Source organism: Agaricicola taiwanensis, from assembly GCF_014635245.1.
GTDB lineage: Bacteria > Pseudomonadota > Alphaproteobacteria > Rhizobiales > Methylopilaceae > Agaricicola > Agaricicola taiwanensis.
Genome location: NZ_BMCP01000006.1, coordinates 1 through 112,767 on the forward strand (window position 1 = coordinate 1; position 112,767 = coordinate 112,767).

The window sequence follows — 112,767 nt, forward strand, 5'->3', positions numbered from 1 at the left end:
CCCGTCCTCCCGATGCAATCCGCATCAAAAGTGTCAGGGATGTCTCCGAACATCTGTCAGCTATGTCTCAAGACCAAACAACAAGGCCTAGCATGACGGATACGGCGAGCGCTGGTTGTCTTCGCAGATGCTTCGCGAGGGCCGCTGAGAGAGCCAAATCCTCGACCTCATCCTGAGGAGGACCGCAAGTCCGGCTCGAAGGATAAGCCACACCCTCCTGAATCCCGCAGCCTCAATAGCGGAAGCGGATGCCGAGCTGATAAAGCGTCGCCTCGAAATCCCCACCGTCAACGTTGGAGATCTGCTTGGTGTGCGCAAGCCGCGCGTTGACACCGAAGCGGCGGTTGAACTTCCATTCCGCGCCGAGTTCGCCGGTGTAGACCGTATCGTCTCGATCGATGCCCTCGAACTCAGCGGTCTCCGCGCCGACAGCCGCCGTCAGCTCCACATTGCGGCGCAGCGCATGGATCACCTCGCCGCGCACGAAGCGCGAAATGCTGCCGGAGGCATCGACAAGCGTGGTGTCGTCGAAGAGCGTACCGGCCGTCAGCCGCACCGTGGTCAAGGCCGTCGCGCGCCAGGTCAGCGAGACATCGGCCGTGAAGCCGGAGAGATCCGGCAGCTCCGCGTCCTTGTACTGCCGCCAGCGGTAGCCGCCCGAAACCTCGGCATCCAGCAGCGCGGAGGGAGTGTAGCGCAGGCCGGTGGCGATGGACTGGCCGGTGCTGTCACGGCGCAATCCGTTCCGGTCGAACTCACGATCATGAACGCGCGTGTCGATCACGCCCTCGCTGAAGATCTCCAGCTTCGGGCCGATGAAATAGGCCCCGCGCAGATCCAGCGCATAGGTGGTGTTGATCCGGTCGCTGTTGTCGAGCTGCCCGCCGTCGAGGTAGGTGCCGTCTTCATAGTTTTCATGCTCGATACGGCCGCCTGTGCGAAACGACCACTCATCGGTGCGATAGGTAACGCCGGCAAGTCCGCGGAATTCAGTGAAAAGCGGCCGGTCGGTCAGGCCCTGCGGCGTGTCGGCATCGCCGGGATCGAGCGTGTCGAGCGCAATACCGAGGAGGCCGTCGATCTCGATGTTCTCCCGCACATCGAGCCGTCCGCGTATCTCGCCATTGGCTACAGGGGCATTGGCCTCTTCCAGATCGATATAGTTGGTATAGGTGCCGTTGAGCCGCGCCTCGAGCTGGTGACGGCTCCAGTCGCTCGTCAGCGTCGCTTCGGCTCCCATCGCGCCATAGGCCGAGCCCCTGCCCCGCTCGGTCCGCAGCGGGTTGCTGTCATAGCCCGCGAAACTGTCGATGCTGCCGCGAAGCATGAAGGTACCGATACGGATACCCGGTGCGGCAAAGGCATCCTCCTCCGGCACCGGCAGCGCCACATCCTCAACAGCCGGTGGTGGCAGCGGAGCTTCGACCTCCAACGGTTCGGCCTCGCCCGGCCGCTCCGCTCCGGCCAGGGGCGGCGCAAGCGGCCGAACCGGTTGTGGCCCGAGCGGCAGGGGATCCATGGGCGCGGCGCGCTCCTTGGCCTCATCCCCGATGCGGGCAAGGTTGGGTTCCCACAGTGCTTCCTGCGCGGCGACGGGTGCCGCGCTGGCCTTGGCGCAGGCCGCCAGCACGCAAAGCCAGAGTGTGCCTTGAGCCCGCGAGACGCGCATGTTTCCCCAGCCGGACGAATCGGCGAATGCCGTAAGATGTCGTCAGGGCAGCAGGCCCGATTATGGTTAACCAATGGTTAGCCCGCCTCCTGGGCTGGCTATGGCCAAAGCCCCTGTGCTAGCTCTCTGCCCATCGCCGCCCCGGGTTTCAGAACACCAGGAACATGCTCGTGCAGACCAATGTCGACGCCACCGCCGTGGAAGTGGCCCGCCGCACCCTTCTCATCGAAACGGAAGGGCTGCGGGCGCTGACCGAACAGCTGTCGGGCGAGCTGGGACAGGCGGTCGAAAAGGCCGTTGCGCTGATCCGCGGCGCCTCGGGCCGTGTCATCGTGTCAGGTATCGGCAAGAGCGGTCACATCGGCCGCAAGCTTGCGGCGACCCTTGCCTCGACAGGCACGCCCTCCTTCTTCGTGCATGCGAGCGAGGCCAGCCATGGCGATCTCGGCATGATCCTGGGGGGCGACATCATCCTGGCGCTGTCCTGGTCCGGTGAGACGAAGGAACTGCACGACCTGATCCAGCACGCCACGCGGTTCAACGTGCCGCTCGTCGCGATCACTGCCAATGCGGAGAGCGCGCTCGGGTCCGCCGCCAATGTGGTGCTCGCCCTGCCGCGCGCGACCGAGGCCTGCCCGCACGGCCTTGCCCCCACCACCTCCACAACCATGCAGCTGGCGCTCGGCGACGCGCTGGCGGTCGCGCTCCTGGAAAGCCGCGGCTTCACCGCGCAGGATTTCAAGGTGTTCCACCCCGGCGGCAAGCTCGGCGCCATGCTGTCCTATGTGCGCGACCTCATGCACGGGCGCGACGCGACGCCTCTGGTGCCGATTGGAACGCCCATGACCGAGGCCATCATCGTCATGAGCGCCAAGACCTTCGGCTGCGTCGGCGTCACGGGCCGGGACGGCGAGCTCGCCGGCATCATCACCGACGGCGATCTCAGGCGCCACATGGGGCCGGACCTTCTGGCCCGCACGGTCGACGAGGTCATGACGACAAACCCGCGCTCGATCTCGCCCGACACGCTGGCGACGGTCGCCATCGAGCGCATGAACTCCACCAAGATCCTCACACTCTTCGTCGTCGACGACAACCGCCCGGTGGGGCTCATTCACATCCACGATCTGCTGCGCGCCGGCGTCGTGTGAGCGCAGCAGGATAGCGATCAAAGGTCGCGCGTTCAGTCCAGCATGGCGAGCGAGCGACCAATCATCTCAAGGCTGTCACCGCCGCCATATTCCGCCCCTTCCTGAAGCTCCTCGGCGGTCGAGACACGAACCGTCCAGGCCCTCCCCTCCCGTTCCGGCAGCACGAAGGGAACCGGCCCATCATGCGGATTGAACAGGAACAGCACCTCGTCCTCCTCGGTCGAGAGTCTCAGCCCCACGGTGGTGGCGCCGGCATCATCCCATTGCTCCTCGGTCTGCTCGCCACCGCCGGGGTTGAGCCAGGTTACGATCATCCCGTCGCGGAAGCTGGCGCGCCGCAGGATAGGCCGCTCGGCGCGCAGCGCAAGCAGCCGCGCCACGAAATCCTGCAAACCATGCCCCTTGTCGCCGATGTCCCAATTCACCCACGAAATCTCACTGTCCTGGCAATAGGCGTTGTTGTTGCCGTTCTGGGTGCGCGCGAACTCATCGCCCGCCAGGATCATGGGTGTGCCGTGCGACAGGAGCAGCGTCGCCATCAGGTTCCGCATCTGGCGCTGGCGCACCGCGCGGATGCCCTCGTCGTCGGTCGGGCCTTCGACGCCATAGTTGAAGCTGTGGTTGTCGCTGTGGCCATCGCGATTGTCTTCGCCATTGGCCTCGTTGTGCTTCTCGTTATAGGAGACGAGATCGTTGAGCGTGAAGCCGTCGTGGGCCGTGATGAAATTGACGCCCGCCCAGGGGCGGCGCCCACGCTGGTCGTAGATATCGCCGGACCCGGTGAAGCGTGACGCGAAATCGCGCAACAGCCCATCTTCGTCCTTCCAGTAACCGCGCACGGTATCGCGATATTTGTCGTTCCATTCCGCCCAGCCCGGCGGAAAGCTGCCCACCTGATAGCCGCCGGGGCCGATGTCCCAAGGCTCACCAACCAGCTTCAGGCGCGACAGCACGGGGTCCTGCCCCACCGCATCGAAGAAACCGCCGCGCGGATCAAAGCCCTCAGGCTCACGTCCGAGAATGGTGCCGAGATCGAAGCGGAAGCCGTCCACTTCCATGGCCTGCGCCCAGTAGCGCAGGCTGTCCATCACCAATTGCAGCACGCGAGGATGGCTGGTGTTGACCGTATTACCGGTGCCGGTGTCGTTGATATAGAAGCGGTGGTTGTCCGGCAGGGTGCGGTAATAGGAATAGTTATCGATGCCACGGAACGAGAGCGTCGGCCCCATCTCATTGCCCTCGGCAGTGTGGTTGTAGACCACATCGAGGATGACCTCGATGCCGGCATCGTGGAAGCCGCGCACCATGTCGCGAAAGCCGGCGAGCCCCTTCGGCCCCAGATACCGCGCCTCCGGGGAGAAGAAGTTGATGCTGTCATAGCCCCAGAAATTGCGCAGGCCCTTGTCGAGCAGATATTGCGGATCGACAAAGGCATGAACCGGCAGAAGCTCGATGGAGGTGATGCCGAGACCTTTGACGTAATCGATGATCGCCTTGTGGCCGAGCCCGTCGAAGGTGCCACGCAGCTCCTGCGGCACCGCCGGATGCAGCTTGGTGAACCCGCGCACATGCGTTTCATAGAACACCGTGCGGTCCCAGGGCACATTGGGACGCGAAACGGAGCTGGCGACTTCCGCACGATCCGTCACGCGGCACTTCGGCATGCCCGGCGCGCTGTCTTCCTCGTTGAAGGTGAGATCGGGATCCTCGCCGCCGGCGATATAGCCAAACTGAGCGCTCGACCATTTGATATCCCCGACAAGTTCGCGCGCGTAAGGGTCGATCAGGAGCTTGTTTGGGTTGAAGCGATGGCCGTTCTCCGGATCGAAGGGGCCATGCACCCGATAGCCGTAGAGTTGCCCCGGCTTCACGCCCGGCAGATAGCCGTGCCAGACCTCGTCGGTGAACTCCGGCAGCGTGATCCGCGCTGTCTCAGTCTCACCCTTGTCGTCATAGAGGCAGAGCTCCACACGCTCGGCATGCTGCGAGAACAAGGCGAAGTTGGTGCCTTCCCCATCGAACGTCGCGCCGAGGGGGTAAGGCAGGCCGGATTCAATATGCATGTGATGTTCTCGCGATCTGGACATCTGCTGCCGAGAGACACGGCAGGATCGCGTGACAACGTCGTTTTAGGGCTTGGGTTCCGCCCAACGGGACAAAGCAACGGTTTAGCTAATCGACGCGAAATCAAATCCGTCGACCCGCTAATCGGGTTGGATAATCGGATGCTGTCTTACCTTGATCTTACTATGGGTCTGCGTGGAAGCTGGCTGTCTACATACGAAAACCGGCTGCCCGAAGACAGCCGGTTCATCCTCTATCCGAAGCAGGCGCGCTTAGCCTTCGCCGTGAACCTCCCTGGCCAGAGCCTCGAAGTCCGATCTTCCGTTGTTATGGGATTTGTCGAAGTAACCCCAAAACACGTCTGCTTCTCCCGAATAGTTGTTGCCCATGCGATCGCGGATCTGTTCGGCCACCCACTTGGCGGCCATCGCATCGGTGCCACCTGGGTCAATTCGGCTGAAGTAATAGCGGAAGAGATTTTTTATCTCTTCACGCAGGGTACCGGTTAACGGAGGGACTTGCCGCCTGTCAGTCGAGATACCCTCGTGATCGTCGAATCCTTCCGCGTATTTAACCACGGCGGAGTTCAGGGTGTTCTCAAACCCTTGATATGCCTCTTTCTGGACCTCCGCGCCAAGCTCTTCGAACTGCCCCTTGCCCTTATGTTTATTGAAATAATTTTCAAAGATTTCCTTGGCTTCGGAGCCGTGGTCAGAATTTGAATATGCGTTCGGAATCCGGTTGGCGATCTGGTCACGCACCCATTCGGCAGCGTCGCTGACGTCACCCTTATTGATGTGCTGGAAATAGAATTTGAACAGATCTCTCACATACTCCCTTAGCTGACCGCTGAGGCTTGGAACAGTGCGTCCGCCCTCTCCATCCGCGCCATTGATCCGGTCATGATAGATGGAAACCGCGCCATTCAGAACGTTCTCATAGTCTTGGCGGCTCAGATCATCACTGCCGTTTCGGAATCCCATCGGATACCCAAATCCGTAAGAGCCATTCCGGTCATTATACGGCAGATCGAAGTAGGCCTTGTGATTGGCCTTATAAGTCGCGAGCCAGCTTTTCCAGTCGTAGGCGTCAAAGACGCTCTCGCCCGGCTTGGTCGTCATGCGCCGGCCATCCACTTTCTCGGAATCAGAATTTCCGCCCGGATTGTATCCAGAGAGCCGCAGGAACTCGAACTTCTCGCTCCAGTCGCTCTGCAGAACTCCGAGGTCAGCCTGGGCCTGATAGAACTCCAACTCGCCGATCGACGCCTTGTCGTCTTCCTTGAAGGCCTCGATCAAGGCCTTGATCAGGTCGATGGCGATGATGACCGTGCCGATCACTGCGGCGACGAGGAGCAGCGGCGAGATGAAAGCCGCAGCAGCCGTGACGCCCGCCGCGCTGAGCCCCATGGCAACGCCCGCCGCTGTGGTGAAGCCGCCGGTGAAGACCTGCATGATGCCCTGCGCCAGCATGGTGTCGTCGCCGGTGTCCGCGCCCTTCTTCGCGGTGAAGCCGCCGAGCACCGCATCGACGATGCCGAACCCGGTGAAGGACGCCGCACCCAGGACCTTGATCACGGAGGCCGACATTTTCCAACCAGTGCCACCGGGCGTACGGTCTTCAATTTTGAATTTGTCCATGAACTGATCGATGGGGGCCTTCGGCACGTTGTTTCCTGGCCGGAAATCAAAATCTGAAAGCCATTTCGTCAACTCGTTGCGCGTGTCGACCTTGAAGATTTCCTGTACGCTCTTGGAGCCGAAGATCGCCGCCGTATCACCCATGCCCATATATTTGGTCAGTGGCGAAGCCAGTTTGAACATCTCCGGCATGGTGCCGAAGAACAGGAGGAAGCCGCGCGCGATCTGCATGTTCTGCAGATGGTCCTCATCAAAGGCCTTACCACCCGTCAGCTGATAGATGGAGCCTGCGAGGGCCAGCGAGCCGATGGCGGTACTGAAGGCGCCGGCCTTGTTCAGATTGGTGAAGAAGCTGCGGATCGGCCCGCGTGTGCCCCACTTGCTGTCAACACGGCTGGCGATCTGGTCGAGCTTGGCCTGCGAGATGTTCTCCGGCAGTGATCCCGTCCTGGCAAATTCCTTGAAGATCATCGCTGTCTGGCGAAGCTCCGTGCTGCCCTTGCGCAACTTCTCAAACCAGGCCTTCGTTTCCGCAAGCTCAAGAGAGTTAAGACCGTGGCGCCCAAGCTGAATGCCGCGGTTGATCGCCTCAAGCATCATCGCCGCCCAGTCGGCCGTGGCAGCTTCCCAATATTGATCCTCGATCTTTCCGGGATCAGACAGAATGGTGTTGATTTCGCCGACAAGGTCGTTGACGCCCATCTGGGCCACGACCTCATCGACCTCTTCCTGGCTGGAAAGCGCGGCATAGGCGTTGATCGCACGCTGAGCTGCCGCGGTTGCTCCCGCAATATCATCCTTATCGTTCAGGGTCTTGAGATAGGCCCTGAAGTCATCGCTCAGCAGGAACTCCTTGAGATCTTTTTTCAGCCCTTCCTTGTTCTGGATGCTCTCCATCGCCTCGTCCTGGGCATTCTGCCAGTCTTCCAGAACGGCAGGATCTTTCGCGGCCTCCGCGAACATCGCCTTCAGCTTTTCAGGATCATAGATGTCCTGCATATCTTCGGCAGTGGTGGCGTAGGGCTTGCCTTCCCACCGTTCGGAGGGACCACCGTCCGCGCCATTTTCGAAATAGGGCGTCACTGAACCGCCATAGGCGGTATCGCTCATGCCCCGCATGCCGTAGTAGAACTTGTATTGGGCGCTGTCCTTGCCGTAGGTTCCGTCCTCGATGCCCTTCTCATACTTATCCATGATAAGCTTGATGGTGGCTGCATTGACGGTCAGCTTGTTGCCTTCAGCATCCGTGATGTCCGTCTCCATGTTCAGGACATCAAGTTCTTCGAGGCGCTTCTCGACAGCTTCCATTTCCTCAGGGGTAAGCGCCTCTATCTCCCCCCCGGTACCGTCCGTCTCATCCGGATTCTCGGTCTCGATAGGATCAGCACCGGCGGCAACGAGCTCGTCGACGCGCTCCTGATCTCCGGCCTCGGCAGCCTCTTGAGCTTGCCGGTTCATCTCCTCCTTCAGCCACTCCGCCACTTTGACGGCGCCCGGAACCTTGTCGAACTGGGCGGCGTGCATGTAGGCGCTATATCCCGCTGCATCGAGCAAAGCGATGTCGGCTTCCTCCGTCGGCCCCTCGCCATCTCCCTTGATCAGCAGCTCCAGCATGAGAATGCCGTTTTCGATTTCCTCGTCGCTTTTCCCGGAATAGGCGGCCAACGAGGCGATGTGCAGGGGAACGCCGCCGACGCGAGAGGTGTCGTTCAGGTCTATGTCGGCCTTCTCGTGGCCTTCTGGAGGATTATTGCCAATCAGCACGCCGACCAGATCGAGATCGCGGTTTCGGATAGCATCGATCAGAATGTCCTGATCGCTTGTCCCCTTGGCACGTAGGTCGGCGATCACTGTCCAGATGTGCTCGTTCCGGTCACCTTCCGGCGTTCCATTCGATCGGGCCACACGAAGAAATGTTGAAAAATCGGACCCTTCATTCTCCGTCGACCCAAACAAAACCTGCGGGCGAACACGAGCGACCATTTCCACCTCCCTGTCCCGACCATTTTATGCCTCATTTTCAGGACATATTGGCCGGGTAGTTTCTTTTAATACTTATATTTATCTATCTCGTTCATGATAATGTAACATAGCCGCATCGGAAAGCATCCCAAAAAACTGGCATCCTGCCCAGTTTCTAGCCACCTCACCGAGGAAACAAGCTTAATCCTGTGAAGTATGATGAGAATTTGGATCAAACGGGCATACTGGCAGTAGCACGCATGTTTCTTTTAAGAATCGCCGGAGCAATGAGCCTCATCATGAGCTCGATAATAAATATCGATGCAATGAAGTGACGCCTAACACCTCATCGCCATAGGGTCGCTATACGCGACTGGCCCTCTCTCGTGGGCTTTGAGCAGCCCTCCACACCGGTGCCCGACTCCGCCACATAACGATCATATCAAAACAAAGTTGGCCGCCCGAGGCGGCCAACTGCATTTAGCTTTTGCAGCCACGATCAGCGAGATTCATAGACTTCTTTAGCCAACGCCTCGAAATCACCTTTGCCGGAATGGACATCGAAGTAGCGCCAGAAGATCTTTGCACCCTCGGCGCCATCATCGGAATTCGAGTAGGTCCCGCCGAGGCGGCCCTCGATCTGCTCGGCGACCCATCGAGCAGCCATGGCGTCCGTGCCGCTGACGTCGATGTTCGTATAATAATACAGCATCAGCGTCTTGATCCGGTCACGCAACTCACCGCCGAGCCCTGGCACCGAACCCCCGCTGTCGCGGTTGCCGCCCACACCCTTGATGCCTTTATTGTAGAGCACGACCACAGCATTGAGATTGTTTTCGAAGTCCTGGTCCGACGGCTTATCGAAGGTTTGATGATCCGTTGGGAAGTGGAGATTTACCTTGTCGTCGTAGAAGGCGTCGCGGTTGTCATGGTATTCCTTCGTCCACGCTTTCCAATCATAGGCATCGAAGACACTGACGCCAGACGGTGTGTAAGGACGGCGGCCGCCCTGCTGCATAAAGAATGCCCGGTCTTCGATAGGGATCTCTCCGGGATTCCAGGAGTCACCTTCCATGACCTGGCCGTTGTAGCCCGCAAATCGCAGGAACTCGAATTTGTCGATACCATCGCCCTGAAGCAGACCGAGCTTTTCCTGCTCTTTCAGAAAGTCGAATTCGCCCATGGATGCGGTATCGTCTTCCGTGAAAATCGACCTGATGACGTCGATGAGGATGACGACCACACCGATGACGGCCGCGGCAAGCAGCAAGGGAGAAATAAGAGCGCTCGCGGCCGCGAAACCGGCGGCGGCAAATCCCATGGCCGCGCCGGCCGCAGTAGTGAAGGTTCCGGTGAAGACCTGCAGAATGCCCTGAGCCAGCAATATGTCGTCGCCTTTGTCCGCACCCTCCTTGGCCGTGAAACCGCCAAGCACGGCATCGACGATGCCAAAGCCGGTGAAGGCGGTAGCACCAACAACTTTGCCTATCGACGCCATCACCTTGGCCGCGAACTTGCCAGTGCGAGCAGCCTCACCGCCGAACAGCTTGGCTACTTTATCCTTGAAGCCCTTCGGTGGCTCAGGGGCGTCGCTGGGAGTCGCGCCCGGAAGATCGTTGAGAAACTTCAGGAGGTCGTCCATCTTATCGCCTTCGGTGATGGACACTTCAAAGATATCACGCACCGATTTGGCGCCGAAGATCGCGGATGTGTCGCCCATCCCCATGAACTTCGCCAGCGACGTTTTGGTAAACTGCGAACCGAGCTTGAATATCTCCGGCATCGTACCGAAGAATAGGAGGTAGCTGCGAGCGATCTGCATATTCTGCAGATGATTGTCATCAAACGCTCGCCCTGCGGTCTGCTGATAGATACCGCTGACAAGAGAGATCAGACCGATGCCGGTGCTGAAGGCACCCATGTTATTAAGTTCATTGAGGCCTTTTAGAATAGTATCGCGTTGAGGGAGGGGAATATGCTTGATCTTTCCATCTTCAACCAGCTTATCAAAGGCCTGTACCAGAGATTTATTGCTAGGCACTCCCCCGCTTGCGGCGGTGGCCTTCATAATTTGCGCAACCGCATTCCGCACGTTCTTATCGTCAAGAATACTCTGATAAAAATCCTTCACCTGCGCATTGAGGACATTCATACCGTGGCGCCCGAGCTGCAGGCCGCGGTTCGCCATTTCAAGCATCATCGCCGCCCAATCGGCAGTGGCTTTTTCCCAATACTCGTCGCTGATCCCTTCAGGATTGGCCATGATCTCGTCGAGCATGCTGGCCATATCGTTCACGGCCAGCTTCTGTGCGTATTCGTCGACTTCTTCCTGGCTGGCAACAGCGGCATAGGCACTGAGCGCCCTCTGGGCTTCCGCCTGCGCTTCTTCGATTTTGCCGGCCGCCGATAGCCCAGCGATATACTGGCGCAGCCCTTCCATGGTCTCCGGCTTTTCGAAAGCTGCCTTGATCGCGTCCTTGTCAAGGCCCGGGACCTTGCCCAGCGCCTCATCCTGAGCAGCCTTGATGTCCTTGCCCACCTGCTCGTCAGCAGAGGCCTCCTGGAACATCTTTTTAACTTTCTCGGGATCGTAGATATCCTGCCAGTCTTCGGCCGTTGCTTCAAAAGCACCGCTTTCGTGCCGTTCGGAGGTATTTCCGGGAAGATCGCCCTCGAAATAGGGCGTCACGGACGAGCCGCTATTGATAGCGATCAGCGCTCTCAGCGAGTGGTAGTAGTTCCACTGGGCGCTGCCTTCCTTGATATCTCCATCGTCGATGCCCTTCTTGTACTTCTCGAGCATCGTCTTGATCGTGGCTGCAGATACTGTCAGCTTCTCGCCATCGACCTCAACATCCGTTTTCATGTTGAGGATATCGAGCTTGTCCAGGTCCTCCTTGTCGAAGTCGACCTTGGCGGGTCCCTCTCCCTCGCCGGACTCCGTCTCCTCGCTCCCGGGAGCCCCTTTTGCCTTCAAGACATCGGCGATCTCCTGGAAGCGGGTGCGGTCGGCCTCAGCGATCTCTTCGTTATCAGCCATGCGCTGGAAGAAGACATAGGGTGTCTCGCCGTTGAGCTCCTCCGCCATCAATGCTTCAGGGTCGATCTCGCCTTTTTCGATCATCTCCTCCACCCGGCCGTCGTTGCCGAGGATGTCCTTGACGAACCACACCTGGTCTTCGGGCCTGAGGTGAAGGACGTCGAACAGCGAGACCTTGGTCATGATCGGAATGAGGCTGCCGCCGGCGGCGCGCCACTTGTTGACCTCCATGAAGTCGCCGACCTTGTCCATGCCGCCTTCGGCGATCTTTTTGATCTCTTCGGTGGCCTTGTCGCTGATCCACTTCGCGGCGCCGGTCGCGAACTTGATGTACTCCAGGTCGTAGCCGTTCTCCTGCAAGACTGCGAAATAACGGGTGTCGAACATCTCGATGGCGGTCTCGCCATCATCATTGGTGAGGCGGATGTCGATGCCAGCCTTGACCAGATGCTCGATGGCGGGAAGGCCGCCGTCAGTGGAGACCGCATAGTGCAGGAAGCTCCAGCCGTTCTGGCTGTCCACCCAGTTAATGTCGACGGTGCCGCTGTTGATGATCTGGACCGCCAGCTGCATGTTGCCGCTCTTGAGCGCGTCGCGCAGCTGGATCTCCGCCGCCGTCCCCTGACGACCGGTCGACGCTTTGATCTGAAGCCCGAAGAGACCTTCCGCGTCTTCGCCAGTCGGCAAACGAAGCTCACCTGCACGCAATGCAGCTACCATCATCCATCTCCCCACTCCCGACCATTTTAGCCTCATTTTACAAGGATAAAGGTCAGGTAGTTTCTTTTAATACTTATATTTACGCGTTATATTCATGATAATGTAACATAACTGCACCGAAAAGCATCCTAGGAATCCGCATCATTGCCCAGTTGCGCGCATTGCCTGTCTCCCCCGCCGCAAAAACAAGCCTAATCGCGCGTTGGGGTAATGAATACTTTGTCCATATGGCCTCTGGCAGAAACAGGTATGTTCCTTTCGGGGTCATAGAGGCAAAAGCGGGTGGTGAGCCCACTGACAGGCCCGGACCTGATCTGGATCGGAGTCGAACTAGCCGATCATCATGCTCTGTAGCTGCGCGCCCCACCCTGGTGGAGATAGCCGCCGGCAGCAGTCGTCCCAAATCTGCGCGCATCGCTTAACGCTAAGTTAGAAGAGCGTCGGCTACATAGTGACCAGCTCCGGTCGCGAGGATTGCGGCTTATCGGCAAGGATTGTCATATGGACTTCGCAACCATCCTGGGGTTTGTCGCGGCTATTGTCATCGTGGGCGCGCTCATGGTGATGGGCGGCGATCCATCGATCTTCCTGGACAGCCATTCAGCCATCGTGGTCTTCGGCGGCGCGGCAGCCGCCACCATGATCCGTTTCCCACTGCACGCAATCAAGGAAGGTTTGCCCGTCGGGCTGAAGTATTGCTTCTCCATGCGCAAGATCAGCGCACGCTCCCTGATCGGGGAGATCGGCCAACTGGCGGATCTCGTCCGCAAGCAGGGCCCGCTGGCGCTGGAGACGGCGGCCGCTTCCGATCCCTTTCTCGCCAAGGGCATCCGCTACATCGCCGATGGTTACGACGCGCAATTCATCCGCGAGACCATGGAGCTCGACCGCGACCTCCTTCTCATGCGCCTTTCGGAGGGCGAGAAGATCTTCCGCTCCGTCGGCGACTGCGCCCCGGCCTTCGGCATGGTCGGCACGCTGATCGGCATGGTGCAGATGTTCGCCAACATGCAGGATCCCTCAACCCTCGGCCCCTATATGGCGATCGCGCTGACTGCCACGCTCTACGGCGCGCTCATGCAGAATTTCATGGGCATCCCCATGGCCGACAAGCTCCACCTCAAGTTCGCCGAGGAGGAACTCAACCAGTCCCTCATCATCGACGGCGTGATGCAGCTCCGCGAGCAGAAGAGCCCCTCGCTGGTGCGCGAGATGCTGCTGGCCTACCTGCCGGAGAAGCACCGCCACGAACTGGCCGAGGCGGCCTGAACCCATGGCGCGCAAGAAAAAGGGCGAAGGCCATGCCGGCGGCCACGGCTGGTACGTGACCTTCGCCGATCTCATGGCTCTCCTGATGGCCTTCTTCGTGGTGGTCGCGGCCTCGTCCAAACAGGACGTGGATAAGATGGAAGCCGCCGTCGGCTCCATCAGGGAAGCCTTCGGCATGCAGACGAAAGACGCCCGCGCCGGCGTCATCGAACAGGACGGACTGCCCACCCGATCGAAAAACAAGTTTCGCGATGACGTCAACGCGGAGGAAACATCGTCATCGTCAGGCCCAGTGACCGACGAGCAATTCAGAGGATTTGCCTCGTCCAACATCAATCCGAACTTCGCCATGACCGCGGCATCCCTTCGTCAGGCCTTGCAGAGCCTGCCTGATATCGCTGAGGTCTCGCGGCATATCGTTATCGAGGAAACGCCTGATGGCCTTGCGATCCAGCTGATGGATCAGGACGGCCGCTCCATGTTCTCGTCGGGCTCGCCCGAACCTTACGAGCGCATTCGCGGCTTCATCAATGCCATCGCGCCCGTCATCCGCAACATGCCCAATCGACTGAAGATTGAAGGGCACACCTCCGCAGGCAATTCCGACAGGCCGCTGCGTTACGGCCCGTGGGAACTGTCGGCGGAACGCGCGAATGCCGTGCGCCGCATGCTTGAAGCCAATGGCCTGGCGTCCGAACGTTTTCGGTCCGTCGAAGGCCGGGCCGACAGCGAACCTATGTTTCCCGATAACCCCTTCCTGGCCGCGAACAGGCGCATCACACTCGTTCTCTTGAATGAAGCTCCGCCGGTGCCGGTCGATGCACTGCAATAACAGACACCTTTGACCGACCTGGACTTCGCCTGTGCCGGGCATGCGCGGGGCCCCTAGCCCATTTTCTCCACCAGCAGCAGCGCGCCTTCCGTTCCCGTTACGCGGATACGGGTTCCGGCGGGCATGTCCTCGCCCTTGATGCGCCAGTTGGTGTCATCGATCCGCACATGGCCGCGGCCGGACAGGATCGGCGCTTCCAGCACGAATTCGCGGCCCACGTGCCGCTCGGCCCGGCGGCCGAGCATGGGCTGGTCGCTGTCGCCGCTAGCCCGCCCCCGGGCGAACTTCCACCAGACCAGCACGAAGACGAGCGACAGGGCGCCGAAGGCCAGAAGCTGCGCCTGCCAGCCGATACCGAACAGCACCACGAGGATGCCCACGGCGACCGCGGCAAAGCCGAGCCACAGGATGAAGGTGCCGGGCGCCAGGATCTCGCAGGCGAGCAGCAGCGCCCCGATGACGAACCAGCTCCAGATGCCGAGGCTTTCAAACAGCGAGGCGATCATGGCCAGTCCTCACACGTCGGAGGAAGGTGTTGTACCCCGCGCAGCTGGCACCGTACGCCGAGGCGCGCGCGATGCCGGAGCCGGGGTCGGCGTGCTCCCACCGCCATCCCCTAGGGCGGACTTGGCGATCTCGGCAATGCCGGCCAGCGACCCGATAACGGAGGTTGCCTCCACCGGCAGGATCAGCGTCTTCTGGTTGGGCGATGTCGCGAGCTGCGCGAGCGCATTCACATATTTCTCAGCGATGAAGTAGTTGATGGCCATCACATCGCCCGTGGCGATGGCATCCGACACCATGACGGTGGCCTTGGCCTCCGCCTCGGCGGTGCGCTCACGCGCCTCGGCGTCGCGGAAGGCGGCTTCGCGGCGGCCCTCGGCCTCCAGCACCTGGCTCTGCTTGCGGCCCTCGGCCCGCAGGATTTCGGAGGCGCGGGCGCCTTCCGCCTCCAGGATCGAGGCGCGCTTCTCGCGCTCGGCCTTCATCTGCCGGCCCATGGCGGCAACGAGATCGGCCGGAGGCGTGATGTCCTTGATCTCGATGCGCGTGACTTTCACGCCCCAGGGCGAAGCCGCCGCGTCGACCACGCGCAAGAGGCGCTCGTTGATCTCATCGCGATTGGACAGGACCTGGTCGAGATCCATGGAGCCCATGACCGAGCGGATGTTGGTCATGGTCAGGTTGAGGATGGCCGACTGCAGGTTCGTCACCTCGTAGGAGGCCTGTGGCGCATCGATGATCTGGTAGAAGTTGACGCCATCCACCTGCACGGTGGCGTTGTCGCGGGTGATGACTTCCTGGCTCGGGATGTCCAGCACCTGCTCCATCATGTTCACGCGCCGGCCGATGCGGTCGATGAAGGGCACGATGATGGCGAGGCCCGGCGACAGCGTGCGCGTGTATTTCTGGAAGCGCTCGACCGTGTAGTTATAGCCCTGCGGCACCGTCTTCACGCCCGCGAAGACCACCAGGATCGCCAGCGCGACGATCACCAGGGTAAAAATATCAAAGCCATACATGGTCGAAGCTCCCCGTTTCCCGGCCTGATTACTGCACAGGCGCATCGGGCCTGTGATGCGGCATTAGGAGAGCGAAGGCAACAGGAGTGGCGGCCACAGCTCAAGCAGGAACGCTCACACCCAGCCCGACAACTCCCGACGGGTCACCGTCTCGATCACCCGCATGCCGGCCTCGGTGTCGTTGAGGCAGGGGATGGCCGCGAACTGCTCGCCGCCATGATGCTTGAAGATCTCGGCGTTTTCGCCCGCGATTTCCTCGAGCGTTTCCAGGCAGTCGGCGGTGAAGCCGGGGTTGACGATGGCAAGCCGCTTCACACCTGATTTGGCGAGAGCCTCAACCGTCTTGTCCGTATAGGGCTTCAGCCACTCCTCAGGCCCGAACAGCGACTGGAAGGTCAGGCGCAACCTGTCTTCGCTCCAGCCCAGCTTCTCCCGCATCAGCCGCGCGGTTTTCACACAGTGGCAGTGGTAGGGGTCGCCCAGTTCCAGATAACGCTGCGGCACGCCGTGGAACGAGGCCAGCACCACCTCCGGGTCCCAACCGAGCCCGGCGATATGCTTGGTCATTTGCGAGGTGATGGCCTCGATATAGACCGGGTCATCGTGCCAGGGCGGCGCGATGCGCACGGCCGGCTGCCAGCGCATCTCCTTCAATGCATCAAAGGCCTTGTCCGCCACGGTCGCGGTGGTGGCCGCGGAATACTGCGGATAGAGCGGCACCACCAGGATGCGGTCGCAGCCCATGGTCTGCAAGGCCTCCAGCCGCGAGGGGATGGACGGGTTGCCATAGCGCATGCCCCAGTCCACCACCACCTCGGGCACGTCGCCCAGCAGCCCAGAAAGCTTCTGCGACTGCGAACGCGTGATGGTGCGCAAGGGGCTTTCATCCAGCTCCCTGTTCCAGATCGTCTCATAGTCGCGCCCCTTCTTCTGCGGGCGCGTCTGCAGGATGATGAGGTTGAGGATCGGCCACCACTTCCAGCGCGGTTCATCGATGACGCGCTTGTCCGACAGAAACTCCTTGAGGTAGCGGCGCATGGACCAATAGTCGGTGCCATCGGGCGTGCCGAGGTTGACGATCAACACGCCGACGCGGCGGGCCTGCACGGGCGGATGGCCGGTCGGCGAATGACGCGTAACCTCGACAGGATGACTGACGGACATAAAGGCACTACCTCGCTTGATCGCCGGGAACTTGGGAGAGCCGCCACCCAATGTCCAGCCGGTGCGCCACTGCGCGGCGCGATGCCGCGCCCGCATCGTTCGGTCTCAGGCGGGTGCCGCTACAGAACGCCGTGTCCCGACAAAAGCTGCGAGAAACACCAGCGCCAGCAGCACGACGATGGTGGGCGCCGGTGCGCTGTCGATGAAGAAGGACAGATAGACCCCGGAAAGCGAGGCGCCAAGTGCGATGGCGACGGCTGTCATGAGCATGGTGCGGAACGTTCGGGTCAAAAGAAACGCGATGGCGCCGGGGGCGATCAGCATGGCGATGGCGAGGATGATGCCGACCGCCTTGAGCGCGCCCACCACGGTGAGCGAGATGAGGCACAGAAGGCCGTAATGCAGCAGGCGGACCGACAGGCCGACCGCCCTCGCCTGCGTCGGATCGAAAGCATGCAGCAGCAGGTCACGCCATTTGAGACCGATGGCCGCCACCGTCACGGCAGCGATCAGCGCGGTCTCGCCAATGTCGCGCCAGGACACGCCCAGGATGTCGCCGAACAGGATGTGGTCGAGGTGAACATCCGACTGGACCTTCACGTAAAGCACGAGCCCCAGCCCGAACATGCCGGAGAAGACGATGCCCATGACGGTGTCCTGCTTGATACGGCTGTTCTCCTGCAGGAAGCCGGTGGCCACGGCGCAGAACATGCCGGCGGCAAAGGCGCCCACCGCCAGCGGCAAACCCAAGATGTAGGCAAGCACGATGCCTGGAAAAACCGCGTGGGAGATCGCATCTCCCATGAGTGCCCACCCCTTCAGGACCAGGAAGCATGAGATCAGCGCCGCCGGCACCGCCACCAGCGCCGCGATGATGAGCGCATTGACCATGAAGTCGAACTGGAAAGGCTGCGCAAGGATCGTCAGGGTGTTCATGCCGCCTCCAGGGCTTGAGCCGCGCGGCGTCGCGCGGCGAGCATGCCGTGCTTGGGAGCCAGCACGAAGGCGGCGAGGAAGATCAGCGTCTGCAGCACCACGATGATGCCGCCGGTCGCGCCATCGAGGAAATAGCTGATGTAGGCGCCGGTGCAGCCCGTGCCCGCCCCGATCACGACGGCGATCACCAGCAAGCGAGAGAAGCGGTCTGTCAGGAGGTAGGCCGTGGCACCTGGGGTCACCACCATGCAGATGACCAGGAAGGCGCCCACTGTCTGCATGGCCGCCACCGTGCAGGCCGAAAGCAGCGTGAAGAACATGACCTTGAGCCATGTGGTGCGCAGGCCAATCGACCGTGCATGCGTCTCGTCGAAGAAGGTGACCATGAGGTCGCGCCACTTCAGTGTGAGCAGCGCCAGCGAGACGAAGCCGATCACGGCAAGCTGCAGCGTATCCTCCGGCGTGATGCTGAGAATGTTGCCCAGCACGATGGTCTGTATGTTCACCGAGGTGGGCGACAGCGACACCATGAAGAGGCCGATGCCGAAGAAGGACGAGAAGATCAGGCCGATGATGGCGTCTTCCTTCAGCTTGGTGCGCTGGTTGAGGAACAGCATGGCCGCGGCAGCAAGACCGCCGGAACAGAAGGCGCCGAGCGAGAACGGCAGGCCCAGCATATAGGCCCCCGCTACGCCAGGCACGATGGAATGGGAAAGCGCGTCGCCGATCAGCGACCACCCCTTCAGCATCAGGTAGCACGACAGGAAAGCGCAGACGCCGCCAACGAGGGCGGACACCCAGATCGCCGAGATCATGTAGTTGTAGGTGAAGGGCTGCAGCAGGAGCTCGGCCATCACTCCGGCCTCTCGTCATCCGCCTCGCGGCGGCGTGCCGTCGCGCGGCCCTCGTGAATGACCAGCGGTCGCTCATCGTCGCTGAACACGCCAAAGGGCTGTGCAGGCCCACCGGCTTGGTCGTGAAGTATGACGTGCCGCAGAACACCTCCGAAGGCCTTTTCAAGGTTCGCCTGCGTGAAGGTCTCCTCGATCGGGCCATAGGCCAGCACCGTGCCTTTGACGAGGACGCAGCGATCGCAGAACTCCGGCACGCTGCCCAGGTTGTGAGTGGAGACGAACATCACCCGCCCCTCGTCCCGGAGATCACGTAAGAGCGCGATGATCTGGTCTTCCGTCTTCACGTCGACACCGGTGAAGGGCTCGTCCAGCAGGATCACCTGGCTGTCCTGCGCCAGGGCGCGGGCGAGGAAGACGCGCTTCTTCTGCCCGCCTGAGAGTTCGCCGATCTGCCGCTTGCGAAAGCCCGCCATGTCGACCCGTGCGAGCGCCGCCTCGACCGCCTTACGATCCGCGGCTTTCGGACGCCGCGTGAAGCCCATGTGGCCGTAGCGGCCCATCATCACCACGTCTTCCACCAGAATGGGGAAGTTCCAGTCCACATCCTCGCTCTGCGGCACATAGGCGACCAGGTTGCGCTTCAGCGCCTCCTTCACCGGCATGCCAAGAAGGTTGATGCTCCCGCGCGCCAGCCGGACGAAGCCCATGATCGCCTTGAAGAGGGTGGATTTGCCCGCACCGTTGACGCCGACAAGAGCTGTAATGGTGCCGCGCGGCACCTCGAAGGTCACGTCGTGCAGCGCCGTCAGGCCGCTTCTGTAGGTGACCGTCGCCTGCTTCACACAGATGCCACCGGCCGGATCGGCGGCTTGGTCGATGTCGGCGCGAGCGGGCTGGATGTTCATTCCTTCAGTCCCTCTGCAATGCGGCTGCTGGTGACGCGCAGCAGGTCGAGATAGGTGGGCACCTCACCCGACGCGTCTGTCAGCGAGTCCACATAGAGAATGCCGCCATAGCGGGCGTCGGTATCGCGGGTTACCTGCTTTGCCGGATCGGGCGAGACGGTGCTCTCCGAAAAAATCACGGGAATGTTGTGCTTGCGGACGGCGTCGATGACCTCACGCACCTGCTGCGGTGTGCCCTGCTGATCCGCATTGATGGGCCACAGATAGAGCTCCTTGAGCTGGAAATCGCGTGCGAGATAGGAAAAGGCCCCCTCGCTCGTCACCAGCCAGCGCCGTTCCTCCGGTACCTCCGCCAAGGCGCTCCGGATGGGCTCAATGGTGGCGCGGATCTTCTCCTTATAGGCTTCCGCATTGGCCCGGTAGGTCTCGGCATTGGCAGGATCATATTTGGCGAAGGCGTCGCGGATGTTGTCGACATAGATCATGCCCGCCGCCGGCGACATCCAGGCATGGGGGTTCGGTTTGCCCTGATAGGGACCGGACCCGATGCCCATGGGTTCAACGCCGTTGGAGACCACGACGCTGGGAACATCCTCGAGGTTCTGGAAGAAGCGCTCGAACCAGAGCTCCAGGTTGAGGCCGTTCCAGAGGATCAGCTGCGCGCCCTGCGCCCGCTGAAGATCGCCCGGCGTCGGCTGGTAGTTATGGATCTCCGCACCCGGCTTGGTGATTGACTCCACCACCGCCGCATCCCCTGCAACATTCCGCGCGATGTCGGCAATCACCGTGAAGGTGGTGACAGCCTTGAACTTTTCCTGTGAGGCGGCGGGAAGAGCGCCGTAGACTGAGCCGATAACGAGAGTGACGGCCGCGCCGAGAACACGGCACCGGGAGAACTGGAACATGACGACCCTTGTTGAGAGTGACTTGCAAGAAGAATGTGCAGCCTCTCCAGGATTTTTGCAACTAGGAATTATTCGCAATAAGGGAATGCGTCAGTAGCGGTGTTGTTCCGCGTTGACCACCCCGCCGCGGCGCCTACTCAGCCGCCTCAGCCAAGGGCGTCACTGGCGGATTGCGGAACTGCGCCAGCAGTGCCTTCTTCTCCGCCTCGGCCTTGGCGACGTTCTGCGCCTTCACGGGGCCAAAGCCACGGATCTTGTCGGGAAGGCTGGCCAGCGCCACGGCGATGGAATGGTTCGCCGGTGTCAGGCCGCTCATCAGATCGTCCAGCAAGGCTTCATAGTCAGCTACAAGTCGCCGCTCGACCCGGCGCTCATGGCCATAGCCGAAGACATCCAGCGGTGTGCCGCGCAGATGACGGAAGCGGGCGAGCGCCCTAAAGGCAGACATCATCCAAGGCCCGAACTGCCGCTTCTTCGGTCGGCCGCTGTGCGGGTCGTTCCGCGACAGCACCGGCGGCGCGAGATGGAACTCAAGCTGGTAGCCGGGTTCGAAGGTGTCCTCCAGCTGGCGCTCGAAGGCGCCATTGGTGTAGAGCCGCGCCACCTCATATTCGTCCTTATAGGCCATCAGCTTGAACAGGTAGCGCGCCGCGGCTTCCGCCAGCCCTTCGGCGCCGACGGCCTGTTCGACCTCCCTCAGACGATCAATGCGGCGCGCATATCTGCGGGCGTAGCGCTTGCTCTGGTAGTCGGTGAGGAATCGGACGCGCTTGGCGACGACGTCGTCAAGGCTTTGCATCGCCGGCATAGCATGCGCATCGCCCCCCACAAGTGCCTCCACCTCGGCCATGTCGACCGCGGCCCGGCGCCCCCAGCGAAAGGCGGCAACGTTCATGGCAACCGCTTCGCCGTTGAGACCGATAGCCTTCTCCAAGGCTTCTGCCGAGAGCGGCAGCCCGCCCTTCTGCCAGGCGAGACCCAGGAGGAACATATTGGCGGCCACGGCACTGCCAAAGAGCTGGGTGGCGAGCCGGGTGGAATCCACGAAACTCACCCTGTTTGCCCCCGCGACCTCAGTGATGGAGCGCTTCAGCTTCTCGCCCGGCAGCGAATAATAGGCATCGCGGGCAAACGTGCCGGGATAGGTCTCGTGGGTATTGACGGTCACCAGCGTGCGGTCGGGCTTGATCGCGGACAGCACCTTCTTGTTGCCCGCCACCACGATGTCGCAGCCCAGCACCAGATCAGCCGCGCCCGCTTCCACGCGGATGGCATGGATGTCGGTGGGTGAGCGGGCAAGACGCACATGGCTGTAGACGGCACCACCCTTCTGCGCGAGGCCGGCCATGTCGATCATGCCGCAGCCCTTGCCTTCCAGATGCGCGGCCATGCCGAGAATGGCGCCTACCGTTACCACGCCGGTTCCGCCGACGCCGGTGACGATCACCGACCAGGGCCGCTCGTCGAGTTCAGGCAGATCAGGCTCCGGCAGGTCGGCGACCGCCACCTCGCCCGATGAGACCCCCGCCTTCTTCTTCAGCTTTCCGCCATGGACGGACACGAAGCTGGGGCAAAAGCCCTTGAGGCAGGAGTAATCCTTATTGCAGGCGGTCTGGTCGATCTGGCGCTTGCGGCCGAACTCCGTCTCAACGGGCTGGATCGCCACGCAGTTGGACTGCACGCCGCAGTCGCCGCAGCCTTCGCAGACAAGCTCGTTGATGAGGATGCGCGTATCCGGATCGGGATAGTCGCCCCTCTTGCGACGACGGCGCTTCTCCGCCGCGCAGGTCTGGTCGTAGATCACCGCCGTCACGCCTGGCACCTCGGCAAGCCGCTTCTGCACCGTCATCAGTTCATCGCGGTGATGCACCCTCGTGCCTTTGGGCCAGTCGGTATCATCAGGATATTTCTCCGGATCGTCGGTCACCACCGCCAGCGCCGCCACACCTTCCGCGGCGACAATGCGCGCGATGCGGTCCGGCGTGAGACCGCCCTCATTGGGCTGGCCGCCCGTCATGGCCACCGCATCGTTGAAGAGGATCTTGTAGGTGATGTTGGTCTTGGCGGCGATGGCCGCGCGGATGGCCAGCACGCCGGAATGGTTGAAGGTGCCGTCACCGAGGTTTTGGAAGACGTGGTTGCGCGTGGAGAACGGCGCCTCACCGACCCAGTTGACGCCCTCCCCGCCCATCTGGGTGAAGCCTTCGGTGTCGCGGTCCATCCACTGCACCATGTAATGGCAGCCGATGCCGGCATAGGCACGCTCGCCCTCCGGCACCTTGGTGGAGGAATTGTGGGGGCAGCCGGCGCAGAAGTACGGCACGCGCACGGCGACATCCTGCGTGGTGGCGAGAACCCGCTGCACCTCTCGAAGGTGATGGAGCCGGCCGCGCAGCTCTTCGCTGTCGTGATAGCGCAGAATGCGTTCGCCCAACGCGATGGCGACGTCGTTAGGATCAAGCGCGCCTTTCACCGGAAACAGCCAGTGGCCCTCCTCGTCTTTCTTGCCGATGACGACGGGCTGGGTCGGCCTTCTGTAAAGCTCCTCGCGGACCTGCACCTCGATCAGTGAGCGCTTCTCCTCGATCACCATGACAAGGTCGAGATCCCGGGCAAAATCATAGAGCGCCTTCGTCTGCATCGGCCAGGGACAGCCGATCTTCCAGATCCTGAGGCCGAGGTTGTTGGCCGCCACCTCGTCGATGCCGAGATCGTCGAGCGCCTGCCTGAGGTCGAGATAGCTCTTGCCCACGGCCGCGATCCCGATCCTGGGGCGACGGCCACCATGCGTGATGATGCGGTTGATGGGGTTGGCCTCCAGGAAGGCCATCATGGCGTCGCGTTTGAACTCCTGAAGCCGCGCCTCCTGCGCCAGCGGCGTGTCGAAGGGGCGGATATTGAGGCCGCCCTCAGGCATGGCGAACTCGGGAAGCGCGATGTTGATCCGATCGACGCGCCCATCCACGACAGCCGTGCTCTCGACGGTGTCCTTCAGGCATTTGATGCCGACCCAGACGCCGGCAAAGCGCGACATGGCCCAGCCATAGAGGCCGAAATCGAGGATCTCCTGCACGCCGGCTGGCGCCAGCACGGGGATCATCACATCGACGAAATGGAAGTCGGATTGATGGGCGGTGGTGGAGCTTTCGCAGGTGTGATCGTCGCCCATCAGCGCGATGACGCCGCCGAATTTCGAGGAACCGGCGAGATTGGCGTGGCGGAGCACATCGCCGGAGCGGTCGACGCCGGGTCCCTTGCCGTACCACATGCCGAAGACGCCGTCGTAGCGCCCCTCGCCCCGCATCTCCGCCTGCTGCGAGCCCCAGACGGCGGTGGCAGCCAAATCTTCATTGAGGCCCGGCTGGATCAGGATGTTCTGAGGTTCCAGCACTTTGCGGGCCTTCATGAACTGAAGGTCGAGCCCGCCCAGCGGCGATCCGCGATAGCCGCTGATATAACCTGCGGTGTTGAGGCCGGCGCGTCGGTCGCGCTCGCGCTGCATCAGGGTCAGACGCACCGCCGCCTGATAGCCCGTTACGAAGATCTCGTCCTTTGTCAGGTCGTACTTGTCATCGAGATTGACATCACGCAGGTGCGAATTGGATTCGCCCATGCTGGCCTCCTCCTCTGAACCTACGCTCCCTTTACGGAAGTCTTTTAGGTAAGGAATGCTGACACTCAGCCACCTTTAAGTCAAATCACGCTTAAAGGACCAAGATCTCGTTGCCGTTTCTGGAACAGATCCAGTTTAGAAACGCGCCGGAGATGTGAAGGTTTCCGCGTGGTGGAGGTCAGATGCGGAAAGCGCTTCGCCGCTGATCAGACCATCCCGCGCGCGGCCAGCATGCCGGCGAGCAACAGCCCGCCAAAGACCACCATGGCAAGGCCTGCCACGACCTCCAGTCCGCGCACGGCAACAAGGCCGTTGCCACCGCCCGCAAGCCGAAGCGCCGTGCTTTTCGCCATGACGGACAGGATGGCGATGGCAGAAACCGTGATGGCGGTCCCGAGTGCCATGGCGAAGGTCGCCACCACGCCCGCCCAGAGGATGCCTTGCGACAGTGCGAAGACAAGGACAACGATGGCACCGGTGCACGGGCGAAGGCCGATGGCGAGCACCGCCGCCATGGCACGCCGCCAGTCGAACGGCCCCTTCAGCGTCTCAGGATCGGGCATGTGGCTGTGATGATCGCAGCCAGGTCCGCAATCATGGGCCACGGCCTGTCCTTTCAGCGCGGCGATGAAGCCCCGCCCCTTGCGCCAGACCAGCATCACGCCCAGCAAGGCGATGGCCGCATAGCTGCCCGCCTCCAGCCAATAGGCCGTGACACCAAGCGCCTGCGCACCGGCGCCCAGTACGGCCGAGAGCACCAGCACCAGCGCCACGGCGGTCACTGCCTGCGCCAGGGCTGAGGCAAAGGAGATCATGATGCCGCGCCGTAAAGCCTCGCCGCTGGCAACCAGATAGGAGGCGATCACCACCTTGCCGTGGCCGGGGCCGGCAGCATGAAAGACGCCATAGGCAAAGCCGAGCGCGCTCAGAAGCAGGAGCGCCGATCCATCTTCGCGCACCCGCGACAGTGTCGAGGACAATGCCTGATAGAATTCCGCCTGCTTGGCCGCGATGAAACCGGCGAGGCCGGGCCCGGGATCAACGAAGGCGCCATCGGGGCGGATGACACCGAGCGCGCCAAGGCCGCGCGATTGAGGACCTGCGGCGCGCGCCGCTCCAGGAGCGCGATCCTCGATCTTCTCCCGAGGCTCGGGCGCCTTGGCCTGGTTGAGGGCCTGATCCGCCGGCTCCGATGACAAGAGCGGCGGCGCGGCCACGGCAACGTCGCCGGGACATTTCACCGTGATGGCGTTGGAGAAATCCTGGTCGAACGGGCCGCCCTGGCTCTCAAGCTCGGTGAAGAACTCTTCCGGCACCTGCCCGTTGCCGCCAAGCACTTCGGGCGGTGGACCCTTGGTCTCGAGCGCGCAGCCCTGAGGCGCGTTCTCCATGGTCACCGGCGTGCCCGCTGCGAAGGTGAATGCGACGAAGTAGGTGGGATCATAAACCTCCACCCTCAGCGGCCCGGGCGTTGCCTCATCAGGCTGCTCCACCGGCAGCGTGAAGTGGAGGGTCAGAGCCTTGCCATCGTGGGTCAGATAGTAATCCACCGGCCGCTCGAGCTTGACCTCTTCTCCACCGGCGGAGACGAAGGTGAAGTAATCGAATTCCGCGAGCGAGGTGACGTTGACCTCGGCGAGGTCTTTCAGTTCCTCCCGATCGAATGTGCCGTCGTTGTTGGTGTCGAGCCCCTGCACGGCGAAGGACGAGAACATCTCATCGAACGTCCAGGCGTGCCTGATCCTCTCCGGGTGACCGTCCCCGTCGTAGACCACGGCGGAGGTCACGCTGGTCCAGACATGCGGATGGGCGTGGCTCGTGCTTGTCGCGACGAGCAGCAGAGAGGCGGCGATGGCGAGGCGGCTGAGCAAGGTCACGGGCGCGATGTCTCCCCTTCAACTTGGGCGGCAGCAAGGCCGGTGATTCGTGTCGCCAGAGTATCAGCCTTTGAAGCGAAATCGCTTCACCAGCCGGAAGGTCGCCCCATCCTTGGGCTCCATGAAGACCGCGACGCTTTCGACCTTCATCGGCTCCGCTCCCATCTCGCGCTCATAAAGTGCGTGCAGCTGGCGGGCGACCGGCTCCACCGCGTCTTCCGGCAGAGCGCCTGTCAACGTCATGTGAAACTGGAAATCCTGAAAGACATAAGGATAGCCCCAGCGCCTCAGATGCGCGTGCTCGCTGGGGCTCAGGGGCGCCGCCAGACGTTTCGCCAGCGCCTCGGCAGTCAGCGGCGCACGGAAGTGATCGAAGGCACGCACGCAGTCAGCCGCCAACAGCTCAAGCTCCTTCGCATCCTCGGCGGGGATCAAAGCGACGAAACGGCCAAGCGCCGCCACTTTCAGGCGTGGAAGGCGAAAGGTCGTGCGTCCGGCGGCGAAGTCTGCCACCGCTAAATCAAGCTCGGCCTCCGCACGGTCCTCAGCCAGTGCAAACGGCGCCTTCAACGTGGCGTGAAAACCATAGCGCCGGGGTGATGCTGTCCATTCGGTCCAGGTACCGGCATCGATGCCATCAGGCATAAGCGGCGCGACAGCCTCTCCCGTTTCCGGATCGCGGCCCAGCACCCGGCAGCCGAAGCGCCAGAGGTCTGTCTTCCGCTCCGGCGCGTAGTAAACCGCATAGCGCATGTCAGAACACCTGCCGCCCAGCGCGCCAGACCCCGCGCACCACCGGCGTCTCTCCCGCAAAACGCACGCGCAGCACATCCGCCGCAAGACCGGGTGACAGCCGCCCGCGGTCGGAAAGCCCCAGCATATCGGCGACGCGCCAGGTGACGAGAGCGAAGGCCTCATGCAGGGAAAGCCCGACAGTCCCAGCCAGACGAGGGATCGCCTGCAGCAGCGCCGACGGTACATAGTCCGACGACAGAGCGTCGATGAGACCGGCACGGGCAAGTTCCCCGATGGACACGCCGCCGGTATGCGAGCCTCCACGCACCACATTCGGCGCGCCGCCCACGGGGGCAAGGCCCAGGGCTCTGGCGGCGCGGGCCGCCTCCACTGTGGTGGGGAATTCGGAGATCGTGCAGCCGAGAGCTTCCGCATCCGCCACGTGCTCCGGCAGGGTATCGTCGTGGCTTGCGAGCGGGACGCCCTTGTCCCGCAGCAGTGCGGCCACTGGCCCGATATTGCTGGCGACGGCTTCCTGGCTGCGCGCGATGCGGCCGGCGATCATGGCATCCGCTTCGGCCTCCGAGCGCCCATCGGACATGATGAAGGCCTTGAAATGGTCGACGTTGCGCCACTGCCGCTCGCCCGGCGTATGGTTCATCAGCGAGGCGAACCGCACCAGCGGCCGGTCCACATGTGCTTCCAGGATCTGCGGCAGTCGCCAGTCGGTCAATTCACAGCGCAGATGGATCCGGTGATCGATGCGGAACAGCCGTTCGGCAACGCCGCGTTCCACGGCATCGACCATGTCGGCGAAGATCTCGCGACGATAGTCGTTTTCTTCGTCGAACCCGCCGGCACAGAGCGCGTCATAGACCGTGGTCACCCCCGCCGCCACCATCTGCGCATCATGCGCCAGCGCCGCCGCCAGCGGGTTCGGCCAGAACACCCGGGGACGCGGCATGAAATGCTTTTCAAGATTGTCGGTGTGGCATTCGATGAGGCCGGGAGAAACGAAATCCCCCTCCATATCGATCGCGCCAGGAACGGCAGTGGGTGCGCGCGACACATCCGTGATGCCGTCGAATCCGAAGGCGATCGTGCCCTGGACCACCTCCTCTTCGAGGACGAGCCGCGCGTTGGTGAGAATGACTGTCATGATCGCGGGATGTGCCACGTTTCGAGGCGGCGTGCAAAAGCCAATGAGCCGTGCCGCGTCAGAAGGTGGGCCGGCTATGGAGCCCCAGAGCATCGGCCAACGCGCTGGCAAGCTTCACCATCAGGTCCGTTGCTGCCGGGTGACATTCTTTCCCGTCGAGCGCTATCACTGGCATCAGCAGCCTAACGCTGTTGGTCAGAAAGATGGCATCCGCTTTCATCAGCCGATCCAGGCCGAAGGCTTCCTCCACGACGGCCAGTCCCATGTCCCGGGCCGCCGAGAGCGTGAAGCCGCGCATGATGCCATCGAGGATGCCGACGGAGGTTGGCGGCGTGGTCAGGTGGCGGTTTTCAAGAATGAAGATGTTGGCGGCGCTGGCGCAGGCGACATTGCCGTCCGAGGACAGGATCAGCGCGTCATCGGCGCCGTTCTGGCGGGCCTCGCCAAGCGCCAGCACATTGTCGAGATAGGCCAGCGATTTGATGCGCGACAATGGCGAGGTTGCGTTGCGCCGGATCGAGCTGACCGCCAGCCGCACCTGCGAAAAGGCCATGCCCTCGCTCCAGGGAGAACGGCTTGCGAAGATGGTCGGCACCGCATCCTTCGGCGGGGGAAGTCCTCGCGCGCCGGCTCCGCGGGTGACGGTGACACGAAGGGTCGCCGCTCCGGGCGCTGCTGCCACGAGGTCGCGGACCGCCTGTTCCGGCACGCGGCGATCACAGGCTATGCCGAGCGTGGCGCAGCCGCGCGTCAACCGGTCCAGATGCTCATCAAGCAGGAAGGCTCGTCCGCCCGTCACCAGCAGGGTTTCGAAGACACCGTCCGCCAGCAACAGCCCCCGGTCCGAAAGGTTGAACGGCACCTCCATGTCCGTGCTGATTTTTCCGCGATACCAGAGCAAGGTCAGACCCTTTCGTCGGCGATGGACAGGAAATTGCGGAACAGCGCATGGCCATGGCTGCTCAGCACCGATTCCGGATGGAACTGGACGCCGAAGGTCATGCCATTGCTGTGCTCCATGGCCATGATCTCGCCTTCGGGCGAGCGCGCGGTCACCGTCAGGGGCAGTTCACGCTTCTCGTCCAGCTCCACGATGAGCGAGTGATAACGGCCGGCGGCGAGCGGGTTGGGCAACCCTTCAAAGAGACCTCTGCCCTCGTGGCGCACCATGGAGGCGCGGCCGTGCATGGGCTCCCGGGCGCGAACGACGCGGCCGCCAAATGCCTCGCCGATGCACTGATGGCCAAGGCAGACGCCCAGCAGAGGTTTTTGCCCGTTCAGCTCGGCGATCAGCGGCAGGCAGATGCCCGCTTCGCCAGGACCGCAGGGCCCGGGGGACAGCACCACGGCATCAGGATCAAGAGCCATGACACCGGCGACATCGATCCGGTCGTTGCGCACGACCTTCACCTCGCGTCCCAATTCAACGAGATAGCGTGCAACGTTGAAAACAAAGGAATCATAATTGTCGATGATGAGGATCATGACGGTGCCTCGAAGGCCCGGAATATCCGCTCGGCCTTGTTCAGCGTCTCCTGATATTCAAGCTCCGGATCCGACAGCGCGGTCACGCCCCCGCCCGCCTGGAACGAGGCCTGACCGTCCTGAAACAGCACCGTGCGGATGGCGATGTTGGTGTCGCTCTCGCCGTTGAAGCCGAAATAGCCGATAGCGCCGCAATAGATGCCGCGCTGTTCCTGCTCGATATCAGAGATGATCTCCATGGCTCTGATCTTCGGCGCGCCGGTGATGGAACCGCCGGGAAAGGCCGCGCCCATGAGATCGGCCACGCCGAACCCCGGTTGCAGCCGCCCGGTCACCACGGAGACCAGGTGGTGCACACCGGCATAGGTTTCCAGCGCACAGAGCTCCGGCGTCATCACCGTTCCCGGAAGGCACACCCGTGAGAGGTCGTTGCGCAGGAGATCGACGATCATGAGGTTTTCGGCGCGGTCTTTCTCCGATCGCCGCAGTGCCGTTGCGTGGGCCTCATCCTCCGACGGATCGGACGCACGAGGGGCGGTGCCCTTGATGGGCCGCGTCTCGACCTCCTCGCCGCTGACCCGCAGGAAGCGCTCCGGCGAACTCGATGCGATCGCCATGTCGCCGCGATCGATGAAGGCTGAAAAAGGCGCGGCATTGATCTGCCGCAGCCGTTTGTAGAAGGCCCAGGCGTCGAAGCCTTCGGGCAGAGTTGCCGTGAAGCGCTGCGAGATATTCGCCTGATAGATGTCGCCGGCAAGGATTGCTTCGATCGCCTCACCGACCGCGCATGCATAGCTCTCCCGGGTGAACGTCGAGCGCCATGCCTCGCGTTCGATGGCGGGCAGCTCGCCCTCTGGAACCGGCGTGGCACGAAGAGCCCGCTCGATCTCCTCTGCCCGCTCCACCGCCCGCGCCTGCCGCCGCGCGCCATCGGCTTCAGGCAAACCCGTGGAGACGATCCACGCCCGCTTCTCCAAATGATCGAAGGCGCAGAGGGCGTCGAAGAACAGGAGCTCCGCTTGCGGCATCGCTCCCTGCCGCGGAGTGCGCGCTGCCGGCAGTTGTTCGAGAAGACCGCCGAACTCATAGGAGAGATAGCCGATGGCGCCGCCCTGGAACGGCGGAAGGCCTTCGATGATCGGCTGGCCGAAGAGCCCGAGCCTGCGAGAGACGGCATCGAGCGGCGCCTCATCGATGGCCGCACCGTTCCAGGAGACCTCGCCACCGCTCACCTTGAGGACGCCATAGGGATCTGCCGCCACATAGGAATAGCGGCCGAGCCTATCATGGAACATGGCGCTGTCGAGAAAGCACAGCCCGCCCTTCCCCCGCAGCCGGCCCGCGGCCTCGACGGGGTCGATCCATGGAATGCTTCGCACGATCGTTAGGGTCTGCGGCATCATCGCCCTGGCTGAGGAACCTGCGGCACGCACGCACCGCGCTGACGTCTCAGGCGCTATAGAGGCAAACGGCACATTGCGGAAGGTGGGTGTGGCTTGATGCTTCGAGACGATCGCTGCGCGATCTCCTCAGCATGAGGGTTGTGGGTGCGGCACCTTCTGAAAACGGTCTGCCAAAACCAACGGCCTCATCCTGAGGAGGCCCGAAGGGCCGTCTCGAAGGATAAGCCACACCAAAGCCTTACCCTAGCTCCACCCAGACAGGTGCATGATCACTCGCCTTTTCCCAACCGCGCACCTCGCGGTCCACGCCGGCGGCGATTAGGCGCGGTGCAAGCTCAGGGCTCAACAGGACATGGTCCAGACGCAACCCCGCGTTCCGCCCCCACGCGTTCCGGAAGTAGTCCCAGAAGGTGTAGATCCGCTCATCCGGGTGAAGCGCCCTCACCGCGTCGGTCCAGCCTTGCGCGACGAGCGCATGGAAGGCCTGCCGCACTTCCGGGCGGAAAAGGGCATCATCCCGCCAGCGTTCGGGCTTGTAGACATCCAGATCGGTGGGCATGACGTTGTAGTCGCCCACCAGCGCCACCGGCACCTCAAGCGTGAGCAACTCGGCAGCGTAGGCCGTGAGGCGCTTGAACCAGTCCAGCTTATAGTCGAACTTCGCGCCCGGCGCCGGGTTGCCGTTGGGCAGGTAAAGGCAGCCGATCAGCACGCCCTGAACGGCCGCCTCGATGTAGCGGCTGTGGCTGTCGCCAGGATTGCCCGGCAGGCCCCGCCGCGTCTCGATCGGCTCGGTGCCGCGGGCCAGAATGGCAACGCCGTTCCAGCTCTTCTGGCCATGCCAGATGGCGCCATAGCCCGCATCGTTGATTTCTCTGATCGGGAACTTTTCCTGCGCCGCCTTCAGCTCCTGAAGGCAAACAACATCCGGATCGGCCTCCGCCAGCCAGCGCAGCAGCGCCGAAAGCCGCCCGTTGACGCCGTTGACGTTGAAGCTCGCGATCTTCATGAGCACTCAACGCTTGCGCGCGTATGGGTCGATGTCATCGCGCAGCTTTCGCGTTGATGACCAGACCACCACTGCCACCGACAGGAGGATGCCCGACACCAGGCCGCCGACGGCCAGAAGGCCTGCCGGTGTGCTGTCGGCTTCCGCCCGCAGAGCGACCGGGCCCACCTTCAATTCCACCGCCGCATGTGAGCGATCCCGCATGACGCCTGTCGGAGCTTCCTTATAATCATTCTTTGTCTTGTGAGCCAAGGGACCAACCTCCTGATCCAGAAGCTCTTTCCCGCGGTGCGGGTTCCCGGCCGCTATTCCGCCTCCACGGCGTAGCACAGCAGCACGACGCCATGATCCAGCAGCTCGCATGTCTTGAACGCGAGCTTCACCTTGCCGGCGAGTCCTTCGTCGCCGGCATCAACGATGCCTTCGATGTTCAGCCGGGCGTCCAGCGCAGGCGCAACGAGAACACGGAATTCATCCACGAGGCCCGCCGCGAAGAAGCTGCCGTTGATGCGCCTGCCGCCCTCCAGCAGGAGACGACGGATGCCAAGTTCCTGCGCGAGGAGATCGAGTGTTGCCGCAAGGCCGATCTCGTTGCTGTCGGACACGATGTACGACACGCCGTCGCCGACCAGTTCCGCCAGATGGCTATCAGGCACATTGGCGCCGAGCAGCACCACCACATGGTCGCCGCCGATATTGTCGCTCCTGAAGTGCAGCTTGCCCGAACGGTCGAGCGCGATCGCATAGCCATCGGCGTCACGCCTGGCGAAATGATGCGGCCGCGAGACCGGGCGGTGGCTTGCCGGGGGATGGGGCTCACCCTTGCTCATCTCTGCCATGGTGACGCGCCCCACGATCCACGCGTCCCCCTCAAGCTCGCTGTGAAGCTTCTCATAAAGCTTCGACCAGCTCGATTTGTCGCCGTCGGGGCTTTCGGTAAACTTACTGGGATGCAGGCGACCGTCGATGGAACTTTCCATGAGGCACATGATGGTGGGCTTCATGAGCTTATCTTTTCCTCCACGGGACCCGCTGGGACGGCGATTGCCAGGATGCTCGGCAACAAAAATGTGTCGCCCGATGGCAAACGCTGGATGCGGGGGAAGGTTCGGCTGGCCGCTGCTGATGCCTTCATCCAAGGCTGCTTCGGCTGCACGGATGCTTGAAACAGAGAGACGGATGGACACAGGTCCGTCTGCAACGAAAGAACACGAGAACTCGTTCCTAGGATAGTCACGACAAAAACTAGCGACCTAGAAGATCCGGAGAATCTATACACTTCTGTAAGCGAGAGCCTGCGATCATTACACTTGATATTTCCTATAACCCGATATAAATCAAGGTGAAGTCACACCTTAATTTCAGGTGAAACCATCCCAATGTCGGATTTTTTCATGCCAAGTCCAGTTCGTTTGCAAAATACGCTATTAGGCCTAGACTACAGTTCTAGCGGGATAAGTATTCCGGAGGACGCCTTCGATAAGGTAGTTCGCCCCCTCTTGTATCCTAAGATGGACCCGGACGAAAAAGTTCCTGCCTTTGATCGCTACGTAGAGTTTGAGTCTGTAGGTTTCGGTGGCATCCAATTCGTCTACAGGAACGATCAGGGGGAAGAGGTCAGGAGATCAGTCACCATTACGTCGCCCCAATTCAAGCAGATCCAGCGGGATATGGATCTGTTCAACCTCGTCAAGGCGGGTGAGAAAGCGGGCTACGAACTGATCAACGGGCTGGACCCCAACGCGAACCTGCTGGACGCCATCTATGTGGAGCCGGATTTTCTGGCTGACGCCGAGGGCAAGGCGCTAGCCATCGAATACACGGACGGTGAGGGTCTTCGCCGCAAAGGCTTCGTTCACGCGGACATCAACAAGGAAGACTTCGAGCGGGTAAAAACCGGAAAAGAACGCAAGCAACTGATCATCGATAATGCTTCGGAAGGATATTCGCTGATCAGGTGGGACAAAGACCTTCCCTCGTTCGCTCAGTACACCAATTTCAGCGATCCGGGCGAGCAAAAACGCGGAGGCGATGATGGCATCGCCTTCGAGTACATCGACAAGAACGGCAAGCTGAAGAAGGGCCTCGTCCTGAGAAGCGTTGACGAGGAACTCTTCAAGAAGGTTGAGGCTGACCGGGAGCTCTTCAGGAGCCAGAAGAACTGGCTCGATCAACAAAACGCCGGTCTTGACTCGAGCGACCCCAGGTTCGTCACGGTGGCCGCGCCGGGCAACTACTGGAAGAAGGTCGTTGTCGACGGCAACGTGACATACGAGAAGACTGATTCATATGAGGTCGACCAGATCGCCTGGATGGAGGTGGAAGCTGTGCCTGAGCTGGGCGAGGATGTCCTGCTGGTCACCACCTATGACAGCGATCGCCGCGATAACGTCGTCCGTCGCCAGCTCGTTCATCGCGAGGACATCGGAGATGAAAAGTTCAATCGGCTTCAAGACGATATGAACCACAGCAGGTACGTGAACTTCTTCCAGAGCAGAGGCACCCGGCCGCCGTCGAGCACTCACCCGGAAAGGAACATTCGGGTTTGGACAAAAGACAAGTTCAAGTCGTCCGAGCTTGGCGACGTTTCGCGGGTCGTAACGGACTTTATAGACAAAGGCTTCGTGCTGCTCGAGTTCAATGATTCCGGCAGCGGCCCCTATGTCGGGCAGACGATCCTGATCAGCGAGAACGAGACTCCGGAAGCCTTTGATATCGCCCGGAAGTTCGCACTCGGTGATGATCGGACAAAGATAAACCTTCTCTCCCTTGAGGATGGCGAAGACTGGATCAAGCTGCGCGACAACAGGGAGTTTTCCGACGAGTAGCCGGTTTCATGAGTCCTGATGTGATCTGATATGAGGAGCGGCACCTTGGGTGCCACTCCTTGCGGCCGTTCAAGGAGCGCGGCGCACCCGCTTGTTGGCTCCACGATCTTTCAGATCTGCTTCCGATACACACTCGGCGGCATGCCGAAGTGGCTGCGGAACTCGCGCGAGAAATGCGCGGTGTCGGCAAATCCGCAGTCCAGCGCGATCTGCGTGATGCTCTCCAGCTTGTTTTCGATCATCCAGCGTCCGTAGTTCAGCCGCATGATCCGGTGGTGCCGCGCCGGCGTCGTGCCCAGTGCCGCGTGGAAGGCCCGTTCCAGCTGGCGCACGCTGACGCCGACATAGCGCGCCACCGCCGGCAATGTCGGCGGGTGGTCGAGCTGCTGTTCCATGAAATGCACCGCCTTGCGCACACGCGGGTCGGTCACATCGGCAAGATCGTCGCGGAAATGCGCCTGCGGCAGGCTCGGCGCGCGGATCCCCGTCAGCATCATGTGGCGGACCGCCTGCTGCGCGCGATCGCGGCCGCAGTGGCGCGCGATGAGATAGAGCCCGAGATCGATGGCGGCGGTCGACCCCGCACAGGTGAGGATATCGCCCTCATCGACGAACAGCCGGTCCGTCACCGTCTCCACATCGGGAAACTGCGCCTCGAAAGCATCCTGCACGTTCCAATGGATGCAGACCTGACGGCCGGTGGCGAGGCCAGCCCGGGCGATGGCGAAGGTGCCGGTGCAGATGCCCAGCAGCCGCACCCCCGCCGCATGCGCGCGGCGCAGGTAATCGCTGCGCGCCGGCACCGGCCGCTCGTCGCGATAGTCGTTGCCGCCACAGACCGCGATATAGTCGAACTCCTCGGGCGCGATGACATCAGGGGTGCCCGCCACTTTCAGTCCGCAGCTTGCGGTACGGCTTTCGGCACCCGGCGTCATGATGGCCCAGGAGGCGTGGATCTGCCGGCTTTCGCCGCCGTCGTCGGCCGCCAGCCGCAGGCTGTCGATCAGCCCGCCGAAGGCTGCCAGCGTGAACTTATCGAGCAGCAGGAAACCTACCCTGAGCGGCGGCCGCGACGCTTCCGGCTTGGCCATATCTGGCGTCTCCCTCGTTTCAGCCCAACTTTGTCGGATATCTTCAAGTTGGTGGCAACAGCCTTCAAGCCACCTGCCGGTGCAATTGCGAGCCTTGCCTGAACAATAAGCACGAGGGGAATGTCATGAAGTCTCTGTCACTTCTTCTGTCTGCATCCGTTGCGGCCCTGACGCTCGTAAGCTCAGGCGCATCCGCACAGGACAAAAACCTCACTGTCGCCTGGTATGGCGGCAACTGGGGCGACGCCTTCCAGGCCTGTGTCGCGGAACCCTTCACCAAGGAGACCGGCATCAAGGTGACCGCCGAGATCGGCACCTCGACCACCACGCTCGCCAAGCTGCAGCAGCAGGCCTCCGCCCCCACCATCGATGTCGCCTATATGGATGGCGGCATCAGCGAGCTTGCCCAAGAGGCCGGCGTTCTCGCACCGATCGATCTTTCAAAGATGCCGAACGCCGCCAATCTCTCCGAAAAGGCCGCCTACAAGGCCGGCAATGATGTCTTCGCCATCTCCGGCGGCTATTATTCGCTCGGCCTGACCTACAACACCAAGGAGATCGAGGAAGCCCCCACCTCCTGGGAAGCGCTGTGGGATGAGGACTACGCGGGCGCGGTGACCATTCCCTCGCCCAGCAATTCCGCCGGCATCCCTTTCATCTTCTTCCTCAACAAGATGCTCGGCGGCACGCCCGCCGACATGTCGGCCACCTTCGCCAAGCTGAAGGAACTCGACGCCAACATGTTCTTTGACAGCTCCGGCGCGGCAAGCAATGCCTTCCAGTCGGGCGAGGTCATCATCGGCGCGCACTTCAACGTCGGCGCCTGGGCCCTGGCCGATGCCGGCCTGCCCATCGGCTTCACCGTGCCGAAGGAAGGTGTCTGGGCCACCGATGCGCGCCTGCATCTTGTGAAGGGCTCGAAAAACAGCGAGGCGGCGGAGAAGTTCCTCAACACCGCCATGAGCGCCGAGGCGGGCCAATGCCTCGCCGCCAAGCTCTACCTCGGACCTGCCGTGAAGAACGTGGAACTGACGCCTGAGGTCAGCCGCAAGCTGCCGTGGGGCGAAAAGGGTTCGGTGGACGACCTGCTGCTGTTCGACTGGAACGAGGTCAACGCCAAGCGGTCTGAACTGACCGAGACCTGGAACCGCGAAGTCGCGCGTTGAGCGGCAGGCGTTAGATCCATGGTTCTCCTTGCTGTCGATAATGTCTCCAAGAGCTTTGGCAAGCACCAGGCGCTTCGGGACGTGAGCCTGACGATCGAACCGGGAGAGTTCGTCTCGCTGCTGGGCCCTTCGGGCTGCGGCAAGACGACTCTCCTCAGGATGATCGCCGGTTTCCTTCAGGTAAATCGGGGAACCATCACCATCGAGGGGCAGGACATCACGCACCTGCCCCCGCACAAACGGCCGCTCAACACGGTCTTCCAGAACTACGCCCTCTTCCCGCACCTGAGCGTGCTGGAGAACGTGGCCTACGGGCCCCGGCGGGCGGGCGTCTCCAAGGCCGAAGCGGCCAGCCGCGCGCGTGAAGCCCTGGACCTCGTGGGACTTAGCGACTTCTCGTCCCGCTATCCGCGCCAGATGTCAGGCGGGCAGCAGCAGCGCGTGGCGCTTGCCCGCGCCATCGTCAACAAGCCGAAGCTTCTGCTTCTGGACGAGCCCCTGAGCGCGCTCGACCTGCAATTGCGCAAGCGCATGCAGATCGAGCTGAAAGAGATCCAGGAGAAGATCGGCGTCGCCTTCGTCTTCGTCACCCATGACCAGGAAGAGGCCATGGCCATGTCCGACCGGATCGCCGTCATGAGCGGCGGCCGCATCGAACAGGTCGACATTGCCACCAACGTCTATGCCCGGCCCGCCACGCGCTTCGTGGCCGATTTCATCGGCGAGGCAAGCCTTCTTCCCGTGGAGCGGCAGACGCTGCGCGTGCTGCCCGAGGGCAGCACGGGTGACGCCATGGCCGTGGTCCGCCCCGAACACGTCAGCGTCCTCGCAAGCCCGCCCGCGGTTCGCGACGGCCAGCTCACGCTCGACGGCCGCATCGAGACCATCGTCGGCATCGGCGGCGCGACCACCATCTATGTGCGTGCCGAAGGCCACCTCATCCTGGCGCGCCGTCTGGGCCTCGCCGGCTCCGATCTTTCGGAAGGCCAGCCCGTCACGGTCGCCTTCGACCGCGAGGCGGTCCACCTCATCGACGGCGCGGCGTCATGAGCACCTCGCGCATCGCGGTCCTGGGCCTCGTCGCGCTGCCGGCGGCCTTCTTCGCCGCCTTCTTCCTCGTACCGCTGGCAACCGTGCTCATCGCCAGCATCATGAAGGACGGCAGCCTCACAGCCGCCAACTACACCCGCATCCTCTTCGACACCTACCATTGGGAAGTACTGGCGACGACCTTCCGGCTCGGCCTTCTCACCACCGTGATCTGTATCCTGCTGGGCTATCCGCTGGCCTGGTATCTGGTGCGCATGGTGCGCTGGAAGGCCTGGCGGCGCATCTGCGTCATCCTGCTCATCCTGCCGCTCTTTACATCAAACATCGTGCGCTCCTTCGGCTGGATGGTGCTGCTCGGCCGCAACGGCCTCGTCAACGAGAGCATGGAAGGCCTTGGCCTCATCGAACGGCCCATCCGCTTTCTCGGCACCGAGACCGGCATCCTGATCGGTCTCGTCTACATCCTGCTGCCCTTCGTGGTGCTGACCATCGGCAACGCACTGGCACGGGTCGACCGTTCGGTCGAGCACGCCTCCGCCGATCTTGGTGCAAGCCCGGCCTCGACCTTCTGGCATGTGACCTTTCCCCTGAGCATCCCGGGCGTGGTCTCGGGCGCCATCATGGTCTTCGCTCTCGCCGTCAGCGCCTATGTGACTCCTGCCCTCCTCTCCGGCGGCCGCGTCACCGTGCTCGCCATGCTGATCTTCCAGCAATATTCCAGCGTCTTCGATTTCAACTACGGCGGCGCGCTGGCCATCACGCTTCTTGCCTTCACCCTGGCGATGATCGCGGCGGCCTCGCTTGTTTCGCGGCTGGGAGCGCGCTGAGCCATGGCGATCCGTGTCCTCGTCCGCCTCGTCTCGCTCCTCACCATGGCCTTCCTGGTGCTGCCGCTGGTGGTGATCATCGGCGCCTCGCTGACCACGAGCAAATTCCTCGCCTTCCCGCCGGAGGGACTGACGCTGCGCTGGTATGAAGTCGTCATTTCCGACCCGACCTATGTCGCCTCCTTCGTCACCAGCACCCTCCTGGCGGCAGCGGCGACCCTGGTGGCGCTGCTGCTGGCCCTGCCGGCCGCCATCGCCATTGCCCGCTTCGACTTTCCGGGCAAGGCGACCTTCTCCGGCATTCTGCTGTCGCCGCTCGTCCTGCCGCATCTGGTGCTGGGCGCGGCCCTCCTGCAGTTCGGCGCGCCGCTCGGCCTCACCCGCAACTTCACCGCGCTGCTGGTGGGCCATGTGGTCATCATCACGCCCTTCATCCTGCGCACCGTGCTGCCGCTCCTCACACAGGATCAGCGCTCGCTGGAGGAAGCCTCGCGCGATCTCGGCGCCGGGCCATTCGAAACCTTCTTCCTGGTGACGCTGCCGCAGATCCGCTCCGGCGTCGTCTCCGGCGCGATCTTCGCCTTCATCACCTCCTTCATCAATGTGGAGCTCTCGATCTTCAACACGACGGGCGAGCTCAACACCATCCCCGTCCAGCTCTTCAACTACGTGCAGTATTCGATCGACCCGTCGATCGCCGCCGTCTCGGCCGCGACCATCCTTGCCGCCGTCGCCGCCATCATCGTCATCGACCTCACAATCGGCCTCGACTTCCTCTCAGACAACGACTGACAGGCCTGACCCCAGGAGCAATGCCATGCGCATTCAGGATACTTTCGACGTCATCTACACCCACACCGAGGGCGAACCGCTCTGCATCATCCACTCCGGCATCCCCTATCCCGCCGGCTCCTCCATCCTGGAAAAGCGCCAGTTCCTGGAGGAAAACTACGACTGGCTGCGCAAGGCGCTGATGCGCGAGCCGCGCGGCCACACCGACATGTTCGGCGTGTTCCTCACGCCTCCGTCGAGCCCGGACTATGACGCCGGCCTGATCTACATCGACGGCACGGAATATTCCCACATGTGCGGCCATGGCACGATCGCGGTGGCCATGGCCATGGTGACCCATGGTTTCGTGCGCCGCAGCGACAGCGGCATCACCAAGATCCGGTTCGAGACCACCGCCGGCCTCGTGGTGGCGGAAGTCGCCACCGAAGGCGAGGAGGTTCTCTGGACTCGGTTTGAGAACGTTCCCGCCTATGTGGCTGAACAGGATGTGGAATTCGAGCTTCCGACCTATGGCAAGCTGAAGGCCGATCTCGCCTGGGGCGGCAACTATTTCGGCATCATCGATCTCACCGGTTCCAAGCTCCGCATCTCGCCGGAGAACGGCAGCGAGCTCTCGCGCATGGGCATCATCGCCCGCGAGGAGCTGAAGAAGAAGATGCACGTCCAGCACCCCACCCAGGGCCACATCAACAACCTCAACTTCGTCACCTTCTGGCACGAGCCGACCATCGAGGGCGCCTTCTACAAGAACGTGCATGTCTTCAGCGCCGGCCAGCTCGATCGTTCGCCCGGCGGCACCGGCACCTCGGCCATGATGGCCATGTTCGAGGCACGCGGTAAGCTGAAGCTCAACCAGCCGATCCGCTCCGAAGGCCTTCTCGGCAGCGGCACCTTCGAGGGCTGCCTCATCGGCGAGACCACGCTCGGCAACGTCCGCGCCGTGCGCCCCACCGTGAAGGGCACCGCCGGCCTCCTCGGCACCGCCCGCTGGACCATCGACCGCAAGGACCCCATCGGCGCCGGCTTCCTGGTGCTCTGATCCCCTCTGAGGTCCCCCGGCTGTTCCTCCGCCACAACCGGAGGAACAGCTCCCGGTCATGCGGGGTTTCTCCTTTCGCAAAGCTTGAGGAGGCCCCCGCGTGACCGGACCAAAGCTCGAACATGTCGCAAGGCTCGGCTATGCCGCGCGCGGCGCCGTCTACTGCCTTGTCGGCGGCCTCGCGCTCATGGCGGCCATCGGCTCCGGCGGTGATGCCGGCGGCAATCAAAGCGCCCTCCAAAGCCTCCTCAGCCAGCCCCTGGGTTGGGTACTCCTGGGCATCATCGCCATCGGCCTCGCCTGCCACGCCTTCTGGCGCTTTGTTGAATCCCTCACCGACGCCGACCATCGCGGCACCTCGGCCAAAGCGCTGGCGGTGCGCGGCGCCCATCTCATCAGCGGCGTGGCCTCGGCAGGTCTCGCCATCTCGGCGGCCAGCATGGCCCTGGGCCGCGCCGCCGCCTCCGGTGGCGGCGACAACCAGGCGGCGCAGGACTGGACGGCCTGGCTTCTCTCCCAGCCCTTCGGCCAGATCCTCACCGGCATTGTCGGCGCGGCGGTGATCGCCGCAGGTTTTGTTTTCGTCGGCAAGGGCTGGCGCGGCGATGTCACCAAACACCTGAAGATGACCGACGCCATCTGCCGCTGGGCCGTGCCGCTGGGCCGCCTCGGCTATGCCGCCCGTGGCGTCGTCTTTTTCATCATCGGCGGCTTCCTCATCATGGCCGCCATCCGCGCCAGCTCCGCCGAAGCCAAGGGCCTCGGCGGCGCGCTGGACACGCTGCGCGAGCAGCCCTACGGCTGGGTGCTGCTCGCCCTAACGGCAGCCGGTTTCATCGCCTTCGGCCTCTTCGGCATCGCCCAGGCGCGCTACCGGCATATTGATGCACCTGACGCAGGCGACATGAAGCGCGCGGCGACCCGGCATGTCGGGGCGTTGCGCTCCTGAGGGAAAAGCGGTCGGGCGCTCCGTTCGGCGACAACTAAGCGGCAGTACCCTGCCTACCGGACAACGGCGCGGGAAACCCTCACCTCACCTCGTAATGGATGGGCTTGAAGGTCCCGCCATTGCTTGCAGGCGCCGAGCACGCGGTCAGGCCCACCACCAGGTCCATATGCGCCTTGAACACGATGCGGTCGCCGGCCTTGCTCAAGGGCGGAAGCACCTTGAACTTTCCCGTCGCACCGTCCACAGGGACGTTCATGAAGCAGTTGAAGGCCACCGGGATGGCGTCTTCCTCGATGCCATAGGGCTTGAGGGCGGCCGCAAGGTTGCCATGGCAGCCCTGATGGGGCGGCTCGTTGTCATAGCACATCCGGAAGGTCGCCTCGCTGCAGGGCGTCAGCAGGAAGTCGTGCCGGCCCACCGTATCCTCGAGGATCTCGAGCATGACGTTCGACCGGTTGGAATAGAGCTTGTCGCCGGTGGTCAGGTAGATCCGCTCGGCATAATCAAGCGTGCGTCCTGACGACAGCATCTCGCGCACATCCGCGCGGGAAATCGTCAGCAGGTCCGCCACCTGCCCGCCCAGCGCATCGATCACGGTCAGCTCCTGCCCCGCCTTCATCTCGAAGGCAACGCCACTGCGCGGCGGGATCACGGCGGTGTGGTCGCAGACCGTGGGTGCGTTCATGTCAGGTCCTTGATCTTGGTGAGTTCTCGTGGAAGGGCCGGAGCGTCAGGGCGCGCGAAGGGGCACGTCCATTCCTCCGAAACCGCGCGGCCGCTGTATTGCCGCGCCTCCGAGATCGTGCCGTGCCGCGCCAGCATGGGGTTCGCGTCACCGGCCAGCTTGATATCGCGGTCGATGATCGCGCTGCGCAGCTTTTCGTAGCGGTTCTGGCTGCGCAAAGTTTCGAACTGGTCGTGCAGGTTGAACACCATGGTGGGATGCGCGAAGCGCCGCGCCGGGCGGCTGGCGTTGGGGTGAAGGCCGACAACGAAGAAAGCCTCGCCGCCGAAGCTCAGCGAGAAGTGCGGATCATCCGGATCCTGGCTCACCCGGGGGTCATGCTTCTGCCCGCGCCAGACATCCTTGTCGGCCAGCGACTGGATGCGTTCCCAAAGCCCCCGCTCGAAGTCCTTCTCGCTCAGATCGAGCGGCCCTTCGAAGACGACGGCAAAGCTGGTGAAGAGCGTCGGGTCCTGCGCGTAGCGCCAGGCAAAGCGCATCAGATGGTCCTGGATCTCCACATCATTCCAGGCGCTGTCGATGCTGCGCGCCGTATAGACGGTCAGCGCGCCCTTCTGCACGGCGGATTTGGCGCCGACACAGGGAAAGTCCTGGCCAAGAATGAAGTCTCTTAAGTCTGCTTCCAAGGCAGGCATTGAGGCGCTGTCAGGTCTGATCGGCATTCCGTACTCCACCGGGAGTCGGAAAACTCAAGATCGGCGTTGTTGTTCCGCGAGCGCGCTGCCTGGGGCCCTGCCGCCGCTGGGGCTCGCGGCCCCGACTGCTGGGCCTCAGCTCCGCAGTCCCGGCGCCTCCTGGCCCGTGCGCTCGACATATTCGGTATAGCCGCCGCCGAAGAGATGCGGGCCTTCAGGCGTCAGCTCAAGCACGCGGTTGGAGAGCGCCGCCAGAAAGTGGCGGTCATGGCTCACGAAAAGCATAGAGCCTTCGAAGCGCTGGAGCGCCTCGACCAGCATCTGCTTGGTGGCGATATCGAGATGGTTGGTGGGCTCGTCCAGCACCAGGAAGTTCGGCGGGTCGAACAGCATCTTCGCCATGACCAGCCGCGCCTTCTCGCCGCCTGACAGCACGCGGCACCTCTTCTCGATCTCATCGCCCGAAAAGCCGAAGCAGCCCGCCAAGGCACGCAACGAGGCCTGTCCGGCCAGCGGAAAGCTGTCTTCCAGCGACTGCAGCACCGTGCGGTCGGCGTCCAGCAGCTCCATGGCGTGCTGCGAGAAATAGCCCATCTTGACACTGGGGCCCCGCGTCACCGTGCCGGCATCGGGCTCGGACGCGCCGGCGATCAGCTTGAGCAAGGTCGACTTGCCCGCGCCGTTGACGCCCATCACGCACCAGCGCTCGCGCCGCCGCACCTGGAAGTCGAGACCGTCGTAGATGATGCGGTCGCCATAGCTTTTGTGCACGCCCTTGACCGTCGCGACGTCTTCGCCCGAACGCGGTGCCGGCTGGAACTCGAAGCGCACCGTCTGCTGGCGCTTCGGCGGCTGGACGCGCTCGATCTTGTCGAGCTTCTTGACCCGGCTCTGCACCTGCGCGGCGTGGCTGGCGCGCGCCTTGAAGCGCTCGATGAAGGCCACTTCCTTGGCCAGCATGGCCTGCTGGCGCTCGAACTGCGCCTGCTGCTGCGCCTCGGCAATGGCGCGCTGCTGGCGATAGAACTCGTAGTTGCCTGAATAGGACGTCAGCGCGCCGCCGTCGATCTCGACGATCTTGTTGATGACGCGGTCCATGAATTCGCGATCGTGCGAGGTCATCAGCAGGGCGCCGTCGAAGCCTTTGAGGAAGCCTTCGAGCCAGATCAGACTCTCAAGATCGAGATGGTTGGACGGCTCGTCCAGCAGCATGATATCGGGGCGCATCAGCAGGATCTTCGCCAGCGCCACACGCATCTTCCAGCCGCCGGACAGCTTGGCCACATCGCCATCCATCATCGCCTGGCTGAAGCCGAGGCCATCAAGCACTTCGCGGGCACGCCCATCCAGCGCATAGCCGTCGAGTTCGTCGTAGCGGCCCTGCACCTCGCCGTAGCGGGTGATGATCTCGTCCATCTCGTCGGCGCGATCAGGATCGGCCATGGCCGTTTCCAGCTCCGCCATCTCGGCGGCCAGGGCGCCGATCGGTCCAACGCCGTCCATGACCTCGACCACCGCGCTGCGTCCCGCCATGTCGCCGACATCCTGGCTGAAGTAGCCGATGGTCACGCCACGATCGACCGCGACCTGGCCCTCGTCAGGCATGTCCTCCCCGGTGATCATGCGAAACAGCGTCGTCTTGCCGGCACCATTGGGGCCGACAAGGCCGATCTTCTCGCCCCGCTGAAGCGCCGCCGACGCCTCGATGAAGACGATCTGGTTGCCGTTCTGCTTGCCGATGCTTTCGAGGCGGATCATGCGGAATTCCGGGTCAGTGCGATGATGGAGCCGCCTCAAACCATCCCACCCGCCGCCACGCAAGGGGCCGCAGCGTCACATGTTGGTTCTGGCGGCGAATGTTGGCCATCCAAGTCCCATTCGTTTCCAGGCTCACATTGAGCGCCGCCGCCGGACATGCGCCCATGGAGCCGAAGACCCTCAACGCCCTGATCGCCACGATTGAAAGGTCAAGCAAAACGGCAACTTCGGCTAGCCGAAGCCGTCACAGCGGAAATCTGCGGTAGTGACCAACGCCATCTGCCGCTGGGCCACCTCGACTATGTCACACGAGACGTCGTCTTCTTCATCATCATCGGGCGGCTTCCTCATTATGTCGATCCGCGCCAGCTCCGCCTAAGCCAAGGGCCTCAGCGGCACGCTGGACACGCTCAGCGAGCAGCCTCACGGCTGGGTCCTGCTGGCGCTGACGGCCGCAGGCCTCTTCGGCATCGCTTAGTCCCGCTACCGCCACATCGACGCGCCTGACGCAGGCGACATGAAGCGCGCGGCGACGCGGCATGTAAGGGGGGCGGTCGTGAGGAGGTTGTAAGGGTGGCCGCACAACGAACGTGGAACCGTCGTCTGAGTTTCTTTCGCCTTGCATAATCTAAAATCTCATGAGGCAGCCTGGTCTCCGATCTTAGAAAAGGCGCCCAGCAGGCTTCCGATGGCCATCTTCAACGCAGCTATCATTTGTCGCCTTGGTTCTTGAGGCTATTACGAGCAGTAGCGGAATACGCACCGCGCCGAGTTTTTGTGTTACCAGGCTAGCATCAACTCCGTTGAGGATGCTGAGCCAGAAAATTTGTTAGCCGATCAGACAAGAACGGGTCGCGGATCTCGCATTCCCAAACAGTCATCACGTTCCAGCCGGCCCCGGCCAGGGCCGCGACATCCCTCAAATCGCGCTGCCGATTCCCCTCGATCTTTGGCAACCAGTAGTCTTGGTGGGAGTCGGGCTTGCGTGTTCCCGTTTTGCAGTTATGGCCATGCCAAAAGCAGCCATGCACGAAAATAGCTTTCTTCCACTTGATAAAAGCGATGTCGGGCCGCCCGGGAAGATCTGGTCTATGGAGCCGATAGCCAACGAAGCCAGCGCGTCGCAGTAGCGCCCGCACCGCGAGTTCCGGCTTGGTGTTCTTCGAGCGGATCGCTCGCATGTTGGCACTTCGCCGGTTCGGGCTGATTTTGTCCATAATAGCTAACGTTGGCGCGCTGTTTCTAGTTCACGGGTTGGACCCGCCGGGGGCGCGATCTTTGTCCAACCTTGTGCAGACCTGAAATGAACAGCCCTCACCTTTTGTTGGCGTTCCTGCAATAATTCGGCTAGTTAATCGTCGAGCATCGAGTCTGGAACAGGGATGGCTGAATTGCTGCTGAGCCTTTTCTGTGGCGCTGGGGGACTGGACCTAGGTTTTGAGCAGGCGGGCTTTGAGATCGGTCTCGCCTTCGACAAGAAGGCTGACAGCGTCGCGTCTTACAATCGGAACCGGTTGTCACAGAGGGGGCATCTGCGCGACGTCAACCTCATAACGCTAGAAATGCTCGATGAGCTTTATGGCGCTAGGTTTGCGCCAACAGGTGTAATTGGCGGACCTCCCTGTCAAAGCTTTAGCCAGGCAAATCGATCAATCGCCGATTCTGACCCGCGCCATCGACTCCCGCTGGTTTACGCCGCCTTGCTGCGCGCCCTCAATGAGCGTAGTCCGGTCAAGTTCTTCGTTATGGAGAATGTTAAGGGCTTGCGCAGCGGGACGCACTCCCATCGTCTAACGCATTTCAAGAAGTCGCTATCTGACGCCGGATTCCATATTTCTGAGCAACTGCTGAACGCTGTTGATTTCGAGGTTCCGCAAAACAGGCAGCGGCTGTTTATCGTAGGGATCAACAAGCAGCTTTTCGGCGAGATAGACTGGCCGTCTCCAGATACGACGACTCAAAAACCCGAGAGTGTGACCGTTAGATCGGCTATCTGGGGTCTTCCGGAACCGTGGCACTTCAGCCGAGCCGGCATCCCGGAGATCTGTGAGCACCATGTCAACCATTGGTGCATGGCGCCAAAGTCGGCAAGGTTCGCGGACGGCTCGCTGAAACCTGGCGACACAAGCTATCGAAGCTTCAAGACGCTGGCTTGGGATAGGCCAAGCATCACCGTTGCTTATGGGCACCGCGAGGTTCATGTGCACCCTAGTGGAAAGCGCCGCCTGAGCGTCTATGAGGGAATGCGGTTGCAAGGCTTCCCGCATGAGTATGAGCTTACCGGTTCGCTGTCATCGCAGATCGACCAGGTAAGCGAGGCCGTGCCGCCACCGATGGCGAAGGCTGTTGGCCAGTCCATCTCGGCACTCATAACGCAGCTTGAGAGGCGCGCCGCAGCATGAAGCGCTCATTCGCTCTCTCCTCCATTCATATCGAGCATACCGCTCCATGACGACGGGTTCGAACAGCGGCGGCAGACCCTACGCGGACGGCCAAAACTCGGACCGACCAGGCGTTCTTGAAGCAGAAAAGCGCTTCACGGAGGACATGATCAAGTCACGGACGACCGGCGAGCCAGCTGAAACCGTCTTGAAGACTGATGACCGTGTTCTCGCAAGGATAACCGACGGCATATATCGCCAGCCATCGTCAGCGCTGCGCGAACTCATCTCGAATGCATACGATGCTGACGCAACGGAAGTGTTCATCGAGACGGACTCTCCACGCTATTCTCAGATAGAAGTCCGCGACAACGGCATCGGCATGGACGAGGAGGCGCTTTCGCGTCTCATTCACCACATAGGCGGTAGCACGAAGCGGACGAGTCTCGGAAAGGATATGGGCACGACCGCAGCAGACAATGCGGGGCTGTCGCCCGCTGGACGCAAGCTGATTGGGAAGATCGGCATAGGCTTGTTCTCCGTTAGTCAGCTGACTTCGCACTTTCAAATAATTACGAAGCGAAAAGGGGCGGATCATCGCTTGTTCGCGGATGTGATCCTGCGCACTTATCTTGAGGATGAGGAAGAGGCTGCAGCGGACCGGCCGTTTGAAACTGGCACCGTTCGAGTGGTGAGCGTGCCGGCGGAAGATATCAAGGCGCACGGGACGCAGATCATCCTGCGGCAAATCCACCCTCGCGCGCGTAATATCCTGCGGAGTAGGGAACGGTGGGAGAGCTACTATGAGCAACTGGAGCTGCCAGAGAAGGATCGAGATCCTGCTGTCACTGCGCCAGTGTTTCACTCAGGAAACCTTGCTCAGGAGCCTGATCCAGACGACAAACAACTGGTTTTCCAGGACGGGCCCGCGATGCCGTGGAAGGATATCGCTAAGCCAACGCCGCTTCAAAAGTTCGAAGCGCTCCGGACGGCACTTGCCGGCCAAGTGGGCAGCGCTTCAGATCGGCCCGAAGTTGCTCGGACATTCGACAACTATTTAGCGCTGCTGTGGACGCTCAGTCTGTCAGCTCCGGTCCCGTATCTTGATGGGCATCCATTCGACCTCACCAGTTTGGATGATCCCGTGGCGTTCATGATTACGAACGCTCGAGGTCAAGCTCAAAAGCTTGACCTCGAAGGGGGCCAGAAGATCCGCGAAGCGGCGGGGCTTACTGCGCACGACACCGCGGCGGGCGGCGGCTTCAAAGTCTTCGTTGATGCTATCGAACTGAGGCGACCAATAACGTTTGAATGGTGGCCATCCGAACGGCAGGCCGTTCAGCATCCGATGATGTTCGTGGGAAAATATACACCTGATCTGTCAAAAGTGCCGGCTTCTATTCGCGGCGGAGAGCTTTCCTTCGAGGCGTATCTTTTCTGGAACTCAAAAATCGTTCCAAAAGAAAATAATGGCGTTCTCGTCCGCATTAACGGCGCGAGCGGAGCCCTATTCGACGACACTTTTATGAAATACCAGGTGTCAGAGCAAACGCGGCTCCGGCAGATTACGGCCGAAATCTTTGTGTCGAAAGGCCTCGACGCCGCTCTCAACATCGACCGCGAATCCTTCAACTTCGCCCATCCGCACTACGCCTTGGTGAGTAAATGGCTACACCGGGCGCTACGCCAGGTCGCCAACACGCAAAAGGCGGTGAGCGGAGCTATTCGAGAGGCCGAGGCTGAGGTCAGACAGGAGGAGACCGGCGCTCGACTCGGCCAATACGCCTCGGACGCGTGGCGAGCTGCTAGGCGTGAAAGCACTGAGCGCCCTCCGCCAGTTGAAATGGCGAGTAACGCAGCTGCGGCAGCTGAACGTCGGCAGCAGGGTGTCATCGCGTTCGACCGCAGCAAGCTTTCGGCGGTAAAGCCTGTCGCAGGAAAGGCGCGCGATGTCACCGAGCGTGAGCAGAAGCTCAAGGCGATTGCTACGATCCTCGACGGTTTTGGGATCTTCGACAACATGGCGTACGAGGACCAGCACCGGCTGATGAACGCGATCCTTGCGGTCTTCTTCGACGATGGAAAAAGATGACCGACGACGAGCTGCCGACAGAGGAAGAACTGGACATTTATCAGTCGGAGCCCGCTCATACGCTTGCGCCCGACAAGCTCAAGACGGACTTCAAAGCCTGGCATCACCCCCGGAAACAATACGTGCGAATTGAGCAATGGTGTGCGGAGGTGCGCAAGCTCATCCCGGCGCTGGGCCTTTCTCTAGGTGATCCATTTAAGTATCTTACTCTTCCGGGGAATGAACTGCTTGACGTTCGCGCGCTGAATGGCGTCTGCGACCGGGCGGGCGTTAAGCTGCGCTATCTCGGGTTCAACAGCGTCGGTGCGCAGACACCAGAGGCCGTGGAGCTTGCGCTTTCACAAAGCGAGGTGCGCTCACTTTCGTCGATCGATGAGCATTCGAAGGTGCTCGACTATCGGCTCGAAGCAATTGCCAACCGCCGGAGCCCAGCCCACGAGGTGACGATGAGAGCCGGGCCCTTTCACGCAATCAACCTCGATTTGTGCGAATCGATCGCGTTCCGGGAGATTGGCCATCGCAAGGGCAGCTCTCTTGAAGCAGCGGGTAAGCTACTTGAGCTTCAGCTTCAATCGGCGAAGCCGTGGCTTTTGTTCATCACCACGAAGGCGCAGCCGGACCTCATCGCGGACTTCGCGCGCGATGGCTTCATGCACGCGCTTGATGCCAACTCAAGAGCCAGCGAGGCATTCAAAGCCAAACTCATCGAGATGCTCGCATCGAAGATTGAGGAACTTGATACCGATATACGGTCAGCTTGGACTCGCCAGGATGTGCGTTTCTTAAAGTTGTTCAGCGCAGGCTTAGGCAAGTGGATGCTTGGGATCTTAGCAAGAGCTTCGCCACCGCGCGGCATCAGCCTTCTCAGCGGCTGTTACTATCAATCCGGCACGAGTGGCCCTAACATGCTCTCACTAGCCTTCCGGTGTGATGGTGCGGTTCAGGTGCTGCAAGATCCTACCGCCATCCTGCCCGCGCCAGAGGAGGCGGCGCGTGCGACGGAGGTGGAGGCGGCTCTCGCGCTTGCCGACACCGCTATTGCAATGTTCGATCTTGATGCGCACGTGCGCCAGAGTGAGGTCCTTGAGAAACTGGTCGACAAATCCGGTCGACTTCTCGCGTCTGCACGTTTCGGCGAAGATGCTTATCGAAGTTGGGCGTATTCGCTATACCAATCCTGACGTCGCAGATTTCCCTCGCCGGTGCAGTCGCTCGCCCTTGCCGGCGAACGCGTGAGCTTGAGCCAGCTAGGTTCCCGGCACGGACTGATTTTCTACTTCGGGTGGCCAACGATCGTGGCGATGGTACTGCCGCCTAGTGGACTGAGCAAAAGAGCAAGAACAGCGAATTTCGTCGCAGACGTCAGCCTCCGCCAGAAAGCCATACGCTCATGCTCAGGAAGACGATTCGCTTCAACAGCGCCGTTCGGCAACTTCACGTCAGCAATCACCGAAGCAACCCATCATCCTCAAACTCGTCCCAGCTCTCCAGCCTCGGCCGCGGCGCCTCATCTCCCGCGCCGCCAGAAGAAGCCACCCCCGCCCTCTCCTTCTTCTTCGACCGCGTCAGCTTGGCCTTCCACGCGGCGCGGCGCCTGTTTTCGGCCGCGGCGATGGCGTCGTCTTCGCGCCAGACCGACATCAGGTCCCGGTCGAGGATGTCCTCCACCTGCCGTGGGTCGAAGACATGGAAGGTGATCTGCCTCGCGCGGCCGCGCAGCCGCACTGTGCGCGTGCCGGCGCTCGGCAGGCGGCCGTCCTTCAGCCACTTGTGCCGTTCGGCGGCGGAAATGGAGAGGATGTCCTCGATCTCGCGCGGGATGAGGGGCAGGTTTTCGATGCCCTCAAGCATGCGGGACACGATGGCCGAAACGTTGCGAAGCTCGGCCTCGGCGTTGTCATCCCTGTGCAGCACCAGCATGCTGCCGTCGGTCTCGAGCGACTTCCGCGCTCCCCAGGGTAGATGAGCGCGGATCTCGAGCAGGATGCCCTTGGCGCGGATGGATGAGCCGAGCGTGGCGACAGCGGACAAGGGCCACTGCGCAACGATCTCCCGTTCCAGAACTTTTGTCGGCCTGCGCACCATGGGCGTGAAATGGCGCGCCGTGCCCGTGCGTTCAAGGCAAGGAGACGGCACGGCCTCCCATCATCTGGGCGCATCGGCCCACATGATCGGGCTGCAGCCAATCAGGCGCCGGCAGGTGCCGTCGTCATGGGAACGCCGTCCTCGATCTCGCAGCCGAGGCGCGTCAGCGTTGCGTCCACCCAGCGGCGGTCGTTGCGGCCGGCGTGGATGTTCTCCATCTGGCGCGTCTCGGCCTCATGCTTCTTCAGCGCCGCCTCATAGATGGCGGGCACATCGTCATGGGCCACGGCCAGCACGCCGTCGGCATCGCCGCAGATGAGATCGCCGGGCTCGACCACCATGCCGTTGATGGCAATCGGCACGTTCACCTCACCCGGGCCGTCCTTGTAGGGGCCGAGGTGGGTGACGCCGGAGGCGAAGACGGGGAAGGAGCCTTCCGACAGTTCCTCGCTGTCGCGGATGGCGCCGAAGATGACGATGCCGCCGAGGCCGCGCTGCGCCGCATGGGCCACCATGAGCTCGCCGATGATGGCGTTGGTGAGATCGCCGCCCGCGTCCACCACCACGATGTCTCCGGGCTCGGCGATATCGAGCGCCTTGTGGACCATGAGGTTGTCGCCGGGCCGCGTCTTCACCGTGATGGCCGGACCGACCATGCGGGGGCCCGTGTAATAGGCGTGGATCCCTGCCCCGCCCGCCGTAAGCCGGGACATCACATCGCTGATGTTGGCCACCGGCAGCGCGCGGAACTTGTCGAACCAGACAGCATCGACCCTGCGGCTGATCGCACGAACCCGGAAACCGATCATGGCATTCACTCCTCGTTTGGAGCGCCGCATCCGCGGCCGCTCTTTGTCCTTCAAAGGTCTTGCCGGCGCGCTGAGCGCCGGAACGTCACATCCGCATGCCGAAATCCGCCACCTGCTCGGCGATCGACAGGATGCTGGGCAGCACCGGAAGCTGATCGTTCTTGCGGAAAAAGGCGTAATAGGTGACCGGCGGCAGCGGCGGGTGCACCGGCACGATGCGCAGCCGCCCGTCCTTCACCAGAGGCTCGAAATAGAGCCTGGGCAGATAGCTGAGGCCAAGACCGTAGATGGTGAGCTGCGCCACCATGCCGAGGCTGTTGCAGGTCAGGACCTGCTGCAGCTCAAAGCCCTGGTCGCGGAACCAGGACTGGTAGAGTTGCGTCAGCGCGGAAGCGGCCGGCTGTACGATGACGGGCAGGCGCGAGACATCCGCCGGCGACAGTTCCTTGGTCTCGACCTGGAAACCGGGGCTGGCCATCCAGACGTTCTCGACCGATCCGATCAGCCGGGAATCAAAGGTCGGGCTGGCAAAGGGGCCCGGCATGATGGCGATGTCGATCTCGTTGCGGCCGAGACGCTCGTAGAGGCGGATGCCGCCGTCGATCTCGGGCTCCACCTGCACCTTGGGAAACTGCAGCCGGATGCTCTGGATCAGCATGGGCAGCCATGTCAGGCCCACAAGATCGGTGGCGCCGATGCGTACCCGGCCTTCGAAGCCGGACTTGTCGGCCAGCGCGTGCACCACCTTCATGTGCAGGTCGAGCATCTCCTGCCCATAGGTCAGCAGGCGTTGGCCGACTTCGGTCAGCTGCAGGGTCTTCGATTTGCGCTCGAACAGCGGCGCGCCGACAAATCCCTCAAGCTCGGCCACGCGCTTGGCCACCGTCGACTGGGTGGTGAAGAGCTGTTTGGAGGCGGCCGCGAAGCTGCCGAGCGTGGCGCTCCAGCAAAAGGCTTCCATCTGTTTGATGGTGTACATCGGCGGCGCCCTCGATCCCCTCAGTGCCTCGGCAGGATATCGGCCAGGAAGCGGCGCACGCGCGGATGATCGGGGTTTTCAAAAAAGGCATCCGGCGCCGCGTCCACCACGATCTGCCCCTCGTCCATGAAGACGACGCGGTCGCAGACATCGCGGGCAAAGCCCATCTCGTGGGTCACGCAGATCATGGTGATGCCCTCGCGCGCCAGCGACCTCATCACCTGCAGCACCTCGCCCACCATTTCAGGATCGAGCGCGCTGGTCGGCTCGTCGAACAGCATGACCGGCGGGTTGAGCGCCAGCGCCCGGGCGATGGCCACGCGCTGCTGCTGGCCGCCCGAGAGAAAGCCGGGGAAGGCATCGGCCTTGGCCGCCAGCCCCACCCGCTCCAGAAGCTCGCGGGCGAAGGCCTCGGCCTCCCCGCGCGGCCGCTTCTGGATCTTCAGCGGCGCGAAGGTGACATTGTCCAGCACGCTCATATGGGGAAACAGGTTGAACTGCTGGAACACGAAGCCGATGCGCTGGCGGAAGGCGTTGACATCCAGCGAGGGCGCATAGATGTCCTGGCCATCGAGGTAGATCTTGCCCTTCTGGATCGGCTCCAGCCGGTTCACCGTGCGGATGAGCGTGGACTTGCCAGACCCCGACGGCCCGCAGACGACCACGACCTCGCCTTTCGCGACCTCGAAGTTGATGTTCTTGAGCACGTGGTTGTCGCCGTACCATTTGTCGACGGCGTCGAACCGGACCATGGGGGTGCTGCCTGGCACCGTGTCAGACATGTCAGATCAGTCCTCTTCTTCTGCGGATGGCCGCCTCGATCCGCCCCAGCACCTGGGTGAGCGAGAAGCACAGAACGAAATAGATGCAGGCCAGGATGGTGAAGACCTGCAGTGGCTGCGTCAGCACCAGGTTGTTGACCTGATTGGCGGCAAAGGTGAGTTCGTTGACGCTGATGACGTAGCCCAGCGAGGTTTCCTTGATGGTGGAGACGAACTGGCTGGCCATGCCGGGGAGCACGTTGAAGAGCGCCTGCGGCAGCACCACCGAACGCATGGTGAGCGCGTAGCTGCCGCCCAGCGAGCGGGAGGCCTCCAGCTGCCCTTTCGGAATGGCCTGAATGCCCGAACGCACCACTTCCGAGAGATAGGCGGCCTCATAGATGGTGAGGGCGCAGACCAGGGTCCAGAAACCGCTGACGGCATAGCCGGTGGCGAGCGGAATGGCGAAGTAGCACCAGAAGATGAGCATCAGCAGCGGGATGCCGCGAACGAAGTTCACCACGGTGCCGCTGACGATCCGCAGCGCCTTCCACGGCGACACCCGCGCCAGCGCGAACAGCACCGCGATGGGAAAGGAGGCGAGAAGGCCGCAGAAGGCCAGGATGATCGTCATGGCCAGGCCGCCGAGCGGCCCGTTGGGATATTGGCCGATCAGGAACGTCAGCCAGTACTCACGGATGAGATCGATCATGCGCGCCTCCCGTTGCTCACGCTGACACGGGCGTTGAGCCAGGAGCCGAAAGCGGTGATGAGGAATGTGCCCATGAGATAAAGCACCGTCGCAATGCCGAAGACCGTGAAGGTCTGGAAGGTCTCGTTCTCGATCTCGCGGGTCTGATAGGTCAGTTCCGCCACGCCGATCGCCATGGCGACGCTGGTGTTCTTGAACAGGAGCAGCGCGCGGCCGATCAGGGGTGGCAGCGATATCCGCAGCGCCTGCGGCACGATGATGTAGCGCATGGACTGGATATAGCCGCAGCCAAGCGCGGTGGCGGCCTCGAACTGCGTGTGCGGGATGGCGCGCAGCCCGCTGCGGATGTCCTCCGACACATAGGCTGACGACCCAAGGCCAAGCGCGATCGCGGCGAGGCTGAACTCCGCCCCATGATCGTAAAGCCAGAACCGGATCGGCTCCGGCAGCACCTCGGGCACGGCGAAATACCAGAACAGCACATGCACCAGCAGCGGCACATTGCGATGGTAGGCCACGAAGATATCGACGGCCCACCGGAGCGGCGCGATGTTGGCCGCCCGGACCGTCACGAGGATCAGCGCCACCGTGAAGGAAAGCACCCAGGAGGCAGCGAACAGGAAGACCGTGGTCCGCAGACCCCAGAGCAGCTGTTCGATCTGGTCAGGTGAGAGGAAGGTCATTGCGGTTCCAGAAATGGCGGGGGCATTCCTGCCCCCGCTCGGCACGGATTATCCGTCAGCTGGCCGGAAGCGGCTCGATCACGAACGAGCGCTTCAGCTTGTAGGCGGTATCGGGTCCGAACCACTTGTTGAACAGCTTCTCGGCCTCGCCCGACTTCTCCGCCTCGTCGAGCGCCTCGTTGACGGCGGCCAGGAAGGCCCCCTCACCCTTGCGGACGCCAAGGCCCCAGGGCTCCTCCATCACGGCCTTTTCCAGGATGCGGGTGGGTCGGCCCTCGGGGCTTTCATTGACGAGGCGCACAAGCACCAGCTCGGAGGCGAACTGCGCATCGACCTTGCGCTGCTGCAGCGAAAGGAAGGTGGCCGGGCTGTCGGCGTAGCCGATCACGCGGGAATCGGGGAGACGGTTCTTGATCTCGCGCTCGGAGCTTGAGCCCTTCGTCGCGCCGATCCGCTTGCCCTTGAGGTCCTCGATGGTCTGGATGTCGGAGCTGTCGAGCACCAGCAGCTTCTGCGGCGTCACGTAATATTTGTGGCTGAAGTCGATCTGCCCGGCGCGATCCGGTGACCAGCCCAGGTTGGCGGCGACGATGTCGACGCGGCCGCCGTTCAGCTCGGGGATGCGTGCCGCGACCGAGAGCAGCTTGTATTCGACCTTCACGCCGATCTTGTCGGCCACCAGCTTGCAGATATCGACGTCATAGCCGACCAACTGGCGGGAATCGTCCTGGAAGCTGAAAGGCTGCGAGGTGCCGAGCGTGCCGCAGACCAGCTGGCCGCGGCTTTTGACGTCGTCCAGAAGATCTGCCTTGGCCGGCACGGCGGCGAGCGCCAGCGGCAAGGCAAATGCCAGTATGTTCCATTTGTTTTTCATCATGCCTCTGTTCCCTTCTCCTTGGGTCAATTTTTTACGCGAGCGCCAGGCAGACATCGCGAATGGCCTCGCAGCCCTGCCGCACATCGTCGTTGGATGCCGCGAAGGACACGCGGAAAGTACTTGCGATGCCATAGGATGAACCATCGATCAGCGCTACGCCGGCTTGGCTCAGTATATGCTGCACCAGATCAACATCGCTTGAGATCACCTCGCCCGACGGCGTCTTCTTGCCGATCAGGGCCGAGCAGTCAGGAAAAACATAGAAGGCCCCGTCAGGCACAACGATGCCGAGGCCGGGAACGTCCGAGAGAATGGCAACGGCAAGATCACGTCGTTCCTTGAAGACGGCGGTAAAGCGATCCACGCAATCCTGCGGCCCCGTGAGAGCTGCGAGCGCGGCCACCTGACCGATGGTCGAGGCACCGGATGTGCTCTGCGATTGCACCACCGCCATGGCCTTGATGAGATCCTTCGGTCCGGCGCCGTAACCGATCCGCCAGCCGGTCATGGCATAGGCCTTGGAGACGCCGTTGACGACCAATGTCCGGTCGGCGAGATCAGGAGCCACCTGGAGAAGATGCGGCGCGTTCTGCCCGCCGAAGCTCAGACGGGCATAGATGTCGTCGGTCATGACCCAGACGTGCGGGTGAGCCCGCAGCACGCCCGCCATCTCCCGCAGCTCCTCCGCGCTGTAGAGCGCGCCCGAGGGATTGCTGGGCGAATTCAGCATCAGCCATTTGGTCTTGGGCGAGATCGCCCGTTCCAGCACCTCGGCTATCAGCTTATAGGCCTCTGACGAACTGGTGCCGGCAAACACCGGCGTCCCGCCCGCCAGTTCCACCATATCGGGATAGGATACCCAGTAAGGCGTCGGGACGATCACCTCGTCGCCAGCCTCAAGAGAGGCCGCCAACCCATTGTACAGAACCTGCTTGGCGCCGGTGCTGACGATGATCTGGTCGACGGGATAGGACTGGCCGACATCGGCCTGGAGCCGCTGCTGGACGGCCCTGCGCAGCGCCAGCGTCCCTTGGGAAAGGGGATATTTTGTATCGCCTCGGTCGATGGCCTCCCGGGCGGCCTGACGGATATGATCCGGTGTCGGAAAATCCGGCTCGCCCACGGTTAGGTCGATGATGCGGCGCCCCTGTTCGCGCAGGTTGGCGACGATGGCGCGCGCGGCGACGCTTGGCGACAGCTTGACCTGACGCAGCTTGGCGGACACGACACTCATGCCGCAAGCCCCAGCACGATCTTTTGTCGCGAAGAGCATCCAACCACACATGCCGCATCGTGCGGGACACCAGATGCAGACCAGCCAATGCGCGAATTATATTGCGATATGTCCTGCACTGTCCCAGCCACCTGTTGATCTAATCTGCAACGCCGAAGGCGAAAACCGTATAAATCCGCCACCATGCCGGCGTTATGCGCGCGAGATCGCGGAAAGAACCCCACTGGCCTATCGATCTCTTTTTGTTTTCGACACGCCGGACCCATTGGAATTATTTTCAGCAGCGTTTTGATTACAGATCAAACGATATATTCGCGCAGGGACTCGCGAAAAAAATTCGCGCGCAAATCACGCCTCGCAAACGCGATCGCTATTTTCGCCCGCGTGTCGGCGCATGAAAATCCGGGTCCTTGCCTGCGATCCACTTCAGGAAGGTCCTGATCTCCGCTTGCTCCCTGACCTCCACGCCCTCGTCCGCCATGCGCGCAAGCTTCGCATTGGTGAAGCTGGCATGAATGGTGCGGTGGCAGATGGGATGCACCGGCACCACCTCGCGCCCGCCGCGGCTCTTCGGCCGCGGATGATGCCACTCCACCCGCGCCCCGAGAGGCCGGTGACACAGCCAGCACCTGACAACCTCCTCAGGCGGGAGCTTCGGCACCGCTAGACCTCCGGCGGCACGCCGCAGAGACCGGCAAGCGCGCGGAAGGCGCCGCTGCGATAGCGCTCCTTGTGATGGACGAGTTGGAAGGAACGCCGCGGCAGCTCGAAGTTCGCCACCACCAGCCGTCCCTGCGCCACCAGCGGCGAGGCGGCAAGGCGTGAGACCACCGCCGCGCAGGGCCCGGAGACGACCGCCGACAGCACCGCCTCATTGGAGGGGAGTTCCAGCGCGACGTTGAGGCGGGCAGGATTGCCGCCTGCGGCGCGTATCGCGGCCTCGAACTCCGAACGCGTGCCGGAGCCGGGCTCACGCATCACCCAATCGCTGCCCGCCTCCAGGTCCCGCACCGAAAGGCTGTCGCGCTTGGCCAGCGGGTGGCCGGGAGCAACGACCATATGCAGGGCGTCACTCGCCACCTTGTGCGAGCGCAGCGCCGGCTCGTCTATGGCGCCCTCGATGAATCCCGCCTCCGCCCGCGCTTCGATCAGCGCCTGCGTCACATCCCTGGTGTTGCCGACCTTGAGGCGGATCTCGATGCCGGGATAGGTGGCGCGGAACCGCATGAGCACGGCGGGCAGCCAGTAACTCGCGATGGTCTGGCTCGCATAGATGTCGAGTGAGCCACGTTGCAGGCCGCCAAGCTCACTCAGCGTCCGTTCCGCCGCCTGCACCCGCGCCAGCGTCGCCCGGGCCTCCTCCAGGAAGACACGCCCTGCCTGCGTCAGCTCAATCCTTCGGCCGATGCGGTGGAACAGATGGACACGGTAGTAGCCCTCGAGCGACTTGATGGCGGCGCTGACAGCGGAAGGTGTAAGGCCCACCGCAGCCGCTCCGCGTGTCAGATGCTCCCGCTCGGCCACCGCTACGAAAATGTTCAGCTGTTCGAAGGTCATGTTCAATCGTTCGATTTTATCGAACGGAATATCACATATTATACGATGTAAATAAACGGGCGGAATGTGTCTCATGTCGACACATGAATCGTGCAGTCACTCTTCCCTCCCTTGCTCCTGTTCTGCGTCTTGCGCCCGGTCTCGCGCTGGCCGTGGGCGTCGCCGTGGCGGCACGGGGCCTGGCCACCGTCGAAGCGTGGCTGTTTGGCCAGGCCTGGGTCAGCGATCTGGTCCTCGCCCTTCTTATCGGCTCGCTCATCCATCTCGCCTATGGCCTGCCCGAACGGCTGAAACCAGGCGCCACCTTCGGCGCCAAGACCCTGCTTGAAATCGCCATCGTGTTGCTCGGCGCCACCATGAACCTCGCCGTCATGGGCCAGCAGGAATTTGCCCTCGCGGGCCTCGTGGCGGGGTTCGTGGTTGCCGCCGTGGCGATCGGCTATGTCATCGGCCGCGCGCTCGGCCTGGAGCCGCGCCTTGCCGCGCTGGTTGCCTGCGGCAACGCCATCTGCGGCAACTCGGCAATCCTGGCCGCCGCGCCGGTGATCCGGGCGAAAGCTCATGAGATCGCCGCCGCCCTCGCCTTTACCGCCCTCATCGGCCTCGGCACCGTTCTTGTCCTGCCCCTCATCCGGGCTCTTATCGGCATGCAGGATATAAGCTACGGCATCTTGGCCGGCCTCACCGTCTATGCCGTACCGCAGGTGCTGGCGGCGGCCTCCGCCGGCGGCGCCGTCAGCGTCCAGGTCGGCGCCATGGTGAAGCTGATGCGCGTGCTGATGCTCGGTCCCGTCATCATTGCACTGGGGCTTGCCAGCGGCCGCGGCGCACCGGCCGGCGACCGGCCACGGCTGGTGCCGGCCTTCATCATCGGCTTCGTCGCCCTCGCGGCCCTGCGCGCCTTCGGCCTTATACCGGAAGTGCTGATCACGCCCATGGGCGAGGCCTCCGAGGTGCTCTCGCTCGTCGCCATGGCGGCGCTTGGCCTTGTGGTCAACCTGCGCACCGTCGGCCATGCCGGCGGTCGGGTGCTGGCGGCCGGCGTCCTCTCGCTCACCGCTCTCGCTCTTATGAGCGGACTGGTTCTCTTCGTGCTCGACCATCTCGGCACGATCGGGTAAGAGCAGTCGCAAGCTCGAAGCGACGTGAAGGACTGCCGCCATGGCCCGCCGAATCAACAAGCACAATGCGATGACCGTGATCAGCGCCACCATCCTGATCGGCACCGAGCTTGTGGCCGTGGCCGCCGCCGGCGGCTGGGCCGTCGCCAATCTCTTCCAGTTCGGCAGCTATGGCATGTATGCCCTCCAGGCGCTCTTCATGATCCTGGCCTTCTACGGCATCCACGCGTTCTTCAAATCGGCCACGCGCGCCGAGCCCATTTTCGAGAGCGGCTGACGGAACGATCTCCGTCATAAAAATTTGGTCCGCTGAGCCCTTGTAGAGGGGTGCGAAGCAGCGTATATCAGCCTTGCCCAATTTCGCACGTGCCTGTGGTCGTGTGCCGGCTGGACGGAACTCCCGTCCGGGCAAGCCGGTGACCGGAGTAAAACCGGGGCTAAGCTGACTCTCCGTCGGCGGACGCGACTTAAAGCAACGACGTAGAGGGCTTTTTTGGTCTCTGCCGGCTTTCCAACAGCTGGCGACACTAAAGAGGCGACTACATCTTTGCCGGCTCGTGCGGTGCGGGATCTCCCAAACCAAGCGGTGGCATCGACATACGGCAACGACCGTTATCGATGCTGTTCGGCGTGAACCACATCGACCCTCCGATGAGGCGGGTCACCGAGTGGCGGTAACGACGCGCGCGTCTCCACATCGCGCAGCGAACGACCCGGCACCCGACAGGGCTAACGCAGTGGCTTCTCATGGGAGAGACGCTATGACCGACCGCATCCGCGATTTCCTCGCAACCCGACGTCCCGATGGCCCCTGCATGGTCCTCGACCTCGATGTCGTGCGCGACAACTATCTCACCTTCGCCCGCACCCTGCCGGACACCCGCGTGTTCTATGCCGTCAAGGCAAACCCGGCCCCGGAAGTGCTGAAGCTCTTGGCTGATCTCGGCTCCTCCTTCGACACCGCCTCCGTGGCGGAGATCGAAATGGCGCTCGACGCCGGTGCCGGCCCCGACCGTATCTCCTTCGGCAACACCATCAAGAAGGAGCGCGACATCGCGCGTGCCTTCGAGATCGGTGTCGACCTCTTCGCTGTCGATTGCGTGGAAGAGGTGGAGAAGATCGCTCGCGCCGCTCCCGGCTCCAAGGTGTTCTGCCGCGTCCTCTGCGACGGATCGGGCGCCGAATGGCCGCTGTCCAAGAAGTTCGGCTGCGCGCCTGAGATGGCTATCGACGTGCTCGAGCACGCCCATCGTCTCGGCCTCGTCGCCCATGGCGTCTCCTTTCACGTCGGTTCGCAGCAGCGCGATCCTGAGATGTGGGACCGTGCCCTGGAGATGGCAGCCGGCGTGTTCCACGCCTGCGCGGAGCGCGGCATCGGCCTTGGCATGGTCAACCTCGGCGGTGGTTTCCCGACGAAGTACCTCAAGGACGTGCCGGCTGTTGAGGCTTACGGTCAGGCGATCTTCGGCTCGCTGCGCCGTCACTTCGGCAACCGTCTGCCCGAGACCATCATCGAGCCGGGCCGCGGCATGGTCGGCAACGCCGGCATGATCCAGGCCGAGGTGGTGCTGATCTCCAAGAAGGCGGCCGAGGACGAGGTGCGCTGGGTCTACCTCGACATCGGCAAGTTCGGCGGTCTCGCCGAGACCATGGACGAGGCGATCCGCTATCCGATCCGCACCGAGCACGACCATGATGACAAGGCACCTTGCGTACTCGCGGGCCCGACCTGCGACAGCGCCGACGTGCTCTACGAGAAGGACCCCTACTATCTGCCGGTGAGCCTTTCCATCGGCGACAAGGTCCTGATCGAAGCCACGGGTGCCTATACGACGACCTATTCGGCCGTCGCCTTCAACGGCTTCCCGCCGCTGAAATCCTACGTGATCTGACGGAGGGTTCCATGGCTTTCATTCGTGACGAGGCTCCGGCTGACGCCGGAGCCCGAGAGCTGCTGCTTGACCGCTGCTTCGGTCCGCGCCGCCGCGCCAAGACCTCCGAGAAGCTGCGCCGCGGCCGGCTGCCGGCCGAGGGACTTGCCCTCGCCGCGGAGGATCATGACGGCCGCCTTGTCGGCACCCTGCGCCTCTGGCACGTGGATGCCGGCCGTGGCTGCCCGGCCCTTCTGCTCGGCCCGCTTGCCGTGGCGCCCGATCTTCAGGGCGAAGGCCTCGGCTCGCGCCTGATGCGGGAGGCCCTGCTGCGGGCCAGGGAGTTCGGCCACCAGGCCGTGCTCCTGGTCGGCGACGCGCCTTACTATGCCCGCTTCGGCTTCCAGCCGGAGCTGACCAAGGGCCTCTGGCTGCCGGGCCCGGTGGAAGCCGGCCGCTTCCTGGCCCATGAAATCGTGCCCGGCGCGCTTGCCGGCGTACATGGTCTTGTCACAGCAACCGGTCAGAAGATCAAACCGCTCGCCCGGGCGGCGTAACCGGCTCAAGAGCTTGACGTTACCGCCGCTCGCACCTACCCAAGTGCGAGCGGCTTTTTTTATTCATTTTTCAACCGAAGGAGACTGCCATCATGGCCGAGGGGCCTATCCACGCGAAGATTTCCGGACCCATTGTCATGATCGGCTTCGGCTCGATCGGACGCGGCACGCTGCCACTCATCGAACGTCACTTCGACTTCGACAAGAGCCGCATGGTGGTCATCGACCCCAAGGACACCAACCGTGACCTGCTCGACGAGCGTGGCATTCGCTTCATCCAGCAAGCCGTCACGCGCGAGAACTACCGGGAACTTCTTGGACCCCTCCTGACAGAAGGTGACGGACAGGGCTTCTGCGTGAACCTGTCGGTCGACACCTCCTCGGTCGACATCATGGCCTTCTGCCGCGAGATCGGCGCGCTCTACGTCGATACGGTGATCGAGCCCTGGCCCGGCTTCTACTTCGACAAGGACGCCGGCCCCGAGACACGCACCAATTACGCCCTGCGCGAAACTCTGCTGGCCGAGCGGCGCAAGAATCCCGGCGGCACCACCGCCATCTCCTGCTCCGGCGCCAATCCGGGCATGGTCTCCTGGTTCGTGAAGCAGGCCCTTCTGGATGTTGCCAGGGATCTTGGCCTCGACGCCAGTGAGCCCAAGACCCGTAGCGGCTGGGCCGCGCTCATGCGCAAGGCCGGCGTCAAGGGCATCCATATCGCCGAGCGCGACACCCAGCGCGCCAAGCATCCCAAGCCGCGCGACGTCTTCGTCAACACCTGGTCGGTGGAAGGCTTCCTGTCCGAAGGCGTACAGCCGGCGGAACTTGGCTGGGGCACTCATGAAAAGTGGATGCCGGAAAACGCCCGCACCCATGCCAACGGAACCGCTCCGGCCATCTTCCTGCTGCAGCCGGGCGCCGACACCCGCGTGCGCTCCTGGTGTCCCACGCCGGGCCCGCAGTTCGGCTTCCTGGTGACGCACAACGAATCCATCACCATCGCCGACTATTTCACGGTGCGGGAAGGCGAGCGGGTGGTTTATCGCCCCACCTGCCACTACGCCTATCACCCGGCCAACAATGCCATTCTCTCCCTGCATGAGATGTTCGGCCGCGCCGGCCAGCCGCAGGAGGAGCATAAGATCCTCGAGGCCGACGAGATCGCCGACGGCATCGATGAGCTGGGCGTGCTGCTCTACGGCCATGACAAGAACGCCTATTGGTATGGCTCGCAGCTTTCCATCGAGGAGACGCGCAAGCTGGCGCCCTATCAGAACGCCACCGGTCTCCAGGTCTCCTCCGCCGTTCTCGCCGGCATGGTCTGGGCGCTGGAGAACCCCAACGAGGGCATCGTGGAAGCCGACGAGATGGACTTCAAGCGCTGCCTTGAGATCCAGAAGCCCTATCTCGGACCGGTGAAAGGTTATTACACCGACTGGACCCCGCTTGATGGTCGTCCGGGCTTCTTCCCGGAAGACCTCGATGAGAGCGACCCCTGGCAGTTCCGCAACATCCTGGTGCGGTGACAGACAAAAGCCCCGGCAACCGCCGGGGCTTTTTCGTTGGGTCGCAAAGCCAAACCCGGCTCCTCACACACCCCATTTCGCCAACCGCCCGACCATGCGGAAGATGAGCGGGGCGAAGGGGATCAGCATGAAGATGCGCACCACGTGAAAACCCGTGACCATGGCCGGGTCCGCCGCGAGGATCTTGGCGGTGAGCGCCATCTCGGTGACGCTGCCGGGCGCGGTCGCCAAGATCATGGCATCGGCCCGCACGCCTGATATCCACGAGATGATGACGCCCACCGCCGCGCAGGAGGACAACAGCAGCAGCGTGGAAAGGAGCGCCGCAGGTATGAAGGTGCCCGCCTTTTCCAGAAGCTCCTGCGTAAAGGAGGCGCCAAGCCACACCCCCAGCAGGATCTGCCCGCCGGCGATCACCGCGTATGGCAAGGGCGAGACGGGAAGTGCGAGCAGCATGCTGAGGCCCGACCCGGCAAGGCCGCCCAGGAACATGGGATTTGCGATGCGCAGCACGCGAAACAGCATGGCCCCCGCCACCGCCGCCGCAAGCGTGACGGCGATCCCCTCCGGCCGCCAGTCCGACGTAGACAAAGCGCCGGTCAGGTCAAGATCGCGCGGGTCCAGCCACACCAGAATAGGGGGAATGAGCGTCACGGTGAGCGCGATGCGCAGGGTCTGGACGAAGGCCACCGGCCCCGGCGGCACGCCGTATTGCATGGCAAGATTGGCGGACTCCATCGGCCCGAGCGGCACGCAGCAGAGGCTTGCCGTGATGGTATCGGCACCCGTGAAGCGGCGCATTACGGCCGCCGTCACGAAACCGGCGAGAAGTGTCATGGCTGCCGCTGCGACCATCACGCCCGCATGACCGACCATGAAGCTCAGCGCCGCAGGCGTGAAGGTGAGGCCCACGGCGGCGGCCACGATCACCTGGCCCACATGGCGTGTGTTGCGCGGTACATTGAGTTCCATGCCGCTCATGCTGCAGGTTGCCGTGAAGAGCAGCGGCCCGATCATCCAGGGCAGCGGGACATGCAGCTTCACGCAGATCCAGCCCGCGACGATCGCCATCATGTAGATTGTCGACACTTTTAAGAGGTATGCAGGGTTGAGACGCGACATGGGTGAGGCGAGCACGAGAGGCGGATGAGAATATGAAGTTGTAGACCCGCAACTCGGATCTGAACATAGGCTTGGCCAAATAATCCGGGACAGCGCTCGCCTTTCACACCAGCGAACATCGGGCGCTAGCCGGTGATGATGATTTTTCGCTCGCGCCGCTTGCGCAGCATGCGGGCAAAGAGACCGGTGATGAGCGCGCCAATGCCAAAGCCCGCGCCGGCATGGGCAAGACCTTCCAGCGTGACGGGAACTGCCGGCTGATAGTCTTCCGCCGTGGCCGCGGCGATTTCCCCGTCCGCGTCGCGCGCGAAAACCCAGAGCCGGGAGAACGGCGCCGCCTCCCGCAAGGCATTGCGATGGGCTTCATAGCGTTCGAACCGCAGGATGGTGTCGGCCGCATCGCGGCCACGAGCGGAGACGAAATTGCTGGAATTTTCCTGATATTCGGCCAGCGCCGAAAGGCGGTTGAGGCCCGCCGCCGCTGCATCGCGATCGAACCGCTCGACGAAGCCCCTGAGCTCGTCGAGACGGCCGCCGAGCCGCTGGCTGTATTGCTGAACGAACTCGGGCCCCTGGGAAAGCAGGGCGCCGCAGACGAGGCCCATGGCGATGGCCAGGGTCTTTCCGATCATCTCCCGCCGCCCGCCATGGCGCGCCCGAGCGCATCCCCGCTGAGGAAAGCCGACTCGACACGGGGACCGATGCAGCCATCGCCGCAAACGCCGATGCCCCATTCTTCGTCATGGAGGAAGTCCTCGCCAAGCGGATGTTCCACCCGTGCATGGCGCCACCGATGCGCCGACAGATGCAAGGTTTGCGGCAGGGTGCCGCCGATCTGCATGCCGAAGGTCTCCAGAAGCTCGAGCGCGATGACGCTCTCCTCTTCCTCCAGCCGGTCGCGGCTCCAGGGCACCGAGGCGTGCATGACCCAGCATTCCACGTCCGGCCGGCCGCGCTTGGAATTGTTCCGCGCCGCCCATTGGATCGGTCCGCCGGTCTCCACGATGTCAGGCACCTCGAGCGCCTCCCCGAAGGCGGCAAGGCCCGCCCAACACGGCGCATAACGAACGGTCTCCAAACGCTGACGGAAAGGATGCTCCGGGAGCAGGGAGATGGCGCGTGGCGCAGGAACAGCCAGCACCACGGAGGAAAAGCAACCCTCGGCGTCACCATTGGCGAGGCCCACCGCCCAGCCCTTGGCAGTGTGCAGGAGCGAGGTGACCTCGGTCTTGAGGCGCACATCGGCACCGGGCGCGAGACCTCCCGCAAGCGTGCTCATCCCGGGAATACCGACATAGGCCTCGCGGTCGTCCTGGCGCTCGTGCTCTTCCTCCGGCCAGCGCGCCGCCTGATCCCTTTCGCGCGCAGCCATCAGATACGACCTAAAGGCGTCCGACTGGGCGGTGGCATATTGGGCACCGTGGTCGAAAACCATCCCATCGATACGGCAGGTTCCACAGCGGCCGCCGAGACCGGGATTTCGCTCATAGATCACCACGGTGCAGCCGGCCTCGGTCAACCTCCTGCCGCAGGCGAGGCCTGCGATGCCGGCCCCGATAATGGCGACGTGCCTGGACATGACTGCTCCCGGTTGCCTCCCACCGGGAGGGGGTGACCTACACCGGCGGCAGGATCAAAACGCCCGCCGATCCCTCTTCGGTTCCGAAGGCAAGCCGCTTGCCCTCCGCATCCCAGGCGAGCGCCGTTATGGCACCGCCCTCACCCGGCGCACGCGCGAGCAACTCGCCGGAATCAGTGATGCGGGAGAGGAGAATGCAGCCGTCTTCGAAGCCGGACGCCAGGACCGGAGCGCTGGGATGAAAGGCCACGCGCTCGATCTTGGCCGGCCGAACCGACAGCTCCTTCGGCTGTTTTCCCATGGGACCCTCCTTGGCCTGGAACGGCCACAGGATGGCGGCATCGGCGCCTGATGTGGCGAGCCATTTGCCGTCGCTCGACCAGGACAGCGATCGTGTCTTCGCTGGATATCCGGTCATCCGCATATGGGCGGAATCCGCCACCCGCCAGCCGTGCAGCGCGTTTTCCTGCAGGGTCGTGATGACGAAGCGCGCATCGGGCGACCAGGTGACATCGATATGCGAGCCCTTCCACTCCAGGAGCTTGGGCTTGGCCACCGCGCGCGGAAACCACAGTGTCGCGCCGCCGTAGTGCGCGATGGCGAGCTGAAAGCCTTTCGGTGCGAAGGCAAGGCCGCGCACGGCGGAACGGCTTTCGATGGAGGCGGTCCAGCCGCGCGAATCGCGCGCCGTCACGACCTTCCCGGCGGACCAGGCGAGCGCGCCGTCCTGGCCGAGCGCGAGCGCGTCGATCCATTTCCCGCCGGTCTCGGCCAGCACATTGGTCTGACCGTCGGCCAGGACCTCGACGACCCGCCCGTCATCGCCGCCCGTCACAAGCCGGCGCCCATTGGAGGCGGCCAGCAGCACCGCGCCATCAGGATGCACGGTCAGGCGCTCTTCCGTTTCGCCGTCGAAACGCACCACCGTGCCGTCGCCGAGAGCGAACAGCGTCACCTCACCGAGAAAAGCAGCCGCGGTGACATGGGCGCCCGCCTCGATGGGCCGGATGAATTGCGTCAGGGAATCGCCGGATGGAAGCATGGGAGGAACCTACGAGATTTTGGCCGCATCTGGATAGCCTGCTGTCGGCGTGAACCTTGATGTGAGGATCGGTGTTTCGTTTCCACCCCACGGGAGACAAGGTGCATGAAAAGCAAACCGTCCATTTTTTAGACGCTACGGCTATGCCTGGATCACGCTCGGCTTCTTCGCCGTGTCCATCGCCGGTCACTGGTATTTCGGTTGGAAGGCCTTCGTCAGTGAGCAGCTGGCACACAACCAGCCGGTGGAAATGTCCGAATACTGGATCATCATGGGCCGCGACACCTTCGAGAACTGGCAGTCGGAATTTCTCCAGCTCCTGTGGCAGGTCGGCGGCCTCGCCTATTTCCTCTATCTCGGCTCGCCGCAATCCAAGGAGGGCGACGACCGGATGGAAGCCAAGATGGACTAGATCCTGAGACTGCTCACGCCTGAGAAAGGTGACGGGATCATCGATCACATCGACCAGCACTACACCGGCCGGCACACAGACGAACATCTGGAGGCGGTAAGGGCCGCGCGCGGCAGCGTTTGACGAAGGCGGATCGATGTCCGGCAAGCCGGGCATCGCATGCCGCATCAGGCGGCGCAGGCCTCAAAACCGGCCTTGAGCCGCTCGGTATCAAGCTCCTTACCGATGAAGACGAGCTTCGACTGACGCTTCTCATCGGGCTTCCACTCGCGTTGCAGATCGCCGTCCATGATCATGTGGACGGCCTGGAAGACGAAGCGGCGCGGCTCGCCCTTGAAGGCGAGGATGCCTTTCCATCGCAGGAGGTTCTGCCCGTCGCTCTGCGACAGGTCCTGCACCCAGGGAAGGAACTTCTCCGGATCGACGTCGCCAGGGATCGTCAGCGCCACCGATTGCATGGTTTCGTCGTGATAGTGCCTCAGCCCGCCGTGGGAATGGCCGTGGCCGTGGCCGTGGCCATGATCGTGATGATGCTCGTGGCCATGGTCGTGGTGATGATGATCATGCCCGCAGTCCGGGCCGCACTCATGATCGTGGTGGTGGTGATGATGATCGTCTTCTTCGAGGAAGGCCGGCTCCAGCTCCAGAATGCGCTCCAGGTCGAAGGCGCCGCGATCAAGCACCTCGGAGAGTTCCACGTTCGATTTCACCGTGCGGATGATGCGGGCATAGGGGTTGAGGCCACGGATGCGAGCCTCGACCTCCTCCAGCTCCTCGGCCGACACGAGGTCGGTCTTGTTGAGGAGGATGACGTCGGCGAAGGCGATCTGGCTTTTTGCCTCCGGGGCGTCCTTCAGCCGCTCGGTCAGCCATTTGGCATCGGCCACGGTCACCACCGCGTCGAGCCGCGCCTTCGCCTGCACCTCGTCGTCCACGAAGAAGGTCTGAGCCACCGGCGCCGGGTCGGCCAGGCCGGTGGTTTCCACAATGATGGCGTCGAACTTGCCCTTGCGCTTGATCAAGCCCTCGATGATGCGGATGAGATCGCCGCGCACGGTGCAGCAGATGCAGCCGTTGTTCATCTCGAACACTTCCTCGTCGGCACCGACCACGAGATCGTTGTCGATGCCCACCTCGCCGAATTCATTGACGATGACAGCGTATTTCTTGCCGTGCGGCTCGGAGAGGATGCGGTTGAGAAGCGTAGTCTTGCCGGCGCCGAGATAGCCGGTGAGAACGGTGACGGGGATCTTGTCGGACATGGAGACCTCTAGGGAGGACCCGTCTCCGGGCGAAGACGGGTGCATGGAATCGGTTGTGCCGGTCAGCTCGAAAGCGCCGTGCTCAAAGCCTTTATATTGTGACGGATCATATCGATGTAAGTCCCCGCCGGGCCATCGGCGTCCGAAAGCGCGTCGGAATAAAGCGTGCCGCCCACCGACACCCCGGTCTCGCGGCTGATCTGCTCAATGAGGCGGGCATCGGAGATATTTTCGACAAAGACGGCCTTGGCTTTCTCCGCCCGGATCTGCCTCACCAGGGCCGCCACGTCGCGGGCCGAGGCCTCCGCCTCGGTGGAGATCCCCTGCGGGGCGATGAACTCCACATGATAGGCCTCGGCAAAATAACCGAAGGCGTCATGCGAGGTGATGATGCGGCGGTCGGCCTCCGGGATTTTGGCGATGGCGGCCTTTATCTCGGCGTCCAGCGCGTCCAGCCGGGCAAGATAGGCCGAGGCATTGGCCTCATAGGTGGCGCGGCCTTCCGCATCCGCCGCGATCAATCCGTCGCGGATCGCGGTCACATAGAGCCTGGCATTTGCCACCGACTGCCAGGCGTGCGGATCAAGCCCCTCATGTTCATGTTCATGTTCATGATCATGACCGTGATCATGACCGTGGTGATCATGACCGTGCTCTTCCTCATCAGAGGGGCGTGGCGTCACGGCCTTTGCCGCTTCCACCACCTTGGCTTTGGTGCCGGAGGCCTTCACCAGCCGGTCGATCCAGCCTTCGAACTTGAGGCCGTTGGTGAAGACGACCTTCGCCTCCGACAGCGCCTTGGCATCGGCCGGCGACGGCGCATAGACGTGGGCGTCACCGTTGGCGCCGACCAGGGTGGTGAGCTCGATCCTGTCGCCACCGACGTTCTTCACGAGATCGCCGAGGATGGAGAAGGTGGCCACCACTTTCGGGCCTTCGGCCGCCTGGGCGGACAGAGCGACGCCGAGCGCGAAGCCGGCGGCGAGAACAGTGCGGCGGAGCATGAGCATTCTCCTTATTCGGGAATTCAGGCTTCCAGATGCCGGCGCGGCCGGAGGTGGCGCATCAGGCCCCCGACCGGGCCGAAGACCAGTGACAGAAGATAAAGGCAACCCGCCGCCAGGATGATCGCCGGCCCGCTGGGTGCGCCGAGGTGATAGGAACCTAGAAGACCCGCCACAGTGGCGAGAACGCCGCCGAGCGTCGCGAGCAGCAGCATTCCCGTGATGTCGTCGGTCCAGAAGCGGGCGGCAGCCGCGGGCAGCATCATGATGCCGACGGCGAGCAATGTGCCGAGCGCTTGGAAACCGCCAACGAGATTGAGCACCACGAGGGCCAGGAAGGCGAGATAGACCGGGCCGCCGGAACGGCTGACCGAGCGCAGGAAGCCGGGATCAAGGCACTCCAGCACCAGCGGACGGTAGATCAGCGCCAGCGTGCCGAGCGTGAGCGAAGTGATTCCGGCGATCAGGATCAGCGCCGCGTCATCCAGCGCCAGCACGGTGCCGAACAGCACATGCAGGAGATCCACGTTGGAGCCGCGCATGGAGACGATGGTGACGCCCAGCGCCAGTGATACGAGATAAAAAGCGGCCAGCGCGGCATCTTCCTTGAGCACGGTGACACGGGCGACAACGCCCGAGAGCAACGCCACGAGAACGCCGGCGATGAGGCCGCCGATGGTCATGGCGGGCAGCGACAGACCGGCGACAAGAAAGCCCACCGCCGCGCCGGGCAGGATGGCATGGGCCATGGCATCGCCAGTCAGGCTCATGCGCCGCAGCATCAGGAACACCCCCATGGGCGCCGCGCCCACGGAAAGCGCCACGCCGCCCACCAACGCGCGGCGCATGAATCCGAAATCGGCAAAAGGCGCGATCAGAAGGTCGTACATGGGGCTGTCAGCTCGCCGCCTTGCAATAGTGGGCGTGTGGGTCGAACGCCTCCACCATCCGGCGCGCCTCCAGGAGGTGCTCGGGGGACAGGGCGTCGCGCGTGGCGCCCCAGGCCACCGCTCCGCGCGCCAGCAGCAGCGTCTCCGGAAAATGCTTCTTCACCGTCTCCAGGTCATGGAGCACGGCGACGACGGTGCGGCTTTCCTGATGCCAGCGCGCGACCAGCGCCAGAAGATCGGCGGTGGTGCGTGCATCGATGGCCGTGAAAGGCTCATCCAGAAGGATCACCGGCGCGTCCTGAAGCAGGAGCCGTGCAAAGAGCGCGCGTTGCATCTGTCCGCCCGAGAGCGTGCCGATGGCGCGGCGCTCGAAGCCTTCCAGGCCCACGGCGGCCATGGCCTCGCTGATGTGGGTGTGATCCTTTTTGCCGATGCCGCCGAACATCCCGCGGCTGCGCCACAGGCCCATGGCGACAAGGTCATAGACTGACATGGGGAAGGACCGGTCGATATCGGCGGCCTGGGGCAGATAGGCGACCTCGCGCGCATCCAGCCCTCCGAGGTCCACACGGCCCGAAAAGGGTTTGAGCGCGCCGACGATGCCCTTGAGAAGGGTCGACTTCCCTCCCCCATTGGGCCCGACAATCGCGGTGAGGCTGCCGGCTTCGATCCGACCATCCAGATGATGGACCGCAGGATGGCGATCATAGCCTAATGTAAGATTGTCAAAGCGGATGGCTCCGCGCATGATGCCGCTCATGATGACAATGCCCACCAGACGGCGGCCCAGAGCGCGATGATCACCGCTGCCGCCCCTGCGAGGCGAACCGCGGCCGACATCCGCAACAGCGAGGCCGTCGGCTGAAGTGCGTGGGAGTGGGTATGAGAGTGACCGCTCATGATAAGGGTCACTGTTATATCATAACATGTCCAGCCGCAACAGATGCTGCGGCGCACACTTAAACTTTGCTGAAATGCGCCGTTTTTATGTCGACAAAGCAGATATCGCTGCTACAACGGCGCTCCAAAAATAACACTACACGTTGTCACGAGCCGGCAACCAAGTGTACTTAGTCGAAACCAACCTGGGAGGCATGAATGTTTCAATCAAAACGAATTAAGTTTGCAGTTGCAATTGTTGGCGCACTGGCGGCAACGCCTGTTGTCGCGGCAGACTTCATCAATATTCTTACCGGCGGGCAGACAGGCGTCTATTATCCGCTCGGCGTGGCCATGGAAAAGATCTATTCCACCACGATCGACGGCAGCCGCCCCTCCACGCAGGCCACCAAGGCATCGGTTGAAAATCTCAACCTGCTCCAGGCCGGCCGCGGTGAAATCGGCTTCAGCCTCGGCGACTCGCTGCGCGACGCCTGGGAAGGCAACAAGGAAGTCGGCTTCGCCAAGCCACTCGACAAGCTGCGCACCATCGCGGCGATCTATCCCAACTACATCCAGATCGTGGCGTCCAAGGAGTCGGGCATCAAGACGCTGGCTGACCTGAAGGGCAAGCGCCTGTCGGTCGGCGCGCCGAAGTCGGGCACCGAGCTTAATGCCCGCGCCGTTCTGGGCGCCGCAGGCATCACCTATAAGGATCTCGCCAAGGTGGAATACCTCCCCTTCGGGGAATCGGTCGAGCTGATGAAGAACCGCCAGATCGACGCGACGCTGCAGTCGGCCGGCCTTGGCGTGGCTTCGCTGCGCGATCTCGCCAACTCGGTCGCCATCAATGTGGTGGAAGTGCCGGCTGAGGTGATCGAGAAGATCGGCGCGCCCTACGCTGTCGGAACGATCCCCGCGAACACCTATCAGGGTCAGGAAGCGGATGTGCCCACGGCGACCGTCATCAACTATCTCGTCACGCACTCCGATGTGCCTGATGAATTGGCCTATCAGATGACGAAGCAGATCTTCGAGAACCTCGATCAGCTCCAGGCGGCTCACGCGGCGGCGAAGGCGATCAAGCTCGACAAGAACGCCACCGTCTCTCCGGCTCCGCTGCACCCGGGCGCCGAGAAGTACTTCAAGGAAAAGAACGTCATGTAAGTTGACGTTTCGGGCGCGGAAGCCAGTTGGCTTCCGCGCCCGATCCGTTTCTGCAGACGCTCAAATTTCCAGGGATCCATCCAATGTCCGGAACTCAAGAGACCGCCGCGGCGGTTGAAGCAGAACACATTCCCGGGTGGGGCGTGGGCACAGGCGCGAAAGCGCTCTTTGCCATTGCCGTCGCCTTCTCGGTTTTCCAAATATGGACGTCGGCCTATTCGCCGCTGGCCAGCCAGGTCGTGCGCTCGGTGCACGTCGGCTTTCTGATGCTGCTGTTTTTTGGCCTGATCGCCAATTCGCGGCCGGGAGCCAAGGGCCACCAGACGCTCTGGTGGGTCATCGCTGTCGGCTCCTTCATCCTCAGCTTCTATCACTGGTATTTCTACGAGGACTTGATCCTGCGTTCGGGCATGCCCACCGAAGCGGATTTGATCTTCGGCAGCCTTCTGATCGCTCTCGTCTTCCTCGCCGGTCAGCGCATGATGGGCTGGGCATTGCCGATCATCTGCGCCCTGTTCCTGCTCTATGGCCTGTTCGGGCAGTATCTGCCTTCGCCGCTGGACCATCGCGGCTATGACGCCGAACAGATCGTCGAGGCCCTTTCCCTCGGCACCGAAGGCATCTACGGCACGCCGATCTATGTGTCGTCGAGCTACATCTTCCTTTTCATCCTGTTCGGCGCATTCCTCGAGCGCGCCGGCATGATCCAGCTCTTCACCGACGTGTCTCTCGGCACGGTTGGGCACACCACCGGCGGCCCCGCCAAGGTCTCCATCTTCTCCTCCGGTCTGATGGGCACCATCAATGGATCGGGTGTGGCGAACGTCGTCACGACAGGCGCCTTCACCATTCCCCTGATGAAACGCTTCGGTTTCCCCCCAGCCTTCGCGGGCGGCGTCGAAGCCACCGCTTCCATGGGCGGTCAGATCATGCCGCCGGTCATGGGCGCGGTCGCCTTCATCATGGCGGAGACGCTGGGTGTAGAATACGTCGTGATCGTCCAGGCGGCCATCATCCCGGCTATCCTCTACTTCGCCACCGTCTTCTGGATGGTGCATCTTGAGGCTCATCGCCTTGGCCTGCGCGGCATGCCCAAAGCGGACTGCCCCAGTGCTCTCGGCGCGCTGAAGAAGAGCTGGTATCTGATCCTGCCGCTGGTCGCCCTCGTTTGGCTGCTGTTCTCGGGCTACACGCCGCTTTTCGCCGGCACCGTTGGCCTCGGGCTTACCGCACTCATCGTGCTCGGTGTACCGATTTCCGGCAGGCTCGCCAGTTTCCCGCTGCGGGCCCTGTTCTGGGTTCTGCTCGGACTGCTCTCGGCGGCCGCCTTCGGCACCACCTTCAACATCGCGGGCATGCAGTTCCGCGGCGTCACCATCATCATCATGCTGGTGGCAGCCCTGGTGCTCATCAACCTCGTGGTGCGCGGCGGACGGGACACTCTGAAGCTCTGCCTGGAAAGCTTGGCGGAAGGCGCCAAGAATGCGCTTCCCGTCGGCATCGCCTGCGCTCTCGTCGGTGTCATCATCGGTGTTCTGGCGCTCACCGGCGCGGCAACCAGCTTTGCCCGCATCGTGGTGGCGGTTGGTGAAAGCTCTTTGTTCCTGTCACTGGTCCTGACCATGATCACCTGTCTGATCCTGGGCATGGGCATTCCGACGATCCCGAACTACATCATCACTTCGTCGATCGCCGGGCCTGCCCTTCTGGAACTCGGCGTGCCGCTGATCGTCAGCCACATGTTCGTGTTCTACTTCGGCATCATGGCCGATCTCACGCCGCCGGTGGCGCTGGCGGCCTTCGCCGCGGCTCCCATCGCCAAGGAAAGCGGCATGAAAATCGGTATTCAGGCCGTGCGCGTTGCGGTGGCCGGTTTCGTCGTGCCCTTCATGGCGGTCTATGCACCCGCCCTGATGCTGCAGGAGCAGGACCCGTTCATCCAGGTGGTCGGCTATTGGCCGGCTGTCGCCTATGCCGTCGGCAAGGCCGTTCTGGCCATCGCGCTCTGGGGCGCGGCCGGGATCGGCTTCCTTCGGACAAAACTTGCCTGGTGGGAGCGGCTCTGGGCATTTGGCGCCGCGGCGTTCCTCATCGCCGCTCTGCCGATGACCGATGAGATCGGCTTCGCTGCCTGCGTCGCCTTCATCGCTTGGCATCTCTGGCGGACTCGCTCGGTGTCGACGGCCACGACCACGGCGCCAGCGGCGGAATGAGCCTTCTCTGCCTCGCGGGAGGCGGCACTGTCACCAAACTGGCAGTTGCCGCCTTCACGCTCACCTGGATGCACACCATCGAGAAGATCCCCTGGGAAGAGGATTGGCATCTTTCCGGCAAAGAGCTCGTGGTGGATGAGGTCCGCATCAAAGGCACGGGCGCCGGCATGGAACCGGCGCCCGACGCCCGCCTCGAAGATGGCTTCTATCGCTGGACGCCCAAGGACAACACGCGCACGGAAATCATCCTGCGCCGTTCCGACGCCCCCAATGTGGGCGACTGGAATTTCTGCACCGAGGGCCAGTGCCGCACGCTCGGCACCATCGTGCCCGAGACCGCCGATCCGGTGCGGCTTTACCCCTGCGATTAATGCAGGATTTGCGTCAGGAATTCCCTGGTGCGTTCATGCTCCGGCGCAGAGAAGAACGTCTCGGGATCGGCGCTCTCGATCACCTCGCCCCTATCCATGAAAATGACACGGACGGCGACCCGGCGGGCAAAGCCCATCTCATGGGTGACGACGATCATGGTCATGCCCTCCTCGGCAAGGCCGACCATGGTGTCCAGCACCTCCTTCACCATCTCCGGATCAAGCGCCGAGGTCGGCTCGTCGAACAGCATGATCCGCGGCGCCATGCAGAGTGAACGGGCAATGGCCACCCGCTGCTGCTGACCGCCCGAGAGCTGGCCGGGATATTTCGTTGCCTGATCGGGAATGCGGACGCGCTCCAGATAATGCCAGGCCATGGCCTCCGCCTCGCGGCGCGGTCTGCGCCGCGCCAGGATCAGCGGCAGGGCGCAATTTTCCAGCACCGTCAGATGAGGAAACAGGTTGAAGTGCTGGAACACCATGCCGACATCGCGGCGGATGGCATCGATGTTCTTGAGGTTGGCGGTGAGCTCGGTGCCGTTGACCACGATGTGGCCGCGCTGATGCTCCTCCAGACGGTTGACGCAGCGGATCAGCGTCGACTTGCCCGAGCCGGAAGGGCCGCAGATCACGATCCGCTCGCCGCGCCGCACCTCCATATGGATGTTCTTCAGCGCGTGATAGGCGCCATACCATTTGTCGAGCCCGGTGATGGCGATAGCGATATGGGCAGCCTCGGCACCGGCGGACATTTGCCTCGTGTCGGTCATCGGTAATCCTTTTCGCGGACCCGCTGCTCCAGCCACAGCGAATAGCGTGAGATGCCGAAGCAGATGATGAAGTACATGGTGGCGACGAAGAGATAGGTTTCCGCGTAGGGCGCGGGCCAGGCCGGGTCCGCTGCCGCCGCCCGTCCCGCGCTCAGCATGTCGAACACGCCAACGATAAGGACGAGGCTGGTGTTCTTGACCATGACGATGGCGGTGTTGGTGAGGGGTGGAATGACCTTCTGGATCGCCTGCGGCAGGATGATGTGCCAGACCATCTTCCAACGCGGGATGCCAAGGGCCCGGGCCGCCTCCTCCTGCCCTCCCGATACGCCCTGCAGCCCGCCGCGCACCACCTCGGCAAGATAGGCCGCGGCGAAGATGGTGAGCGCCGCCAGCGTGCGACCGAGCTTGTCGATGCTCCAGCCCGCCGGCAACAGCAGCGGCAGCAGGATGGACGCCACGAACAAGAGGCCGACCAGCGGCAGGCCGCGCACCACCTCGATGGTCAGAACCGACAGGATGCGCGGAACGATGCTGGTGGAGCGGCGGCCCAGCGCCAGCACCACGGCAAAGGGAAAGCCGAGGCCAAGCGACAGGACGGCCAGGAGCAGGGTGACCGGCAAGCCTCCCCAGCGGTTGGTGGACACGACGGACATGCCGAAAACGCCGCCCCACATCAGCGTCAGCATGGCCGCGATCAGCACGCCCCACCCGAGGATCAGCTTTGTGCCCCACAGGCGCGGCGACAGTGTCATCAGAACGCCGCCGAGCACGAGGCCGATGACGAGAAGCGGCCGCCATTGCTCCTCCGGCGGATAGACGCCGAAGAGGATGAAGCGCAGCTTGTCGGCGATGAAGGCCCAGCAGGCGCCCTGCTCCTGGCACAGGCGGGCATCGCCGCCCGGCCAGACCGCATCCAGCACCGCCCAATCGATGGCGGCCGGAACAGTGGCGATCAGAAGGGCGCCGGTGGCGACGGTCAGCACCGAACTGAAAAGGTCGGCAAAGAAAATCTGCCGGAGCGTGCGCCGCGCGGCGGGAGGCGGCGCGGAGGCGGCCGAAAGTTCCGGCCGCTCGGAAAGAGTTGCGATGCTCATCGTTGCACCAGTGCCACGCGGCGGTTGTACCAGTTCATGAACAGCGAGACGGCGAGGCTGATGGTAAGGAACACGCCCAGCATGATGATGATGCTCTCGATGGCCTGGCCGGTCTGATTGATGACGGTGCCGACCACCAGCCCGAATTCCGGATAGCCCACCGCGAGCGCCAGCGTGGTGTTCTTGACCGTGGAGAGATATTGCGTCGTCAGCGGCGGGATGATGATGCGCAGGGCCTGGGGGATGATGACGTGGAACAGCGTCTGGCTGTCCCTGAGGCCGATGGCGCGGCCGGCTTCCCACTGGCCTTTTCCCACGGCATCGATTCCGCCCCGGATGATCTCGCCGATATAGGCGGACGTATAAACCACGAAGCCGATGATGAGAGCGGTGAACTCCGAGGAGAGACGCATACCCCCGGTGAAGTTGAAGCCAGTCAGCTCCGGCACGCTCACCGCAGCACGCCCGCCGCCAGCGACAAAGGCGAGGAGCGCAAGTACGAACGGGGCGATCGTGATGGCCGCTAGCATCGTCACCGCAAGGCCTCGGCGTCTGCGATAGATCAGTCCCGCAGCAAGGGTTAGCAAGCTGGCGGTGGCGCCGACCCACAGCAGGGAGGTGATGCCCTCCAGATGAAGGCTCGGCAGATAGATCCCGCGCAACGAGATGAAAACGCCGCCGACGGGATTGAGCGCCTGGCGCGGCCCCGGCAGGGCCGTGGTGGCGATCGCATACCAGAACAGCAGCTGGACGATCAGCGGTGTGTTCCTGATGACCGTGATATAGGCGCCGGTCACCCCCGACGTCAGCGGGTTGGACGAGCGGCGGCCGAGACCGACCACGAGGCCGACCAAGGTGGAGAGCACGATGGCGATGGCGGAGATATAGAGCGTGTTGGCGAGGCCCACCACGAAGGCCCAGGCGATGGTATTGGCCGGGCTGTAGGCGACGATGCTTTCAGAGATGGGAAAGTTGGACGGCCGCCAGAGGAAGTCGAGGCCCACGCGGATACCGCGTGCGGTCAGATTGGTGACCGCATTGTCATAGAGCCAGTAGAGCCCGGCAAGGCACGCCGCCAGCAGCACAGTCTGTGCCGTCAGGCTGCGTGCCCTTTCGCTATACCACAGGGAGGAAAGCATAGCGTCCCGGTCCTCTCACTGGAACGCGAGCGGAAACATCAGGCCGCCGTCGGTGAACAGGCGGTTGGGTCCGCGCTCGATCTTCAGCGGGCTGCCGGCACCCAGATTGCGGTCGAACACTTCGCCGTAATTGCCGAGCTGCTTGATGATGTTGTAGGCGAACTTCTCGTCGAGCCCGAGCGCGGCGCCATTGCCGGGTTCCGTCCCGAGGAAGCGCATGATGCGTGGGTCTTTCGACTCCTGCATCTCCTCGACGTTAGCCTGGGTGATGCCGAACATCTCGGCCGCCAGCATGGCCTGCACCGACCATTTGACGATGTCGTACCAGCGGTCGTCGCCGTGGCGCACCGCGACGGAGAGCGCGTCCATGTAAGGGGTCGCGGGGAAGATGACGTAGTCATCAGGGTTCTTCGCCTGGGTTGCGCGCACGGAGGCGAGCGCTGCTGCATCGGTGATCAGCGCGTCGCAACGCCCGGAGAAGAAGGCCTGCCGTGTCGCGGCGACATTGTCGAAGATCACGGTCTTCAGGTTGAGGTTGTGCTTGGTGGAGACATCATTGACCACCACTTCGGTCGTGGAGCCCGTCTGCACGCAGACCGAGGCGCCGGCCATGTCCTCGACCTTGGTTACACCGATCGATTTCGGCACCATGAAGCCGGTGAACTCGTAATAATTGACGGCGGCGAAGTTGATGCCGTTGGCATCGCGCCGCAGCGTCCAGGTGAGGGTGCGCGGCAGCATGTCGATCTCGCCGGTCTGCAGCGCCGGGATGCGCTGCTGCCCGCTGAGCGGCACGAATTCCACCTTGTCCTTGTCGTTGAAGACCGCGACGGCGACCGCGCGACAGGTCTCCACATCGAGCCCGCGCCAGTAGCCCTGGCCATCAGGCGCGCCGAAGCCCACCGTGCCCTGGCTCGCACCGCAGATGATGTGGCCGCGCTGCTTCACCGCCTCCAGCGTCGACTGCGCCGTGGCGGCGGAAGATCCGAGGATCGGGAGCGCGAGCGCGAGGCCCGCGAGCAGTATCGACTTTCCCTGACGCATTCTCATGGTTCTAATCCCTCTGGTTATGGTGATGGGGCCTCTGCTTGGTGCAGGGTCTCGTTGTGAAGGCTGTCCGCGATGGCGCGTGCGATGGGCAGGAGGTCGGTCCACAGGTCCCGCGGGTCCTCCAGGCCAATGCTGATGCGAAGAATGGTGCCCGGGTGCACCGAAGCCGTGACCGAGCGGTCACCGGTGACGTTCATGGGCGCGAGCAGGCTGTGCGTGCCGCCCCAGGAGGCACCGATGGAAAAGACCTTCGCCGCCGTCAGGAGGTCGGGAAGCGCCTCTTCCGCCGCCGGCGGTACGATGAGGCTGAAGACCCCGCTCGCGCCGCTGAAGTCGCGTTTCCAGAATTCGTGGCCGGGATTGTGTTCGAGCGCCGGGTGCAGGACGAGATGGGCGGGCACCAACTCAGCGAGACGCTGAGCAAAATCAATGGCGACGGCCGCGCAATGTGCCAGCCGCACACCCATGGTCTCCAGGCCCCGCAGGACCAGCGCGCAGTCATCCGGCGAGACGCCGATGCCCATCATGCGCATGGTGTCCTTCAGCCGCCGCTGCTGCGGCAGTTCGCGGACACTGACCGATCCCATGAGAAGATCGGAGTGGCCGCCGACATATTTGGTCAGCGCCTCCACCGAGAAGTCGACGCCATGGTCCAGCGGCTTGAAGTTGAGCGGGGTCGCCCAGGTGTTGTCGCAGGCAACAAGCGCGCCGCCGGCATGAGCCGCTGCGACGATGGCCGGAATGTCCTGCACCTCCATGGTGGTGGAACCGGGAGACTCGGTCCAGACCAGCTTGACGGTCGGGTCCATCAGCTCGGCGATGCCGCCGCCGATCATGGGATCATAGACCTTGTAGGAGATGCCCCGCGGCTTCAGGAAATTTTCGCAAAAGCCCGTGGCCGGCGGATAGGCCGTGTCGGCGATCAGCACGCTGGCGCCGGGCATCAGCACCGTGGTCATGACAAGCGCGATGGCAGCCTGACCGGAGGGCACCAGCACGGTGCGCACGCCCCGTTCCAGCTCCGTCAGCGCCGCTTCCAAGGTCCGGCTCGTCGGCGTGCCGTGCAGCCCATAGGAATAGCCGTCGGGGCCCCGGTATTTGCGATCGGCGTAGGACTTCGCGTCCTTGAAGACGATGGTTGATGCCCGGTAGGTCGGGACCGCGAGACTGGCGAAGCCCTCATGGGAAACCTCGGGGCGCATCACGCAAAGCGTCTTGTCGTGCATTGAACTTCCTCAACTGTCAGGAGCTTCAGTATCGAAGGGCGGACCTAGCAGAACAATTGACAAGCTCGCCTAGGTCTATGCATAAACCTTATAGGTTTACGCGGCAGGTTTCATGAACTTCAGGCAGATCGAAGCCTTCCGGTCGGTCATTATCAGCGGCACCGTGTCCCGCGCCGCGGAGCTCATGGGCGTCACCCAGCCCGCCGTCAGCCGCAGCATCACTGAACTTGAAGCCCGCGTCGGCTTTGCCCTGTTCGACCGGGTCAAGGGTCGGCTGATCCCGACACCGGAAGCGCAGGCCTTCTTCCGTGATGTGGATGCAAGCTTTGTCGGCCTCGACCGCCTTCGTGCCTCGGCGGCGCGGATCCGCGATTTCGGCTCCGGCAACATCCGCGTGGCGAGCCTCGCCGCCCTCGGGTCGACGCTGGTGCCACGCGCCATACGTCTGTTCCGTGACAAGTTTCCGACAAGCGTCGTGACGCTCAACGTCATGTCCTCCTCAGCGGTGCGCAATCATGTCGCCGATGGCGAGTTCGACATCGGCCTTGCCGCCGACGAGGTGGACCTCACCGGCGTCGATCATCAGGTCTTCGGCGGCTTTGCCGCGGTCTGCGCCATCCCCCGCGGCCATGCCCTGGCCGAGCGGAGCGTGATCGGTCCGCGCGACCTCGATGGCGTCGACTATATCGCGCTGTCGCCGGAGGACCGTGCACGGCTCCGCCTTGCCAAGATCTGCGAGGAAGCCGGCGTGCGCCCCCGGCTCGTGACCGAAACCCCCAACTCCGCCACTGTCTGTGCCCTGGCGCTCGAAGGCGTGGGTGTCGGCATCGTGAACCCCCTCTCGACGGATGGCTTCGCGGCGCGGGGGCTGGTGTTCCGCCCCTTCAAGCCCGATGTGGAATTCAAGAGCCACCTTCTCTTTCGCCCCGACACCCAGAAGGCGCGGATTCTGCGGGCCTTCATCGCCGCCCTCCTCAAAGCCCGCAACACGCGCCCTCCTCTCGTCTAAGGGCCGTTGCAACCTTTTCCGCTCGCGCTATCTTCCTTCTGCGTCCCGCGACACGGGCGGGTGCACGCCATGAGGTTTTCGCTCCGGCATGTCCGGCTTCCTGATCCGTCCCGCCGAACTTGAGGATCTCGACGCGCTCTGCGCCATCGAGGAGCGTGTCTTCGACACGGACCGCTTGTCGCGCCGCAGCTTCCGCCACTACATCACCAAGGCGCGCGATGCGCTCCTCGTGGCGGTGGACGAAGACAACAACCTCCTCGGGTATGCGCTTGTCCTGTTCCGGTCAGGCACCGCCCTCGCCCGACTCTATTCCATCGCCGTGCAGCCGGACCGTCTGAAGAGCGGCATCGGCAGCAGGCTCATCAAGGCCGCCGAGGACGAAGCCGAAGCGCGTGACTGTATCCTGCTGCGCCTCGAGGTACGCGCCGACAACCAGGCGGCCATCGAACTTTACAAGCGGCGAGGCTACAAGCAGTTCGGCACCTATCTCGATTATTATCAGGACCATATGGACGCGCTGCGCTTTGAAAAGCGCCTGATCCCGCATGTGCCGGATTCAAAAAACACACCGCCCTATTTCGAGCAAACTCTCGATTTCACCTGTGGCCCGGCCTGCATCATGATGGCGCTGGCCTGGGCCGATCCGGCGATCAGGCCGGCGCGCATTCTGGAGCTCAGGCTCTGGCGGGAGGCGACGACGATCTACATGACCTCGGGGCTCGGTGGCTGTGAGCCCTATGGGCTGGCCGTGACGCTGGCCCGGCGCGGTCTCAAACCGGAACTGCGCCTGTCCTCTGAAGGCCCGTTCTTTCTCGACAGTGTCCGTTCCGACGAGAAGCGCACCGTTATGCGCCTCGCCCAGGAAGACTTTCGCGACGAGGCCCAGGCGCTGGATATTCCCATCCGTCTCGAGCCCGTCGGCGCCGCCGGTCTCATTGCTGCCCTGGATGAAGGCGCGATCGCCATCGTTCTCGTCTCCGGCTTTCGCATGTTTGCGCAGAAGGTGCCGCATTGGGTTCTGGCCCACGGCCATGACGACCGTCATGTCTTCGTTCACGATCCCTGGATCGAGACCGACGATCTTGAGACACGTTCTTCGGCGGCAAATCTCCCCATTCCCATTTCCGAATTCGACCGGATGGCGCGCTATGGCAAAGACGGACTGCGCGCCGCCGTCATCATTAGAAAAGGCGCCGACGCATGACCGGCTGGGTGATCCTTGTCGACAATGCCAAAGACTTTCCGAACGCCGATACGCCGCACAAGGTCATCACCACGCGGGAATATCTGGCGCGGCCGAGGCTGTTCGACGCCGCTGCGGGGAGGCCAAAGCTCATCAACCTGTCCCGCTCCTATGCCTACCAGAGCCGCGGCTATTACGCCTCGCTTCTGGCGGAGGCACGTGGCCACCGCATCATTCCAACCGTGGAAACCATGCTGGAGCTCAGGACCCGCACGCTCTACGAGCCCGCGATCCCCGAGATCGAGGATGCGCTGAACCGCTGCGCCAAAAAGCTCGACAAGCAGCCTGAGGCGCCCTTCAGCCTGCTCGTCTGCTTCGGCCGTGCGCAGGATCCGCATTACGAGGGCTTTGCCCGTGTGCTGTTCGACTGGTTCCGCTGTCCGGTGCTGGAGGTCAGCGTCGAACCGGGGCCGTGGCTTGCCATCGACAAGATCCGCCCCCGCGCCCTCACCAAGCTTGATGAGACCGACACCGCTTTCCTGCATGAGGCGCTGGAGAAGAGCACGCGCCGCGAGTGGCGCGGGCCGAAGCAGCGCGTGGTGGCCAAATACAGTCTGGCCGTGCTGCACGATCCCAAGGAAGCGATGCCGCCCTCCAACCTCGCGACGCTCAAGCACTTCGCTCGTCTGGCGGAAAAGCAGTCGGTCGAAGTGAACCCCATCACCAAGAAGAACCTTCACAACCTCGCCGAATACGACGGTCTCTTCATTCGTGAGACCACCTCCATCGACAACCACACCTATCGTTTCGCCCGGCGCGCGGTGCATGAGGGCATGCCTGTCATCGACGATCCCGTCTCCATGATCCGCTGCACCAACAAGGTCTACCTCATGGAATTGCTCGGCGCGGCGGGCGTCCATATGCCGCCCACGCTGATCCTGTCGGAGGGCGACGATGTGACAAAGGCCATCGACCTCTTGGGCCTGCCGCTGGTGGTGAAAATCCCGGACGGTTCCTTCTCGCGCGGCATCCATAAGGTGAAGACGGAAGCGGAACTGAAGAAGCTCTGCGCCGACATGTTCGAGGACACCGACCTCCTGCTCGCCCAGAAATTCATGCCCACGGCCTATGACTGGCGCGTCGGCGTGCTGGGCGGCGAACCTCTGTTCGCGTGCCAGTACATGATGGCCAAGAACCATTGGCAGATCATCAAGCACGACAGCAACGGCAGTGCGCTCGAAGGCGGCTTCAAGACCTTCGACCTCGACAAGGCGCCGCCGGAAGTGGTGACGCTGGGCATGCGCGCCGCCCGGCCCATCGGCCAGGGCCTCTACGGCGTCGACATCAAGGAAACCGACGAGGGCCTCTACGTCATGGAGGTCAACGACAACCCCAATCTGGAGCATGGCGTGGAAGACGCCGTGCTGAAGGACGAACTCTGGAACCGCATCACCCGGTGGTTCATCGACCGCATGGAGAAACGGCAGGGATAGTGTTCTTCTACCGAGCTAAAGTATTAATTCAAAATTTAAATACCTTTTTTGAGATAGATGTAACTAAAAATCGGCAAGTCAGCTTTACCCATGAAGGGAACCAAACCTCAGGTTCTCCTTCATGCCGTTCACCCGCCTGTCACGCCCTTACTCTTCGCTGGGAAAGCCTCTACGCGCCTTGCGCAAAAGCGAAGGAGGCGCCGTTGCCGTGATCCTGGCGCTGGCGGGCGTCGCCGTGACGACGCTGTCGGTTCTCACGCTCGATTATACGCGCGCCATCGCGCTCGAGGCGAGATTGCAGGCGGCGGCAGACGCGGCCGTGCTGAACGCACTTCACATGGACAGCGCAGATAAGGATTTCGCAAAGGCCGCGGAAGATTTCTTCTATGCGCAGCTCGAGGAGGACGACCGCAAGGCGGTGCTTGATTTTTCAAGCCGAACCGAGGTGCGGGACCGGCTGCTTAATCTCGTCATCGAATTCCGTGCCAATCTCACCGGCTCGTTCTTCGAAGCCTTTGGCTACGGCGATTTGATCCTGGGCGGCAATGCGACGGCTACCATGGGACCGCCCAGCGGTCTCGGATTTCATTTCATCCTCGACGTATCAGACTCCATGGGATTGGCCGCGACCGAAGAAGCCCGCGTTGCCCTCCGCAACGCCACGATCAATGTCCCTTTGGGAAGTTGCGAATTTGCCTGCCACACCGCCGTCAACTTCACCATCGCCCGCGACATTGATGTTCCCCTGCGCATCGATGTCGCGCGCGCGGGTATCGAACGCATGATCGGCATTGCGACGACGGACTATGCCGATCGGAATTACACCTACTCCGTTACGGCCATCTCCAACCACTCGGTCAATGTGATCGAGACCACAGCCGATGCCAGGCAGGTTCTTTCGTCTCTCGCGGACATTGATGTGGGTTTTGGCATGGGCAACACCGACGCCAATTCCTGGTTCAACATATCGCTGCCCCAAACCGCCGCCTGGCTTGATCTTCACCCTTCCGAGGCCGGGCGCGATGTCGTTGTCCTCGTGACGGACGGCGTCCAGTCCGAAAACCGCACCACCGACGAAAACCTGGTGAAGCCGCTCGACCTTGCCTACTGCGAGATGCTGAAGCGTAATGGCCGCAAACTTGCGATCATCTATACTGAATATCTGCCCATTCCCGGAGACCACGTCTACGAGCATCGTGTCAGGTTTTTCCGAGATCAGATCGAACCGAACCTGCGAGCTTGCGCGTCAACCGGCCTTCTGCTGATCGGGAGCAATTCCGGCGATCTGACGAGCGTGTTCGAAGACATGTTCCACTTGGTGAACCGCGCGCTTTACCTGTCAAAGTGACCGAGATCAGGCGCGCGTGCTTTGGGCGATGGTGCTGCCGGTCTTGTAGGGCACCTGAGCCTCGGCGAACTGGACGTTCACTTCCATGGCCCAGGCCATCAACTGCTCCATGCGCGCCGCAGCGGCATCGACACGCGCTTGTGCATCGCTGTCGGTTTCGCCAGGCCCATCACCTACTCCCTCGGAATCACCGTCGACTCCCTCAGTTCCGGTAAGGTCGGGCGGTCCTTCGCCCTCAGTCTCCGACGTTCTGCGACTCTGAATAGTCGGATCCGGCTCGCCTTCGGTTCCAGGCTCGTCGCCAGAAGGTTTCTTCCTGTAGGGATCCTCTAGACCCCAGCCCGGAATATTCTCCTCAAACAGATCCGGATCGTACGTGAAAACCGATGCTTTCTGTTGAGTCCTATCGATGAATTCAAGTTCATCCCTATCGGGCATCTCCACCGAAGGTCCATTGGTAGTGATCCGCATATCAGCGCTTCCTCTCCATCTCCGCGTCGAGGCAGGATACGGACGGTTAACCAGTTCACACAACGATAGTAAAACAGGCCTCGCAGAGCAACCGCCGAAGTATTTTCGTGGCTAACAGGCATTCCAGCGGGGACGGAAAGCGCTTCTACCCGCCCTCTTCCGCGATGCTCTTCGGAACGTCGCCGATCACCTGTCCCGGACGCTTAGGCACCGTCAGCGGAGCCGGCACCGGACCATTGCTGCGGATGAGATCGCTGCCGGCATTGATGCCGCCGGAGACCTGCAGGGCGAGCCGCTCCTCATCGCGGCGGCGCACGTCACGCTGGATGTCGTCTACCTCCTCATCGGGCACGCCAAGCCGGCGCAGCACCTCCGCACCGAAGGTCATGGCGGATTCGAACGTCTCTCGTATCTGGTAATCGACGCCCGCCTCGATCAGCTCCAGCGCATGCCCACGATCATAGGCATTGACGAAAAGCGGCGTCAGCGGGAATTCGCGACGGATCATCTGGGCGATGCGCGTCGCCGCGGCCTTGTCGTCGATGCACACCAGGATCGCCGCCGCATCGGCGGCACCCGAGGCCCGCAGGATGTCGATGCGCGTGCCATCGCCATAATAGATCTTGAAGCCGAAGGTCGAGGCGGCGCGGATCATCTCTACGTCGTTCTCGATCATGTTGACGCTGTAGCCGCGCGCCAGCAGGGATTGGCTGACGATCTGCCCGAAGCGGCCGAAGCCGATCATCAGGATCTCGCTCGCGAGGCCCTGGGCCTTGTCGATGCCATCGAAGGTCTGCCGTTCCGCCGGCCGCAGGCGGTGCACAACACTGGCGATCACTGGCGTCAGCGCCATGGAGATGATGACGGTGGCCGTGAAGATGGCGTTCTGCCGACCGTCGAAAATGCCCCCCGCCAGCGCCGCCGAATAGAGCACGAAGGCAAATTCGCCCCCTTGCGCGAAAAGCGTCACCCGGTCGACAGCCTCGCGATTGCCGGCGCCGAACAGCCGCGCGACCACATAGATGCCGAACGACTTGATCAGTGTGAAGGCGACCACGGCGGCCGCCACCAGCATCCAGTCGGCGGCAACGGCGGCAAGGTTGAGAGACATGCCGACCGCGATGAAGAAAATGCCGAGAAGAATGCCGCGGAATGGCTCGATGTCGGCCTCCAGCTCATGGCGGAAGGAGGATTCCGACAGGAGCACGCCGGCAAGAAAGGCGCCCATGGCCATGGAAAGGCCGCCCACCTGCATGAGAAGCGCAGAACCGAGCACGACCAGCAGCGCGGCCGCTGTCATCACTTCCCGCGCGCGGGCGGCGGCGAGCACGCTGAACATGGGGTTCAGCAGCCAGCGACCGATGACGATGAGGCCGACGACGGCCCCCAGGCCTATGGCCACGGCCTGCCAGCGCGAACCGCCGCCGTCGCCCGCCATGGGCGCGATGAAGGTGACGAGCGCGAGCAGCGGAACGATGCTGAGGTCTTCCAGGAGAAGGATCGAAACCGCCCGCTGGCCCAATGGCGTCGAGGTCTCCCCCCATTCGTCCAGCATCTGCATGACGACGGCGGTTGATGAGAGGACAAAACCCATGCCCGCGACCAAAGCGACCGGCGTCGAAAGCCCCGCCGCCACCCCCGCCAGCGTCAGGAGGGCGCCACAGAACACCACCTGCGCCGCGCCAAGCCCGAAGATTTCACGCCTCAGATGCCACAGCTTCACGGGCTGCATCTCCAGCCCGATGATGAAGAGCAGCATGATCACGCCAAGCTCGGCGGTATGCAGGATGGTCTCAGGATCGGAGAAAAGCCCGAGGCCGAAGGGACCGATGACGATGCCGGCGCTGAAATAGCCGAGCACCGTGCCGAGCCCCAGTTTGCGGAAGAGCGGCACCGCGACAACGCCCGCCCCCAGCAGCGCCACCACCTGGACGAGATCGAACCCCTGACCCTCGACAGCCATTCCGACCTCCTCCTGAACCTTGCCTGCCTCGAGGTAAAGCTGATCGCAGAGGCCGTGGCAATGCGGCAGCCTTCAATTCCAGCGCTGATTGTTCTCGCTGCCGCTCAGAGCACCACGGGCGTCAGCAGCGGCCGGCCTTCACGCCAAGCGATCAGATTGGCGACGGCAAGCTCGGCCATGGCCGCACGCGTCGCGACGGAGGCCGACCCCACATGCGGCAACAGCACCGTGTTGGGCAGGTCGATCAACGCCTGCGGCACGCGTGGCTCATCGGCGAAGACGTCAAGTCCCGCGCTCAGGATCACGCCATCACGCAGCGCCTCGATCAAGGCCGGTTCATCCACCGTGGACCCCCGGCCGACATTGACGAAGATGCCGTCCGCGCCCAGCGCCTCGAAGACCGCGCGGTTGCAGATGGCCTTGGTTTCCGCGCCGCCCGGCGCGAGGGAAACGAGTGTATCGACCTCCCGCGCCATCTCTACGAGATCTCCATAGTAACGATAGGGAACATCGCTCTGCTGGCGCCGGCCGTGATAGGCGATGGAGACCCCGAAGGGCTGAAGCCGCGCGGCCACCGCCTTGCCGATGCGCCCGAGCCCGAGGATGCCGACCTTGCGCCCCTTCATGGTGGCGCGGGAGAAGGGATACGGCCCCTTGAGCCATTTTCCCTCGCGCAGATAACGATCGGCCGCAGGCAGCTCCCGCACCGTTGCGAGAAGCAAGGCCACCGTCAGGTCGGCCACCTCCTCGGTCAGCACGTCAGGCGTGTTGGTCACCGCAATGCCCTTCTGCGCGGCATGCACCACGTCGATGGCGTCATAGCCCACCGAGACGGTGGAGATGATCTTGAGTTTCGGCAGGCGGTCGATCAGATCGGCATCGACGCGAACACCGGCGCCATAGCCGATCACGGCCTCCACCTCTGGCGCCGTCTCACGGATTAGCGCCTCGCGATCTTCGGCCTTATAGACCTCATGCACCGTGAAGTTCCGCCTCAAGGCCTCGATCGATGCCTGGGGTATGGTGCTGAACAGCAGAAGATGCGGCTGGAGCATGGAGATGCCTTTCACATATCGGTGGCGGATTTCACGGTACGTTCGCGGGCGAAAAGATAAAGACCGCTTGAGATGACCACGGCGGTGCCGGAGAGGGTCCACAAATCGGGCGTATCGCCGAAGATCGTCCAGCCGAGCGCGATCATCCAGATGATCTGGCTGAATATGTAAGGCGCGAGCACGCCGGCCGGGGCGCGCTTGTGAGCGATGATCAGCATGAGGTGGCCGGACCCGCCGAGCACTCCGGTAAACAGAAGCAGCCCCCAGTCGAAAGTGCTCCCGGGCCAGACCCAGACCGAAGGCAGCGCCGGCGCAAGCAGGGCCATGCCGAACATCGGCATGTAGAAGAAGCTGGTCCAGACGCTGTCCCTGGCGCCCACCATGCGCGTCAGGATGTTGTAGAAGGCGTAGCAGACGGCGTTGGCGAAGGCGTAGAGATAGGCGATCTTCCACTCACCGACGCCCGGTCGCGTGACCAGAAGCACGCCGATGAAGCCCACCATGATGGCCGCCAGCCGGCGCGGTCCCACCCATTCGCCCAGGAGCGGGCCCGCGAAGATCGCGACAAGCAGCGGGGTCGCAAAGACGATGGACATGGTCTCGTCCATCCTCAGCTCCTGCAGCGCCATGAAATTGAGCGTGGTGGTGCCGGCAAGCAGCACCGAGCGCAGGAACTGCAGCATCGGGCGCCCGGAGCGCCAGGACCCCGGCATGGTGAGGGGATTGACGATCACGACCGCGATCAGGAGGTGCGAGGCATAGCGCACCCAGGCGATCTGCACCGGATCGTGAACCTGGCCGAGGTATTTGGCCACCGCGTCCAGAAGCGCGAACATCAGGAGGCCGCCGCACATGAGGGCGATCGCGAGCCGTCGGGTACGGCGCGCATCGTCCGGCGCGACGACAGGCTGTGATGGCTCCGACGGAAAGCCAGCCGGATCAACGGCGCTCATGATGGTTCCAATCACGGGATCGCGTGTCACGCGGGGGGAGGCGTGGTGAACCGGAGCGATAACGCCAAAAAGCCGGTCGCGGCAAGGGAGAACTGCGGTCGCCTGGATCAGTCGTCGGCGCCAGCTTCGCCTTCGGCGGCCATCTCCTCGACGGTTGCATCAGCCACATTGCCGGCTGCCGCATTGAGGCTTTTCGCAATCCGGCCAAGGCCACGGCGCAGGCGCTTCTTGTCCTTGCGGTCGAGCATCTCGACGGCCTCGTCCTCCAGCACGCGCCATACCGCCTTCACCGCCATGGCGCGCAGCTTGCCCTCATCCGTCAGATGAACGCGCACGATGCGCGCGTCCCCCGGAGCCGAACGCCGCTCGACCAGCCCCTGCGCCGCCAGCCTTCCGATGGCTTTGGACGCCGTTGGAGGGCGCACCCGCAAGCTCGCCGCGAGGTCGCCGATGGTGCGGCCGTCGTCCGCCGCGAGCGCGGTCAACACCTGCTCCTGCCCCGGAAAAAGGCCGAGTTCGGCAAGGAGCTGCGCCATGCGGACACGGTGCAGCCGGGCCGCATGCAGCAAGGCATAGCCGACCGTCTTGGAATAGGGCGTCTTTTCAGCCATGTGTTGTCGCGAATGATTGAGCCGAACTGCTGCATAGTGGCGAAGAGCCATCCACCTGTCGAGCTTGATAAAATCGTAATGAAGGAAGCCGCATGAAGAACTGGGCCGATTGCACGAGCGGGGAGTTTTCCGGCCTTGATCCGGAACATGCCATCGCGATCCTGCCGCTGGCGGCCATCGAGCAGCATGGCCCGCATCTTCCAGTCGGCACCGACACCCATATTGCCGATGATCTTCTTGCCGCCCTCGCCCGTGCCCTGCCCGACGACAACGGGCTTTACCGGCTGCCGACGCAGGCCGTCGGCGTTTCCACCGAGCACCTCGCCTTTCCTGGAACGCTGACGCTTTCGCCGCAGGTCGCCATCAGCGCCTGGACCGAAATCGGCGCCTCGGTGGCGCGTGCCGGCATCCGCAAGCTCGTGCTTTTCAATGCGCACGGCGGCAATTCCGCCGTCATCGATCTCGTCGCGCGCGAACTGCGCGCGCATCACGGCATGCTGGCGGTCACCGTTCACTGGGCGCGCTTCGGCTATCCGGAAGAGCTGTTGGATGCCGAGGAGCAGCGCTTCGGTATCCATGCGGGCACCGCCGAGACAGCCTTGATGCTCCAGAACCGACCGGACACCGTGAAGGCTGGCGAGGTGGCGCTGTTCCGCTCTCTCGGCAGCGACATGGCGGCCGAGGCGCGCTGGTTTTCGACCGACCGCCCCGCCGGCTTCGGCTGGATGGTGCAGGATCTGAACGCCGCCGGCGCCGTTGGCGACGCAGCGCGGGCGACGGCCGGCATGGGCGAACAACTCATGGCTCACGCTGTGAGCGGCCTGACCGAACTCATCGAGGAAATACGCAAGTTCCCACTGTCGCGGCTGAAGGAGGGACCGTCGGACTCGAGATAGCGGCTTCTTGGCAAAATTTGCCAAAGTCGCTACATTGTCGATATGAGCACCATGAACATTTCTCTGCCGGAGGCCCTCAAGGCATTTGTCGACGAGCAGGTTGCCGGTCGAGGCTATGGCACGAGCAGCGAGTATGTCCGCGAATTGATCCGGCGGGATCAGGATCGCCAAAAACTGCGAAGCCTCTTGTTGCAGGGCGCCTCTTCGCCGCCCACGGCTCCAGTTGATGATGCTTTCTTCCAGTCGCTTCGTGCCCGTGTCGGCAGCCGCTGAAGGCGATGTCGGTTAAGCATGTTGTTCCGCGCGAGCTTGCACGACAGGACATAGAGCAAGCCGTTGATTATTACGCCCGCGAGGTCGGACCGGAAATCGCGCTGGGTTTTGTGAGAGATCTGGAACAGGCTTTCTTGTTCTTGGCCGAGAACCCTGCCAGCGGCTCGCCCCGGTACGGCTTCGAACTTGACATCGACGAGTTGCGAGGTTGGCCCCTCAAGCGACACCCTTATCTAATTTTCTATATGGACCGCGAAGATCACGTGGATGTCTGGCGGATTCTTCATGCTCAACGTGACCTGCCCCAATGGCTGCGTGCACCAGCATCATAGCGTGAAATGCTGGCAGACAAGCAAAGCCATGCCCTCGTCAGGGGAACTGCGCCCGTCCCACGTCACTGCCGAGCCTCGGCATGCGCCGGGTCATGCGGCGCGACAGGACTTCCGAAAGGATCAGCGCGGTCAGTGAAATGGCGACCGCCACCACCACCAGCCGCGCCGCGCTGGCATCGCCCCCTGGCACCTGCGTGAAACTATAGATCGCGGTCGGCAGCGTGCGCGTCTCGCCGGGAATGTTCGAGACGAAGGTGATGGTGGCGCCGAATTCACCCAGCGCCTTGGCGAAGGCGAGGACCGCGCCGGCGAGGATGCCGGGAAAGGAAAGCGGCACCGTCACCCGCAAGAAGGTCTCGATGGGCCCCCGTCCCAGCGTGCGTGCGGCCTTCTCCAGCCGCGGGTCCACCGCTTCGATGGAAAGCCGCATGGCCCGCACCATGAGTGGAAAGCCCATGACGGCGGCCGCCAGGGCAGCGCCGGTCCAGCGGAACGAGAAGACGAGCCCGAAGGTCTGCTCCAGAAACGCGCCCGCCGGTCCGCGGCGTCCGAAAGTGATCAGGAGGAGATAGCCCGTCACCACCGGTGGCAGCACCAGCGGCAGATGCACGAAGCCGTCGAGGAGGATCCGCCCGGGAAAGCGCCCGCGCGCGAGGATGAGGGCCGTGATCAGCGCGACGGGGAGGCTGAAGAGCGTCGCCACCGTCGCCACCCGAAGGCTCAGGAGGATTGCGTCGATTTCGTCGGATGAGAAGGAAAACACGATGCCTCAGCTGGCCTCGTCTTTCGCCAGCACTGTAAATCCTTCATCCTCAAAGCGCGTCCGTGCCTCACCGCCGCCGAGATAGTCCAGAAAGGCCCGCGCCTGCTCATGGCTGGACGACGATAGCACCGCAGCCGGATAGATGATGGCGGGGTGGCTTCCCGCCGGGAAGGCGCCGATGACCTTCACCTCCGGTTCGGCCCGGGCGTCGGTGGCATAGACGATGCCGAAGGGCGCCTCGCCCCGCGCGACCAGAGCCAGCGCGGCTCGCACGTTCTCCGCCTGCGCGAGTTTCGGTTCCACGTCTGCCCAGACACCAAGGGAAGTGAGGGCGGCCTTGCCGTATCGTCCTGCCGGCACGGCCTCGACATCGGCCATGGCGAGGCGGCCGTCGCCTAGCATCCGCCCAAGCGGGAAGCCCTGCGTAATGTCCACCGGCTTTCCATCATAGCCGGGGGCCGCCACCAGGACCAACCGGTTGCCGAGGAGGTTGAGACGTGTCCCCTTTGCGACCAGCCCCTTGCCATCCACATCATCCATCCAGGGAATATCCGCCGAGATGAAGATATCGGCCGGCGCGCCCTGATCGATCTGCTTGGCGAGAGCGGAAGATCCCGCATAGCTCACCGACACCTGGTGGCCGGTCGCTTTGGTCCAGTCGGTCGCCGCATGGTCGAGCGCGTTCTTCAGGCTCGCGGCAGCGAAGATCACCAGGGGCTTTTCCTCGGAGAAGGCGGAGGATGGAAGAAGCGCAGCGGCCAGCACTGCGAAAGCGAGCGCGAGACGTGAGAAACGAGAGATCATGGCTAAGCTCCGGCGCGGAAGGAAAATCCGCGCGATGATGGTCCGGTGATGAAAAACCACCGGCCGTGCATCCATCGAAGCCACGACCGTCGGAAAAGACCCGCCCTCAGCGGCGGACCGCCGAAGCGATCGACGGTACGGAGGATTTTGAAGCAAAGCCCGAGGCGACGCAATGCCTGCGCCCGGTGGCGCGGGCGGAAAACAGCGCCGGTTGTTCGCTTCTGAATCAAAACCTCAGGCATTTGACTCAAGAGGTGAACCCCTTGAATCAGAACATGAGGAGAGATCGAAAGAAATTCCGGATCAGGGCCTTAGCCTCGCATCCGGAATCAGATCATGACCTTGTCGGATCCCCGGTCAGCTTGCCTCGCGCTGCTCTGCCAGGGCACCGGCCGCCGTTGCTTCCAGATGGGCCACCAGTTCCGGCGCCAGCCCGAACCGCTGGCCGAGGCGTTCCATGTAGGCCTTCTCGATATCGGTATCCAGATCCACCGTGAGACGGGCGGCCAGCCAGGCTTCCGCGGCGAGTTCCGGACTGTCGACCTCGGCGACGAGACGATCGAGGTCGTCGGGCTGACCGAGGATTTCGAAAAGGAAGGCGTCATTGTCGTCGGACATGCCGCTGCGCGAGAGAGCCTCGCGGATGTGGGATGTCTCCTGCGCGTCGATGCGGCCATCCGACCGCGCCGCCGCGATCATCGACCGCACGAGGATTTCACTGGTGCGCTGGGCATGAGAGGGATCGGCCAGCACGCCGAAGGTGGTGCTTGATGGTGGCGGCAGCACATCCTGCGGCGCCGGGGCATTCGAAGGCGCCGCCGGCCGGTTGGCCTGCCAATCGGAATAGGCCTTATAGGCCAGTCCGCCGAGCACGGCGAGGCCGCCGTACTTCAGCGCGGTCGTGCCGATCTTGCGGCCGGATTTGGAGCCCAGCAGAACCGCCGCGAGACCGCCGACCAGTGCACCGCTGCCCATGCCGCCCATATTGGCGAGATTGCCGAGCCCACCGCCGCTCTTGCCGTACTGCCCCTTCGCCAGGTCCTGGACGCGGCGTGAAATATCGAGGCTGCCGGAGCTGGCCGGACCGCGCGACGTGTTGGCCATGCCCTGCTTGCCGCTCAGAAGCTGATCAAGAAGTTTCGCCGCATCAAACATGCCTGTCCCCTGTGTCAAAAATCTCACACCAGCTAGATGGGGGTCAAAGACGGCGGAACCAAGACGCCGCTCGTTCACGGGCACGTCAGGCGGCTCATCACGGAACGGTGAATTTCTTCGGGCAAGGGGTTGCTCCCACGCGCTGAATGGCGTGAGTGTGCACCTGAAACACTCACCTTTCTGGATATTTCCCTATGGATATGCAGTACTGGCTTTCCGCCGAAGCCCTCTGGGCGCTCGGTCAGGTCATCATGATCGACCTTGTTCTGGCGGCCGACAATGCCATCGTCATCGGTCTCGCCGCGGCTGGCCTCCCCAAGGAGCAGAGGGGCAAGGCCATCCTGGTCGGCATCGCCGCCGCAACCGTTCTGCGCATCATCTTTGCCGTCACGGTCACCTATCTGCTCGCCATCATCGGGCTGCTGCTGGCCGGTGGCGTGCTGCTGCTCTGGGTGTGCTGGAAAATGTATCGCGAGCTTCGCGAAAACCATGGTGAGCACGAGGACGCCGAAGAAGCCCTGGCGAATGCCGATCTCAACGCTGATGGCTCCGTGACCAGCGGGCGTGTGAAGAAGACCTTCGCGCAGGCCGCGACCCAGATCGTGGTTGCCGACGTGTCCATGTCGCTCGACAATGTGCTCGCCGTCGCGGGCGCCTCGCGCGACCATCCGGAGATCCTCGTCATCGGTCTGGCCTTCTCCGTGGTGCTGATGGGCGTCGCGGCATCCTTCATCGCCCGCCTTCTCAACAAGTATCGCTGGATCGCCTGGGTGGGCCTCCTCATCATCCTCTATGTGGCGCTCAAGATGATCTATGAAGGCGGCCTCGACGTCTGGACTAAACTCGGCACGGGCGCCTGACATTTACGGCTCGTCGGAATATATCCGGCGGGCCTTTGTCTCGGATCATGCGCACAGGAGGACGGCATGTTTGGCCTCATTAACAAGATCACGGCAAAGCCTGACAGTCGTGATCGCCTGATCCAGCTCATGCTGCAGGGCTCCGGCGATATGCCGGGATGCCTCTCCTACATCGTCGCGGCCGATGCCAAGGACCCCGACACCATCTGGGTCACCGAGGTCTGGGACAGCCCGGAAAGCCACAAGGCCTCGCTTGAATTCCCAGAGGTGAAACAGGCCATCGGCTCAGCCATGCCGCTGATCGCCGGCTTTGAAAGCGTCGCCACCACCACGCCGCGCGGGGGCACCGGCCTCTAGGCAGAAACAGGCCCTCTTCTGGCCCGGCTTGCAGCAGGCCCGCCTCTGTGCTGCAACGCCCCTGTTCCACACACCTTGCGGATTTGAGGAACAGGACATGGCACTAGGAATGGCAATCGGCGTTGGCCTTGGCGCCGCCGTGGGAGCTGCGGTTTTTGACAACGCAGCCATTGGCATAGCCTTGGGAATTGCGCTTGGCGCAGCGGTGGGGACGGCAGCTTCACGGCGCTCGCGCCCCGAGGACGAAACCAGAGAATGACGGCGAAAGCCGTTTCAGCGCGCGGGCGAGCTTACGACATCCTGCCTTCCGGGGCCCGCATCGCCATCAACTCAAGATAGCGGCGCGCCCCGAGGCCGAGGGGGCGGTCCACGGGCCAGACGACATCGACCCAGAGGCTTACCTCATTGGTCATATTAATGAGATTGAGCTTCACCAGCGCGCTCTGGCGGAACAGCGGATCCACCAGCCCTTCCGGCAAGAAGGCCCAGCCGAGGCCTGCCTGCACGAGGCCCAGCGTGACGAGATGGCTGTCGGTGCGCCACAGCCGGCGCGACAACACGAGACGCGGGTCGATGTGCCCGCCCCCGCGACCTGCCACCGCCACCTGCCGCTGATCGATGAGATCCTCCGCCCGCAGCGAACGGGAGGAAGCCAGCGGATGGTCGCATGAAGCCACCGCGACCAAGGTCTCCCGCCCGATTTCCTGAAACCCCTCGCGGTCGTTCATGGCCGGACGCTCGAACACGATGGCAAGATCGGCCGCTCCCGCGTAAAGCAGCGCCAGCGCATCCTCCTGGGGCGCGGAACGCACTTCCACTTCCAGAAGCGGAAATTCCTCACCCAGGAGGGCCAGCGCCGAGGTCCAGCGCGCGGCGGACAGCTCTGGCGTGATCGCCAGCGTCAACCGTCGCTCCAGGCCTTCGCTCAGGGACAGCGCCTGCGCGCTGAGTTTCGCAACTTGCGCCGCCACCAGCCGCGCCTGAGGTTCCAGCGCCCGCGCCGCCGGCGTGGGACGCGGCTCGCGGCCCCGGCGATCGAACAGCGCCACATCCAGTTCCGCCTCCAGCCCCGCGATGGCCATGCTGACGGCTGAAGGCACGCGGCCGAGATGGCGTGCGGCGGCGGAGAACGAGCCATGGTCCAGTACGGCCAGAAACACATGAACACTGTCGCTGGTGAAGGCCATCTGTCTTTCAGAAAAACTGATAGAAGCTGACTTTACCTATCACACGGGAGGCGCTAGCTCCACGGCCAAGGAGATAATCATGTCGCCTATGACACGACGCCTCGTCTATGTGACGCTTTACGAATTGATCGCCGTTCTCATGACCACCGGAGCTTTGGCAGCGGTTGGCCATGACCCGCACGAGGCCGGCCTCTTCGCCGTCCTTGCCTCGGCTGTCGCCCTCACCTGGAACCTCGCCTACACCAGCGCCTTCGAATGGTGGGAGGCCCGGCAGGTGAAGCGCGGCCGGAGCCTGGCCCGCCGGGTGGCCCATGCCATCGGCTTTGAAGCGGGGCTTGTGATCGTCCTGGTGCCCCTGCTCGCGTGGAGCGTCGGTGTGACGCTGCTGGAGGCCCTGGTGCTCGACGCGGGACTGATCGTCTTCTTCCTGGTCTATACCTTTGTCTTCAATCTGGCCTTCGATCGTGTCTTCGGCCTGCCCGCCTCGGCCCGGGCCGAAGCCGGCTGCTGAGGCATCCTGGTCGGCCTCCTCATGCCGGCTCCCAGAACTCCCGTGCCTTCGGCGGCAGTTTGGAGAGCGCGAGGTCAAAGGCGAGCGGATCGACGTGACGGCGTAGAACCGACGCCATCACGGCGATGGCGTTATCAGGCGAAAAGTCATGGTTCTTGCGAAAGTCCTGCACTTCTCGTCCCAAACTCTCGCGGCTGAAAAACTCTCGCCGCGGTTCGTGGATGTCCCAATCCATGACGAAGATGGCGCGCAGCACCGCCGGAAGCGCCGCCGCGAAGACCAGGGCTTCATCAACAGTCAGACGCCGCCGGAACACGCGCAGCACTGATTCCACTGTCTGGTAGGTCTGGTGTGATGTTCCATGGCCCAGCGCCACCCGCATATCATCGAGAAAGCGGTCGAACACCTGCGAGGCGTGGGCGTATTCTTGCGGAACAGTCATAGTGCCGTTTGGCAACAGAGCAGGGCTGAAATGGTGCCGCTCGCGTTCAACAGGCGTCCGCGGAGGATCTTCTAGGCCACCCGCCGGGCGCCATCTCGCTTCAGCATATCAACCAATTGCCGCGCGCTGCGGGTTGCGTCCTGCGGAGAGCTGAAAACCCGGCCCTCAAGCGGCAGGACACGTGGGTCGGCCGCATGAAACAGGTAATGAGATTTTTCGCGGGTAACGAGGCCAACGGCCGTTCCGCTGATTTCGATGATGCGTGCGTCAGTCATTTTCCCGAGCCCTTGATGTCAGACCCCGACCGCAAACGCGGGACCGGTCTTTCCGTTCCACGGGGTGTCTCGTTTCGGCGCGGACCATGCCGAACCGATGCGACAGCCGTAAGACAGTTGCGTTCCGGTCTTTTTGCACATCATTTCCCCTCTAAACCCAGGCTTCCTTGAAGCTGCGCCCTGTGGCTTGAGCCACTTATATGCAGAGCCCGGCGCACCGAACCATAACTCAACCGTGATCGGATACAGCCGACGCGAATCCTATGCGGATCTGCTCTGCCGGGGGCTTATAGCTTGAAACACAGATGAAACAAAGATGGGTTGCATATCTTTTTTGCGTTCAACCGAACCGCCCCTAACGCTCATAAAATTCTCTCCAGAGTCAGGGCGTTGGCCGCTCTATCCGTTCAACAGACGACAATCGGCACAATTCCTCACATGACGGAGTCTGTTTCAAACACGTATCAGCAGGAGCCTGAAGGAAAAGGAGGCGCAAGGAAGCCGCTGGTCGGTCTCCCGGCCAGCGGCGATCGAAGCGTCACCTCTCACTGCCGCGGCAGTGCATAGGCGATGACATAGTCGCCCGCCTTTGTGCCCAGAGAACCATGGCCGCCAGCCACCACAAGGAGGTACTGGCGTCCGTCGGAACCGGTATAGGTCATGGGTGTCGCCTGGCCGCCCGCCGGAAGACGCGCCTTCCAGAGCTCCTCGCCGGTGGTCACATCATAGCCGCGCACGTAATAGTCGATCGTGCCGGACAGGAAGGCGACCCCGCCCTTGGTGACGATAGGGCCGCCGAGGTTCGGGACACCCATGGCGAAGGGCAGCGGCAGCGGTGAGGCATCCCGCACCGTTCCGTTCTTGTGCTTCCACAGGATCTCGCCCGTGGTCAGGTCGGCGCCGGCCACGAAACCCCATGGCGGCTCCTGGCACGGCAGACCCAGCACCGAGGTGAAGGCGTAGAGCTTAGCGGCGAACGGCGCGCCGAAGTTCTCGTTGAGCGCGGGCAGGCTGCCCTCCGGCCGCTGGTCGCCCTGCACATAAAGGGTCGTATCGTCCTCGCGCCACACGAGCTGCGACACGAAGGCGAGATAGGTCGGAGTGGTGAAGGCAATCTGCCGTTCCGGATCAACCGCGACGGAGCCCCAGTTGAAGACGCCGAAATTGCCGGGATAGACCAGCGATCCCTGCTCCGACGGCGGCGTGTAGCGGCCCTCGTAACGCAGCGAGCCGAATTGGATGCGGCAGGCCATCTGATCGAACATGGTGGCCCCCCACATGTCCGCGCCCGTCAGCGGCGGCGGATCGTAGGAGATTTCGGACACCGGCTGGGTGGGCGCTGTCCGGTCGCCTTCCGCCGCACCTTGCGGCGCCGGTTTCTCAGTCACCGGAAGGATCGGCTGTCCCGTACGGCGGTCGAGCACATAGAGCTCGCCCTGCTTGGTGGGCTGCACCAGCGCCGGCACGGTTTGCCCGTCAACCGTAAGATTGATCAGGCTGGGTTGAGACGGCACGTCGTAGTCCCACAGGTCGTGGTGAACCGTCTGGAACACCCAGCGCACACGGCCCGTGGCAAGATCGAGCGCCACCACCGAGGAGGAAAAGCGGCCGACCGCTTCGCTGCGCTTGCCGCCCCACTGATCGGGCGGCTGGTTGCCCATGGGCACATAGACCATGCCCAATTCTTCATCCACGCTGGAGATCGACCAGCTGTTGGGCGAATTCGGCGTATAGGTCTGCCCTTCGGCAATGGGCGCGGTCTGGTCGGGATTGCCTGAGTCCCAGTTCCAGACGAGCTGTCCGGTGTTGACGTCATAGGCCCGGATCACGCCCGATTGCTCATCGACCGAGACATTGTCGAGCACCGTGCCGCCAACGATGATGAGGTTCTGCGTCACCACGACGGGCGACGTGGAGTAATAAGCGCCCGGCTTCACATTGGGCATGTTCTGCCACAGGTTGATCTGGCCGGTGCCGTTGCCGAAACTCGCGCAGACATGGCCCGTGCCCGGGTCAAGCGCGATGACGCGCCCATCCGCGGTGGGCATGAAGAGCTTGGAGGGGCAGGCATCGACGGTCTCGGCATTCTGCGCCGCGACGGGAAGTGCCGGAGCGTCTGGCGAGACCGGCGGGGTGGGCGTGGCTTCAGCCGGCGCCTGCGCGGACTGTTGATCGGCCGGTGCGGGTGTCGATGCTGGCGGCGTCGGTGCGGCCACTGTTGCGTCGGACCCGGCATGATAGGAAAGCCCCCGGCAGGTCAGATGCTGCAGGGCGAGATCGCCCTCGACCTTCGGATCATAACGCCAGATCTCCTTGCCCGTACTCGCTTCCAGCGCGATGACGAACTGGTGCGGCGTGCAGAGAAACAGCCGGTCGCCGATCTTCAGCGGTGTCACCTGGAAGGTGGTTTCAACGGGATCACCCGGCTGCCCGCGCATGTCGCCGGTGCGATAGGTCCAGGCGACTTCAAGATCCGACACGTTTTCCGGTGTGATCTGTTCGAGGGGTGAGTAGCGCTGGCCATAGGCGGTGCGGCCATAGGCGTGCCACTCACCGGCGGGAACACCTAAAGCATCGCCCGGGAGCTGCGCCCGCGCGTCAGGCAATTCACCCTCGATACGGGTGGGATCATTGAAAAGCGAAATGGCGCCGACCAGCAGCGCGATAAGGAGCGAGGCCGTGAGCGCGAGCCCCTGCCCCTTGAAGGCGGAAACCGGCCGCGACTCTCCCACCCTGGCGTAGCGCGAATGGCGTCCGAGCCTTTTCGTGATGAAAGGCATGAGGAGAAGGAGACCGAGAAGGAAGATGACGTCGCCGCGGGCCGCCAGCGGCCACCAGACGAGCCCTGCCTCCCACACCGCCCAGGCGAGCGTGCCAAGCACGATGGCGGCATAGACACCGAGCGCCCAGGGACTGCGTTGGATGAGGAGCCAGGCGGTGAGAAGGAATGCCAGACCGGCGATGAGGTAGTACCACGACCCGCCGAGAACGATCAGCCAGATGCCACCAATGACGAGCGCAAGGCCCATGAGCGCGATGATCGCCCCCACGACGATGAGAAGTGGGCTTCGCCTGATGCCATCCATGATTCCACCTTTGAGAAAGCTTTCCGCAGCTTCTCAAACGCACGAACCGCCCCATGGTTGCCTGAAAAAAGCCTCGAAGCGGACACCGGCCTTGCGTGGATGGTCTTTCCGGCTGTTCGTCAAGCCGATGCTTGCCAGTTCATGATCTCGCCCATGAACATGGCGACCGTCAGCGCTCCCAGATAGGATGTCACGCCGGTGCCCACATCCAGCGTCGGGTTGACCTCGACAAGATCAAAGCCCGCCACTTTGAATTGCGCCGCGATATGGCCCAGAGCGCCGCGCATGGCGGCGAAGGAAAATCCCTCCGGTTCGGCGGACACGCATCCCGGCACCAGCGGGGCATCATAGGCGTCGATGTCGATGCTGACATAGACCGAGGCACCCTCCGGTATATGGCCGAAGGTCACGTCGAGCCGCTGGGCCTTGAACTGGTCCATGGTGACGATCCGGCTGCCGTCAGCCTTGGCCTTGAAGAAGTCGTCGGGATTGGTGCGGAAGCTGCGGATGCCGACCTGGGTGAGGCTCGCCACATGCGTGAGTTCATTGATCTGCCGGAAACCCTGACCGTTGCCGTAGCGGAACTCCGGATCATAGATGCCATAGTCGATATGCGCGTCGAACTGGATGACGTGGATATCCTCGCCCTGAAAGCCGCGCACCGCCGGGAAGCTGACGGCGTGGTCGCCTCCGAGCATGACGGGCACCGCGCCATGCTCTCGGATCGCAGCCACCATGCACGTGAGATTGTCGAACGTCCGGCCGGGGCTGGTGGGCACCACATCGACATCGCCCACATCGGCGATCAGACCACGGCGGACGGCATCGGCGAGGTAGACCCGTCCGGACGAGGGATCGAACAGCCCGTTGGGGCTGAAGCGCAGGGAATGCTCGCGGATCGAGCGTGGTCCGAACCGCGAGCCCGGCAGGAAGGGCGAGCCCTCGTCGAAGGGAACGCCGAACACGGCAAAATCGGCCTTGAGCATATCAAGATCGGCGCAGTAATCGCTGCGCAGGAACGTGGGTATCCCGACGTAGCCGCGGTTGAGCCGTGACGTGTCGCCGATCATCCGCATGACGCTCTCCCTCAATGCTGAATGGTGCCGAGCAGGCTGCGCAACCGCTCGGTCTTCGGAGCGCTCAGCACGTCTCTTGGATCCCCTGTCTCCACGATCTCGCCGCCATCCATGAAGACGAGGCGGCTGCCGAAGGTGCGGATGAAGCCCATCTCATGTGTGACGCACAGCATGGTCATGCCCTCGGCCACGAGGTCCTGCAGCACCTTGAGCACGTCGAGCACCAGTTCCGGGTCCAGCGCCGAGGTCGGCTCGTCAAGAAGCATCAGCTCCGGCTTCATCACCAGCGCCCTCGCGATGGAGACGCGCTGCTGCTGCCCCCCGGAGAGTTCACTGGGGTGGGACGCGGTCTTGTCGCCCAGCCCGAGCTTGACCAGCATCTCGGCTGCGGTCTCGCGCGCCTCGGCCCAGCTCTTCTTGCGCACCCGCACCAGCGGCAGGGCCACATTGTCCAGGGCGGTCTTGTTGGACCACAGGTTGAACTGCTGGAACACGAAGCCGATCCGGGCACGCAGGTCGATCAGTTCCCGCTCGGTCTGGTGCCGCCAGCCGCTGCCATGAGGCACACGGCCGATGAACTCGCCGTGGAGGTTCACCGTGCCGCCGTCGATGGTCTCGAGGCCATTGATGCAGCGCAGGAGCGAGCTTTTACCGCAGCCGCTGCGGCCGATGATGCCGATGACGTCGCCGGCATGGACGTCGAGGCTGACGCCTTTGAGCACCTGGACGTCGCCGTAGCTCTTGGAGAGGTTTTCGATGGCAAGGAGGGGCGTGGCCATGTCAGGGCCTCGCTTCCAGGGTGAGGTATTTGCTCGCGACCGGGCTGCGCGCGGCAGCCGCCAGTTCGGCACTGCCGACCCGGCATTCCGCTATCCGGAACAGCCGCACCAGCACCGCTGTGAAGATCCAGTAGAGCGCGGCGATGGCGAAGAAGACCTCGAAGGGCGCGAAGGTCATGCCCTGCACGATGATGCCCTGGTAGGTCAGCTCGGCCACCGTGATGGTCGAGAGGATCGAGCTTTCCTTCACCGTCATGGTGGTGATGCCGGCCATGGGCGGCAGCGCGAACTTCCACATCTGCGGAACGATGATGTCGCGCAGGATCTGGCCGTAGGTGAAGCCCATGGCCCGCGCCGCCTCCACCTGGCCTCGCGGCACCGAGGCCATGGCGCCGCGGATGATCTCCGCGTAATAGGCCGAGGCGAAGAACGACAGCGCGATGGTGCCCGCCACCTGCTCCGGCAGGCGGATGCCGGAGAACGGCAGCCCATAGAAGAAGATGAAGAGCAGGATGATGAAAGGCACGTTGCGCAGCATCTCCACATAGGCGGAGGCCACCCCGCGCAGGAGGCGGAAGCGCGAGGTGCGAAGCAGCGCCACGGCAAAGGCGATCATGAAGCCGAGCACGATCGCGGCAAGAGAGACCTGAATGGTCATCCAGATGCCTGCCGCGAAATAAGGCCAATGATCGATGATGACTTGCGGGTCGATCATGCTCTCTCCCCCCTCACGTGCCGCGGCGGAGCGCGAAGCGCCGCTCGAGCCAGAGGCCGAACTGGCTGATGATGAGACACAGCCCCAGGAAGACAATGCCGGCCGCCACGAAGGTCTCGAAGGGGCGGAAGCTCGAGGAGCCGATCTGCTGCGCGGTGCGGAACACCTCCACCACGGTGATGACGGCGAGCAGCGCCGTGCCCTTGATGACGATGGTGCATTCGTTGACGATGGCCGGCAGCGAACGCATGTAGAGCTGCGGCAGCACCACCTTGAGCCAGATGGCGCGGGGCTTGAGCCCGAGCGATGCCGCGGCCTCGATCTGGCCGGGCGGAATGCTGGCGAGCGCGCCCCGGAAGATCTCGGTCATGAAGGCCGCGTTGTTGGCTGTGATGGCGAGGACGCCGGCCGTGACCGGCCCAAGGCGGATGCCGAGCGCGGGCAGCGCATAATAGGCCAGGAAGATCTGGACCAGCAGCGGCGTGCCCCTGATAAAGCTGATGTAGATGCTGATCGCGACGTTGACGGGCCGGATCTTGAGGGCGCGCACGATGGTGAGCACCGTGCCGAAAAACAGGGACAGGGCGATGGTGATGGCCGCCACCCTGATCGTCACGCCCGCCGCCGCGATCAGCGCGGGCAATGTCTCCAGCACGAATTCAAAACTAAACTGCATGACCTGATGTCCCTGATCGCTCGGGCCAGGAAGTGTGGGCGACCCTGGGGAAGGCCGCCCACGATATCCTGACGGTCAGAGGGCGCCTTCCGGCAGGTAACCTTCATCAGGCGTGTCCATCTTGAAGCCGAACCACTTCTCCTGGAGCTCACCCATCTTTCCGCTCTTGTTCAATTCGGAGAGGAAGTCGCTGACGAAATCGCGGAACGCACCATCCTCGGGACGTGCGGCCCAGGCCAGGTAGCTCTTCTGATCGTTGATGGGGCCGATCAGCTTGAACATGCCCTTGCGCTCCTGCACCAGCACCGCCAGCGCCGGGCCGGTCTGCAGCACCGCGTCGATGGACCCGTTGGCGAGCGCCACATAGGTTTCCGGATAGGTGGTGAAGAGCTTCAGCTCCGAAAACCCGGCCTTGCCCTTGTCCTTCATCTTCTTGTCGAAGGCCCGTGCCACCGGCTCGCTGGAGGACGCGATCTGCGTGCCGAGGATCTTACCCTCGAGGTCTTCCGGCGTCTTGATCTCGTCCGCATCACCCTCGCGGATCATGACCGTCTGCGCCGAGGCGGCGATCGGACGGGTGAAGGCATAGCGCTTGGCGCGCTCCGGATTGATGCCGACCGAGGTGACCACAAAGTCGAACTGGCCGGCGGTGAGGCCGGGCAACACACCCTGGAACGGCAGATCGAGCTGTTCCAGGGTCACTTCGCGGCCCACTTCCTTCGACAGGGCTGCCACGAGTTCGGTCAGGAGGTCCTTTCCGTAGCCGACGATCTTGCCGTCCTTGATAAATTCGAACGGCGGATAGTTGGCATCGGTGGCAACCGTGATCTTGCCGGTCTCCTTGATCTTGTCCATCAGCCCTTCGGCCTGGGAAGCCGCCGGAGCCGCCATGACTGCCGTGGCGAGAACGGCGGCTTTCGCAAGTGCACTGAGTTTCATTGTTGTTCTCCTCTGGAATTCAGTCTCAGGCAGTCACTTGAAATAATTTGCCCTTACCGCTGCTCCGATCAGGTTGAAGATCAGGCGGCCCGCGGCGATCACGGTGCGGCGGTTATGGTCGCGGTCAGGCGCGATCTCGACCACATCCATGCCGACCATGCGGCCCTTCTTCACCAGCCCATGGATCAGGGTCAGCATCTGCGGATAGAGCAGACCGCCGAAGGCAGGTCCGAGCACGGCGGGCATGACGGAGGGATCGAGACCGTCCGCATCCACCGTCAGGTAGTAGTTGCCGCCATCGGGGATGCGGGCGAGGATCGCGTCCATGCCCTGCTCATGCACCTCGCGGGCGGTGATGAGGTTGGCGCCATAGGCCTTGGCCGCCTCATACTCCGCGGTGCGCGCGCTGCCCGAGGCCCTGAGGCCGATCTGGAAGATGTCGCCGATGTGGTCCATTTCGGAGGCGCGGCGGATCGGGCTGGAGAGGCCTTCGCTGACGCCGTTGATTTCCTCGCGCCAGTCGAGATGCGCGTCGACCTGGATGAGCGTGATGGGCTTGTTCAGCTCCGCCAGCGCCTTGAAGATCGGGATCGGCGTCGAATGGTCGCCGCCAAGGACGATGGGAAGCGCGCCCGCTTTGATGATCTTGCGCACGGCAAGCTCGGCGTTCTTGAGATGCACCGTGGGATCGGAAGGGCTGCCGGCGGCATTGCCGCAGTCCACCATCTTGATGTCACGGCCATCGAGCAGCGGCCCGCCGATGTCGAAGTCATAATGGTCGAGGCCGCGCACGATGCGGTCGGTGGCGCGACGCAGTGCATCCGGGAACTTCGATTGCTCGCTGGACACAGCGAACTGATCGTAGGCCGCGCCATAGGGAATACCGAGGAAGGCGATATCGGCCTTCAGCGTGTCGAGATCCTCGCAGGCCTCCGAGAACAGAAGAGTGTTATGGGAGGGGGCAGTTTGCTGGGTAAGCACGTGAGACGTCCATTTGCTTGTCTGACCTGCAGCGAGCATGATCACCACAGCCCTGGCGGCCAATATATTTTTTCAACACGGAAGCCATGGCAAGCTCATCAATGACGCTGGTTCGGAAAAATTTCTTGATTTGTTTTTCCCTGATTACCGAGAAAATTAACCGCCACCCGCACCCCTGTAACGTCTCTTAAGGCCGGTTTTCCCAGTTGCAAAATAACCTCTTATGATGAAATAAATTCATTATACATGCCTAGTTATGCTGCAGTTGCTCAGTAATGCGGCGGTGCCGAACATGCAGACAAATCGTGACTTCGACCTGGCTGATCTTGAGGCCTTCATCTCGGTCTGCGAGACCGGCAGCATGACCGAGGCGGCCCGCAGGCTGAAGCTGACGGAATCGGCCGTTTCCCACATCATCCGCCGCATGGAGAAGCGGCTCAGCATCACGCTGTTCGACCGCTCGGCGCGTCCGCTCAAGCCCACCGTGCTGGGCGCGCAGCTCTTCAACCGCGGCCAGCGGTTGCTGCAGGACGCGACGGGCATCAATCAGGAACTCCGGGCCAAGGGCCGCGTGCGGCACTCCCACCTCGGCATCGGCATCATCGAGACGCTGGGCACCTGGTTCGCGGCGCAGCTCGTCCACGAGCTTGCCGCGAACGCGCGCAGCTGGACCGTCGTCACCGGCAGCAATACGGATCTTTGGACGCGTTTTTACGCGCGCGAGCTCTCCACGCTCATCGTGCTGGAAAATGACGAGCCCCGCCCGTCGGCGAGCAAGATCCCGCTGTTTCGCGAGTCGGTCGTCCTGATCACACCTCCATCGCTCAGCCACCTCAGCCTGCGCGAACTGGCTGAAAGCACGCCCTTCATCGGCGCCCATGGGGATTCCGGCTTTGGCCGGCTCACCTCGGCCTATCTCTCACGCCTCCGGCTCAATGCCGCGCCCGCCGTCACCTTCGGCATGCTGGAATCGGTGGTCCTCATGGTGGCGCGCGGATTTGGCTGGGCGCTGGTGCCCTCCCTCCTCCTTCTGCGCGACACGCCGGAGCGTCAGGACATCATCATCCGCCCCCTGGAAGCGCCCAGCGTCTACCGTCGCATCACGCTGGCTACGCGGCAATTCGAGCTTGGCGCCCTGCCCGAACTGATCGAGACCAGCGCCCACCAGGCGCTTGAAACACAGGTGCAGAAGACAAGATCACTGCACCCGGAAATATTCTCCAAGCTGAGCTTCCGTCAGGGCCACGACGACTTCGCGGAATGATGGCTGCCGCAGAGCTCCATAGTGCGTTGCCGGTGGTGGATTGCCGGTGAAGGCATCATATAGGTGCGAACGTCACCTCTTGGGCAGGCTCTCATGAAGAAGATCGGTTTTCTTTCCTTCGGGCACTGGTCGCCCTCGCCGCAGTCGGGCACGCGCTCGGCGGGTGACGCCCTGCTGCAGTCCATAGATCTTGCGGTGGCTGCCGAGGAGCTTGGCGCCGATGGCGCCTATTTCCGCGTCCATCATTTTGCCCGACAGCTTGCCTCGCCCTTTCCCTTGCTGGCCGCCGTCGGCGCAAGGACGAGCCGCATCGAGATCGGCACGGCTGTGATCGACATGCGCTATGAGAACCCTCTCTATATGGCCGAGGACGCCGGCGCCGCCGATCTCATCAGCGGCGGCCGCCTGCAACTGGGCCTCAGCCGTGGCTCGCCCGAGCAGGTGATCGATGGCTGGCGCTACTTCGGCTATGCGCCGGGAGAAGGCCAAAACGACGCCGACATGGGGCGCCGCCACGCCGAGGTTTTCCTTGATGTTCTTAGGGGTGAAGGCTTCGCCCAACCGAACCCACGCCCCATGTTCCCCAATCCGCCCGGCCTGCTCAGGCTTGAGCCCCATTCGGAGGGTCTGCGGGACCGCATCTGGTGGGGCTCCAGCTCCGACGCGACCGCCGTCTGGGCGGCAAAGCTTGGCATGAACCTGCAAAGCTCCACGCTGAAGAACGACGAGACGGGTGAGCCCTTCCACATCCAGCAGGCAAAGCAGATCCGCGCCTATCGCGAGGCCTGGAAGGACGCCGGGCACACGCGCGAGCCCCGTGTCTCCGTCTCACGCTCCCTCTTCGCGCTGGTCGATGATCGCGACCGCGCCTACTTCGGCCGCGGGGACAGCCAGGACCAGATCGGCTTCATTGACGAGAACACCCGCGCCATCTTCGGCCGTTCCTATGCCGCCGAACCGGACAAGCTGATCGAGGAGCTGAAGGCCGACGAGGCCGTGGCCGAGGCCGACACGCTGCTCCTGACGGTGCCGAACCAGCTCGGCGTCGACTACAACGCCCATGTCATCGAGGCGATCCTCAAACAGGTCGCGCCGGCGCTCGGCTGGCGCTGACCTCGCTTTCCTCCAAGAGCAGCGCGGTGAACAGCGGCATCAAGACCGTTAGCCCCCGTTTGTTGCCCTGCGAGAGGCTGAAAGGCATAGTGCCGGCATGCCGAAGAAGGATAGCCACGACGCCTATATAGCCGCCGCACCAGAGCAATTTCGCGCTCTGTTGGGCCAATTGCGTGCACAGCTGTCGCGAGCGCTGCCAGACGCCGAAGAAATCATAAAATACGATATGCCCGGCTTTCAGATCGAAAAGACGATAATCGCTGGCTACGCCGCCTTTAATAAACAGTGTGGTCTATATGTCGATCCGGAGGCGATTACCTCTTGTGCTGACGAGATTAAATCCTTGAAGCTCAAAGCAACCAAGACCGGCGTTACATTCTCGGTCAGCAGACCTATTACCGACGAACTGATCGAAAAACTTGCGATCAGTTCGCGCCGCAATAAAGGTTTCTAGAGACTGCCTTCGGCAACACGAAGCTCAGGCCCCGGCATCAAGCCCCATCTGCCAGAAGTCAGCCTCAAGACGGGCCGCCTTGCCGAACAGTGCTGCCAGCTCATCAAAGCGCCGCTCGGTCATGTTGCGGGAAGCGAGATCATCGAGCAGACACCGGGCATTGGCCGCGACACCCTGGTAACCCTCACCCGCATATTCGCCGATCCATTCGGCATAGGGGTGCGCGCCGAGCGCCGCGACGCCGGCGGGAGCCAGCTTCGCGCCGATCTCCGCATAACCGATGACGCAGGGCGCCAATGTGACATGGAGATCGAGCAGGTCGCCCGCCATGCCGCAATCAAGCACGAAGCGTGTATAGGCGACCGTCGCCTGGTGCTCCGGTGTCGCCTGCAACTCCTCAGGCGAGATGCCCCAGCGGCCGCAGAGCCGCACATGGAGGTCGGTCTCGTCGAGAATGGCGGCAAGCCCCGCCTGCGCCGCGCGGATGTCGGCGATGCTGCGGCTCTTGTAGGCGGCAAGAGCCCAGGCGCGGGCAAACTGGATCAGGAAGAGATAGTCCTGCACCAGATAGGTGCGGAAGGCGGCTTCCGGCAGCGTACCCTCCCCCAGCTGACGGACGAAGGCATGATCGACATAGGAGGACCAATCGGCCGAGGCCGCCGCCTTGAGGCGATCGAAAGTGTCCATGACTCAGTCCCGGCCCTCGAAAGTTGCGTCGAAGAAGGCAAGCTCCAGATCGACGGCTCGCAGGAAGAAATCGCGCGCCACCTCAGGCTCACTGGGTCCGACGCGATCGAGCTCTGACCGGAGAAAGCCGACGAAATCGCGAAAGAAGGGATTGTCGTGCAGCGTGATCCATTCGGCATGGACGAAGTTCCGCGGCAAGGGCTGCGGCGCCCGCGAGGCCCAGTCCAGGTAGAGCCATTCGGCGACGTTCAGGACAGCGAGGATGGCCGCGTAGGAACGCGTCGCCGCCGCCTCGCGCATGATGGCCTGAAAGCCCTTGGTGGGCTCAGCATCAGGCGTGCCGGCCCGCTGCTCCTCGCTGACGCCAAGCGCCTCGAAGGAACGCAGGAAATAGGTGTTCTCCTCGCCCGAGACCATGCCCACGAATTTGCCGAAGCGGATGCGCGCCGCGAAGGTGTCGGCCGTGGCGATGGCGCCGCCGAGCAGTGTCAGGAAGCTGTCGAGGAAGCGGTGGTCCTGGATGAGGTAGGCCGCCATGGCTTTATCAGAAATGCTGCCGTCGAAGAGCTCCTGCACGAAGCGATGCTCCACGGCCCTGGTCCATTTCGGCTCGCTGGCCTGCCGCAGGGTCTCACTGAAGCGCGTCGTCATGGGGCTGCCCTTTCAGAGTTGGCAGCGAAACCGCATGTTCTGGCTGAGGTGCGGCCTCGCGTGGGGACCGGCAAAGGCAGGTTTTGATCCCATCCCTTCGCCGGCATGATCCGGATCAGGTTCAAAGGGTCACCGCGCTGCCGATCAGGCCAGCGGAATCTCAACCCCTTGGCGGGGCTCCCCTTGGACGGACCTGTTGTAGGTCAGCGCGCGCGGGTTGTCACTTGGGGATGGAATAGCGGCGCGCGAAGGCAACGCAGGCCACCACGCCGACGGCGATCAGGAACATGAGCGGCGTGACCGGTTCCTGCAGCACAGCCGCCGCCAGCGCCAGGCCGAAGAGCGGCTGAAGGAGCTGGATCTGACCCACAGAGGCGGTCCCTCCCAGAGCAAGGCCGCGGTACCAGAAGACAAAGCCGATGAGCATGCTGAAGAGCGAGACATAGCCCAGGCTGATCCATGCTGGCAGGCTGACTTCGGCAAGTGACGGCGGCCAGTACAGCAGCGTCAGGCCGGCCATCAACGGCAACGACAGCACCAGTGCCCAGGAAATGACCTGCCAGCCGCCGAACCTGCGGGACAGCTTGGCGCCTTCCGCATAGGCCAGACCGCAGACCACCATGGCTGCAACCATGAGGCCGTCGCTGACCGGCGATGCGGAGACCCCCTGCGACAGGGCAAAGCCAACCACCAGGGCGCTCCCCAGCACCGAGAAGGCCCAGAACGCCGGCCTTGGTCGCTCTCCGCCCCTGATGACGGCGAAGATGGCCGTTGCCAGCGGCAACAGCCCGAGAAAGACAATGGAATGGGCTGATGAGACGTGCTGCAGGGCAAGCGCCGTCAGGAGCGGAAATCCGACCACGACGCCGAGAGCAACGACGGCCAGCGGCAGCAGATCGCTGCAGGATGGCCGGCGCTCCCTGAAACACAGGAGAAGGCTCAGCCCGAGAATGCCGGCGATGGTGGCGCGTGTGACCGTCAGGAAAACAGGATCGAGGCTTTGCACCGCGACCCTGGTGGCCGGCAGCGATCCGCTGAAGATGATGACCCCGATCAATCCATTGATCCAGCCGCTTGTCGCTCGTTCCATGGCACGCTCCTCTGCGGCCATTCTTATCCATTGGTTCTGATCGTCCGGCCAGCTA

At 63.0% G+C, this 112,767-nt stretch carries 106 protein-coding genes, 2 pseudogenes and 1 riboswitch; of the genes and pseudogenes, 37 read left to right on the forward strand and 71 right to left on the reverse strand.

Translation table 11 applies throughout. The features are described from left to right. Positions 1-232: 232 nt before the first annotated feature. On the reverse strand, positions 233-1,669 hold the full coding sequence (locus IEV58_RS16190; protein ID WP_188410864.1) for an outer membrane beta-barrel protein: 1,437 nt from the start codon (positions 1,667-1,669) through the stop codon (positions 233-235). Between the two features lie 170 nt (positions 1,670-1,839). Here IEV58_RS16190 and IEV58_RS16195 point away from each other — a divergent pair, with 170 nt between their 5' ends. Then, entirely contained in the window at positions 1,840-2,820 is a 981-nt protein-coding gene (locus IEV58_RS16195; protein ID WP_308791261.1) for a KpsF/GutQ family sugar-phosphate isomerase, read from the forward strand. Between the two features lie 32 nt (positions 2,821-2,852). Here IEV58_RS16195 and glgX read toward each other — a convergent pair whose 3' ends face one another. The 3 genes from glgX to IEV58_RS16210 form a co-directional block, all read right to left on the reverse strand. Continuing rightward, positions 2,853-4,883, reverse strand: a complete 2,031-nt coding sequence (gene glgX / locus IEV58_RS16200; protein WP_188410866.1) for a glycogen debranching protein GlgX — start codon at positions 4,881-4,883, stop codon at positions 2,853-2,855. Between the two features lie 273 nt (positions 4,884-5,156). Continuing rightward, positions 5,157-8,429 (reverse strand): ankyrin repeat domain-containing protein, encoded by a 3,273-nt coding sequence (locus IEV58_RS16205; protein ID WP_188410867.1) that lies wholly within the window; start codon positions 8,427-8,429, stop codon positions 5,157-5,159. A gap of 556 nt (positions 8,430-8,985) precedes the next feature. Further along, entirely contained in the window at positions 8,986-12,249 is a 3,264-nt protein-coding gene (locus IEV58_RS16210) for an ankyrin repeat domain-containing protein (protein ID WP_188410868.1), read from the reverse strand. 498 nt (positions 12,250-12,747) lie between these two features. Between IEV58_RS16210 and IEV58_RS16215 the strand changes: the two genes are divergently transcribed. Together IEV58_RS16215 and IEV58_RS16220 are read left to right on the forward strand one after the other, a co-directional pair. Further along, positions 12,748-13,515 (forward strand): motility protein A, encoded by a 768-nt coding sequence (locus tag IEV58_RS16215; protein WP_188410869.1) that lies wholly within the window; start codon positions 12,748-12,750, stop codon positions 13,513-13,515. Between the two features lie 4 nt (positions 13,516-13,519). After that, positions 13,520-14,347 carry an OmpA/MotB family protein gene (locus IEV58_RS16220; protein ID WP_188410870.1) on the forward strand — a complete coding sequence of 276 codons (828 nt, stop codon included), beginning with the start codon at positions 13,520-13,522 and terminating at the stop codon, positions 14,345-14,347. Positions 14,348-14,400: 53 nt separating this feature from the next. Here the strand turns inward: IEV58_RS16220 and IEV58_RS16225 are convergent, their stop codons facing one another. The 17 genes from IEV58_RS16225 to IEV58_RS16305 all read right to left on the reverse strand — a co-directional run bounded on the left by IEV58_RS16225 (position 14,401) and on the right by IEV58_RS16305 (position 32,919). Then, entirely contained in the window at positions 14,401-14,853 is a 453-nt protein-coding gene (locus tag IEV58_RS16225) for an NfeD family protein (RefSeq protein ID WP_188410871.1), read from the reverse strand. Between the two features lie 9 nt (positions 14,854-14,862). After that, on the reverse strand, positions 14,863-15,870 hold the full coding sequence (locus IEV58_RS16230) for an SPFH domain-containing protein (protein WP_188410872.1): 1,008 nt from the start codon (positions 15,868-15,870) through the stop codon (positions 14,863-14,865). A gap of 114 nt (positions 15,871-15,984) precedes the next feature. Further along, positions 15,985-17,034, reverse strand: a complete 1,050-nt coding sequence (gene hemH / locus IEV58_RS16235; RefSeq protein WP_188410873.1) for a ferrochelatase — start codon at positions 17,032-17,034, stop codon at positions 15,985-15,987. 105 nt (positions 17,035-17,139) lie between these two features. Beyond that, positions 17,140-17,970 carry a metal ABC transporter permease gene (locus tag IEV58_RS16240; RefSeq protein WP_188410874.1) on the reverse strand — a complete coding sequence of 277 codons (831 nt, stop codon included), beginning with the start codon at positions 17,968-17,970 and terminating at the stop codon, positions 17,140-17,142. Continuing rightward, complete coding sequence (locus IEV58_RS16245) at positions 17,967-18,824, reverse strand: metal ABC transporter permease (RefSeq protein WP_188410875.1); 858 nt, start codon at positions 18,822-18,824, stop codon at positions 17,967-17,969. Before IEV58_RS16245 ends, IEV58_RS16240 begins: the two co-directional genes overlap by 4 nt. Next, positions 18,824-19,729 carry a manganese/iron ABC transporter ATP-binding protein gene (locus IEV58_RS16250; RefSeq protein WP_188410876.1) on the reverse strand — a complete coding sequence of 302 codons (906 nt, stop codon included), beginning with the start codon at positions 19,727-19,729 and terminating at the stop codon, positions 18,824-18,826. The genes IEV58_RS16245 and IEV58_RS16250 overlap by 1 nt, the downstream gene beginning before the upstream one ends. After that, on the reverse strand, positions 19,726-20,634 hold the full coding sequence (locus IEV58_RS16255; protein WP_188410877.1) for a metal ABC transporter substrate-binding protein: 909 nt from the start codon (positions 20,632-20,634) through the stop codon (positions 19,726-19,728). Before IEV58_RS16255 ends, IEV58_RS16250 begins: the two co-directional genes overlap by 4 nt. Positions 20,635-20,767: 133 nt before the next feature. Beyond that, positions 20,768-24,247, reverse strand: a complete 3,480-nt coding sequence (locus tag IEV58_RS16260; RefSeq protein ID WP_188410878.1) for an indolepyruvate ferredoxin oxidoreductase family protein — start codon at positions 24,245-24,247, stop codon at positions 20,768-20,770. Between the two features lie 206 nt (positions 24,248-24,453). Beyond that, positions 24,454-26,124: a HoxN/HupN/NixA family nickel/cobalt transporter gene (locus IEV58_RS16265; RefSeq protein WP_188410879.1), complete on the reverse strand. Its 1,671-nt coding sequence runs from the start codon at positions 26,122-26,124 to the stop codon at positions 24,454-24,456. A gap of 63 nt (positions 26,125-26,187) precedes the next feature. After that, positions 26,188-26,877, reverse strand: a complete 690-nt coding sequence (locus tag IEV58_RS16270; RefSeq protein WP_188410880.1) for a DUF1045 domain-containing protein — start codon at positions 26,875-26,877, stop codon at positions 26,188-26,190. 1 nt (position 26,878) lies between these two features. Beyond that, a complete protein-coding gene (locus IEV58_RS16275; protein ID WP_188410881.1) occupies positions 26,879-28,018 on the reverse strand; it encodes an alpha-D-ribose 1-methylphosphonate 5-triphosphate diphosphatase in 1,140 nt (379 codons plus the stop codon). A 58-nt stretch (positions 28,019-28,076) separates the two neighbouring features. Continuing rightward, positions 28,077-28,880, reverse strand: coding sequence for an aminotransferase class IV (locus IEV58_RS16280; RefSeq protein ID WP_229729531.1), 804 nt, complete (start codon positions 28,878-28,880; stop codon positions 28,077-28,079). Between the two features lie 41 nt (positions 28,881-28,921). Continuing rightward, positions 28,922-29,503, reverse strand: a complete 582-nt coding sequence (locus tag IEV58_RS16285) for an anthranilate synthase component II (RefSeq protein WP_188410883.1) — start codon at positions 29,501-29,503, stop codon at positions 28,922-28,924. Next, the gene (gene pabB, locus IEV58_RS16290; protein WP_229729532.1) at positions 29,500-30,906 is read right to left on the reverse strand and encodes an aminodeoxychorismate synthase component I; all 1,407 of its coding nucleotides are present in this window, start codon (positions 30,904-30,906) and stop codon (positions 29,500-29,502) included. Before pabB ends, IEV58_RS16285 begins: the two co-directional genes overlap by 4 nt. Before the next feature lie 238 nt (positions 30,907-31,144). Beyond that, a complete protein-coding gene (xth, locus tag IEV58_RS16295; protein WP_188410885.1) occupies positions 31,145-31,915 on the reverse strand; it encodes an exodeoxyribonuclease III in 771 nt (256 codons plus the stop codon). 6 nt (positions 31,916-31,921) lie between these two features. Continuing rightward, entirely contained in the window at positions 31,922-32,167 is a 246-nt protein-coding gene (locus IEV58_RS16300) for a hypothetical protein (protein ID WP_229729534.1), read from the reverse strand. Positions 32,168-32,220: 53 nt separating this feature from the next. Then, positions 32,221-32,919, reverse strand: coding sequence for a RibD family protein (locus tag IEV58_RS16305; protein ID WP_188410886.1), 699 nt, complete (start codon positions 32,917-32,919; stop codon positions 32,221-32,223). A 390-nt stretch (positions 32,920-33,309) separates the two neighbouring features. Here IEV58_RS16305 and IEV58_RS16310 point away from each other — a divergent pair, with 390 nt between their 5' ends. Further along, complete coding sequence (locus tag IEV58_RS16310) at positions 33,310-34,743, forward strand: hypothetical protein (protein ID WP_229729537.1); 1,434 nt, start codon at positions 33,310-33,312, stop codon at positions 34,741-34,743. Positions 34,744-34,853: 110 nt separating this feature from the next. Here IEV58_RS16310 and IEV58_RS16315 read toward each other — a convergent pair whose 3' ends face one another. Beyond that, positions 34,854-35,834 (reverse strand): GlxA family transcriptional regulator, encoded by a 981-nt coding sequence (locus IEV58_RS16315; protein ID WP_188410888.1) that lies wholly within the window; start codon positions 35,832-35,834, stop codon positions 34,854-34,856. A 125-nt stretch (positions 35,835-35,959) separates the two neighbouring features. Between IEV58_RS16315 and IEV58_RS16320 the strand changes: the two genes are divergently transcribed. The 6 genes from IEV58_RS16320 to IEV58_RS16345 all read left to right on the forward strand — a co-directional run bounded on the left by IEV58_RS16320 (position 35,960) and on the right by IEV58_RS16345 (position 41,657). After that, positions 35,960-37,000, forward strand: coding sequence for an ABC transporter substrate-binding protein (locus tag IEV58_RS16320; protein ID WP_188410889.1), 1,041 nt, complete (start codon positions 35,960-35,962; stop codon positions 36,998-37,000). An 18-nt stretch (positions 37,001-37,018) separates the two neighbouring features. Then, positions 37,019-38,050 carry an ABC transporter ATP-binding protein gene (locus tag IEV58_RS16325; RefSeq protein WP_188410890.1) on the forward strand — a complete coding sequence of 344 codons (1,032 nt, stop codon included), beginning with the start codon at positions 37,019-37,021 and terminating at the stop codon, positions 38,048-38,050. Next, entirely contained in the window at positions 38,047-38,877 is an 831-nt protein-coding gene (locus IEV58_RS16330; protein ID WP_188410891.1) for an ABC transporter permease, read from the forward strand. Before IEV58_RS16325 ends, IEV58_RS16330 begins: the two co-directional genes overlap by 4 nt. Before the next feature lie 3 nt (positions 38,878-38,880). After that, positions 38,881-39,669: an ABC transporter permease gene (locus IEV58_RS16335; protein WP_188410892.1), complete on the forward strand. Its 789-nt coding sequence runs from the start codon at positions 38,881-38,883 to the stop codon at positions 39,667-39,669. Positions 39,670-39,694: 25 nt separating this feature from the next. Then, positions 39,695-40,708: a proline racemase family protein gene (locus IEV58_RS16340; protein WP_188410893.1), complete on the forward strand. Its 1,014-nt coding sequence runs from the start codon at positions 39,695-39,697 to the stop codon at positions 40,706-40,708. A gap of 100 nt (positions 40,709-40,808) precedes the next feature. Next, positions 40,809-41,657, forward strand: coding sequence for a DUF1206 domain-containing protein (locus tag IEV58_RS16345; protein ID WP_229729539.1), 849 nt, complete (start codon positions 40,809-40,811; stop codon positions 41,655-41,657). 79 nt (positions 41,658-41,736) lie between these two features. Here IEV58_RS16345 and IEV58_RS16350 read toward each other — a convergent pair whose 3' ends face one another. The 3 genes from IEV58_RS16350 to IEV58_RS16360 form a co-directional block, all read right to left on the reverse strand. After that, positions 41,737-42,342, reverse strand: a complete 606-nt coding sequence (locus tag IEV58_RS16350) for a DUF1989 domain-containing protein (RefSeq protein ID WP_188410894.1) — start codon at positions 42,340-42,342, stop codon at positions 41,737-41,739. After that, positions 42,339-43,064, reverse strand: coding sequence for a guanitoxin biosynthesis heme-dependent pre-guanitoxin N-hydroxylase GntA (gene gntA, locus IEV58_RS16355; RefSeq protein WP_188410895.1), 726 nt, complete (start codon positions 43,062-43,064; stop codon positions 42,339-42,341). Before gntA ends, IEV58_RS16350 begins: the two co-directional genes overlap by 4 nt. A 108-nt stretch (positions 43,065-43,172) precedes the next feature. Beyond that, positions 43,173-44,795, reverse strand: coding sequence for an ABC-F family ATP-binding cassette domain-containing protein (locus IEV58_RS16360; RefSeq protein ID WP_188410896.1), 1,623 nt, complete (start codon positions 44,793-44,795; stop codon positions 43,173-43,175). A gap of 391 nt (positions 44,796-45,186) precedes the next feature. Here IEV58_RS16360 and IEV58_RS18450 point away from each other — a divergent pair. Beyond that, positions 45,187-45,273 (forward strand): annotated as a pseudogene (locus IEV58_RS18450) (hypothetical protein); the annotation flags it as partial. A 316-nt stretch (positions 45,274-45,589) separates the two neighbouring features. Here IEV58_RS18450 and IEV58_RS16370 read toward each other — a convergent pair. Next, on the reverse strand, positions 45,590-46,012 hold the full coding sequence (locus IEV58_RS16370; protein WP_188410897.1) for a very short patch repair endonuclease: 423 nt from the start codon (positions 46,010-46,012) through the stop codon (positions 45,590-45,592). 165 nt (positions 46,013-46,177) lie between these two features. On the opposite strand from IEV58_RS16370, the gene IEV58_RS16375 reads away from it, so the two are divergent. The 3 genes from IEV58_RS16375 to IEV58_RS16385 are packed head-to-tail and all read left to right on the forward strand — an operon-like array spanning position 46,178 to position 50,449. Next, positions 46,178-47,197, forward strand: a complete 1,020-nt coding sequence (locus IEV58_RS16375) for a DNA cytosine methyltransferase (RefSeq protein ID WP_188410898.1) — start codon at positions 46,178-46,180, stop codon at positions 47,195-47,197. Between the two features lie 46 nt (positions 47,198-47,243). After that, positions 47,244-49,268, forward strand: coding sequence for an ATP-binding protein (locus IEV58_RS16380; protein WP_188410899.1), 2,025 nt, complete (start codon positions 47,244-47,246; stop codon positions 49,266-49,268). Beyond that, positions 49,265-50,449 (forward strand): PP_RS20740 family protein, encoded by a 1,185-nt coding sequence (locus tag IEV58_RS16385; protein ID WP_188410900.1) that lies wholly within the window; start codon positions 49,265-49,267, stop codon positions 50,447-50,449. Before IEV58_RS16380 ends, IEV58_RS16385 begins: the two co-directional genes overlap by 4 nt. Positions 50,450-50,714: 265 nt before the next feature. Here the strand turns inward: IEV58_RS16385 and IEV58_RS16390 are convergent, their stop codons facing one another. The 10 genes from IEV58_RS16390 to IEV58_RS16435 all read right to left on the reverse strand — a co-directional run bounded on the left by IEV58_RS16390 (position 50,715) and on the right by IEV58_RS16435 (position 58,965). Beyond that, positions 50,715-51,404 carry a hypothetical protein gene (locus IEV58_RS16390; protein ID WP_229729541.1) on the reverse strand — a complete coding sequence of 230 codons (690 nt, stop codon included), beginning with the start codon at positions 51,402-51,404 and terminating at the stop codon, positions 50,715-50,717. A gap of 50 nt (positions 51,405-51,454) precedes the next feature. Continuing rightward, positions 51,455-52,162 (reverse strand): RraA family protein, encoded by a 708-nt coding sequence (locus IEV58_RS16395; protein ID WP_188410901.1) that lies wholly within the window; start codon positions 52,160-52,162, stop codon positions 51,455-51,457. A gap of 85 nt (positions 52,163-52,247) precedes the next feature. Beyond that, positions 52,248-53,141 (reverse strand): LysR family transcriptional regulator, encoded by an 894-nt coding sequence (locus IEV58_RS16400; protein ID WP_188410902.1) that lies wholly within the window; start codon positions 53,139-53,141, stop codon positions 52,248-52,250. A 20-nt stretch (positions 53,142-53,161) separates the two neighbouring features. Further along, positions 53,162-53,923 (reverse strand): amino acid ABC transporter ATP-binding protein, encoded by a 762-nt coding sequence (locus tag IEV58_RS16405; protein ID WP_308791262.1) that lies wholly within the window; start codon positions 53,921-53,923, stop codon positions 53,162-53,164. A 1-nt stretch (position 53,924) separates the two neighbouring features. Beyond that, entirely contained in the window at positions 53,925-54,614 is a 690-nt protein-coding gene (locus tag IEV58_RS16410; RefSeq protein ID WP_188410903.1) for an amino acid ABC transporter permease, read from the reverse strand. Then, the gene (locus IEV58_RS16415; RefSeq protein WP_188410904.1) at positions 54,611-55,297 is read right to left on the reverse strand and encodes an amino acid ABC transporter permease; all 687 of its coding nucleotides are present in this window, start codon (positions 55,295-55,297) and stop codon (positions 54,611-54,613) included. The genes IEV58_RS16410 and IEV58_RS16415 overlap by 4 nt, the downstream gene beginning before the upstream one ends. Positions 55,298-55,352: 55 nt before the next feature. Continuing rightward, positions 55,353-56,174: an ABC transporter substrate-binding protein gene (locus tag IEV58_RS16420; protein WP_188410905.1), complete on the reverse strand. Its 822-nt coding sequence runs from the start codon at positions 56,172-56,174 to the stop codon at positions 55,353-55,355. Positions 56,175-56,205: 31 nt separating this feature from the next. Next, positions 56,206-57,408, reverse strand: a complete 1,203-nt coding sequence (locus IEV58_RS16425) for an aminotransferase class I/II-fold pyridoxal phosphate-dependent enzyme (RefSeq protein WP_188410906.1) — start codon at positions 57,406-57,408, stop codon at positions 56,206-56,208. Between the two features lie 370 nt (positions 57,409-57,778). Further along, complete coding sequence (locus IEV58_RS16430) at positions 57,779-58,069, reverse strand: HNH endonuclease (RefSeq protein ID WP_188410907.1); 291 nt, start codon at positions 58,067-58,069, stop codon at positions 57,779-57,781. A 2-nt stretch (positions 58,070-58,071) separates the two neighbouring features. Then, on the reverse strand, positions 58,072-58,965 hold the full coding sequence (locus IEV58_RS16435) for a LysR family transcriptional regulator (RefSeq protein ID WP_188410908.1): 894 nt from the start codon (positions 58,963-58,965) through the stop codon (positions 58,072-58,074). An 83-nt stretch (positions 58,966-59,048) separates the two neighbouring features. Between IEV58_RS16435 and IEV58_RS16440 the strand changes: the two genes are divergently transcribed. The 5 genes from IEV58_RS16440 to IEV58_RS16460 all read left to right on the forward strand — a co-directional run bounded on the left by IEV58_RS16440 (position 59,049) and on the right by IEV58_RS16460 (position 64,037). Next, positions 59,049-60,086 (forward strand): YeiH family protein, encoded by a 1,038-nt coding sequence (locus tag IEV58_RS16440; RefSeq protein WP_188410909.1) that lies wholly within the window; start codon positions 59,049-59,051, stop codon positions 60,084-60,086. Between the two features lie 40 nt (positions 60,087-60,126). Continuing rightward, on the forward strand, positions 60,127-60,363 hold the full coding sequence (locus IEV58_RS16445; RefSeq protein ID WP_188410910.1) for a hypothetical protein: 237 nt from the start codon (positions 60,127-60,129) through the stop codon (positions 60,361-60,363). 484 nt (positions 60,364-60,847) lie between these two features. Then, on the forward strand, positions 60,848-61,978 hold the full coding sequence (locus tag IEV58_RS16450; protein WP_188410911.1) for a type III PLP-dependent enzyme: 1,131 nt from the start codon (positions 60,848-60,850) through the stop codon (positions 61,976-61,978). Between the two features lie 11 nt (positions 61,979-61,989). Further along, positions 61,990-62,514 (forward strand): GNAT family N-acetyltransferase, encoded by a 525-nt coding sequence (locus tag IEV58_RS16455; protein ID WP_188410912.1) that lies wholly within the window; start codon positions 61,990-61,992, stop codon positions 62,512-62,514. 92 nt (positions 62,515-62,606) lie between these two features. Next, positions 62,607-64,037, forward strand: a complete 1,431-nt coding sequence (locus IEV58_RS16460) for a homospermidine synthase (RefSeq protein WP_188410913.1) — start codon at positions 62,607-62,609, stop codon at positions 64,035-64,037. A 63-nt stretch (positions 64,038-64,100) separates the two neighbouring features. On the opposite strand, the gene IEV58_RS16465 is transcribed toward IEV58_RS16460, so the two are convergent. From IEV58_RS16465 to IEV58_RS16480, 4 genes are all read right to left on the reverse strand, one after another. Beyond that, a complete protein-coding gene (locus tag IEV58_RS16465; RefSeq protein ID WP_229729542.1) occupies positions 64,101-65,111 on the reverse strand; it encodes an AbrB family transcriptional regulator in 1,011 nt (336 codons plus the stop codon). A 173-nt stretch (positions 65,112-65,284) separates the two neighbouring features. Then, positions 65,285-65,791, reverse strand: a complete 507-nt coding sequence (locus tag IEV58_RS16470) for a DUF2937 family protein (protein WP_188410915.1) — start codon at positions 65,789-65,791, stop codon at positions 65,285-65,287. Next, a complete protein-coding gene (locus tag IEV58_RS16475) occupies positions 65,788-66,738 on the reverse strand; it encodes an NAD(P)/FAD-dependent oxidoreductase (RefSeq protein WP_188410916.1) in 951 nt (316 codons plus the stop codon). Before IEV58_RS16475 ends, IEV58_RS16470 begins: the two co-directional genes overlap by 4 nt. Before the next feature lie 37 nt (positions 66,739-66,775). Further along, entirely contained in the window at positions 66,776-67,780 is a 1,005-nt protein-coding gene (locus IEV58_RS16480; RefSeq protein WP_188410917.1) for a WD40 repeat domain-containing protein, read from the reverse strand. A gap of 130 nt (positions 67,781-67,910) precedes the next feature. Here IEV58_RS16480 and IEV58_RS18290 point away from each other — a divergent pair. Beyond that, positions 67,911-68,192: pseudogene (locus IEV58_RS18290) on the forward strand (DUF6766 family protein); the annotation flags it as partial. Between the two features lie 167 nt (positions 68,193-68,359). Here IEV58_RS18290 and IEV58_RS16490 read toward each other — a convergent pair. The 5 genes from IEV58_RS16490 to IEV58_RS16510 all read right to left on the reverse strand — a co-directional run bounded on the left by IEV58_RS16490 (position 68,360) and on the right by IEV58_RS16510 (position 72,248). After that, positions 68,360-69,454: a CobW family GTP-binding protein gene (locus IEV58_RS16490; protein ID WP_188410918.1), complete on the reverse strand. Its 1,095-nt coding sequence runs from the start codon at positions 69,452-69,454 to the stop codon at positions 68,360-68,362. 62 nt (positions 69,455-69,516) lie between these two features. Beyond that, positions 69,517-70,458 carry a metal ABC transporter substrate-binding protein gene (locus tag IEV58_RS16495; RefSeq protein WP_188410919.1) on the reverse strand — a complete coding sequence of 314 codons (942 nt, stop codon included), beginning with the start codon at positions 70,456-70,458 and terminating at the stop codon, positions 69,517-69,519. Between the two features lie 23 nt (positions 70,459-70,481). Next, entirely contained in the window at positions 70,482-71,348 is an 867-nt protein-coding gene (locus IEV58_RS16500) for a metal ABC transporter permease (RefSeq protein WP_188410920.1), read from the reverse strand. Between the two features lie 7 nt (positions 71,349-71,355). Then, the gene (aztA, locus tag IEV58_RS16505; protein ID WP_188410921.1) at positions 71,356-72,096 is read right to left on the reverse strand and encodes a zinc ABC transporter ATP-binding protein AztA; all 741 of its coding nucleotides are present in this window, start codon (positions 72,094-72,096) and stop codon (positions 71,356-71,358) included. Positions 72,097-72,104: 8 nt separating this feature from the next. Next, positions 72,105-72,248: a hypothetical protein gene (locus IEV58_RS16510; RefSeq protein WP_188410922.1), complete on the reverse strand. Its 144-nt coding sequence runs from the start codon at positions 72,246-72,248 to the stop codon at positions 72,105-72,107. Between the two features lie 198 nt (positions 72,249-72,446). Here IEV58_RS16510 and IEV58_RS16515 point away from each other — a divergent pair, with 198 nt between their 5' ends. The 3 genes from IEV58_RS16515 to IEV58_RS16525 all read left to right on the forward strand — a co-directional run bounded on the left by IEV58_RS16515 (position 72,447) and on the right by IEV58_RS16525 (position 75,978). After that, entirely contained in the window at positions 72,447-73,394 is a 948-nt protein-coding gene (locus tag IEV58_RS16515) for a TAXI family TRAP transporter solute-binding subunit (protein ID WP_188410923.1), read from the forward strand. Positions 73,395-73,477: 83 nt separating this feature from the next. Then, positions 73,478-75,607, forward strand: coding sequence for a TRAP transporter permease (locus tag IEV58_RS16520; RefSeq protein WP_188410924.1), 2,130 nt, complete (start codon positions 73,478-73,480; stop codon positions 75,605-75,607). After that, positions 75,604-75,978, forward strand: coding sequence for a DUF1850 domain-containing protein (locus IEV58_RS16525; protein ID WP_188410925.1), 375 nt, complete (start codon positions 75,604-75,606; stop codon positions 75,976-75,978). The genes IEV58_RS16520 and IEV58_RS16525 overlap by 4 nt, the downstream gene beginning before the upstream one ends. On the opposite strand, the gene IEV58_RS16530 is transcribed toward IEV58_RS16525, so the two are convergent. The 5 genes from IEV58_RS16530 to IEV58_RS16550 are packed head-to-tail and all read right to left on the reverse strand — an operon-like array spanning position 75,975 to position 81,260. Further along, positions 75,975-76,748: an amino acid ABC transporter ATP-binding protein gene (locus IEV58_RS16530; protein ID WP_188410926.1), complete on the reverse strand. Its 774-nt coding sequence runs from the start codon at positions 76,746-76,748 to the stop codon at positions 75,975-75,977. The genes IEV58_RS16525 and IEV58_RS16530 overlap by 4 nt on opposite strands. Next, a complete protein-coding gene (locus IEV58_RS16535) occupies positions 76,745-77,845 on the reverse strand; it encodes an amino acid ABC transporter permease (protein WP_188410927.1) in 1,101 nt (366 codons plus the stop codon). The genes IEV58_RS16530 and IEV58_RS16535 overlap by 4 nt, the downstream gene beginning before the upstream one ends. Continuing rightward, positions 77,842-78,984 carry an amino acid ABC transporter permease gene (locus IEV58_RS16540; protein ID WP_188410928.1) on the reverse strand — a complete coding sequence of 381 codons (1,143 nt, stop codon included), beginning with the start codon at positions 78,982-78,984 and terminating at the stop codon, positions 77,842-77,844. The genes IEV58_RS16535 and IEV58_RS16540 overlap by 4 nt, the downstream gene beginning before the upstream one ends. A gap of 15 nt (positions 78,985-78,999) precedes the next feature. After that, the gene (locus tag IEV58_RS16545; protein ID WP_229729546.1) at positions 79,000-80,034 is read right to left on the reverse strand and encodes an amino acid ABC transporter substrate-binding protein; all 1,035 of its coding nucleotides are present in this window, start codon (positions 80,032-80,034) and stop codon (positions 79,000-79,002) included. 17 nt (positions 80,035-80,051) lie between these two features. Continuing rightward, entirely contained in the window at positions 80,052-81,260 is a 1,209-nt protein-coding gene (locus tag IEV58_RS16550) for a trans-sulfuration enzyme family protein (RefSeq protein ID WP_188410929.1), read from the reverse strand. A gap of 112 nt (positions 81,261-81,372) precedes the next feature. Between IEV58_RS16550 and IEV58_RS16555 the strand changes: the two genes are divergently transcribed. The 4 genes from IEV58_RS16555 (at position 81,373) to IEV58_RS16570 (ending at position 86,293) form a co-directional block, all read left to right on the forward strand. After that, positions 81,373-82,269, forward strand: coding sequence for a LysR substrate-binding domain-containing protein (locus IEV58_RS16555; protein ID WP_188410930.1), 897 nt, complete (start codon positions 81,373-81,375; stop codon positions 82,267-82,269). A gap of 88 nt (positions 82,270-82,357) precedes the next feature. Then, entirely contained in the window at positions 82,358-83,473 is a 1,116-nt protein-coding gene (locus IEV58_RS16560; protein ID WP_188410931.1) for a GNAT family N-acetyltransferase/peptidase C39 family protein, read from the forward strand. Beyond that, entirely contained in the window at positions 83,470-84,945 is a 1,476-nt protein-coding gene (locus IEV58_RS16565; RefSeq protein WP_188410932.1) for a RimK family ATP-grasp domain-containing protein, read from the forward strand. Before IEV58_RS16560 ends, IEV58_RS16565 begins: the two co-directional genes overlap by 4 nt. A gap of 121 nt (positions 84,946-85,066) precedes the next feature. Beyond that, on the forward strand, positions 85,067-86,293 hold the full coding sequence (locus IEV58_RS16570; RefSeq protein WP_188410933.1) for a TadE/TadG family type IV pilus assembly protein: 1,227 nt from the start codon (positions 85,067-85,069) through the stop codon (positions 86,291-86,293). Between the two features lie 6 nt (positions 86,294-86,299). Here the strand turns inward: IEV58_RS16570 and IEV58_RS16575 are convergent, their stop codons facing one another. The 5 genes from IEV58_RS16575 to IEV58_RS16595 all read right to left on the reverse strand — a co-directional run bounded on the left by IEV58_RS16575 (position 86,300) and on the right by IEV58_RS16595 (position 91,346). Continuing rightward, complete coding sequence (locus IEV58_RS16575) at positions 86,300-86,764, reverse strand: hypothetical protein (protein WP_188410934.1); 465 nt, start codon at positions 86,762-86,764, stop codon at positions 86,300-86,302. 145 nt (positions 86,765-86,909) lie between these two features. Then, positions 86,910-88,727, reverse strand: a complete 1,818-nt coding sequence (locus IEV58_RS16580; protein ID WP_188410935.1) for a monovalent cation:proton antiporter-2 (CPA2) family protein — start codon at positions 88,725-88,727, stop codon at positions 86,910-86,912. 104 nt (positions 88,728-88,831) lie between these two features. Further along, positions 88,832-89,782, reverse strand: a complete 951-nt coding sequence (locus IEV58_RS16585) for a 2-hydroxyacid dehydrogenase (protein WP_188410936.1) — start codon at positions 89,780-89,782, stop codon at positions 88,832-88,834. A gap of 11 nt (positions 89,783-89,793) precedes the next feature. Continuing rightward, positions 89,794-90,735 carry a DMT family transporter gene (locus tag IEV58_RS16590; RefSeq protein WP_188410937.1) on the reverse strand — a complete coding sequence of 314 codons (942 nt, stop codon included), beginning with the start codon at positions 90,733-90,735 and terminating at the stop codon, positions 89,794-89,796. 107 nt (positions 90,736-90,842) lie between these two features. After that, entirely contained in the window at positions 90,843-91,346 is a 504-nt protein-coding gene (locus IEV58_RS16595) for a MarR family winged helix-turn-helix transcriptional regulator (RefSeq protein ID WP_308791263.1), read from the reverse strand. A 92-nt stretch (positions 91,347-91,438) separates the two neighbouring features. On the opposite strand from IEV58_RS16595, the gene IEV58_RS16600 reads away from it, so the two are divergent. Genes IEV58_RS16600 through IEV58_RS16610 form a run of 3 tightly spaced genes read left to right on the forward strand, consistent with a single transcriptional unit; the run spans position 91,439 to position 92,847 of the window. Next, complete coding sequence (locus IEV58_RS16600) at positions 91,439-92,242, forward strand: creatininase family protein (protein ID WP_188410939.1); 804 nt, start codon at positions 91,439-91,441, stop codon at positions 92,240-92,242. A gap of 51 nt (positions 92,243-92,293) precedes the next feature. Then, positions 92,294-92,515: a type II toxin-antitoxin system ParD family antitoxin gene (locus IEV58_RS16605; RefSeq protein ID WP_229729547.1), complete on the forward strand. Its 222-nt coding sequence runs from the start codon at positions 92,294-92,296 to the stop codon at positions 92,513-92,515. A gap of 5 nt (positions 92,516-92,520) precedes the next feature. Further along, on the forward strand, positions 92,521-92,847 hold the full coding sequence (locus IEV58_RS16610) for a type II toxin-antitoxin system RelE/ParE family toxin (RefSeq protein ID WP_188410941.1): 327 nt from the start codon (positions 92,521-92,523) through the stop codon (positions 92,845-92,847). Positions 92,848-92,884: 37 nt separating this feature from the next. Here the strand turns inward: IEV58_RS16610 and modB are convergent, their stop codons facing one another. From modB to IEV58_RS16625, 3 genes are all read right to left on the reverse strand, one after another. Continuing rightward, positions 92,885-93,610 (reverse strand): molybdate ABC transporter permease subunit, encoded by a 726-nt coding sequence (modB, locus tag IEV58_RS16615; protein WP_188410942.1) that lies wholly within the window; start codon positions 93,608-93,610, stop codon positions 92,885-92,887. A gap of 6 nt (positions 93,611-93,616) precedes the next feature. Next, the gene (modA, locus tag IEV58_RS16620) at positions 93,617-94,414 is read right to left on the reverse strand and encodes a molybdate ABC transporter substrate-binding protein (protein ID WP_188410943.1); all 798 of its coding nucleotides are present in this window, start codon (positions 94,412-94,414) and stop codon (positions 93,617-93,619) included. A 357-nt stretch (positions 94,415-94,771) separates the two neighbouring features. Continuing rightward, positions 94,772-95,569: a tellurite resistance TerB family protein gene (locus tag IEV58_RS16625; protein ID WP_188410944.1), complete on the reverse strand. Its 798-nt coding sequence runs from the start codon at positions 95,567-95,569 to the stop codon at positions 94,772-94,774. 194 nt (positions 95,570-95,763) lie between these two features. Between IEV58_RS16625 and IEV58_RS16630 the strand changes: the two genes are divergently transcribed. From IEV58_RS16630 to IEV58_RS18480, 3 genes are all read left to right on the forward strand, one after another. Then, on the forward strand, positions 95,764-96,429 hold the full coding sequence (locus tag IEV58_RS16630; protein ID WP_229729548.1) for a TerC family protein: 666 nt from the start codon (positions 95,764-95,766) through the stop codon (positions 96,427-96,429). Positions 96,430-96,495: 66 nt separating this feature from the next. Next, positions 96,496-96,786 (forward strand): putative quinol monooxygenase, encoded by a 291-nt coding sequence (locus tag IEV58_RS16635; protein WP_188410945.1) that lies wholly within the window; start codon positions 96,496-96,498, stop codon positions 96,784-96,786. A 97-nt stretch (positions 96,787-96,883) separates the two neighbouring features. Next, a complete protein-coding gene (locus IEV58_RS18480) occupies positions 96,884-97,045 on the forward strand; it encodes a glycine zipper domain-containing protein (RefSeq protein ID WP_503826560.1) in 162 nt (53 codons plus the stop codon). 31 nt (positions 97,046-97,076) lie between these two features. Here the strand turns inward: IEV58_RS18480 and IEV58_RS16640 are convergent, their stop codons facing one another. After that, positions 97,077-97,973, reverse strand: coding sequence for a LysR family transcriptional regulator (locus IEV58_RS16640; protein ID WP_188410946.1), 897 nt, complete (start codon positions 97,971-97,973; stop codon positions 97,077-97,079). Positions 97,974-98,052: 79 nt separating this feature from the next. Here IEV58_RS16640 and IEV58_RS16645 point away from each other — a divergent pair, with 79 nt between their 5' ends. Continuing rightward, a complete protein-coding gene (locus tag IEV58_RS16645; RefSeq protein WP_188410947.1) occupies positions 98,053-98,484 on the forward strand; it encodes a PACE efflux transporter in 432 nt (143 codons plus the stop codon). A gap of 19 nt (positions 98,485-98,503) precedes the next feature. Here the strand turns inward: IEV58_RS16645 and IEV58_RS16650 are convergent, their stop codons facing one another. The 9 genes from IEV58_RS16650 to IEV58_RS16690 form a co-directional block, all read right to left on the reverse strand. After that, entirely contained in the window at positions 98,504-98,926 is a 423-nt protein-coding gene (locus IEV58_RS16650) for a DUF2267 domain-containing protein (RefSeq protein WP_188410948.1), read from the reverse strand. Between the two features lie 71 nt (positions 98,927-98,997). Continuing rightward, a complete protein-coding gene (locus IEV58_RS16655; RefSeq protein ID WP_188410949.1) occupies positions 98,998-99,201 on the reverse strand; it encodes a hypothetical protein in 204 nt (67 codons plus the stop codon). A gap of 545 nt (positions 99,202-99,746) precedes the next feature. After that, positions 99,747-102,287: a glucose/quinate/shikimate family membrane-bound PQQ-dependent dehydrogenase gene (locus tag IEV58_RS16660; RefSeq protein ID WP_188410950.1), complete on the reverse strand. Its 2,541-nt coding sequence runs from the start codon at positions 102,285-102,287 to the stop codon at positions 99,747-99,749. Between the two features lie 119 nt (positions 102,288-102,406). Beyond that, a complete protein-coding gene (locus IEV58_RS16665; protein ID WP_229729549.1) occupies positions 102,407-103,363 on the reverse strand; it encodes an arginase family protein in 957 nt (318 codons plus the stop codon). A gap of 11 nt (positions 103,364-103,374) precedes the next feature. Then, positions 103,375-104,142, reverse strand: coding sequence for an amino acid ABC transporter ATP-binding protein (locus IEV58_RS16670; protein ID WP_188410951.1), 768 nt, complete (start codon positions 104,140-104,142; stop codon positions 103,375-103,377). A 1-nt stretch (position 104,143) separates the two neighbouring features. Then, positions 104,144-104,857: an amino acid ABC transporter permease gene (locus IEV58_RS16675; protein ID WP_188410952.1), complete on the reverse strand. Its 714-nt coding sequence runs from the start codon at positions 104,855-104,857 to the stop codon at positions 104,144-104,146. A gap of 13 nt (positions 104,858-104,870) precedes the next feature. Further along, positions 104,871-105,533: an amino acid ABC transporter permease gene (locus IEV58_RS16680; RefSeq protein WP_188410953.1), complete on the reverse strand. Its 663-nt coding sequence runs from the start codon at positions 105,531-105,533 to the stop codon at positions 104,871-104,873. Positions 105,534-105,608: 75 nt separating this feature from the next. Next, positions 105,609-106,472 carry a transporter substrate-binding domain-containing protein gene (locus IEV58_RS16685; RefSeq protein WP_229729550.1) on the reverse strand — a complete coding sequence of 288 codons (864 nt, stop codon included), beginning with the start codon at positions 106,470-106,472 and terminating at the stop codon, positions 105,609-105,611. Between the two features lie 33 nt (positions 106,473-106,505). After that, complete coding sequence (locus IEV58_RS16690) at positions 106,506-107,453, reverse strand: agmatinase (protein ID WP_229729551.1); 948 nt, start codon at positions 107,451-107,453, stop codon at positions 106,506-106,508. A 292-nt stretch (positions 107,454-107,745) separates the two neighbouring features. Here IEV58_RS16690 and IEV58_RS16695 point away from each other — a divergent pair, with 292 nt between their 5' ends. The 3 genes from IEV58_RS16695 to IEV58_RS16705 all read left to right on the forward strand — a co-directional run bounded on the left by IEV58_RS16695 (position 107,746) and on the right by IEV58_RS16705 (position 110,284). Next, positions 107,746-108,717, forward strand: a complete 972-nt coding sequence (locus IEV58_RS16695) for a LysR family transcriptional regulator (protein WP_188410955.1) — start codon at positions 107,746-107,748, stop codon at positions 108,715-108,717. Between the two features lie 93 nt (positions 108,718-108,810). Continuing rightward, positions 108,811-109,830: an LLM class flavin-dependent oxidoreductase gene (locus IEV58_RS16700; RefSeq protein WP_188410956.1), complete on the forward strand. Its 1,020-nt coding sequence runs from the start codon at positions 108,811-108,813 to the stop codon at positions 109,828-109,830. Positions 109,831-109,927: 97 nt separating this feature from the next. Next, positions 109,928-110,284 (forward strand): iron chaperone, encoded by a 357-nt coding sequence (locus IEV58_RS16705; protein WP_188410957.1) that lies wholly within the window; start codon positions 109,928-109,930, stop codon positions 110,282-110,284. A gap of 24 nt (positions 110,285-110,308) precedes the next feature. On the opposite strand, the gene IEV58_RS16710 is transcribed toward IEV58_RS16705, so the two are convergent. The 3 genes from IEV58_RS16710 to IEV58_RS16720 all read right to left on the reverse strand — a co-directional run bounded on the left by IEV58_RS16710 (position 110,309) and on the right by IEV58_RS16720 (position 112,712). After that, positions 110,309-110,971 carry a TenA family protein gene (locus tag IEV58_RS16710; RefSeq protein ID WP_188410958.1) on the reverse strand — a complete coding sequence of 221 codons (663 nt, stop codon included), beginning with the start codon at positions 110,969-110,971 and terminating at the stop codon, positions 110,309-110,311. A gap of 3 nt (positions 110,972-110,974) precedes the next feature. Beyond that, positions 110,975-111,622, reverse strand: a complete 648-nt coding sequence (locus tag IEV58_RS16715) for a TenA family protein (protein ID WP_188410959.1) — start codon at positions 111,620-111,622, stop codon at positions 110,975-110,977. A 75-nt stretch (positions 111,623-111,697) separates the two neighbouring features. Further along, a riboswitch (TPP riboswitch) is annotated at positions 111,698-111,816 on the reverse strand. 26 nt (positions 111,817-111,842) lie between these two features. After that, positions 111,843-112,712 carry a DMT family transporter gene (locus IEV58_RS16720; protein WP_188410960.1) on the reverse strand — a complete coding sequence of 290 codons (870 nt, stop codon included), beginning with the start codon at positions 112,710-112,712 and terminating at the stop codon, positions 111,843-111,845. Positions 112,713-112,767: the final 55 nt, after the last annotated feature.

Coding starts and splice junctions, on each gene's coding strand:
- IEV58_RS16190 (WP_188410864.1), bottom strand. CDS start 1,669: ATGCGCGTCTCGCGGGCTCAAGGCACACTCTGGCTTTGCGTGCTGGCG.
- glgX (WP_188410866.1), bottom strand. CDS start 4,883: ATGCATATTGAATCCGGCCTGCCTTACCCCCTCGGCGCGACGTTCGAT.
- IEV58_RS16210 (WP_188410868.1), bottom strand. CDS start 12,249: ATGATGGTAGCTGCATTGCGTGCAGGTGAGCTTCGTTTGCCGACTGGC.
- IEV58_RS16215 (WP_188410869.1), top strand. CDS start 12,748: ATGGACTTCGCAACCATCCTGGGGTTTGTCGCGGCTATTGTCATCGTG.
- IEV58_RS16220 (WP_188410870.1), top strand. CDS start 13,520: ATGGCGCGCAAGAAAAAGGGCGAAGGCCATGCCGGCGGCCACGGCTGG.
- IEV58_RS16225 (WP_188410871.1), bottom strand. CDS start 14,853: ATGATCGCCTCGCTGTTTGAAAGCCTCGGCATCTGGAGCTGGTTCGTC.
- IEV58_RS16230 (WP_188410872.1), bottom strand. CDS start 15,870: ATGTATGGCTTTGATATTTTTACCCTGGTGATCGTCGCGCTGGCGATC.
- hemH (WP_188410873.1), bottom strand. CDS start 17,034: ATGTCCGTCAGTCATCCTGTCGAGGTTACGCGTCATTCGCCGACCGGC.
- IEV58_RS16240 (WP_188410874.1), bottom strand. CDS start 17,970: ATGAACACCCTGACGATCCTTGCGCAGCCTTTCCAGTTCGACTTCATG.
- IEV58_RS16245 (WP_188410875.1), bottom strand. CDS start 18,824: ATGGCCGAGCTCCTGCTGCAGCCCTTCACCTACAACTACATGATCTCG.
- IEV58_RS16250 (WP_188410876.1), bottom strand. CDS start 19,729: ATGAACATCCAGCCCGCTCGCGCCGACATCGACCAAGCCGCCGATCCG.
- IEV58_RS16255 (WP_188410877.1), bottom strand. CDS start 20,634: ATGTTCCAGTTCTCCCGGTGCCGTGTTCTCGGCGCGGCCGTCACTCTC.
- IEV58_RS16260 (WP_188410878.1), bottom strand. CDS start 24,247: ATGGGCGAATCCAATTCGCACCTGCGTGATGTCAATCTCGATGACAAG.
- IEV58_RS16270 (WP_188410880.1), bottom strand. CDS start 26,877: ATGCGCTATGCGGTTTACTACGCGCCGGAGCGGAAGACAGACCTCTGG.
- IEV58_RS16275 (WP_188410881.1), bottom strand. CDS start 28,018: ATGACAGTCATTCTCACCAACGCGCGGCTCGTCCTCGAAGAGGAGGTG.
- IEV58_RS16285 (WP_188410883.1), bottom strand. CDS start 29,503: ATGATCCTCATCATCGACAATTATGATTCCTTTGTTTTCAACGTTGCA.
- pabB (WP_229729532.1), bottom strand. CDS start 30,906: ATGATGCCGCAGACCCTAACGATCGTGCGAAGCATTCCATGGATCGAC.
- xth (WP_188410885.1), bottom strand. CDS start 31,915: ATGAAGATCGCGAGCTTCAACGTCAACGGCGTCAACGGGCGGCTTTCG.
- IEV58_RS16305 (WP_188410886.1), bottom strand. CDS start 32,919: ATGAAGCCCACCATCATGTGCCTCATGGAAAGTTCCATCGACGGTCGC.
- IEV58_RS16310 (WP_229729537.1), top strand. CDS start 33,310: ATGCCAAGTCCAGTTCGTTTGCAAAATACGCTATTAGGCCTAGACTAC.
- IEV58_RS16315 (WP_188410888.1), bottom strand. CDS start 35,834: ATGGCCAAGCCGGAAGCGTCGCGGCCGCCGCTCAGGGTAGGTTTCCTG.
- IEV58_RS16320 (WP_188410889.1), top strand. CDS start 35,960: ATGAAGTCTCTGTCACTTCTTCTGTCTGCATCCGTTGCGGCCCTGACG.
- IEV58_RS16325 (WP_188410890.1), top strand. CDS start 37,019: ATGGTTCTCCTTGCTGTCGATAATGTCTCCAAGAGCTTTGGCAAGCAC.
- IEV58_RS16330 (WP_188410891.1), top strand. CDS start 38,047: ATGAGCACCTCGCGCATCGCGGTCCTGGGCCTCGTCGCGCTGCCGGCG.
- IEV58_RS16335 (WP_188410892.1), top strand. CDS start 38,881: ATGGCGATCCGTGTCCTCGTCCGCCTCGTCTCGCTCCTCACCATGGCC.
- IEV58_RS16340 (WP_188410893.1), top strand. CDS start 39,695: ATGCGCATTCAGGATACTTTCGACGTCATCTACACCCACACCGAGGGC.
- IEV58_RS16350 (WP_188410894.1), bottom strand. CDS start 42,342: ATGAACGCACCCACGGTCTGCGACCACACCGCCGTGATCCCGCCGCGC.
- gntA (WP_188410895.1), bottom strand. CDS start 43,064: ATGCCGATCAGACCTGACAGCGCCTCAATGCCTGCCTTGGAAGCAGAC.
- IEV58_RS16360 (WP_188410896.1), bottom strand. CDS start 44,795: ATGATCCGCCTCGAAAGCATCGGCAAGCAGAACGGCAACCAGATCGTC.
- IEV58_RS16370 (WP_188410897.1), bottom strand. CDS start 46,012: ATGGACAAAATCAGCCCGAACCGGCGAAGTGCCAACATGCGAGCGATC.
- IEV58_RS16375 (WP_188410898.1), top strand. CDS start 46,178: ATGGCTGAATTGCTGCTGAGCCTTTTCTGTGGCGCTGGGGGACTGGAC.
- IEV58_RS16380 (WP_188410899.1), top strand. CDS start 47,244: ATGACGACGGGTTCGAACAGCGGCGGCAGACCCTACGCGGACGGCCAA.
- IEV58_RS16385 (WP_188410900.1), top strand. CDS start 49,265: ATGACCGACGACGAGCTGCCGACAGAGGAAGAACTGGACATTTATCAG.
- IEV58_RS16395 (WP_188410901.1), bottom strand. CDS start 52,162: ATGATCGGTTTCCGGGTTCGTGCGATCAGCCGCAGGGTCGATGCTGTC.
- IEV58_RS16400 (WP_188410902.1), bottom strand. CDS start 53,141: ATGTACACCATCAAACAGATGGAAGCCTTTTGCTGGAGCGCCACGCTC.
- IEV58_RS16405 (WP_308791262.1), bottom strand. CDS start 53,923: ATGTCTGACACGGTGCCAGGCAGCACCCCCATGGTCCGGTTCGACGCC.
- IEV58_RS16410 (WP_188410903.1), bottom strand. CDS start 54,614: ATGATCGATCTCATCCGTGAGTACTGGCTGACGTTCCTGATCGGCCAA.
- IEV58_RS16415 (WP_188410904.1), bottom strand. CDS start 55,297: ATGACCTTCCTCTCACCTGACCAGATCGAACAGCTGCTCTGGGGTCTG.
- IEV58_RS16420 (WP_188410905.1), bottom strand. CDS start 56,174: ATGATGAAAAACAAATGGAACATACTGGCATTTGCCTTGCCGCTGGCG.
- IEV58_RS16425 (WP_188410906.1), bottom strand. CDS start 57,408: ATGAGTGTCGTGTCCGCCAAGCTGCGTCAGGTCAAGCTGTCGCCAAGC.
- IEV58_RS16435 (WP_188410908.1), bottom strand. CDS start 58,965: ATGACCTTCGAACAGCTGAACATTTTCGTAGCGGTGGCCGAGCGGGAG.
- IEV58_RS16440 (WP_188410909.1), top strand. CDS start 59,049: ATGAATCGTGCAGTCACTCTTCCCTCCCTTGCTCCTGTTCTGCGTCTT.
- IEV58_RS16445 (WP_188410910.1), top strand. CDS start 60,127: ATGGCCCGCCGAATCAACAAGCACAATGCGATGACCGTGATCAGCGCC.
- IEV58_RS16450 (WP_188410911.1), top strand. CDS start 60,848: ATGACCGACCGCATCCGCGATTTCCTCGCAACCCGACGTCCCGATGGC.
- IEV58_RS16455 (WP_188410912.1), top strand. CDS start 61,990: ATGGCTTTCATTCGTGACGAGGCTCCGGCTGACGCCGGAGCCCGAGAG.
- IEV58_RS16460 (WP_188410913.1), top strand. CDS start 62,607: ATGGCCGAGGGGCCTATCCACGCGAAGATTTCCGGACCCATTGTCATG.
- IEV58_RS16465 (WP_229729542.1), bottom strand. CDS start 65,111: ATGATGGCGATCGTCGCGGGCTGGATCTGCGTGAAGCTGCATGTCCCG.
- IEV58_RS16470 (WP_188410915.1), bottom strand. CDS start 65,791: ATGATCGGAAAGACCCTGGCCATCGCCATGGGCCTCGTCTGCGGCGCC.
- IEV58_RS16475 (WP_188410916.1), bottom strand. CDS start 66,738: ATGTCCAGGCACGTCGCCATTATCGGGGCCGGCATCGCAGGCCTCGCC.
- IEV58_RS16480 (WP_188410917.1), bottom strand. CDS start 67,780: ATGCTTCCATCCGGCGATTCCCTGACGCAATTCATCCGGCCCATCGAG.
- IEV58_RS16490 (WP_188410918.1), bottom strand. CDS start 69,454: ATGTCCGACAAGATCCCCGTCACCGTTCTCACCGGCTATCTCGGCGCC.
- IEV58_RS16495 (WP_188410919.1), bottom strand. CDS start 70,458: ATGCTCCGCCGCACTGTTCTCGCCGCCGGCTTCGCGCTCGGCGTCGCT.
- IEV58_RS16500 (WP_188410920.1), bottom strand. CDS start 71,348: ATGTACGACCTTCTGATCGCGCCTTTTGCCGATTTCGGATTCATGCGC.
- aztA (WP_188410921.1), bottom strand. CDS start 72,096: ATGCGCGGAGCCATCCGCTTTGACAATCTTACATTAGGCTATGATCGC.
- IEV58_RS16510 (WP_188410922.1), bottom strand. CDS start 72,248: ATGAGCGGTCACTCTCATACCCACTCCCACGCACTTCAGCCGACGGCC.
- IEV58_RS16515 (WP_188410923.1), top strand. CDS start 72,447: ATGTTTCAATCAAAACGAATTAAGTTTGCAGTTGCAATTGTTGGCGCA.
- IEV58_RS16520 (WP_188410924.1), top strand. CDS start 73,478: ATGTCCGGAACTCAAGAGACCGCCGCGGCGGTTGAAGCAGAACACATT.
- IEV58_RS16525 (WP_188410925.1), top strand. CDS start 75,604: ATGAGCCTTCTCTGCCTCGCGGGAGGCGGCACTGTCACCAAACTGGCA.
- IEV58_RS16530 (WP_188410926.1), bottom strand. CDS start 76,748: ATGACCGACACGAGGCAAATGTCCGCCGGTGCCGAGGCTGCCCATATC.
- IEV58_RS16535 (WP_188410927.1), bottom strand. CDS start 77,845: ATGAGCATCGCAACTCTTTCCGAGCGGCCGGAACTTTCGGCCGCCTCC.
- IEV58_RS16540 (WP_188410928.1), bottom strand. CDS start 78,984: ATGCTTTCCTCCCTGTGGTATAGCGAAAGGGCACGCAGCCTGACGGCA.
- IEV58_RS16545 (WP_229729546.1), bottom strand. CDS start 80,034: ATGAGAATGCGTCAGGGAAAGTCGATACTGCTCGCGGGCCTCGCGCTC.
- IEV58_RS16550 (WP_188410929.1), bottom strand. CDS start 81,260: ATGCACGACAAGACGCTTTGCGTGATGCGCCCCGAGGTTTCCCATGAG.
- IEV58_RS16555 (WP_188410930.1), top strand. CDS start 81,373: ATGAACTTCAGGCAGATCGAAGCCTTCCGGTCGGTCATTATCAGCGGC.
- IEV58_RS16560 (WP_188410931.1), top strand. CDS start 82,358: ATGTCCGGCTTCCTGATCCGTCCCGCCGAACTTGAGGATCTCGACGCG.
- IEV58_RS16565 (WP_188410932.1), top strand. CDS start 83,470: ATGACCGGCTGGGTGATCCTTGTCGACAATGCCAAAGACTTTCCGAAC.
- IEV58_RS16570 (WP_188410933.1), top strand. CDS start 85,067: ATGCCGTTCACCCGCCTGTCACGCCCTTACTCTTCGCTGGGAAAGCCT.
- IEV58_RS16575 (WP_188410934.1), bottom strand. CDS start 86,764: ATGCGGATCACTACCAATGGACCTTCGGTGGAGATGCCCGATAGGGAT.
- IEV58_RS16580 (WP_188410935.1), bottom strand. CDS start 88,727: ATGGCTGTCGAGGGTCAGGGGTTCGATCTCGTCCAGGTGGTGGCGCTG.
- IEV58_RS16585 (WP_188410936.1), bottom strand. CDS start 89,782: ATGCTCCAGCCGCATCTTCTGCTGTTCAGCACCATACCCCAGGCATCG.
- IEV58_RS16590 (WP_188410937.1), bottom strand. CDS start 90,735: ATGAGCGCCGTTGATCCGGCTGGCTTTCCGTCGGAGCCATCACAGCCT.
- IEV58_RS16595 (WP_308791263.1), bottom strand. CDS start 91,346: ATGGCTGAAAAGACGCCCTATTCCAAGACGGTCGGCTATGCCTTGCTG.
- IEV58_RS16600 (WP_188410939.1), top strand. CDS start 91,439: ATGAAGAACTGGGCCGATTGCACGAGCGGGGAGTTTTCCGGCCTTGAT.
- IEV58_RS16605 (WP_229729547.1), top strand. CDS start 92,294: ATGAACATTTCTCTGCCGGAGGCCCTCAAGGCATTTGTCGACGAGCAG.
- IEV58_RS16610 (WP_188410941.1), top strand. CDS start 92,521: ATGTCGGTTAAGCATGTTGTTCCGCGCGAGCTTGCACGACAGGACATA.
- modA (WP_188410943.1), bottom strand. CDS start 94,414: ATGATCTCTCGTTTCTCACGTCTCGCGCTCGCTTTCGCAGTGCTGGCC.
- IEV58_RS16625 (WP_188410944.1), bottom strand. CDS start 95,569: ATGTTTGATGCGGCGAAACTTCTTGATCAGCTTCTGAGCGGCAAGCAG.
- IEV58_RS16630 (WP_229729548.1), top strand. CDS start 95,764: ATGGATATGCAGTACTGGCTTTCCGCCGAAGCCCTCTGGGCGCTCGGT.
- IEV58_RS16635 (WP_188410945.1), top strand. CDS start 96,496: ATGTTTGGCCTCATTAACAAGATCACGGCAAAGCCTGACAGTCGTGAT.
- IEV58_RS18480 (WP_503826560.1), top strand. CDS start 96,884: ATGGCACTAGGAATGGCAATCGGCGTTGGCCTTGGCGCCGCCGTGGGA.
- IEV58_RS16640 (WP_188410946.1), bottom strand. CDS start 97,973: ATGGCCTTCACCAGCGACAGTGTTCATGTGTTTCTGGCCGTACTGGAC.
- IEV58_RS16645 (WP_188410947.1), top strand. CDS start 98,053: ATGTCGCCTATGACACGACGCCTCGTCTATGTGACGCTTTACGAATTG.
- IEV58_RS16650 (WP_188410948.1), bottom strand. CDS start 98,926: ATGACTGTTCCGCAAGAATACGCCCACGCCTCGCAGGTGTTCGACCGC.
- IEV58_RS16655 (WP_188410949.1), bottom strand. CDS start 99,201: ATGACTGACGCACGCATCATCGAAATCAGCGGAACGGCCGTTGGCCTC.
- IEV58_RS16660 (WP_188410950.1), bottom strand. CDS start 102,287: ATGGATGGCATCAGGCGAAGCCCACTTCTCATCGTCGTGGGGGCGATC.
- IEV58_RS16665 (WP_229729549.1), bottom strand. CDS start 103,363: ATGCGGATGATCGGCGACACGTCACGGCTCAACCGCGGCTACGTCGGG.
- IEV58_RS16670 (WP_188410951.1), bottom strand. CDS start 104,142: ATGGCCACGCCCCTCCTTGCCATCGAAAACCTCTCCAAGAGCTACGGC.
- IEV58_RS16675 (WP_188410952.1), bottom strand. CDS start 104,857: ATGATCGACCCGCAAGTCATCATCGATCATTGGCCTTATTTCGCGGCA.
- IEV58_RS16680 (WP_188410953.1), bottom strand. CDS start 105,533: ATGCAGTTTAGTTTTGAATTCGTGCTGGAGACATTGCCCGCGCTGATC.
- IEV58_RS16685 (WP_229729550.1), bottom strand. CDS start 106,472: ATGAAACTCAGTGCACTTGCGAAAGCCGCCGTTCTCGCCACGGCAGTC.
- IEV58_RS16695 (WP_188410955.1), top strand. CDS start 107,746: ATGCAGACAAATCGTGACTTCGACCTGGCTGATCTTGAGGCCTTCATC.
- IEV58_RS16700 (WP_188410956.1), top strand. CDS start 108,811: ATGAAGAAGATCGGTTTTCTTTCCTTCGGGCACTGGTCGCCCTCGCCG.
- IEV58_RS16705 (WP_188410957.1), top strand. CDS start 109,928: ATGCCGAAGAAGGATAGCCACGACGCCTATATAGCCGCCGCACCAGAG.
- IEV58_RS16710 (WP_188410958.1), bottom strand. CDS start 110,971: ATGGACACTTTCGATCGCCTCAAGGCGGCGGCCTCGGCCGATTGGTCC.
- IEV58_RS16715 (WP_188410959.1), bottom strand. CDS start 111,622: ATGACGACGCGCTTCAGTGAGACCCTGCGGCAGGCCAGCGAGCCGAAA.
- IEV58_RS16720 (WP_188410960.1), bottom strand. CDS start 112,712: ATGGAACGAGCGACAAGCGGCTGGATCAATGGATTGATCGGGGTCATC.